Below are 115343 nucleotides of genomic sequence, written 5' to 3'. Positions count from 1 at the left end.
GTATTTTGTGATTGGTTTTGCCCTTATGTTTGGAAATTCAAAAGGAGGATTTATCGGTTCAAGCGGTTTCTTTTTAAATGGAGAAAGCGATCAAATGAGCTTTTTCGTCTTCCAAATTGTTTTCGCAGCAACGTGCGCTACGATTATTTCAGGAGCGGTAGCGGAACGTATGAAACTATCCAGCTATATGATGCTCACGATTGCTATGGTAGCTGTGATTTATCCAGTTGTAGGTCACTGGGTATGGGGAGGAGGGTGGTTGTCCAAACTAGGCTTCGTAGATTTTGCAGGATCGACAGTTGTTCATTTGACCGGGGCTCTTGGTGCGGCTGTAGCAGTTACTTTTCTAGGAGCACGTCTTGGAAAGTATGGAAGCGATGGAAAAGTCAATGCTATTCAAGGGCATAACATTCCGCTTGGCGCATTAGGTGTATTTATCCTCTGGTTTGGCTGGTTTGGATTTAATGGAGGAAGTACATTAGCAGCCGATCCTGCTCTTGTCCCGGGAATCATTGCAACAACATTAATGTCTGGGTCATGCGGAGTCCTGTCTTCTGCTTTATACACAAAGTTTCGCTACAAACGTATTGATGCTAGCTTAACATTAAACGGTGCCTTAGCTGGACTTGTAGGGATTACAGCTGGAACAGCAAACGTATCGATCCCGGGCGCGATCGTCATTGGGCTGATTGCAGGAATTATTCTAGTAGAAGCTGTGCATTTTATCGATAGCAAAATGAAGTTAGACGATCCAGTTGGCGCTATTACTGTTCATGGAATTTGCGGTATTTGGGGGACGTTAGCAGTGGGGCTGTTTGATACAGCTAACGGTTTATTTTATGGTGGCGGCGTACAGCTATTAGGTATTCAAGCTCTTGGAATTATAGCTATGATGGGCTGGACAATTGGAACGGTTGGGTTATTCTTATTTGTTCTCACGCGTTTTTCTTCCATTCGAGTATCAAGCGAAGAAGAAATTGCTGGTTTAGATTTTGCTGAACACGGTTCATCCGCATACGAATTTCGTGAAAGTTTTGTAGCGACAGGAGACGGCAATCTTCATCCTGAATTTGGTGTTGGATTGATTGATCGATTAAATAAAGTGGGTAAAGTATCGGATAAACCTCATATATCGAACGTAAATGAGACGATATAGCAGTATATAGATAGAAAAAAGTGATTAAAAGTAAAAACTTTTAATCACTTTTTTTGTTTTTATCAACTTATTTAACAATAATGTAAGCGTTAACGTTATAATGGAAACAAAAGTGAGTTTGAAACAGTTCGTCTATAGGAGGGGAATAGATGAAATGGAAAAGGACAAGTATGCTACTTATACTATTATTGCTTTTTGGAAGCAGCGCCTCAGCGCAAGATCATAAAGATATACGTGATGAGGTGATATACTCATTGATGATTAACCGTTTTTATAACGGAAGTGAACAGAATGATCGAAATGTTAACTATGAACGCTCAGATGCCTATTATGGAGGCGATTTACAGGGAGTAGCACAAAAGTTAGACTATATTCAAGAGATGGGATTTACCGCTGTTTTATTGACTCCTTTTATGGAAAATGATGAGACAGGCTATCATGGATATGCGGTGACCGACCATTATAAAATAGACGATCATTTTGGAACGTTAAAAGACTTACAAAATCTTGTGAAGAAAGCACATGAGCGCAATATAAAAATTATGGTCGAATTTCCTTTGACAATCAGTAACAATCATACCTGGATAGCAGATAAAGGAAAACAAACATGGATAAGTAATGAATCCGGTACGGATAACGAAGTAATTAAAGCATTGCCTCACCTTAACTTAAAAGAAAGCGCCGTGCAGAAATACCTTATTAAAAATGCTGCCTGGTGGAGCAAACAAACAGATATTGACGGATATTACGTTAAAGATATCGATCAAGCTCCTTCTGCATTTATTTCATCTTTTTCTCAGACGTTAAAAAGCATGGATCCTTCCTTTCTATTAATAGGAGAAATAAACGGGCATTCATTAAAAAAAAGTGAGCAGGCTGATTCATTAGGAATGGATTTGCTTGTAGATAGAACGCTAGCCGAAGCCACTGCTGCTACGTTTAGCGGTACTAATCGTCCGCAGAAAATGTTGTATGACAAGTGGGAAAAAGGAAGTAATTTGCCTTTAGCCAATTTTTTAGATGATGTTCATAGCACACGTTTTACAGCAAAAGCATTAAAGAGTGAAAACCATCCTGGAGCCCGAACAAAGCAAGGGCTTTCCTACCTTTATACTTCGCCGAGTGTACCGATCGTTTTTTATGGAACAGAAATTGCGCTGAATGGGGGAAAGGGAGCAGAAAATTATGGCATGATGAATTTTTTAGCTAATCCCGATATTATAGATCATTTAAAAAAACTGGCTGAACTTAGAGCAAAATCGCCTTCTCTTCGAAAAGGAAGCTTTACCCTTGTGTCTGAGCAAAAAGGTGTGGCCGTATACAAGAGAAGGTATAAGGACGAAACGACGTTTGTTGTGATTAATAATACAAAGGAAACGTCGGCCATTAATGTACCGCTTAAAAAAGTTGGAAAAGAAAATGAATTAAGAGGGTTAATAACGGAAGGAATTATACGACCAGTTGACGATGTATACAACATTTCATTGGAGCCTGAGACGACAAATGTATATAAAGTAGTGAAAAATTCAGGGGTTAATATTGGATATATCGCAGCGGTTGCCGCTGTTTATACGGGATTCGGCATCTTTTTGTACAAAGCATCGTCAAAAAGAAGAAAAGAAAAGAAAATTTCTCAATCTCATAAAAAGGACAGCGCGTCGTAGTTGTCAAACTATATTGGATAAGTAGTAATGAAGAAAACATAATTAAGAGGTGGAATTATGGGTGTAACAATAAAAGATGTGGCAAATTTAGCAAATGTAGCTCCTTCGACGGTATCTCGCGTCATTGCAGACAGCTCAAGAATTAGTGAAAAAACAAAACAGCGCGTGCGATCGGCTATGAAAGAACTTGGTTATCACCCAAATATTATTGCGCGAAGTCTAGCAAATCAAACGACAGAGGCAGTCGGCCTAGTGATGCCGAGCTCAGCAGACAAGGTGTTTCAAAATCCATTCTTCCCAGAAGTGCTAAGAGGAATCAGCACCGGAGCTCACGAAAACAAAAGAGCGATTTATATGTCCACTGGAGAAACGGAAGAAGAGATTTTTGCAGAAGTTGTTCAAATGGTACAGGGAAGACGAGTGGATGGATTAATTTTGCTGTACTCCAAAGTTGATGATCAAGTACTTTCTTATTTGCAAGAACAGAGCGTTCCGTTTGTAGTTATTGGAAAGCCGTTTAAGCATAGTGAAAGCATCACGTTTGTTGATAACGACAATTTTAAAGCTGGAAAAGAAGCGACGGAATATTTAATTGAATCTGGTCATGAGCGTATTGCTTTTATTGGTGGAAGTCTTGAATTAGTCGTTACCATTGACCGTTTAACAGGCTATGATAAAGCGATTCAAAAAGCAAACATTCCTTACCGGGATGAGTATGTGATTCATGAAGAATTTCTACAGAAGGGAGGAAAAGAAGCTGTTTGCGAACTTTTATCTCTAAAAGAACGTCCAACGGCTCTAGTAGTAGCAGATGACCTAATGGCATTAGGCGTTTTAAATACATTGGATGAAATGGGAATTTCGGTTCCTGAAGACATCTCTATTGTCAGTTTTAATAATGTCTTAATCGCTGAAATGGCTAGACCAGCTCTTACATCAATTGATATTAATATTTTTGAACTTGGTTATCAGGCTGTAAGCTGCTTGATTAAGCAGATTGAAACGCCATATGCTGTTGCAGAACAAGTGCGCGTTCCTCACAAAATGATTAAAAGACAGTCCTGCAAAACCATTCAAATGACGAAAAGATAACGTAATACACAAATAGAAAGAGGCTGAGACAAAAGTAGTGTAGTTGAAGGAAATCCGAACGAGTTTGATTCTTGATGGAGAATCAAACTCGTTCGGATTTTTTCGTTTTTAGATTGAATTGATTTAGGTATGTCTCAACATCCTCTTTACGCAAAAAAAATTGGCATTTTAAGCGCCAAAAAAATATACATATGCCAATTATTTTTTCTTTTATCAAAAAGAAAGAATGATATTAGTAGTGAAAGCCTTGATGATAAAGAGGCTGTAAAGTTTTATTAAAAGTTGGCACGCTATTTGCATAACTATAAAGTAAACAAAGATTTGCATACTAGGAGGCATATATCATGGTAGTTTCTTATTCTCATGAACCATTTACAAATTTTAAGGACGAAAACAATAAACAGGTATTTCAAGAAGCATTAACATATGTGAATACACAGCTTGGCAAGACGTATCCACTTGTAATCAACGGTGAAAAAGTGGAGACCGAAGAGAAAATTACGTCTGTTAACCCAGCAAACATAAAAGAAGTAATTGGATATGTATCTACAGTAAATAAAGATCTAGCAGAGCAAGCAATACAGTCAGCTCTAAAAGCTTTTGAAACGTGGAAAAAGTGGAAAGTAGAACACCGAGCAGATATTCTTTTCCGCGCAGCGGCCATCATTCGTCGAAGAAAGCATGAATTTTCTAGTTATCTTGTAAAAGAAGCAGGAAAGCCTTGGAACGAAGCAGATGCTGATACAGCAGAAGCAATTGATTTTTTAGAGTACTATGCACGTCAAGTCCTGACATTAAAAGACGGTTCCCCAGTACAGAGCCGAGACGGTGAGTATAATCAGTACAATTATATTCCGCTTGGCGTAGGTATTATTATTTCACCATTTAACTTCCCGTTAGCTATTATGGCTGGAACCGCAGTAGCAGCTATTGTAACCGGAAATACGATTTTATTAAAACCAGCTGATGCCACTCCTGTAGTAGCAGCGAAATTTGTAGAAGTAATGGAAGAAGCAGGATTACCAAAAGGCGTATTAAACTTTATTCCTGGTGCTACACCTGAAATTGGTGACTACTTAGTGGAACATCCAAAAACACGCTTTGTTTCATTTACCGGCTCGCGTGCAGTGGGTTGCCGCATTTACGAAAGAGCAGCAAAAGTACAGCCGGGGCAAAAATGGCTAAAACGTGTTATAGCTGAAATGGGCGGAAAAGACACGGTGGTTGTAGACAAAGATGCTGATCTTGATTTAGCAGCTTCTTCAATCGTATATTCTGCATTTGGTTTTGCAGGGCAAAAGTGCTCCGCAGGTTCTCGTGCTGTTGTGCATCAAGATGTATATGATGAAGTGCTTGAAAAAGCAGTTGCGCTAACAAAAACATTAACTGTTGGCAACCCGGAAGAAGTTTCGACTTATATGGGACCTGTTATTCACGAGGCTTCGTACAATAAAGTATTATCGTATATTGAAATTGGAAAAGAAGAAGGGCGTCTCGTTGCGGGAGGAGAAGCAGACAATTCAACTGGATACTTTATTCAGCCAACTATTTTTGCGGATGTAGATGAAAAAGCTCGTCTCATGCAAGAAGAAATTTTTGGTCCGGTAGTAGCATTCTCTAAAGCGCGAGATTTTGATCATATGATGGAGATTGCAAACAATACAGAATATGCATTAACAGGCGCTTTATTATCAAATAACCGCGAGCATATTGAACGCGCCCGTGAAGAGTTCCATGTTGGAAACCTGTATTTTAACAGAGGATGTACAGGAGCGATTGTAGGATACCAGCCTTTTGGCGGATTTAATATGTCAGGAACGGATTCAAAAGCAGGGGGACCGGATTATCTAGTTCTTCACATGCAAGCAAAAACAACATCTGAAACATTTTAATTGGAAAATAAGGAGGAATAAATATGACAACTGAAACACAAAAAACGGTGAAAATTATTGAGCAAACAGAAAAGTTTGGGGCACATAACTATCATCCGCTGCCGATTGTAATTGAAAAAGCAGAAGGCGTATGGGTACACGATCCAGAAAATAATAAATATATGGATATGCTAAGCGCGTATTCCGCTGTTAACCAAGGACATCGTCATCCGAAAATTATTGAAGCATTAAAACGTCAAGCTGATAAAGTAACGTTAACGTCACGAGCGTTTCATAATGATCAGCTTGGTCCATGGTATGAAAAGATTTGTAAATTAACAAATAAAAATATGGCTCTTCCAATGAATACGGGAGCAGAAGCGGTTGAAACAGCCATTAAAGCTGCACGCCGCTGGGCTTACGATGTGAAAGGTGTTGCTGAAAATCAAGCACAAATCATCGCATGTGTGGGCAACTTCCACGGTCGTACAATGACAGCTGTTTCATTATCATCTGAAGCAGAATATCAACGTGGTTTTGGACCGATGCTTCCAGGACTTCAAACGATTCCTTACGGTGATTTAGAAGCGTTAAAAGCTGCTATTACACCAAATACGGCCGCATTTTTAATTGAGCCAATTCAAGGCGAAGCAGGTATCGTTTTACCTCCAGAAGGCTTCTTAAAAGCTGCAGCTGACTTATGTAAAGAAAACAATGTGCTATTTATTGCTGACGAAATCCAAGTCGGCTTAGCGCGTACAGGCAAGATGTTTGCTTGTGATTGGGAAGACGTAGAACCAGATATGCTGATTTTAGGTAAAGCGCTTGGAGGAGGAGTTTTCCCTATTTCTTGCGTAGTCGCTAACGAAGACATTTTAAGTGTCTTTAACCCTGGCTCTCATGGTTCAACATTTGGAGGAAACCCGCTTGCTTGTGCCGTATCATTAGCTGCTTTGGAAGTAATTGAAGATGAAGAACTTCCAGCGCGTTCATTAGAATTAGGTTCTTATTTCAAGCAGAAGCTCCAAAGCTTAAGCAATCCAGTTATTAAAGAAGTGCGCGGCCGAGGCCTGTTCATCGGGGTAGAATTACACGAAGAGGCTCGTCCTTATTGTGAAAAATTAAAAGACCAAGGTTTGCTTTGTAAAGAAACGCATAGTACGGTTATTCGTTTTGCTCCGCCCCTAACGATTTCAAAAGAAGAGTTGGACTGGGCAATTGAACGAATTGAAAAAGTATTTGCTGAGTAATCGGTTTAAAATAAATAAAAATAGTACGATATGTATATATCGTACTATTTTTGTTCATATGCAGCTAAATAACGTTTTTATTTGATAGGCAGGAGGAATAGAAGTGTATACCCAACTCTCACAGCTAAGCATAGAAGAGCAAGTTGAATGTTTAACAAAAGCGTTAGTGAAAATCAAAAGTATCAATGGGACAAGCGGCGAAGTAAAGATTGCTGATTTCATTAAAAACACGCTTCAAAGTTTTCCTTATTTCAAAGAAAATCCCCTTCACGTTTGGGAACAGAAAATTAATGGCGATACGCTAGGTAGAAAAAATGTATTTGCTTTTATTCAAGGCAGCAAAAAAAATGCTCAAACAATGATTTATCACGCTCACTTAGATACGGTTGGCATTGAAGATTTTGGTCCATTAAAAGACATAGCGTTAGATCCAGAAGAACTTCAGCACTATTTCTCTATGCATAACATTAATGAAGATGTACAGCGAGATGCTCGTTCAGGTGAATGGATGTTTGGAAGAGGAGCCGTTGATATGCAAAGTGGAATTGCTGTACATTTAGCCAATGTGCTGCATTTTACTAAGCATCGAGATCAATTAGAAGGAAACGTCCTTTTTATGGTCAACCCAGATGAGGAAAGTCAGCATGCTGGAATTATTTCTGCTGTTTCTGAACTGAACCGTTTGAAAAAAGAGAAAAATCTTTCATATGTAGCAGCGATTAATACCGACTTTATTACACCTCTTTACGATGGAGATTCCACGCGCTATATTTATACAGGAGCCGCTGGGAAACTGCTTCCATGTTTTTATATTTACGGAAGGGAGGTACACGTAGGAGATACGCTTGCTGGTATAGATCCTAATTTGATTGCATCTGAGATTACGGGAAGCATCCATAACAATATTAATCTAGCTGAAAATATTGAAGGAGAGCTGGTACTGCCACCTTCCTGTCTGTATCAACGAGATAATAAAGAGGCTTATAATGTGCAAACCGCCGTAAGCAGTCATTTGTATTTTAACTATTTCATCTATGAACGAACGGCAAAAGAAGTGATGAGTCAATTAATTGGATTATCAATCGAAGCATGTGAAAAAGTAGAGAAAAAACTTTCTGATTATTACGAACTTTTTGCGCGAAGAACGAATTTACCAAAGCGAAACTTGTCTTGGAAAGTGGATGTTGTGAGTTTGGAAGATTATCTGGAAGAATTGGATCAAAAAGGGATAAATGCTCAGGCTTGTATTGAACGAGCTTTCGAACAGTATGCGCATTTAGAACTTAGAACAAGGTGCTTTAAAGTAATTGAAGAACTTCAAAAGTTAGATCCGCATCAAAGTCCGCGCGTAATTGTCTTTTTTGCACCGCCTTATTTGCCTCATAATCACTTGAAGAAAGACGAAAGCAGAGATCAGCAGCTTCTTTATCCTTTACAAGCGGCTGTGGAGAAGGTTGGAAAACAGACGGGAGAGACGTTTCAGTTTAAAAATTTTTTTCCCTACCTAGCGGATGGCAGCTTTTTATCTCTTCATGAGACAGATGAGGAAATCGATGCTTTTACACGTAACTTTCCGGGGTGGGGGATTGCAGGGGCGATTCCTTTCCGTGAAATTCGAGAGTTAAATATTCCGTCCATCAATATAGGAGTATATGGGAAAGACGGACATAAGTGGACAGAGCGAGTGTATAAGCCTTATTCGTTCGGCGTCCTTCCTAAGCTGATTCAAGAAACAACTGTTCAGATGCTAAAAAGTAAGCATGCTTGTACAAACCACATATAAGAAAATGAAGAATGGAGGTACCGATGAATAGACATACAGAACAAAACCAATTACAGAGAACAATGAAAAGCAGACATTTATTTATGATTGCGTTAGGAGGCGTGATTGGAACAGGCCTATTTTTAGGTTCGGGTTTTACTATTAGCCAGGCAGGGCCGGGAGGAGCCATTCTTGCTTATATAATAGGCGGCTTCCTCATGTACTTAGTTATGCTTTGTTTAGGAGAGCTAGCGGTAGCAATGCCGGTTTCAGGTTCCTTTCAAGAATACGCTACAAGGTTTTTAGGACCTTCTACAGGCTTTATGATTGGATGGCTGTACTGGTTCAGCTGGGCAAATACGACAGGGCTTGAATTTACGTCAGCAGGAATTTTAATGCAGAGGTGGTTTCCTGATGTACCTATATGGTCATGGTGCTTGATTTTTGGCGTCATTACGTTTTTAATTAACGCTCTTTCTGCTCGAAGCTATGCTGAAACTGAGTTTTGGTTTTCGAGTATTAAAGTTACGGCTATTATTCTATTTATTTTAATTGGAGGAGCTGCTGTTTTTGGTTTTATTGATTTTAAAGGAGGAGAACCCGCACCGTTTCTTTCACATTTTACCCAAGGCGCAGGTCTTTTTCCAAATGGAATACTGGCAGTTTTATTGACTTTAGTAACGGTTAACTTTTCGTTTCAAGGAACGGAGCTTGTCGGCATTGCAGCAGGAGAAAGTGAAAGTCCTGAGAAAACGTTGCCGAGATTTATTCGAAACGTCATTTGGAGAACGCTGTTTTTCTTTGTGTTAGCTATGTTTGTTTTAGTCTCTATTCTGCCATACAAAACAGCGGGAGTTATTGAAAGTCCGTTTGTTGCCGTATTAGATCAAATTGGAATTCCCTATGCAGCGGATATCATGAACTTTGTCATTTTAACAGCTGTGTTATCCGTGGCGAACTCTGGGGTCTACGCTGCTTCCCGTATGCTTTGGTCATTGTCAAACAGCAATATGGGGCCAAAACCTTTAAAGAAATTATCTTCAAAAGGTGTTCCAATTAACGCGTTAATTGTGACGATGATTATTTCGGGATGCTCGCTGATTACAAGCGTCGTGGCTGCTGAAACCGTATATCTTTGGTTTATTTCGATTTCAGGAATGGTGACCATTATTGTTTGGATGTCCATTTGTGCCTCTCAATTTATGTTCCGCCGTCGTTTTTTAGCGGAAGGAGGAGATGTAAAGGAATTGAAATTTAAAACGCCCCTTTATCCGTTCGTTCCTATTCTAGGTTTTTGTTTGTATGGACTTGTATTAATCAGCTTAATTTTTATTCCGGATCAACGAATTGGTCTTTACTGCGGGGTCCCTTTAATTATTGTACTCTACGTGTATTATCACGTAGGAATCAAGAAAAATATTAATCAAAAACAATCGGATTCACCGGTTTATAAAGCAAAATAAAAAAGAAGTGCACTGTGCACTTCTTTTTTATTTAGAGCGGATGTCTAATCGTTTCATACGATACTGCAAGCTTTGTCTAGTCAGCCCTAGTATCTTAGCACTTTTTGAGATGTTGTGGCTGTGTTGTTCAAGCGTTTGTTTAATACATTCTGCTTCGAACGCTAACAGCTGTTCCTTTAAAGGAAGAGGAGGGTGAAAAGCGCTTGGATAAGAGGGTGCTTCACCGCTTGTTTTATCTTCAAAATGTTCATGCTGCTTTAGCTGGAACTTTGTTCTGTATTGAAAAGGAAGGTGAGAATAGTGAATAACATCTTCATCCATCACCAAGTTCATTGCACCTTCAATAATGTGTTCTAATTCCCGTACGTTTCCTGGCCAGTCATAAGAGAGAAAAGAAGACATGACTTGGTGATCTACGGTTTTTACATTCATCTGAAACAAATCATTGTATTTTTTGATGAAAAACTTTGTTAATTCAATAATATCTTCTTTTCGTTCACGAAGAGGAGGAATAAAAAGCGTCACGACGCCAAGTCGATAATATAAGTCTTTACGTAATCGATTTTCTGCAATCGCATCGATTGGGTCTTCATTCATGTTCGCGATGACTCGAACGTTCACCGGTTTGTCTACTGTATCCCCAATTCTTCGTACGGTTTTTTCTTGCAGTACTCGAAGAAGCTTAGCCTGCAGATTTGGATTCAACGAGTTGATTTCATCTAGCAGTAATGTGCCTCCTTGCGCTTGTTCGAAAAGACCAGGATTATCCATTGCACCTGTAAAAGCTCCGCGTTTCGTACCGAACAAAAGGCTTTCAATTAAATTATCCGGTAGCGCAGCGCAGTTTTGTGAAATAAAAGGAGCGGAAGAGCGGCTGCTGCCATTATGTATGCTTTGGGCAAACAGTTCTTTCCCCGTGCCTGTTTCTCCAATAATTAAGACATAAGAAGGAGTTCTAGTGGCGCGCTTAGCGTCTTCAATAACATCGTGAACGGCTTGACTGCTTCCGATGATGCTATCAAACGTAAAGCGTGTGTTTCCTTTTTGCCTAATGTTTTGCCGGATTAGACGCTCTAGTTTCGTCACGTCTTGAGCAATTTCAACCGCTCCTTGAATGACACCGTTTTTTAAAATAGGGAAGGTATTATTAATCGTCGTGATTTCTTGTCCTTGATTGTTGAAATACGTTTGTTTGACGTTAACCGTTTCTTTTCCTTTTTGCAGCGCCTGTACAAGCGTGCTTTGCTGATTTTCTTTGAACATAAACACATCTAACAAGTTTTTATGTAAAACGTCTTGTTCATCCATCAGCTCCATCTTTGTCATCTTTTCATTGTAAATAATGGTTTTTCCTGTTTCATCGACCGCATGGATACCGGCATCGACTTTATTTAAAATGGTTTCATATATATGTTTAAGAGTGCTTAATGTATCGGTCATTCAAATACTCTCCTTTAGCGGTGTTCATATCTCTATTTAAACAAAAATAGCTGAATTCTGATAGTGTTTCCATAGAAAAATAAATGAATGACCGAAGAGAAATGTTATCCGTTTACAATGGATCCTCCATTAATGTGAAGGACTTGCCCGGACATATAAGAAGAATCAGAGCTTGCCAAATATACATAGGCCGCTCCGAGCTCAGAAGGCTGTCCTGCTCGTTTCATAGGTGTGTTAGACCCAAATGTTGCAACTTGCTGTTCGTCGAACGTAGACGGAATAAGAGGTGTCCAGATGGGTCCTGGAGCTACGCCGTTTACACGAATGCCTTTTGTTGCGAGCGAAGCTGACAAAGAACGTGTGAAAGCCACGATAGCACCCTTGGTTGAAGAGTAGTCAATCAGCTGGTCATGCCCATGATAGGCTGTCACAGACGTTGTATTAATAATAGCGCTTCCTTGTTTTAAATGAGGCAATGCAGCTTTGGTCAAATGGAAAATTGAAAAAATATTCGTTTGAAACGTACGGGTAAGCTGTTCAGTCGTGATATCCGTAATACTTTTTTGAGGGTGCTGTTCAGCTGCATTATTGACTAAGATGTCTATTTTTCCGAAAGTCTGAATGGCCTTTGAGATGACTTCTTGACAAAAATGTTCATCTCCTATGTCACCAGCAAGCAACAAACAAGAAGCTCCCATTCGTTCAACTTGTTTTTTAGTTTCATTTGCATCATCGTGTTCATTAAGATAGGTTACAACAACGTTTGCACCTTCTTTCGCATAATGGTAAGCGACAGAACGCCCAATTCCGCTGTCTCCTCCTGTGATAACGGCTACTTTGTTCTGTAATTTTCCGCTTGCCTTATAGTCTGGAGCGATAGAGGTAGGGATTGGATGCATATCTTTCTCAATACCTGGCTGAGTTTGCTGATGCTGAGGAGGGAAGTTTTGTTTTTGATTTTGATTCATTAGTATACACTCCTTAATTAATATGAGTATGTAAGCGTATACTAGTATTTGTTAAGAGAGTGTATCTATGCATAGGGATAAGCCTAAACGGATAAAAAAGGCTTTGAAAGAAAAAATGAATGCCAGGGGCATCCATTTTTAGCGGTAATTAATAAATTGTACGTCAATAGGTAAATCAGCGCTGCGAATAGCTGAAATAATTTGCTGCAGGTCATCACGATTTTTACCGCTTACGCGAAGCTGATCATCTTGAATTTGGCTTTTTACTTTTAAACCGGTATTTTTAATAATTGTATTTAGCTTTTTAGCGTTGTCTTTGTCGATACCTTGAATTAACTTAGCGCGCTGTCTAACCGTTCCTCCAGAAGCATTTTCAATTTTACCGTAGGAGATATTGCGTGTAGGTACGCCGCGTTTGATGAGCTTAGAAATCAGCACGTCTTTTAACTGTTCAAGCTTAAATTCATCATCAGAAATAAGAACAAGCTCTTCGTTTTCAAGCGAGATTTCGCTTTTACTGCCTTTAAAATCGTAGCGGGTTTTAATTTCTTTTGTTGCCATGGTAATGCCGTTTGTTACCTCTGATAAATCAACTTGTGACACAACGTCAAATGAACTATCTTTAGCCATAATAACCTCCATATGTAAAGAGTTTGTTCTTTTATTATAAATAAAACACAAACTGTATACAACTGATATTGAATAGAGAGCCGGTAATTGATACAATACAAGTTATGCTTTTTGTTGTAAGCTATAGAAGCAGCTTTTTAACAAAACGTATGCATTTAAGTTAATTTGAACTTTAGAATGCTGTTTGATGCAAAGTGAGAAGGTATGTGGTGAAGGAACAATCACTACTAATTTATATAAAGGATGGATAGAACGATGAATGTAGAAGCTGGGATGAAAGCGTATTTAACAGTAAACCGGGAAACGCCGATTGGTTATATGTTAGCAGAAGGCGAAGAAGAAATTTTGCTACATAAAAATGAAACAACAAGAGAGCTTGCTGAAGGGGAAGAAGTAGAAGTTTTTCTATACCTTGATCAGCATGATCGCTTAACGGCAACGATGCACTTACCCCTTGTTGAAGAAGGTGTCTATGAGTGGGTTGAAGTCGTAGATGTTAATCCGGGTTTAGGCGTGTTTGTAAATATCGGCATGAATAAAGATATGTTAATTGGTTCAACAGACTTACCTGCGCTAGAAGAGCTGTGGCCAGAAGTTGGAAACAAAGTTTACTGTACGATGAAGATTTCAAAGCGCGGTAAGATGTACGGGAAAATTGCTACAGACGATGTGATGAAAGCAATGGCTTTAGATGCTCCACCTGAACTTTTTAATCGTGAAGTGAGCGGATATATCTATCGCGTCCTGCGCGTAGGTTCATTTATTATGACAGATGAAGGATATGTTGGATTTATTCACGAAAGCGAAAGACGTAAAGAACCGAAGCTTGGTACGCATGTAACTGGCCGCGTCATTAATGTAAAAGAAGATGGAACGCTAAACGTATCGCTTCTTCCGCGCAAACAAGAAAGCATGGATGAAGATGCACAAGTACTATACGATTACATGGAAAGCCGCGGTGGCGTTATGCCATTTTGGGATAAAAGCTATCCAGAAGATATTCGTGAGCGCTTTAATATGAGTAAAGCTGCGTTCAAACGTGCGCTTGGTAAACTGATGAAAGAAGGAAAAGTTTATCAAGAAGAAGGATGGACATATTTTAAAAAAGAAGAAAACTAAAAGGAGAAGCCGCTGAAAATTCAGCGGCTTATTTTTATAAGTGATCAGTTTTTTTAGAAAATGAATGTTTTCCAAGCTCACGGTTGTGCTTAGCTTGCAGATTCTTTTCGTGAAGCTTTGCGTTATTATCTTTTGCTTTTTTATCGTTATCGCTCGTTTTTGGCATTGTGATACACCCCTTTTTGATCGTACCTTTAGAATGCCCTGACCTCTTTAAATTATTCGATGGTTTCGTTCAAAAAGAAGACTGCAATCGTCCCTGGGCCAGAATGAGAACCTATGGCTGCACCAATAATATTAATAATAAAATGTTTGGTGCCAAAACGTTCTTGGATCATCTCTTTCAGCTGAAGAGCTGTTTCTAAATCATCTCCATGGCTAATTCCAATGGTTTGAGAAGAGAGATTTTTTCCTCGCTCTTCCATCACGTCAAGCATGCGTTTAAATACTTTTTTACGGCCGCGGATTTTTTCGATTGGAATCAATTTTCCATCTTCCACATGAAGCAGCGGCTTAATATTAAGCAGACCTCCTACAAAAGCAGAAGCTTTGCTCACGCGGCCTCCTTGAGCAAGAAAATCCAAGTCATCAACCGTAAAAATATGCTCCATATGCAGAGCGTATTGCTTTATTTTTTCTGTCATTTCTACTAGCGAGAGGTTTTGGTGTAATAATTGTGCTGCATAATAAGTAACTACTCCCTGGCCAAGAGATGCACATTTCGTATCGATTATTTCTAATTGGAAATCGGGATACTTTTCTAGGAGTTCTTCTCGAATCATCATTGCTGTTTGATATGTACCGGACAATTCCGAAGAAAAAGCTAAATAAATACACGAATCACCTGATTTAGCTATGTTCTCAAAGACTTCATACATAGTAGTTGGAGCCGCTTGAGACGTTTTCGGCATCTTGCCTTTACGGATGGCTTCGTAGACAGAAGCTGGTTCAATCGTTTGTAGATCTAAAAATTCTTGATTATCCAAGCTTACGCGAAGCGGTAAAAAGCCAACGTTATTTTCTTGAAAAAAGGATAAAGGCAAATCGCTTGCACTATCGGTTAAAAGTTTAATTGACATAAATGTCACCTTCCTAATTGCATTTATAAAATATGAAATGAGTTTGATGTATAAACATTGAAAAGCGTTATATACGACATAGTATTAGTGTATAAGCACTTGGAGGAAAATACAATTTTTGAATAAGTTTTTTTAATTCTGCCAAATCGTACATACTATATGTACTAACTATTTTAAAGATGCTGACTTTATTCATTTTATAAATGGGTATAAGGAAGTAAGAAGTTTTAAAAAGCGGAGGTCGGTCATTTGAATATGTGGCTTGAAACAAAAAAAGCGATAGTCGTCTTAGTAGGAGCATTATTGAATGCGCTTGCGCTCAACTTGTTTTTGATACCTGCTAATGTATATTCGAGCGGCTTTACGGGAGTAGCACAGCTTGTTTCGAGTATCGTGACAGATTACACTCCTTTTACTATTTCCACTGGAGTGCTGCTGTTGTTGTTAAATATTCCTGTAACTATTTTAGGGTGGAAAAAAGTGGGGAAGTCATTTACTGTTTACAGTTTTATCAGCGTTGCTGCAACAACTTTGTTTCTTGGAATTATTCCTATTCAAGCACTTTCTAAGGACATCATCCTTAATGCAGTTTTTGGAGGCGTTATTTTAGCGGTAGGGGTAGGAATTACGTTAAAATTTGGAGCTTCAACTGGTGGGCTCGATATCATTGCCCTGATTTTGTCCCGAGTAAAAGACCGACCAATTGGCACTTATATGTTCATATTAAATGCAATTATTATTGTGCTAGCAGGTCTTTTATATGGTGCTGAGAAGTCACTTTATACGCTTGTGACGCTTTATACGACCACTCGCGTCATTGATGTTATTCATACGCGTCATGTCAAACTCACAGCAATGATCGTAACGAAAAAAGGAGTGGAGCTAAGAAAGGCGATTCATGCCAAACTCGTGCGAGGGATTACGGCGGTACCGGCTAAAGGAGGCTTCACAAACGAAGATAAAGAAATGCTAATGATTGTTTTAACTAGGTATGAATTATTTGACTTGGAACGAGTAATTAAAGAGGTGGATCCTAAGGCATTTACTAATATCGTTCAAACAACGGGAATCTTTGGTTTGTTTCGCAAAGATTAAAAAGAGTCCAGGTATTCATTACCTAGACTCTTTTTTATTAATGTGTGCCTTTTAAGTCATTAGAAAGTTCTTGAAGCTGAGCTTGTTCTTCAGGAGAAGCATTTTGCTGCGCATGAGACAGCATATCAGCTGCAATGTTTTCATCAGAAGCTGCAGACGTATGAGCCTGAGACGTTTGATGATTTTGACCAGCAGCTCCCAATGTATTCTGAAGCTGTTGAAGCTGAGCTTGTTCTTCAGGAGAAGCGCTTTGCTGTGCATGAGACAGCATATCAGCTGCCACGTTTTCACTAGACGTGTGAGCTTCACCGTGAGCGTGAGACTGACCGCCTTCTAAAGTGCTTTGAAGCTGTTCAAGCTGGCTCTTTTCTTCAGGAGAAGCATTTTGCTGTGCATGAGACAATATATCAGCTGCCACGCTTTCACTGGACGTGTGAGCTTCACCGTGAGCGTGAGACTGACCGCCTTCTAAAGTGCTTTGAAGCTGTTCAAGCTGTGCCTTCTCTTCGGAAGAAGCATTCTGAACGATATGAGACAGCGTATCGGACGTAATGTCTGCGCTTTTCTCTTTTGAATGTGATTCTCCATCTGTATCATACGCTTGATGCAATGAGTTTTGGAATTGCTTCAGCTGCTCTTGCTCCTCAGGAGAAGCGTTAGAAGCAATACTATTTAATACGCCTTCTGAAATATCAAGTTCACCGTTGCCATGCTTTTGACGATGAAGCTGATCTTCTGAATGGCCGGATACTGCGTTTCGAATCGCATCTTTTACTTGACCAAAAAGTGAATTTTTCATAAGTTACTGTCCTCCATGAGGAGTTTGGCGCTGGTGAGCTTGAAATGCTTCTGCCTCCGCCATAGTCATATGATAAGGAATTCGTTCATCATGTTTTTGAACTGCGTCTGCACCTTGTTTCACAAAACGTTTTGATCGATTGCCTCTGCCCATCATAAATTCCTCCTCGTAATATAAATAAAACCGACACCTTAAGAAGTGTCGGTTATAGTGTGTGCTAAATAAAAAAAATGATAGCGATAAAAATTTACCTTGCTTTTCAAAAAAAGCTAAGTTATAAATTTAACGTTTTTTCCAAATAATAAGCAATACCATCATTTTCATTCGATTTTGTTACTTCACGCGCTAGCTGCTTTAATTCGCTAATACCATTTTCCATGGCGATACCGTGTCCTGCAAATTTAATCATTTCAAAATCATTGTCTTCATCTCCAAACGCAATAATTCGTTCGCGAGGAATTTGATAATGATTAGCTACGCGCTCAAGACCTACAGCTTTATTAAGTCCTTTTTTTACAATTTCAACGACATGCCAAGGTGCTCCCCAGCGTCTATGTTCTAGTACTTCTGCATGAACATCTGAAAGGTGAGAGCGTATATCTTGTACATGTTCTTCATCTGCGTGAATTAAAATAGACGTTGGATCGTGCTGCAGCGTATGACGCAAATCACCCGTTTGTAATTTAGGATCCCCTAGGCTGAGTACATCCATTAATTTTCGATCTTCAAAATGAAGATACACATCATCTTGTACTTCTGCCATGATATTGTTGATGCGATAGTCTTGCATAGCTGTCACAATGTCATGAACAGTTCGGCGATTTAAAGGTTCGTGATGCGTGCCAAAATCAGGCTGAAGGGGATGATGGACAAGCGCTCCGTTAAAGTTTACGATAGGCGTGGATAAATCTAATTCGCTGTAATACATAGCACTGGAACGATAAGGTCTTCCAGTTGCAATCATTACAATATGTCCGTCTTGTTTGGCTTTTTCTAATACCCGTTTTGTTTTAGGTGAAATGGTTTTTTCATTCGTTAACAATGTTCCATCCAGATCTAAGGCGATTAAGTGTTGATCGTTTCTCATATAGGGCTCCTTTTAAATTGAAGTAGTTATACGATTATATTGAATTCTACTAATATTCATGCTTGTATTCCCATATTTTACACAACTTTTCCTTATGAGCAAAGCAGAACGATTGACATGCAAAAGTTGTCTTGTTACGGTGTAAGACATAGTTATTGATTGCTTACGATAAATTGTTTAAGGGTATATTTAATACGTGAAGATAATTACGGAAGTAAAAGAAAGGAGAATGAATATGGATAAACAGTTAGAAGATAAAATCATGGAATCACTAGAAGAAGTAATTGATCCAGAGCTTGGCGTTGATATCGTAAATTTAGGCTTAGTTTACGGGGTGGAAATGGAAGAAAACAACACGGTTATCGTGACGATGACGTTAACTTCTATTGGGTGCCCGCTAGCGGGTGTGATTGGCGAACAAGTGAAAAAACAATTAATTTCTCTTGAAGAAGTAGAAAATGTAGAAGTGAATATCACATTTAACCCGCCATGGGATAAAGATCGCATGACGCGCTACGCTAAAATTGCATTAGGTGTTCAATAAGAAAAAAAGCCATCAACGATGGCTTTTTTTCTTATTCAATTCTGCACAATTCCACAGGGCAGTCTTCACAGTCTATTTCTTTCTTTAAAAAAGAGAGCTTATGAATGATAATTTTTCCATCTGTCATTGAGATTACTTCATTTTTTCGCAACTCAGCGAGCATACGATTGACCACTTCTCGGGATGTCCCGCATAGATTAGCGATCTCTTGATTTGTCAACGTTACGTTTAATAAAATACCATTTGGCTTCATTATCCCAAAACTATTGGACATGCGAATCAGAGTAGAATAGAGAGCTCCTTTTTTTCCATTTAGAATTAAGTCTCTAAACTTTGTCTGCATTCGCTTAATTTGAAGTCCCATCCACTTCATGTACTCCATGGAAAGAGCAGGGTATTGTGCTAGTTCGTTTTCTAACACCCGTTTTTGAATGCTGATCGCTGTACAAGGTTCAATGGCTTTTGCTTGAAGCATATGGGGAGTAGATCCGCAAAACAGCATAACTTCCCCGATTAAGTCTCCTGAACTTGCCAGCTGAAGCGTCAGTTCGCGTCCTTCCGGCGTCACTTTACTTACTTGTACAGCTCCAGAAGTAATAAAAAATAAATGAGTTGAAGGTGAACCTTCTTGAAAGAGAAAGTCACCTTTTTTAAACGAAATTTTATGATCAAAGTCCATAAAAAATTGCTGCAGCTCATTTGAAAAAGAATCCGTTGTGATGTTCATCATGTTATCACCTTTTACTCAAAATTTTTGCGACTGTTACTTATTAATCTATTAAGTTAGAACAGTCTGTATATCCTGTACGTCCACTAGCCGTATGAAGAAATGTCATACGGATGATTTTTATCGATACTCTTATTATACACAAAAACAACCAGTGTTTTCCAAAACTATCTGTGAACAATTTCTAAACAAAAATAGAAAGATAGTTATAAAAATAAAAACTTATGAATAAATAAAAATGTTTAAAAATATAGAATAAAGTGTTGGTTTTTTTAAATATTCATTTGATTTTATTTTTATACGGTATTATAATGATAAATAATTCAAATAGATACGTGGAAAAAGGAGTTTTAAAATGAAAGAATACAAGGTAGGAATTGTTGGAGCAACAGGGTATGGAGGAGTAGAACTGATTCGTTTGTTAGCGAATCACCCGCATTTTCATGTTTATGCAGTTTATTCATCCTCTCAGGATGGGATGGAACTAGCAGAAGTTTATCCTCACCTTTCTAATACTGTATATACACTGCAAGATATAAACCCTAAGAACATGGCCAAAGAATTAGACTTAGTGTTTACAGCAACTCCGTCCGGTGTTTCTAGCAAACTTGTACCTCAATTAATAGAAGAAGGAATAAAAGTGGTAGATTTATCTGGAGATTTTAGATTAAAAACAGAAGCTCTTTATGAAAAGTGGTACAAAAAGCCTGCTGCAGCCGAAGCGTTTTTACAACAGTCCGTGTATGGGTTAGCGGAATGGTTTGCAGAAGAAGTTGAAAGCAGTACGTTCGTTGCGAACCCGGGTTGTTATCCAACAGCTACACTGCTTGGGCTAGCTCCTCTCGTTAGTAAACAAATGGTGAACTCAAACTCTATTATCATTGATGCAAAGTCCGGAATTTCAGGAGCAGGACGTGGTCTTTCGCAAATGGCTCATTATGCTGAAATCAATGAAAATATGAAAATATACAAAGTTAATCAGCATCAGCATATCCCAGAAATTGAATCTGTTTTAGAAAAGTGGGATGAGGAAATTGGCCATGTTACGTTCAGTACGCACTTAGTTCCAATGACGCGAGGGATTATGAGTACGATATACGCTGAACTTTCTGAAGAGAGCTCAGTACAAGAGCTTCATCAGCTATATGTAGATACATATCAAAACTCCCCATTCGTTCGCGTTCGAAAAGCTGGTGAATTTCCGTCTACTAAAGAAGTAAGTGCATCAAATTATTGCGATATTGGTATTGCATTTGACGAACGAACAAAGCGTGTCACGATTGTTTCTGTCATTGATAACTTAGTTAAAGGGGCAGCCGGTCAGGCCATTCAAAATGCCAATATCATGATGGGATTTGAACAGCAAACGGGTATTGGACTACTGCCTGTCTTCCCATAAAAGCACAGCATCACTAATCACGATAAAAGCAGGAGGGAACGTATAGTGATTACGGTTAAACAAACGAAAGAAAAGATAAAGAAAATAGAGAACGGTACAATTGTAACGCCGCTAGGTTTTTCAGCAGATGGCGTTCACGCTGGTTTACGTTATGCTAAAAAAGATTTAGGAGTTATTGTAAGTGATGTGCCAGCTAATTGCGCAGCTGTTTACACGCTTAATGCCTTCCAAGCAGCGCCTTTAGCTGTTACAAAAGAAAGTGTAGCAGTAGAGCAGAAGCTGCAAGCGATCGTTGTGAACAGCGCATGTGCAAATGCATGTACTGGAGAACAAGGATTAAAAGATGCATACCAAATGCGAAATACATGTGCAGAAAAGCTTAATATTCTACCTCATCATGTAGCGGTAGCTTCTACAGGGGTAATTGGAGAGCTTCTAGATATGGAAAAAATCGTGAAGGGCATTGGGTTATTAAGTCCTTCGTCGAACAAAGAAAAAGCAGAAGAATTTCAAACGGCTATTTTAACAACAGATACCGTAATGAAGTCAGCTTGCTATCAAACAGCCATTGACGGCAAAACGGTTACGATTGGCGGCACAGCGAAAGGATCAGGTATGATTCACCCGAATATGGCTACGATGCTTAGCTTTATCACAACGGATGCTAAGGTTGAAGCTTCAGTACTACAAGATGCGCTGGGTTCTATTACAAATAAAAGCTTTAATCAAATTACAGTAGATGGTGATACGTCTACGAATGATATGGTTGTTGTTTTAGCAAATGGAAAAGCTGATCACCAGTCGCTTACACCAGATCATCCTGAATGGACGTCATTTTATGAAGCACTGCGCTTGACGTGTGAAGATTTAGCCAAACAAATTGCACGCGACGGTGAAGGAGCAACAAAACTAATTGAAGTAAACGTATCTGGTGCTCATACAAACGAAGAGGCAAATGTGATTGCTAAACAAATTGTAGGCTCGAACTTAGTGAAAACGGCCATGTATGGAGCCGATGCCAATTGGGGACGAATTATTTGTTCAGTTGGCTACAGCGGCGTAGCGCTTAATCCAGAAGCAGTGAACGTTTCGTTAGGTGATATCCAAATGCTAAAAAACAGCCAGCCTGTTTCATTTAGTGAAGAAGAAGCAAAAGCTTATTTAGAAAATGATACGGTTGAAGTCTATGTTGACTTGCAGCAGGGAAATGGAATTGGCAAGGCGTGGGGCTGCGATTTGACTTACGATTATGTGAAAATCAACGCCAGTTATCGAACGTAAGGAGAGAGTGAAATGAGCAGTGAAAAAATCGTCGTTGTAAAATGCGGAGGCAGCATTATCAATCAGTTAACAAGCGCTTTTTTTGAAAGTATTCAGCAGTTAAAAGCGAGTGGATATCAGATCATTGTTGTGCACGGAGGCGGGCCTGATATTCAAGATACGCTTACCAAGCTTCACATTGAAACGGAATTTGTAGATGGGCTTCGAAAAACGTCCAAAGAAGCATTAGAAGTTGTGACGATGGTATTAGCAGGCAAAGTTAATAAGCATCTTGTAAAAGAACTACAAAAAGCGAACTTAAAAGCAGTAGGACTATCAGGAATTGATGGATCTTTGCTTAAAGCAGAGGCTATCGATGTTGAACGTCTAGGTTACGTTGGAGAAGTAAAAGGCGTAAACGATACATTATTAAAACAACTAACTGACAGTCAGTACATTCCGGTTATTTCTTCCATTGGAGCCGATGAAGAAGGTAATAGCTATAATATTAATGCTGACGTGGCAGCCGGAGCCGTTGCACAAGCAGTAAATGCTGAAAAGCTGATGTTTGTGACGGATGTAAAAGGTGTATTAAAGGATGGAGCATTGCTTCCTGAACTTACAAAGTCAGAGATTGATGCACTTATTGAAGAAAAAGTAATTTACGGCGGAATGATTCCAAAAGTGACATCAGCGGTAAATGCGTTATCTCCTTTACTTGAAGAAGTTCATATTATTAGCGGAACTGATGGATTTTTAGATAAGGAAGGAAAGCTGATTGGTACAGCAATTAAATATAGTGGAAAAGGTGGAGAAGATAGCGATGAGTTCATTGTTTCCAACATATCAACGGTTTGATATCCATGTGGAAGAGGCGCAAGGAACAAAATTAATAGATAACAAAGGAAATGAGTATTTAGATTTTATTTCAGGTATCGCTGTCTGTAACGTAGGCCATCGTCATCCTGATGTTCAAAAAGCGATCGAAGAGCAGTTAAATAAAGTGTGGCACGTGTCAAATTTATTTCATCAATCGATTCAAGAAGATGTAGCAGGTAAGCTTGTGGAACATTCAAACGGTGATGCAGTATTCTTCTGTAACAGCGGTGCAGAAGCCAACGAAGCGGCGATTAAATTAGCGCGCAAGTACACGCAAAAACATAAAATCATTACCTTTACAAAATCATTTCATGGACGTACATTTGCTACCATGACAGCTACAGGGCAGGCAAAAATTCATGATGGCTTCGGTCCTCTTGTTAATGAGTTTGTTTACGTGCCATACAATGATGAAGAAGCATTAAAACAGGAAATGGACGACAGCGTAGCAGCAATTATGGTTGAAGTCATTCAAGGAGAAGGCGGAGTTGTTCCAGGAACCGAAGCATTTTTATTAACTATTCAAGAGCTGTGTAAAAAGCACGAAGCACTGTTTATAGTCGATGAAGTGCAAACTGGAATCGGCAGAACAGGAAAACCATTTGCCTATCAGCATTTTAATGTGTCACCAGATATTATTACAGCAGCTAAAGGGTTAGGAAGCGGAATGCCGGTTGGTGCGATGATTGGAAAAGGCTATCTCAAAGAAGCGTTTGGACCTGGTACTCACGGAACAACCTTTGGAGGAAATCCAATTGCATTAGCTTCAGCTAAAGCAACTTTAAACATTATTTTTAACGAAGCATTTTTAGCAGAGGTTGCAGAAAAAAGCCTTTATTTTACCAACGCTTTGAAAAATAGCGTAGCAGATTATTCATTTGTAAAAGATGTTCGCGGAAAAGGTTTTATGATTGGAATTGAATGCGGAGAACATCAGTCGGCATTGCTTGCAGCAATGCGTGAAAAAGGATTGCTAGCACTGGGAGCAGGACCGCATGTAGTACGATTGCTGCCACCTTTAACTGTAACAAAAGAAGAGTTAGACCAAGCGATTCATATCATTGAAGAAGCATTTAGCCAAACAAAAATTACTTCATAATACAAATTTTTTTGAATATGTTTGTATAAAAATTCTGTTTTATAAATAATTATTCGAAGAGGGATGCACAATGAACGGATATTTACACTTAGCAAACGGCGATTCGTTCGCCGGACACATTGAACATACAGCAACGCACCAGGCAGAAGGAGAAATTGTTTTCTTTACTGGAATGACTGGTTATCAAGAAGTTGTGACTGATCCATCTTACAAAGATCAAATTATCGTCTTTACGTACCCTTTGATTGGGAACTATGGTATCAATGAGAAAGATTATGAAAGCAAAAAGCCTCACGTAGCAGGCGTTGTCGTATACGAATGTTCAGATGAAGGGTTCCATTACGAAGCGATGTACAGCTTCAAACAATATTTAAAGAAATGGAACATTCCGCTTATTACACATGTGGATACGAGAGCGGTCGTAAAACGAATTCGAAAAGAAGGTACGATGCAATCTGCCTTTTCGGCATCTGCTGAGCCGCCAGCATTTACTGCTGAATGCGATGGATATGTAGTAAAAGAAGTGTCAACAAAAGAGCCTGTTACTTACGGAAACGGTGAAAAACACGTTGTATTAATGGACTTTGGCTATAAAAAATCAATTTTACAAGAGCTGCTAAATCGAGAGTGCAAAGTAACGGTTGTTCCTTATTCTACAAGCTCTTCAAAAGTAAAAGAGCTGCAGCCGGATGGCATTGTCTTATCAAACGGACCTGGAGATCCAACTCAAGTAAGCAGTCAGCTGGATGAATTAAAAGAAATTATTTCAGCGTATCCAACTTTGGGAATTTGCTTTGGACATCAGTTAATTGGGCTTGCTTTTGGGGCAGAAACCAAAAAGCTGGCGTTCGGTCACCGAGGAGCTAATCAGCCTGTAATTGATTTAACGACTAACAAAGTGTGTATGACGTCTCAAAACCATAGCTATGTCGTAGATGAACAGACGATTACGTCTACGCCATTAAGCGTTCGATTTAAAAATGTGAATGACGGATCGGTTGAAGGTTTAATGCATAAAGACCTTCCTGTTATTTCGGTTCAATATCATCCAGAAGCACATCCTGGACCAAGTGACAGCACGTATATCTTTGATGAATTTATGACGAAAGTACAGCAAGTAGGGAGCGGAAAAGTATATGCCTAAAGACCAAACATTAAAAAAGATTTTAGTAATCGGATCAGGACCAATCGTAATTGGGCAAGCAGCAGAATTTGATTATTCAGGAACTCAGGCATGCTTGTCATTAAAAGAAGAAGGTTATGAAGTTATCTTAATCAATAATAATCCAGCTACGATTATGACGGACACTCACGTAGCAGATCGAATCTATTTTGAACCATTAACAGTAGACTGCGTAGAGAAAATTATTGCAAAAGAAAAGCCGGATGGTTTGTTAGCTACATTAGGCGGACAGACGGGTTTAAACTTAGCCCTTGAGCTTCATGAACAAAATATTTTGCCAAAATACGATGTGAAACTTTTAGGAACACCGATTGAATCAATCAAAAAAGGTGAAAGCCGTGAAGAGTTCCGTGCATTAATGAATGAACTAAATGAACCGGTGCCGGAAAGTGAAGTTGTCACAAAAGTAGAAGAAGCATTAGCTTTTGCCGAGAAAATTGGTTTTCCTGTTATTGTACGTCCTGCTTATACGTTAGGCGGAACGGGCGGAGGAATTGCTCATTCTATGGAAGAACTTGAAAAACTTTCAGCGTCAGGTTTACGTGAAAGTGCTATTACTCAATGCTTAATTGAAAAAAGCATCGCTGGATTTAAAGAGGTTGAGTACGAGGTTATGCGTGACGTGAACAATACGTGCATTACAATTTGTAACATGGAAAATATTGATCCCGTGGGTGTTCATACTGGAGATTCGGTAGTTGTTGCTCCTTCTCAAACGTTAACCGACGTGGAATATCAAATGCTTCGTTCGGCTTCAGTTAAAATTATTTCATCGCTTGGCATTATTGGAGGTTGCAACATTCAGTTTGCGCTTGATCCAAAAAGCAAGCAGTACTATTTAATTGAAGTAAATCCGCGTGTGAGCCGTTCGTCTGCTCTTGCATCAAAAGCAACGGGCTATCCGATTGCTAAAATTGCTGCAAAACTATCAGTAGGCTACACGCTTCATGAGTTATTAAATCCTGTAACAGGAGACACATATGCAAGCTTCGAACCAGCTCTTGACTATGTAGTAGTGAAATTTCCAAGATGGCCGTTTGACAAGTTTTTCTACGCGGAGAGAACGCTTGGCACGCAAATGAAAGCAACTGGAGAAGTAATGGCTATTGACCGTAACTTTACACGTAGCTTCCAAAAGGCACTGTCTTCTTTAGAAATTGATTTACAAGGATTGGAAGTAGAAGAACTGCAAGAACTTTCAACGGATGAATTAAAAAGCAAGCTTGGCGAACAAAGCGATGAGCGTATTTTTGTTATCCTTGAGCTTTTACGTCGCGGTACAACGCCTGAGTATATCCATGAAGTAACGCAAATTGATTATTTCTATTTAACACACTTTACGCAGCTGATTAAAATGGAAGCCTCTTTGAAGGAAGTACGTTTTGATTCCATTACAGCTGAACACTTCAAGCAAGTGAAGGAGCATGGTTTTACAGATGCGTATCTAGCAAGCGTATGGAACGTGCCAGAGCTTGACGTAAGAGCGAAACGTAAAGCACTACATATTACGCCAAGCTACAAAATGGTAGATACATGTGCAGCGGAGTTCGAATCCTCTACGGCTTATTTCTACTCTAGTTATTATGGCGAGAGTGAGATTGAACCATCAACGAATAAAAAAGTTGCGATTATCGGTTCTGGACCGATTCGTATCGGCCAAGGAGTAGAATTTGACTACAGCTCTGTACACGGTGTGTTAGCTCTTGAAAAAGAAGGATACGAAACAATTTTAATTAACAACAATCCAGAAACGGTAAGTACGGATTTTGAAGTAGCAGACCGCTTATATTTTGAACCTGTAACAGTAGAAGATGTGCTAAACGTTCTTGATGCTGAAAATGTGACGGATGTAATTGTTCAATACGGAGGTCAAACGGCTATTTCGCTTGTTAAAGGGCTAGAAGAAGCTGGCGTCAATTTACTAGGGATTACAAATGATGTTATTGATGCACTTGAAGATGGCGACCTGTTTTATAAGCTCTTAGACGACTGTGATATTCCGCATATCCCAGGTGAAATGGCGAAAGATGAGCAAGAACTTGTACAAAAAGCAAAAGCTATGGGATTCCCATTACTTATTCGTCCTTCTTACGTCATTGGCGGAAAAGGAATGCTGACAATTCAAAATGAAACGGAGCTGCAGGCTTGTTTACCAGCTATTAAAGCGTCTCATTTCCCAATGCTTATTGATGCTTACTTCCCTGGAAAAGAAGCAGAAATTGATGTTGTAGCAGACGGAAAAGATGTGTTGATTCCGACAATCGTTGAACATATTGAAAAAGCCGGCGTTCATTCAGGAGACAGCTATGCGCTTTTACCAGCAAAAACAGTAGAAGCAGCACATAAAGAAAAAATGGTGAGCTACGCTCAAAAAATTGTAAACAAACTTCAATATAAAGGGATTATGAATATCCAATATGTTATTTACAACGATGAAGTCTACATGCTGGAAGTTAATCCGCGTGCCAGCCGTACAGTGCCTGTAGTAAGCAAAGTGTGCAACACGCCGCTTGTTTCGCTATCAACTCAAATATTGCTTGGGAAATCATTGTCGGAAATTAGCGAGAAGCTAGGTTTATTGCCGGATCCGGCTTATACAACTATTAAGTTTCCAGTGTTTTCGACAAGTAAATTATCAGGAGTTGATCCGCTTGTTGGACCAGAAATGAAGTCAACTGGTGAAGGAATTGCGATTTCTTCAACGATTGAAGAAGCAGCAAAAAAAGTATTCCATCAGTATGTGTTAAGTAAAAAAGGTGCTGCAGAAGTGTATATTAACGGAGAAGCACAGGGCCTTGAAGAACTTGCGCAAAGCGCGGGATTAACTCTTGTTAAAGATAAAGAAGTTAGTGAATGGGTAAAAACGAAAGAAGCTTTATTATATGTAAGTTTACAGCCTGAAGATAAAGAAAGCCGTATGTCAGCATTAAAACACGGTTTAATGGTTATGACGGAGGCAGAAACGGCTTCGCTATTTTTCCAATCGTTCCAAGTCGATGAATATCACGTTTCATCACTACAAGAATGGTTTCAAAAAACTAAAAAGGAAGTGACAGTATCATGAGTACAGTATCGGTAAATACGAATTTAAAGGGAAAAGATTTGCTTACGCTTAAAGATTTATCATCAGACGATATTATGTCACTTTTAGAAAGCGCCATTGAGCTGAAAGAAAAGCATAAAAATGGTGAAATCGTCACATCGTTAAAAGGAAAAACGCTGGGGCTCATTTTTGAAAAATCTTCAACAAGAACAAGAGTCTCATTTGAAGCGGGAATGATGCAGCTTGGAGGAAACGCCCTCTTTTTAAGCAGCCAGGATTTACAAATTGGACGCGGAGAAACGATTGCTGATACAGCACGCGTACTATCTGAATTCATCGATGCTATCATGATTCGTACGTTTGAACATAGCAAGATCGAAGAGCTTGCAGATTACGCATCCATTCCCGTTATTAATGGTTTGACAGATGATTATCATCCTTGTCAGGCTCTAGCTGATTTATTAACGATTTACGAGCACAAGAAATCATTTGATGGGCTAAAAGTAGCTTATGTTGGAGACGGAAATAATGTAGCGCATTCCTTAATGATTGCATGTGCAAAAATGGGAATAGATATTTCAATTGGATGCCCTGACGGATATGAGCCAAAAGACTTTGTAACAGCTTATGTTAATGAAGTAGCTGCTAAAACGGGTGCGAAGGTTACGATTACAAAAGATCCTGTAGAGGCTGTAAAAAATGCCGATGCTATTTATGCAGACGTGTGGACAAGTATGGGACAGGAAGAAGAAGCACAGCAGCGCTTGAAAATATTTGCTCCTTATCAAGTCAATGAAGAGCTAGCTGCCCATGCGAAGTCAGACTATTTATTTCTCCACTGCTTGCCTGCGCATCGTGAAGAAGAAGTGACAGCAAGCATTATTGACGGACCAAATTCGGTTGTTTTCCAGCAGGCTGGAAATCGTATGCATGTACAAAAGGCCTTGCTTCAAGCAATTTTAGGCTAAGAAAAAAACCTTTCTGAGAATATCAGAAAGGTTTTTTTGTTTAAAGGGAATTAATTGTGGGAACACCAGTTGTATACTAAACAGAACGAAAGGTGATTTATGATGAAAGTATTAGTTGTTGGAGCAAACGGAACAACGGGAAAACAAGTGGTAGAAAAAGTCGCAAACAGCAAGCAGCATGAAGCTTATGCGATGATTCGCGACGAAAAACAAGCAGACGCTTTAAAAAAGCTGGGCGCTAACGTTGTACTTGGTGACTTGGAGCAAGATGTTTCAGATGCTTTAAGAGGTATGGATGCTGTCATATTTGCAGCAGGTTCTGGAGGACATACGGGAGACGAAAAAACAATCGCTGTGGATCAAAACGGTGCTAAAAATATCATTGATGAAGCAAAAAATCAAGGTGTGAAGCGCTTTGTTATGTTAAGTTCAATGGGAACAGATGCACCTGAACAAGGACCAGAAGGCTTACAACTTTACCTGCGTGCTAAAGCGATAGCGGATGAATACTTAAAGCAGTCTAATCTGCAATATACAATTGTACGACCAGGAACTTTATCGAATGATTCAGCTACTGGAAAAATTGATATCAATAATGATATTGAAGATAAATCTCAGACGATTCCTCGAGCAGATGTAGCAACCGTGCTTGTAGAATGCCTAAACGAAGAAGCTACGATAGGAAAAACGTTTGAAATGTTAGCCGGAGAAACTGAAATTGAACAAGCTATTAAATTTACTCATTGATACAAAAGGGCAGATCTAAAGGTCTGCTCTTTTCTGTTCTGTTCCTAATATGAAAACATCTCCATTATGAAACGGAAATCTTAAGGGAATAGTATAGGAGAACATTTCATTTCAGGAATGAGGAGGCAGGACAATGGGACAAAATCGTCATTTCACACCGGGTCAAAAAGCTCCTAATAACGGAGTGTATATTGAAATTGGTGAAACAGGAAGCAACGTAAATAATCCTCAAAAGGTTAAATTAAAAGCAGGAGAGCGTTTTCCAGAGACGGCAAACGATGATCGCCACTGGACATACATGCGCAAGCCTTAAATAGTAAAAAAATAAAGAAGCCATTCTAAATTGAATGGCTTTACTTGTTTTCCCATTGCTGGGTATAATGAAATAAAGGTCAATAAAGGTCAAATGTATCGAAGGAGGATGTTCAATGGACATAAATAAAATGACCCAAAAATTGCAAGAAGGCGTGATGGAAGCGCAGTCCGAAGCTATTAAACGAAATCAGCAGGAAGTGGATATTGCTCATTTGCTTTATACGCTTATTCATCAGCAAGATGGTATTGCTCCTCGCATATTAGATCATTTACATATAGATCATCAATCTTTTCAGCAGCAGGTAAATCAACTGCTTGCGAAAAAACCTGCTGTTACAGGAAGTGGAGCTGAAGCAGGGAAAGTTTATATTACAAATAAACTCCAGCAGCTGTTTGTCAAAGCTCAAGAAGAAGCATCTCGTCTGCAAGATGATTATGTTTCAGTTGAGCACATCTTTTTAGCCTTAGCACAGGAACCGTCTTCTAGTGAATATGGCAAGTTATTTTCAAGTCACGGTATAACAAAAAAAGCTTTGCAAGATGTGCTTACTAGCCTTCGAGGAAATCAGCGAATTACAAGTCAAAATCCGGAAGTTACATATGAAGCGTTAGCTAAATATGGAAGAGACTTAGTGGCAGAAGTACGAGCAGGGAACATTGATCCAGTCATTGGACGAGACGGAGAAATTCGCCGCGTTATCCGCATTTTATCGCGAAAAACAAAAAACAATCCAGTTTTGATTGGAGAACCTGGCGTTGGTAAAACAGCGATTGTTGAAGGTCTAGCACAGCGAATTGTTCGTAGAGATGTGCCTGAAGGATTAAAAGATAAAACCATCTTCTCATTAGATATGGGAGCTTTAGTAGCAGGAGCGAAGTTCAGAGGCGAATTTGAAGAGCGTTTAAAAGCTGTTCTTCAAGAAGTTAAGAAAAGCAACGGTCAAATTCTTTTATTTATTGACGAACTTCATACAATCGTTGGAGCAGGTCGTACGGACGGAGCGATGGATGCAGGGAATATTTTAAAACCAATGCTTGCTAGAGGAGAACTTCACTGTATAGGAGCTACAACTCTTGATGAGTATCGTCAGTATATTGAAAAAGATCCAGCTCTTGAAAGACGCTTTCAACAGGTGCTGGTTGAAGAACCTTCAGTAGAAGATACAATCTCTATCTTACGTGGTTTAAAAGAACGATTTGAAATTCATCACGGTGTAAATATTCATGACCGGGCGATTGTTTCAGCAGCGGTTATGTCGGATCGTTATATCTCAGATCGCTTTTTACCTGATAAAGCAATTGATTTAATTGATGAAGCATGCGCAACTATTCGAACAGAAATTGATTCGATGCCATCAGAATTAGATGAAGTAACGCGACGTGTCATGCAGCTTGAAATTGAAGAAGCGGCATTAAGTAAAGAAACAGATCAAGCAAGCATCACAAGGTTAGAGGCAATTCGAAAAGAAGTCTCTGATTTAAAAGAACGTGCAGATACAATGAAGCTGCAGTGGGAAAAAGAAAAGCAGTCGATTCAAACGGTGCAAGATGTCCGGGAGCAGCTTGAAAAAGCGAAGCGAGACCTAGAAGAAGCTGAAGGGAAATATGATTTAAATAAAGCAGCCGAACTTCGCCACGGACGCATTCCAGCTCTTGAAAAAGAACTAAAACAGCTGGAAGAAACAGCTGCTGAAAAAGCACAAGAAAACCGTTTGTTAAGAGAAGAAGTAACGGAAGAAGAAATTGCTGAAATTGTAGGAAGATGGACGGGAATTCCGGTGTCGAAACTAGTTGAAGGAGAAAGAGAAAAGCTGTTGAAGCTTGAGTCAATTTTACAGCAGCGTGTGATTGGACAGGACGAAGCCGTATCCTTAGTTACAGATGCTGTGATTCGCGCAAGGGCAGGCATTAAAGACCCGAACCGCCCAATTGGATCATTTATTTTCCTAGGACCTACCGGAGTAGGAAAAACGGAGCTAGCCAAAACGTTGGCACATTCGTTATTTGACAGTGAAGAACAAATGGTTCGTATTGATATGTCTGAATACATGGAAAAGCATGCGGTCTCTAGGCTTATAGGAGCGCCTCCTGGCTATGTAGGGTATGAAGAAGGCGGACAGCTAACGGAAGCGGTGAGACGCAAGCCTTATTCAGTCGTTTTGTTAGATGAAATTGAAAAAGCTCATCCTGAAGTATTTAACGTGCTCCTTCAAATACTAGATGATGGAAGAGCAACAGATTCAAAAGGAAAAGTCATTGATTTTAAAAATACGGTCATTATTATGACGTCAAATATTGGTTCTCAATTTCTATTAGATGGTTTAACAAGTGAAGGCGAGATTACTGAAAAAGCCAGAGAGCAAGTGATGGCTCAATTAAGACAGCATTTTCGCCCAGAATTTTTAAATCGAGTAGACGACACGATTTTATTCAAACCGCTAACTGTTCATGAAGTAAAGGGAATTATTGATAAGCTATTGCTTCAGCTTGAAAAGCGTTTATCCGATCGTCATATTTCGTTAATGTTAACAGAAGAAGCAAAAAATCGTATTGCGGCCTCCGGGTTTGATCCGGTATACGGAGCGCGCCCTTTAAAAAGGTTTATTCAAAAATATATTGAAACAAAAATTGCCAGAGAATTAATTGCAGGGCAAATTGAAGATTATAGTCAAGTGACAGTTGATGTAAAAGATGATGAGTTTGTTGTCAGCGTATAAGTTTTCTCAAAAGGCCATTCATGATAATTTGAATGGTCTTTTTTTGCTATTAAGAGCAGCATCCCTTTTAAAATAAATAAAAAAAACACGTGAGAGCTAAGCGTAAAAACTTATTCAGTTTTAGGTTGTAGAATATATCTAATTCATTTATGATAATACAAAATGGGCAAAGGAGCATGAATGAGCACATGAAGGACCGTATAGAGCTTATATATGACGAAGCATACGATTTTATAGATCAGGCATTAACTAAAATAAGAGCGCTGGATAAAAATGATCTTCAAGCTGAAAATGAAGAAGTGCAGGAAAAGGCAGAACGGACAGAGTTTGCACTTCAAGCTGCACGAGATATTTTAGAAAATATGATTATCCCGGGTAAAAAATTGACTTTTATTTACGAAAAAGGTTCTGTGGTAGTAGAAATTCCCGATAAAAAATAAAAACGACTTCCTTTTATGGAAGTCGTTTTTATTTTGGTAATGCAAAGTGTTCATCAATGGATGCATCACTTTTTCGATACTGCCCGGGTGTCATATTGGTTGTTTTACGAAATACTTTTGTTAAATAATTGGCATTTGCATAGCCGACGTTTTCAGCAATTTCTTCGATTGAATACTTGGTTTGATGCAATAGCTCGGCCGCTTTTTGAATGCGAAGCTTCGTTAAATATTGAATCGGCGTAATCCCTGTTGTTTGTTTGAATAACCGGCTAAAATGATAGCGAGATAAATGAGCTGCATCTGCCATTTCATCCGGACCGATTTCTTCATGATAATGATTGCGGGCAAATAAAATAGAGCTAATGATACTTTCAGGCCAATCCTCTGTAAAACTGTCCATGCTTTTAATATATTGATACAGCTCCATTACAAAGCGGTAAGATAAGCTTGAGGCATGAAATGGATCTGCTATATGTTTTTCACTTGCCCTCTTATATATCTGAGCAAGCAGCTGAACAGGTGCTGATTCAGGGTGAAATCGAATTACAGGGGAGTGGGTTGACTGAATATAATCCCAGCATTTTTGTACTTCATCTCCGTATAATGTAAGAAAAATAAACTCCCAGTTTTCACTTTCCTTTGGTAAGTAATAGCGATAATTTCCAGGTATATTGACGATGAATGCTTTTCCAGCATCCACTTTATATTCTTGTCCATCTATTTCAATCATCCCGTACCCAGAAACCGTGTATTGAAAAATATATTTTCCTACATCTTTTCGCTGATTTCCGCTCCAGTTATAAAGGGGCGAGAAAACTTCATCCCATCCAACCGACCAGAGCTGCGCAACTTCGTTTGTGCGGGATTCTAAAAACCTGTATGCGTACGTTGAATATTCTTGAGCTTGGAAATGTGAGAGCAAATTTTCACCTTCTTTTTGAAATAAAGTAGTACTTAATTCTTACTTTAACGTAATCGCTTTCATTTTTCTATAATTTTTTGAAAATATCATGATTATTTTTAGTGAATGTCTCTAAATCTATTATTTTCTTATAATTTGCAAGTCAAGGCTCCCATGAAGATAACACCTTTTTGGCGCAAGAGCAGTTCATCATCAATTTAAAAGAATCATTTTTAAAGTGATAAGCAAAAAAGTACCGATTATCGATAGGAATTTTACCATTGAGGCAAGGAAAATTGGACTTTACAATGTACATATGAATCCGTTTCCAAAAAACTACTTAAAATAGGTGATAATAAATGCTGGAAAAATTAATCGAAGAGTTCAAACAAATATTTCATTCGTCAGAAGCTATTCGCTGCTTTTTTGCACCAGGGCGTGTCAATTTAATTGGAGAACATACTGATTATAATGGAGGGCATGTTTTTCCTTGTTCATTGAGTATAGGAACGTATGCGGTAGTACAAAAACGTCATGATCGAAAAATACGTATGTACTCTAAAAACTTCTCTGAAGCAGGCGTTATTGAATCCTCTTTAGAGCAATTAACGTACAAAACCGAGGATGATTGGGCTAATTATCCAAAAGGAGTAATGGACACCTTTAAAAAGCACGGATATGATCTTCCTTTTGGTTTTGATATCTTGTTTTTCGGCAACATTCCTAACGGAGCAGGGCTTTCATCGTCGGCATCAATTGAGTTAGTCACATGCGTACTTTTAAATAAAATTCTTGAATTGAATATTGATATGATGGACCTTGTAAAAATGGCGCAGCAAGCTGAAAATGAATTTATCGGCGTAAGCTGCGGGATTATGGATCAGTTTGCAATTGGAATGGGAAAAGAAAATCAAGCCGTATTGTTAAACTGCCAGACTCTTGAATACCAGTATAGCCCGCTGCAGTTAACAGATGCTGTGCTCGTTATTTCTAACACAAATAAGCGAAGAGGGCTGGCAGATTCAAAATATAATGAGCGCCGTATGGAGTGTGAAAGAGCACTATCAGATTTGCAAACTTCACTTTCCATTGATTCGCTTGGTGATTTAACGAAAGAACAATTTGAAAAGCACAAATCTTTAATACAAAAAGAAGTAGATTGTAAGCGCGCTAAACATGCGGTATATGAAAATGAACGCACAAAAGAAGCGGTTGCTAAATTGCAAAACGGCGATTTAAAAGGATTTGGTCAATTGATGAATGAGTCGCACTGTTCGCTGCGAGATGACTATGAAGTAAGTGGAAAAGAATTAGATGCTCTTGTAGAAGCAGCCTGGTTGCAAGAAGGTGTGATTGGATCACGCATGACGGGTGCAGGCTTTGGCGGCTGTACAATCAGTATCGTAAAAAAAGCACAGGTTGATAGATTTATTGAAGAAGTAAAAGACGCTTATTATAAGCAAACGAGTTTAGAAGCTGAATTTTATGTGGTTACGGTTGGAGAAGGAGCGCGTGAACTCACATTAGAAGCAGTATAAGAGAAAACAGATAGAGAAAGGAACGAGTGTATGTCAGTCAACATTCATGAAGAAATCACCCGACTTATTCAATATGGTTTACAAAAGAATCTAGTAACAAAATGGGATATAGATGTGGTGAGAAATAAACTGCTGGAAGTGTTAGAACTCGACGAATGTATTACGGTAGAAGTTAAAGAAGAACGTTTGGAACATCCAGCTGCTATTTTAGATAACATGCTTGATTGGGCTGCCGAAAACAATCGAATCGCCGATAATTCTATCACATATAGAGATTTATTCGATACCAAAATAATGGGATGCTTTGCAAGCATGCCTTCAGAGGTTAATCGAACCTTTTACGATCACTATCAGCAAAACCCTCAAAAAGCCACAAGCTATTATTATAAGCTGTCAAAAGACATTCACTATATTCGCAGAGATCGAATTGCTAAAAACGAAAGATGGGTAACAAACACTGACTTTGGAGAACTTGAAATTACTATCAACTTATCTAAGCCGGAAAAAGATCCAAAAGCAATTGCAGCAAGCAAATCACTGAAAGAAAGCAACTACCCGCTATGCCTGCTCTGTAAAGAAAATGCTGGCTATGCAGGCCGCATTAACCACCCAGCTCGCCAAAATCACCGGATTATCCCTGTGGAATTGCAGGAAGAGCTGTGGTACATGCAGTTTTCACCTTACGTTTATTATAATGAACATGCCATTGTTTTTGCGAGTGAGCATACACCTATGCATATTTCAAAGCAAACGTTTAAGCGGCTGCTTGCCTTCGTTGAACAATTCCCACATTATTTTTTAGGGTCAAATGCAGATTTACCCATCGTAGGAGGATCTATTTTAACGCATGATCACTTTCAAGGAGGCTATCATGAGTTTCCTATGGCTAAAGCAAGAATAAATAAATTGTTCTCTCTTGAAGCGCATCCAAACGTGAAAGCTGGAATTGTTCATTGGCCAATGTCGGTCGTTCGTCTTCAAAGTTCGCACCTTGCACCATTAGTGGAAGCAGCGGATTTCATTTTGAAGAAATGGAAATCATATAGTGATCAAAGTGCTGGTATTTTAGCTTTTACAGATCAAACTCCTCACAATACGGTCACGCCTATTGCTAGGAAAAGAGGGGATTTGTACGAATTAGATTTAGTACTGCGAAACAATCGAACAAACAGCAAGCATCCAGATGGCATTTATCATCCGCATGCAGAAGTTCATCATATCAAAAAAGAGAACATAGGTTTAATTGAAGTAATGGGGCTTGCGGTTTTACCCGGTCGTTTGAAAGACGAAATGAGTCTAGTGGCCAAAGGGTTAGTTCAGAATAACCTGAGTGAAGTAGCCAGCAGGCATGATCAAGTGAAAAAACACGTGAAGTGGGCTGAACACATCAAGAAAAAATATCCGCATATTGAAGTGGAAAATGTCCAAAGCATTCTTCAACAAGAGCTCGGTTTGATCTTTGCGACTATTTTAGAGCATGCAGGTGTGTTTAAACAAACTGCTGAAGGGCAGCTCGCATTCAGTCGTTTTATGAATTCGTTAAATGAAGCGTAAATCATTAATAAAAACAGGCAGCTCGTAATGAGCTGCCTGTCTTTATACAGTTAGGGCATGCTGTTTTAAAAGGGTATACAGAGCCTGTGTTCCTTTATTATCCTGGCCTTGTTTTTCGAGCTGTTCATAAAGCGATTTTGCTAATTTTAGCCCGGGTGTATACAGCTCCATTTCTTCAGCTGATTCAATGGCAATCTTCATATCTTTAATGAAGTGTTTAATATAAAAGCCTGGTTCGAAGTCTCCTTTAATCATGCGAGGAGCTAAATTGCTTAACGACCAGCTTCCCGCTGCGCCTGTTTCAATACTTTTTAGAACGGTATTCGGATCTAATCCGGCTTTTTCAGCATAAAGTATCGCTTCGCAGACACCCATCATATTAGAGGCAATAGCAATTTGATTGCACATTTTTGTATGTTGACCAGCACCGGCGCTTCCTTGAAGAACGATATTTGTCCCCATTTTTTCAAGAATAGGCGTAACGGCAGAGAATGCTTCAGAATCGCCTCCTACCATAATCGCTAAGGTTGCTTTCTGAGCCCCAATATCTCCTCCTGAAACAGGAGCGTCAAGCGCATGAATGTGCTTCTCTTTTGCTGCTTGATAAATCTCACGAGCAAGTATAGGGCTTGATGTCGTCATATCAATTGTATAGCAGCCTTTCTTTGCATTATGTATAATGCCGTCTTTTCCCAAATAAATCTCTTTTACATCGTGAGGATAGCCTACCATGGTGATAATAACATCAGATTGTTCGGCCACTTCTTGAACGGTTTCTTTCCATTTGGCCCCTTTTTCAAGTAGTGCTTGAGCACGAGTTTTTGTTCGTGTATAAACAAGGACTTCATATCCTGCGTCAATTAAATGCCCGGCCATGCTTTGACCCATAACGCCTGTTCCGATAAAACCAATTTTTTCTTTAGTCACAGCAGTATTCACTCCTAAAGTTAATAGTTTGATTATTCTAAAATTATATAGTTAAAGTTTGGGATAATCAATGATTCCGACTATATATAGATAGAGAAAAGCACTCTCAGTCCTATGTCTTGAATACGAGGTAAGGAAAGAAAGTACTGAGAAGAACCTATGCCAAAAAATAAAAAAAGCGCTGGCTTTACAGCCAACACTTTTTAGTGTTGATTATTTGCTGGTTTATTCGGTACACCCAGTTCTCCAATCAAAATTACAACTAGCGTGAAAACTACTCCAAGGATGGAAGCGGTTGCGAAACTGTAAGTACCGCCCGTCATTGCAGAGATTACGTACACTGCCATATTCATTAGTAAAAAGCCCCAAACAAAAGCCATTACGACACGCATTCTATTCACCTCGTTTACAGTACAGTTTGATTTCATTTTAGCATATAGCAGTCAAATAAGAAATTGAATTTTTTATGAATAAATAAGGGGCGTGCTCCCATGCAGAAACAAAAGAGCAATAAGTCAGAAATAGGCATTATTCTAGTGCGCTTTTTTATGGTTCTATCATACACTGTATGGAACAACTAGTAAGTTACGGAGGAAGAGCTATGATACATCGACGCTTTTTTAGCTTAGATACGCAATGGAATGTCGTACATGTCCCTGAACGACCGAATGGTTTCGGTGTGTTAGTACTGGGTGATAAAGATCATTTTGTTGAAAGTTCAACTAGCTTATGGATTCAGCACGGCGGAAGGTCACAGCTGTTGCAATGTTTACAAGATGAAGGATACACAGTATTTTATTCCAATTTATATGGCCGGCATTGGGGGTCTCCTGAAGCATATCACCTTGCAAAACAACTTTATCATTTAGTAATGAAACAAGAAATTTTAAATAAACGAATTCATATTTTAGCTGAAGGAATGGGGGCTCTGTTAGCGCTGCAGCTAATGGAAAATGACGGGAATACGTTCATTCGATCAGCTGGTTTACTAAATCCGTGTATTGATCTTCATACGCATGCAGAACATGAAAAAAACAATAAATTCTTTTATAAACAATTCACGAAGGACTTGACTCAAGCTTATAAAGTGGAGCGGAAGCAAGTATCAAAGCTAATTAAGGAGTACCCTTCCGTTACGGAATTAAAATCAACGCTGCCCGTGAAGATATGGACCGCGCCTAATGCCTCTACTCATTATCCAATTGCACACAGTAAAAAATATGAACTACATCGTGAAGAACTTCACTCTCCGATTATGCTTTCACTTTATTTGCCTGAAAAAAACTATTTATTTGAACGGTCCCTTCTCCAATTTTATAAACAGCATGAAAAAGTGTTATAAGCAAAGCTTCTATGATTATACATATCATAGGGGCTTTTTGTATAAGAGATAAAAGGAAAAAGAGAGTTCATGATGTTTTTAGGGATGAACTACTTTGAAATAAGGAATGAGTACTCTCTATAACTATAGGGCTTTAAGCTTTTGTTTAATAAATGATGAATGAAGAATTGGAGGAAGCGATATGGGAAATGTAGTAGTAATAGGGGCAAACCGCTTTATTGGTTTTCATTTATGTATGACTTTTTTAGACGAAGGTACAGAAGTAAAAGGATATACACATTCTGCTCATAAAGAAGAAGATGATTTGCAGGAAGAGATGAAATTTTTCTTAGGGCGAAACGCTAATTATGTATCGACTGAAGTAGGCGATTCATTAGATATGATTACCTCAGAAACGGATATTGTCTACTTCACGTATTTCGATGGAGGAGATTTTTATCATCCTGATTTTTTAAGACAAGAAATGCAAAAAGCGCAGCAAGTACTCATTCAAGCACTTAATAAATGCCGTCAATTCAACATTCGATTTGTGTTTGTTTCTACCATGCGCGTATTTGGAGACCAGCAGCGAAAGATTGAAGAAACAACGATTCCAGAACCGGACAGTAGTGAAGGAAGGCTATACGTTCATTTTGAGCGAATGATAGAAAAATATAAAGATGATGGATGGCCCATTATGATTGTCAGAACGCCCACTCTTTACGGACCTTGGCAGCCTTTGTCAATGTGCTATTCTAAAAATATTGCCGGGTACGAGGAAGATTTTACCATTATGGAAGGCACGGATTTTATTATTTATATTGAAGACGCCGTCAGTGCACTCAGACGCTGTAAAACTGGTGCATATTCATATGAAGTGGTTCATTTAGTTGAAGAAAAATTACAGCCTTGGAGCGCTGGAGCAAACATTACTCATATGGAGGTGAAGGAAGAAGCGGCTCAAGAAAAATATGAAATCAGCAGGAAAGCGAAAGAACTGCTACATTTTTCTTCCAAAGTAACGGCTAAAGAAGGCATTTACCTGCAAAAAAAACATATGAGAACATTCTTTTTACCTCTTCATTAAAGGAGAAAGTTGTACTTATAGAATAGATTCGCTAATATAAGGAGGAATAAATGTTTTTAATAAAGGAGATTTCACTATGGAAGAGCAAAATATGCAATTCATGCAAATTGCAATGAAGTACTTGCCAGAAGCAAAGCAGATTTTAGATGAAACAGGCGTTGAGTTATCAATGGAACACGTACAGCCGGTATTGACATTACTGACAAAAGTAATGAACGACGCCTATGAGCTTGGCAAGCAAGATGCATTAGCTGAAAATGAAAACAACTAAAGAAAACAGCTCGGTAGAATCCGAGCTGTTATTTTTGTTTGTAAAATAAATCGACTAAAGGGGCAAACTGTTTAAGAAGAGGAGCTAGTTCTTCAACGGCGAGTACAATTTCATCGATTTGTTTGAATAATCTTTCCCACTCCTCTCGCTCTCTTTCTTCTCTTGATTTTCTGCGCCCAGCTCCAAACATAAAATCAGAAAAAGCTTCATTTCTTTGTCTTCTTGCCATGATACTCATTCCTTTCACTATTTTAATGGTGGGTAAGTTCTTACCTAATGTCCCATACTAGAGTAAGAGGGACCCGTATGATTACTATATGTAGCATGATAGATACCTGAGTAGGACGAACACCCATATAGACAAAAAATAAAAAATGAAGTAAAATTAGTACCAACTCATAATAATTGATTATATAATCGGTAAATGAAATGACAGATATAGGTTTTATAGGAATATAAGCCTTTTATTTAAAGGAGAGGTTGATATGAACGCTGGTGTTCTAGGAATTGGACGTTATGTACCAGAGAAAGTTGTAACAAATTTAGATCTTGAAAAAGTAATGGATACATCAGATGAGTGGATTCGTACGCGCACAGGTATTCAAGAGCGCCGAATTGCAGCCGATAACGAGGACACATCTGATTTAGCTTATAAAGCAGCAGTTGAAGCTTTACATAAAGCTAACGTCGAGGCAGAAGATATTGACATGATCATTGTTGCTACGGTAACGCCAGATCAACCGTTTCCTACAGTATCATGTATGCTGCAAGAAAAATTGGGAGCAAAAAAAGCAGCTTCTTACGATGTGAGTGCAGCATGTGCAGGATTTATGTACGGCATGATTACAGCTAAGCAATTTATTGAAACTAATGCTTACAAGCATATATTAGTAGTCGGTGTAGAAAAGCTTTCTAAGATTACAGATTGGGACGACCGTAACACGGCTGTTTTATTCGGAGACGGAGCAGGTGCAGTTGTAATGGGACCTGTGTCAGAAGGACGAGGTATTTTATCCTTTGAACTAGGATCCGACGGTACAGGAGGCAAGCACTTGTATCAAAACGAGCTTGATCATATTGTCATGAACGGACGTGAAGTATTTAAGTTTGCTGTTCGACAAATGGGGGAATCTGCTGTTAATGTAATTGAAAAAGCAGGTTTAACAAAAGAGGATGTTGATTTTCTTGTACCTCATCAAGCGAATATTCGTATTATGGAAGCTGCAAGACAGCGATTAGACTTGCCTGAAGAAAAAATGTCTAAAACAATCCAATACTACGGCAATACATCAGCAGCATCGATTCCAATTTCAATTGTTCATGAGCTTGAAGCAGGGAAAATTCAAGACGATGATTTAATTGTAATGGTTGGCTTCGGAGGCGGCTTAACATGGGGAGCTATTGCCATTAGATGGGGAAAATAACACTACATTTTTAAAGCAACTGAAGGAGATGAATGTACGATGAATAAAAAACGTGTAGTTGTAACAGGACTTGGTGGGCTTACACCAATTGGAAATGACGTAGAAACAGCTTGGAAAAACGCAGTAGCAGGCGTGTCTGGCGTTGGTCCTTTAACAAGACTAGATGCAGATGAATTTCCTGCTAAAGTAGCGGCTGAAGTAAAAGATTTTAACGTGGAAGATTTTATTGACCGCAAAGAGGCTCGTAAGATGGATCGATTTACTCAATATGCGATGGTAGCTGCATTGGCGGCTGTTAAAGATGCGAATTTGACTATTACGGAAGAGATTGCTCCAAACGTCGGGGTTTGGATTGGATCTGGAATTGGCGGTATGGAAACGTTTGAAAATCAATATTCAACGTTATTAGAAAAAGGTGCCCGCCGTGTAAGTCCATTCTTTATTCCGATGATGATTCCTGATATGGCAACAGGACAAGTTTCTATTGCTTTAGGGGCGAAAGGCGTGAACTCTTGTACGGTAACGGCGTGTGCAACAGGTACAAACTCTATTGGTGATGCATTTAAAGTCATTCAACGCGGAGATGCAGACGTGATGGTGACGGGCGGTACGGAAGCACCAATCACGCGTTTATCTATTGCTGGTTTCTGTGCGAATAAAGCACTTTCTACAAATCCAGATCCTGCAACAGCATCTCGTCCGTTTGATAAAGACCGCGACGGCTTCGTTATGGGAGAAGGTGCGGGTGTTATTGTGCTTGAAGAGCTTGAACATGCATTAGCACGCGGCGCACGTATTTATGCTGAAATTGTGGGCTATGGTTCAACAGGAGATGCTCATCATATCACAGCGCCAGCTCCAGGAGGAGAAGGCGGCGTTCGTGCAATGCGTCATGCGATTGAAGATGCAGGTCTACAGCCAAGTGATATTGATTACATCAATGCTCACGGTACAAGTACAGGGTACAACGATAAATTTGAAACGATGGCTATTAAAGAAGTATTTGGTGACCACGCTCAAAAAGTAGCAATTAGTTCAACAAAGTCAATGACTGGCCACTTGCTAGGAGCTGCTGGTGGAGTAGAAGCTATTTTTAGTGTGAAAGCAATTCAAGACGGTATTCTTCCTCCAACAATTAACTATCAAACACCCGATGAAGAGTGCGATTTAGACTACATTCCAAACAAAGCGCGTAAGCAAGAAGTAAAAGCGGTGCTAAGCAACTCACTTGGATTTGGCGGTCACAATGCAACAATCATCTTTAAAAAATACGAAGCATAATGAAAAATTCTAGGCTGACGCCTAGAATTTTTTTTATTTTTAATAACCAAAAGAGTAGCTGTGAACATATCATGAAGCAAAAGGATGAAGAAAGAGAGGGGAAAACATGCCGATTGTTTCAACTTCTACTTGGACGGAGCCGAAAGAAATAAGCCGTTATCTTGCGCGCTATTTTAAGAAATTAAAAGAAAAAGAATATATGGAATTACTTTTTAACTATGGAATGTGTCCGCCTTCTTTAATGTTTATAAAAGAATTAGAAGAAATGAAGAAAAGGCAGGTTTGGAAGAAAGTAAAAGCACATTATGAAAAGCTTAAAAAAGCATGGAATGGGCCGGATGTAGCGGTGCTAGTGCTTCCAAGCAATCCTCGAAATCGAAAAATGCAGCGTGAATTTAACGGAAGAGCAGGTGTCGCTTTTACCGATAAATTATTTGTGTTTATGACAAGTCATACATCCGATGAAGAAATGTTAGCGGTGCTTACCCATGAATATCATCACGTTTGCAGGCTAAAAGCCATTAACAAATCTGATGAAACGATTACTTTGTTAGACGCTATGATGATGGAAGGGTTAGCTGAAAGAGCAGTGGAGGAATATTGTGGTAAAAAATATTTAGCCCCTTGGACAAATTATTATACCATTGAAGAAGCTAAAAAAATGTGGGAAAAGCATGTTAAACCTTATTACAATCTGCGCGCTGACGAAAAAAAATATGATCAACTGTTATTCGGCCAAAATTGGTATCCAGAAATGATGGGCTACAATATCGGTTATCATCTTGTTACTTCATGTATGAAGCCTCACACTTTAACTACTACCCAGCTGCTTCCTCTTAGTACCAATACTATCTTAAAAAAATCTGCGTTCCAACTGTAAAAAAATAAGTTCTATATACCTAAAACAAAAAATAGTAAAATTTATCCTGTTTTCAACAAAAAATTAGGAGGTTTATGCGTTAAAGTGCTGAAGAGATATTCAAAAATCATTATTTTAAAAATAAAAAATATAATTAATTTTCAAAATATATTGATTTTGTAATGAAATTGTAATAATATCTTATTCAAATATAACAATTTTTAGAAAAATGAGGTGTGCACTATAAATGGATAAAAAGCCCGTCGAATCAACACCTTTACTAGAAGTGAAAAATTTACAAACTGCTTTTTCCATTAATGATTCCTGGCATAATGCTGTGGACGACGTGTCGTTTCAAGTCGGACGAAAGCGAATTGTAGGAGTTGTAGGAGAATCTGGCTGTGGAAAAAGCGTATTGTCTTTATCCGTTATTGGGCTATTACCTAAAGTAAATAGTCAAATTAGAAGCGGAAGCGTTGTATTTAACGGAAAGAATCTTACGCACTTATCAGAAGATGAGATGAATGATGTTCGGGGAAAAGACATCTCAATGATTTTCCAAGAACCGATGACATCTCTCAATCCTGTTTTAACCATTGGGTATCAGCTGCAGGAAGTATTGTTTAACCATATGAATATATCGAAAGCGGAAGCGCGTGAAAAAAGCATTGCGCTTTTGAAAAGCGTTGGTATTTCGAAATCCGAAAAGCTCATCGATGAATATCCGCATCAGCTATCGGGAGGAATGAGACAGCGCGTCATGATTGCCATGGCGGTAGCTTGTCAGCCTAAACTTTTAATTGCGGATGAGCCGACAACCGCCCTGGATGTTACGGTTCAAGCTCAAATTTTAGAATTGTTAAAAGAAATTCAAGAAAGCAATGATATGTCTATTATTATGATTACTCATGATTTAGGAGTCGTTGCTGAGATGTGTGATGAAGTGATTGTCATGTATGGCGGGAAAATTGTTGAGCATACAGATGTTGATACGTTATTTTATGCCCCAAAACATCCGTACACGAAAGCGCTTCTTCACTCAATTCCACGCATGGAAGATGATGTAGAAGTATTAAATACGATCAAAGGAATTGTGCCTTCTCTTGTAAACATGCCGAGGACAGGCTGTCGTTTCGTTAACCGATGTCCTCATGCAATGGAAGACTGCAGTTCCGTTACGCCTGTTCTTCGCGAGGATTCACAGGGGCATGACGTCGCATGTCTGCTGTATGAAAACAGCTATCCGTCAAAAGGAGTGAAGACAAGCTAATGACTAAAGCAGTGAAAGATGTATTGCTAGAAGTTCAGCATTTAAAAACCTATTATCCTATTCACGGGGGATTTTTTCGAAAGAAAATTGGTGATGTAAAAGCAGTTGACGGTATTTCCTTTGCGATTCGAAAAGGAGAAACGCTCGGTCTGGTAGGAGAATCTGGCTGTGGAAAATCCACGGCAGGAAGGACGATTCTAAGACTGTTGGAACCAACTAGCGGAAAAATTATTTTCGATGGTAAAGATATCACAGAAGCAAGAGGAACTTCTCTCCGTAAAATTAGACAAGATTTCCAAATGGTTTTTCAAGATCCCTATGCTTCCCTCAATCCAATGCAAATGGTTGGAGATGTTATTTCTGAACCAATTCGGAATTTTACAGGAAAATCAACCAATCAATTAAAATCAGAAGTTATGAATCTACTTACAAAAGTAGGGTTACCGGAAGATGCATACTATAAATATCCTCACGAATTTTCCGGTGGGCAGCGTCAGCGTATTGGAATTGCACGTGCACTTGCACTTCGTCCAAAACTTATTATTGCTGATGAACCGGTGTCGGCACTTGACGTTTCTGTCCAATCACAAGTTTTAAACCTTCTTAAAGAACTTCAACAAGAATTCGACCTAACCTTTTTATTTATTGCCCATGATTTGAGTGTTGTTAAACATATGAGTGACCGTATCGGTGTTATGTACCTAGGCGGTTTAGTAGAAATTGCTGATAAGAAAAGCCTATACGCAGAGCCATTGCACCCTTATACGCAAGCGCTTGTATCGGCTATACCTGAACCAGATCCACGAAAGAAAAAACAGCGCATTATTTTACAGGGAGATGTGCCAAGTCCAATTGATCCGCCAAAAGGCTGTGCGTTTCATCCTCGCTGTATACATGCCATGGCAGAGTGCAGCCAAACGAAACCTGCCTTAAAGGAGGTGAGACCTGGCCATCAAGTAGCTTGCCATTTATATAACTCGTAAAAGCTACATACGAACAGATTATTAGTTAAATAGGGGGAACGTCATGATGAAAAAGAAATCGTTTTTATCACTTGTTTCCATTTTGCTTGTGCTATCGCTTTTTCTAGCGGCATGCAGCGGTGGAAGCAGTTCTTCATCTTCTAGTAATAAAGAAGGCGGAGAAGCAAAAACTGAAGGTGCAAAAACAGACAAGCCAAAAGATGGCGGAACGATTACGTATGGGATTGACGGAGCGCCGGAAGGGCTTTTTGAGTACGCATTGTATGGTAGTGCGTATGATAGCCAAATCTTAGAATTTATCAATGAAGGTCTTTTTACTTATGATAAGAAATTAAAAATTAAATCTGACTTAGCTACTTGGGACGTGAGTGGTGATAAACTAACTTACACGTTTAAATTAAAAAAGGGGATTAAGTGGCATAACGGAGATCCATTAACTGCAGATGATTTTAAATATACGTATGAAACGATTGCTGATAAAGACTATACAGGTCCACGCTATGTAAACGTTGAGCATATTAAAGGCGCTCAAGAATATCATGACGGCAAAGCGGATTCTATTTCCGGAGTTGAAGTGGTAGATCCGCAAACATTTAAAGTAACGTTTAAAGAAGTTCGTGTAAATAACTTAGACAATCTATGGCCGTATCCAATGCCGAAAAAGTACTATGAAGGAATTGCTGTAAAAGATCTTGCAGAGTCCAAACAAGTTCGTAAAGAGCCTATTGGTGTTGGACCATTTAAAGTGAAAAAAGTGGTAGCAAGTGAATATGTTCAGATGGAACGCAATGATGACTATTGGAAAGGTAAGCCTCATCTTGATGGCGTTGTTGTAAAAGTACTGGATCCATCTGTTTCCGCCGGAGCATTGAAAAAAGGCGATGTCGACATTATGGATGTTCGCCCAGCTGATTTAGGGCAAGTTGAAAAAGCAGAAAACTTAGACTTTTTGGAAGGGAAATCAACTAGTTATTCGTATATTGGTCTACGATTTGGACATCGTGATAAAAACGCTGGTAAAAACGTAGATGATTATGATAAGTTCAAAGATCTAAAACTTCGTCAAGCATTGCTTTACGCAATAGATAGAAAAGCAATGGTAAAAGCATTTATGAACGACAAAGCGGTTGTTTCTAACACAGTTATTCCCTCTGTATTCTGGATTGCTGCTGACCAAAAAGATTTAACAAAGTACAAGTATAGTCCAGAAAAAGCTAAGAAATTGTTAGCTGAAGCTGGTTATAAAGATAAGAATAATGACGGTTTTGTAGAAGATCCAAACGGAAAACCATTTACGATCTCATTTGGTCACTATGCTGGTCCAGCCAACTTCGAGGGTCGTGCGAAGGCTATTATGCAAGCATGGAATGATATTGGTATTAAAACAAAATTAGCAACGGGTTCACTTGTTGAATTTAACTTGTACAATGAAATGAAAGATAACGACGATAAGGCGTTAGAAGCGTTCTTCGGTTCTTGGGACACTGGTTCAGATCCAGATCCTACAGGATTATGGAGCTCTAATGCTGAATGGAACTATGGCCGTTGGGTAAATAAGGAATCTGATGAAATGCTTAAAGACGGTTTGAGTGAAAAATCATTTGATGATAAACACCGTAAAGATGTATATGTAAAATGGCAAAAATTCTTTAACGAGCAGCTGCCAGCACTTCCTTTATGGGAAAATATCAATATTTATGCTGTGAATAAGCGTGTGAAAAACGTAACTCTAGATCCATCAACGGTAGTTGTAGATCCGGAGAAATGGTCTGTAACGGAATAAGTATTTTACATGTAAAGGAGAGTCAACGATGCTGCAATACTCACTAAGACGTATTTTAGGGATGATTCCAATGTTGATTCTGATCTCCTTTGTTGTGTTTTCCCTGGCAAAAATGATGCCAGGGGACCCTTTTGGGGGAGAAATCAACCCCAGTAATACAGATCCAAAATACATTGAGGAAATGCGTGATAAGCTAGGATATAACGATCCTATCTACGTTCAATATTGGAACTGGGTAAAGGGAGTGGCACAAGGAGATTTAGGAAAGTCAACAACTCATAAGTTACCGACATTAGATATTATTTTAGAGCGTATGCCTAATACGATCTTTTTAGCTTTGACTTCGCTTTTGATTACGTATGTGTTTGCATTTATTTTAGGTATGTATGCAGGAAGAAAACCGTATACCTTAGCAGATAACTTTATTGCAGGATATAATTACTTTGCATTAGCGGTTCCATCGTTTATCGCAGGGATCGTAGGCATTTATTTATTTTCCTTTCAGTTAGGCTGGTTTCCGTTTAGCGGTTCTGTTGAAGTAGGATTAAAAGAGGGATCATGGGAATTTATTCAAAGTAGAATTCATCACGTTATATTACCTGCACTGATTCTTGGCTTGATGTCGACCGCGCAGTATACCCAATTTTTGCGTAATGATATTATTGAAAACAGTCGCAAAGATTTTGTGCGCACAGCCAGAGCAAAAGGAACAAAAGAATCTAAAATTTATAATGTTCATATCTTACGCAACTCAATGATTCCGCTTATTACGTTTTTAGGGTTTGATCTTGTAACAATCATTAGCGGTTCTATCATTACAGAGACAATCTTTACGTATCCAGGAATCGGAAAGTTGTTTGTTGACTCTGTAGCAACTCGTGACTACTCAGTTATGATGTCGCTTACAATGCTGTTTTCAATTTTAACATTGGTTGGGAATCTGGTTGCTGATTTGTTATACGGCGTAGCAGATCCGCGTATTCGTTTGGATTAGGAGGAGAAAGTATGGAAATTGTAACGAAAAAAGATGTACAGCCAGAAGTGAATATGAAAGCTCCTAAAAACCTTTCTCCATGGGCGATTGCGCGAAAGAAGTTTGTAAAAAATAAACTAGCCATGATAAGTTTAGCTTTCATGATTGTGATTACGCTTCTTGCCATTTTTGCACCGCTGCTTACAAAAGCAGATATTACACGTATCGACTATATGGCGATGAATGCAGCGCCTTCCAGTGAGCATTGGTTTGGAACGGATACAAATGGTCGAGACGTATTTGCACGTACATTGTATGGAGGAAGAACTTCGTTACTGATTGGAGTTGCTTGTACAACACTCGTTATTTTAATCGGAACTCTTATTGGTTCGATTGCGGGTTATTACGGAGGCAAAGTGGACCAATTCTTAATGCGTTTTACAGACTTTGTCTTAAACTTTCCGCTCATTGTTTTTGTTGTAGTGTTAAATACAATTCTAATTGGAAAAATCTCAGGCGTTTGGACGCTCATCCTAGTTGTTAGCTTCCTAAGCTGGGGAAGTACGGCCCGGCTGGTGCGAAGCAAAGTCTTGGCTGAAAAAGAAAATGAATATGTGCTTTCAGCTGTTTCCATTGGGTGCAGCCCGTTTAAAATCATCTTCAAACATTTGCTGCCAAATGTGTTTTCAACGATTGTGGTTCAAGCCAGTTTGCAGATGGCCATCCTTATCGTGTTTGAGTCAGCGATTAGCTTTATCGGTTTTGGCGTGCCGGCTGATACGCCGAGCTGGGGGAATATGCTGACAGAAGCAAGGGAATCAGATGTGCTGCAGAATAAGCCTTGGATGTGGGTTCCGCCAGGTTTAGCTATTACATTTACGATCCTGGCTATCAACTTCATTGGTGAAGGATTAAAAGATGCTTTAAATCCAAAATCTCTTCGTTAAAAATCTATCACAAAAGTGTGATAGATTTTTTTAGGTTTGTCAGACCTCCTGACAAACCTATTACTATAGAAGAAACTCGGATTTTTTCTGCTTATAGGGGTGGATATAGTTCATGAAGCCTGTAGCAATCATTAGCACTGGCGTTATGTCTGAGCTTCGAAATAAGTGCATTTGCATAATAACCAAAAACGAAGGTATTTTACAATTAATTTTTAGAAAAATAACATCATTTGGAATAAAAATTCCTTTCTCTGCCTATACTGATGGATAACAAACAGATAGTAAGTGAGGGGTAAATTATGCTATATCTTCATGATGTATGGGTTAATTGGTTTGAAGGCGAAGAAAACGGTTATAATGTGTGTCATTTCCATGAGTGGAGAAAAGACGATTGTGTAGAACTGCTCGATCAAGCACCGTTATTAAAAGTAAATCCGCTTTTATTTCATTACATTGAAAATGATCTTTCCGAGCTACCTCAACAACTACTACAAGATGTCTATCAGAAAGCATACATTCGGAAAAATCATGAGCGCACGCAGGTTGAATATTGTTTTATTGTTACAGATGGAACGAATATTTTAGCAATTGATACGATGGGCTATCATATCCCAATTCGAAAAAGCCGCTTAATTCCAAGACAAGAACAGTTAGTTTATGAGATGATTGCGGATCAAGAAGAGCTAGAATATAAGTTCAGTGAAGACGAGCTAACTAAAAAAGAGCATCATATTCTTTCGCCGTCTCCTGAAACGATGAGAGGGCTAACACGTAAAGAACGTCAGCTAAAACAGCTGTTATTTATGGCACTTGATCAGCTACATACAACAAAAAATACAGCTCAAATCCGCTACTGGTACACAGAGTGGAATCCAACGAAATACGAAGACATTCAAGAGATGCCGTTTCAAGACGTATGGAATCAGCTATACGATGAAACGAAGTCAGGGTGGTCACCGAAACATAAATTATTATGCGAGCGCTTAGTAAAAGGACAACCTTTCTTTGAAAAACTTTGGGAAATTGAACAAGAGCCAAAAGTGAATTAAAAAAACGACTGCATAGCAGTCGTTTTTTTTTAACGTTTACGGCCAATTCCCATTGCGTTTCGCATTTTGCGAAGCATTTTATTAGCCGTTGCATTTGCTTTATCGGCACCTTGATCTAAAATATCATCTAACTCGCTAGAATCAACTAATTCATAATATCTTTCTTGAATTGGAGCAAGTGCTTCAGCTACTACTTTAGCTGTGTCAGCTTTAAAGTCACCATAACCTTTGCCTTCGTACATTGCTTCAATGTCTTCGATTGATTTATTTGCTAGGATTGAATAAATGCTTAATAAGTTTGAAATACCTGGCTTATTTTCTTTATCGTAGCGAACAATACCTTCTGAATCCGTTACGGCACTTTTGATTTTCTTTTCAATCGTTTTAGCGTCATCCAAGAGCGTAATAAAAGCTTTTTGGTTTGGATCGGACTTGCTCATTTTTTTCGTAGGATCTTGAAGAGACATGACGCGTGCGCCCACTTTTGGAATACGTACTTCAGGAATAGTGAAGATATCATTGTATTTTTTGTTAAAGCGCTCAGCTAAGTCACGCGTTAATTCTAAATGCTGCTTTTGATCTTCACCAACTGGCACCAAATCGGTGTTGTATAAAAGAATATCAGCTGCCATTAGTGGAGGATAAGTTAATAATCCTGCTGATACTGCTTCTTTTCCAGCGGACTTATCTTTAAACTGAGTCATACGCTCAAGTTCACCGATATACGCTACGCACTGTAACATCCATCCTGCTTCCGTGTGGGCGGGCACTTCTGATTGAATAAATAAAGTTGATTTTGCTGGATCAATTCCTACTGCTACATACAGAGCAGCAAGGCTGCGAATGTTTTTACGAAGTGCTAAACGGTCTTGAGGCGCTGTAATTGCATGCTGATCTACAATACAAAAATGACAGTTATAGTCATGTTGAAGTTCAACAAATTGCTTCATCGCTCCAATGTAGTTGCCTAAAGTGATTGTACCGCTTGGTTGAATACCTGAAAAAATTGTTTTCATCAAATCTTCCTTTCATCTGCACATATATGATGCTAGTTTACGTATACAACATAAAAAGGCCCATCCGCTCCTAGCATAAGCTAGGGGCGAATGGACCGCGTTGCCACCCTAATTAGCACACATTATTGTGAACTATCTTTATTCATGTAACGTTGAGATCAACGTTCAAGCTTTGCACTTGAAAGCTCCAAAGTCCATTCTGCAGGTTTCAATGTTTGTTCTCACCAGCCACAAACTCTCTAAAAATGAAAATTCTGCATACTACTCTTTTTCACAGCTTTAATTATATAGTTATTCATTATTATAACGCGAAAAAGCAGGAATTTAAACATCTTATCGCTAAAAAGGTTTATAAGACAATTTACTGGAATTTTTCTTCGGCAAAAAAAGACAAGAACCTTTTAATTAAAGCATTTCTTAATGAAAATTTGGTGGAGGATTTGGTAAAAATCTTTTATTTAGTATTTCTAATGCCTTTGTAATACTATTGTAATACCTATACTACAAAAAAGATTTTAGACGTCTGACAAGTAGGCACAATCCTTATAAGATAAGGTTTTTTCCCTCATGACAAAAAAATACCATTAAATAATAGTATTGCAATAAATTTTTAAAATATTTATAATAGGCGTAACAAACATATTTTTTACAAAGGTATTACAATTTCTTAATTTTTCAGAAAAAACAAAATAGCCAATGTTTTGTTTCAATTAGCGAATTTTGTAATGAATGAGTCTTCTACATATTAAGCGCATACATTGGATTTACAGCATGTAAACAATTGATGACAGTTTCATAGGGTAGAAGAATAATTTTGCAGTGAGGTCTTTAGCACTCTACTACGTGAAAAAATAACTGATTATTTTGTATTGAAAGAGGATTAAGAAATTAGTGCATATCAAAAAAATATGGTTGCCACACAAACAAAATTTAATAGGGGGTAACACGCAATGAAGAAAAGGTTGTCAATTCTTTTCAGTTTGCTGCTTGTAATGAGCTTGTTTTTAGCTGCATGTGGATTTAACAAAGAATCTGGTGGCAGTGAAAATGCTAGCAGTGATGGCGGCGACAAGAAAAAAGAGCAAGAGCTTCGCGTAAACATTAAAACTGAGCCTTTCTCACTGAACCCAGGCTTAGCTAATGATTCAACGTCATCAAACGTATTATTACAAACATTTGAAGGTTTAACTCGTATTGGTAAAGATGGAAAACCTGAAAATGCCATGGCGAAAGATGTAAAGGTCAGCGATGATCAAACTAAATATACGTTTACGATTCGCGACGATGCAAAATGGTCAAATGGTGACCCTGTAACAGCAAAAGATTTCGAATATGCATGGAAATGGGCGTTAGATCCTAAAAACGAATCTCAATATGCATATCAATTATACTATGTTAAAAATGCACAGGCTGCTAATGAAGGAAAAGGTTCATTAGATGATGTTGCCGTTAAAGCAACAGATGATAAAACGCTTGAGGTAACATTAGAAAACCCAACGCCATATTTCTTAGAATTAACAGCTTTCTATACGTACTTCCCAGTGAATACGAAAATTGCTGAATCAAATGAAAAATGGTACACAAATGCAGGCGAAAACTATACGTCAAACGGTCCTTTCAAGCTTAAAACTTGGAAACATAACGACAAAATTGAGTTAGTTCCTAATGAAAACTATTGGGATAAAGATGCTGTAAAACTTAAAAAAGTTGAAATGTACATGATCAATGATAACAACACTGAACTTTCAATGTTCAAAAACGGTGAATTAGACTGGGCGGGTATGCCTACCGGTCAATTACCAGCTGATGCACTTCCTGAATTAAAGAAAGACGGTTCATTAAACATTCAAGAGATTGCAGGTACTTACTGGTACAAGTTTAATACAGAACAAAAACCTTTAGACAATGTGAACATTCGTAAAGCATTAGCTTATGCAATTGATCGTAAAGGTATTACAGAACAAATTACAAAAGACGGTTCAGTTCCAGCGATGGCGGCTGTACCACCAACAATGTTTGAAGATAACAAAAAAGGCTACTTCAAAGACAATGATGTGAAAAAAGCAAAAGAATATTTAGAAAAAGGCTTGAAAGAAATGGGCCTTAAAGATGCTTCAGAACTACCAGCAATTAAGGTGTCATACAACACGGATGAAAAACATGCAAAAATTGCACAAGCTGTTCAAGATATGTGGAAGAAAAACCTTGGTATTAAAGTACAGTTAGACAACTCTGAGTGGGCTGTTTACATTGAAAAGTTACACCAAGGAGATTATCAAGTTGGGCGTATGGGCTGGTTAGGAGACTTTAACGATCCAATCAACTTCCTAGAGTTATTCCGTGACAAAAAAGGCGGAAATAATGATACAAACTGGGAAAATCCAGAATATAAAAAGTTATTAATTGACTCTCAAAAAGAAACAGATCCTAAAAAACGTCAGGCAATGTTGAAAAAAGCAGAAGGTATCTTCATGGATGAAATGCCAGTGGCACCAATCTACTTCTACACAAATGCTTGGGTACAAGACAAGCAGCTGAAAGATGTTGTGATGTCTGGTCTTGGAGACATTCAGATTAAGTGGGCTCATTTTGAGTAAGTAACATCAATTATGACAAAGGGTATATGGGGCCTGGTGCTCCATATACTTTTCTTTCTTGTGCGCGAATTTTGTAAAAATATGGAGGTGTGTCAGGGTGTTCAAATATATAGGAAAACGACTTATTTATATGTTTCTATCATTATGGCTGATCGTAACAGCGACCTTTTTCTTAATGCGTGCTGTTCCAGGAGGTCCATTCACATCAGAAAAGCAGCTTCCCCCTGAAATTCAAAAAAATCTAAATCAGTATTACGGTTTAGATCAGCCTTGGTACCATCAGTACTTTGATTACTTAACATCAATTTTAAAGTGGGATTTTGGTCCATCTTTCAAATATAAAGGCCAAACGGTAAATGATTTGATTAACGGCGGATTCCCTGTTTCATTCATGCTAGGGATGGAAGCTATTTTAATAGCAATTGCTATTGGCGTAGTACTAGGTGTTATTGCTGCTTTAAAACATAATAAATGGCAAGATTACACGGCGATGGTTATTGCAGTTCTAGGAATCTCAGTTCCAAGTTTTATCATGGCAGCGGTATTACAATACGTTCTGGCTATGAAACTACAAATTTTTCCGGTTGCACGCTGGGAATCTTGGGCACACACGGTGTTACCAGCTCTCGCGCTTGCTTCAACCCCTATGGCGTTTATCGCACGATTAACTCGGTCGAGTATGCTTGAAGTATTAAGCAATGATTATATTCGTACAGCGAAAGCAAAAGGTTTAAGCAGAGGCGTTATTACAGTTAAGCACGCCATGCGAAATGCGATGCTTCCAGTCGTATCCTATATGGGACCTTTAGTAGCAGGGATTTTAACGGGTAGCTTTGTTATTGAAAAAATATTTGGTATCCCTGGATTAGGTTCACACTTTGTACTCAGTATCTCAAACCGAGATTATACAACGATTATGGGCGTAACGGTGTTCTACAGTATTTTACTACTTGTATGTATCCTGCTTGTAGATATTGCATACGGCTTTATTGATCCTCGAATTAAACTTACAGGTGCTAAGAAAGGAGAGTAACTATGCAGCAACTTCCGAAAATTCCTAAAGAAATGTTTGAAACAGCAGGGATTGACCATGCTCAAGCAGAAAAGATTGAAAAACCGAGTCTTTCGTTCTGGCAAGATGTTTTTATTCGTTTTCGCAAAAATAAGCTTGCTATGTTTGGTGTAGTACTAATGGTTCTCCTTGTTTTTATGGCGATATTTGGTCCATTGATGGTGAAATACGATTATGCAACCAATGATTTATTGAATGCCAATCAGGCACCATCTTCTGAGCACTGGTTCGGCACAGATGAATTAGGGCGCGATGTGTTTGCTCGTACGTGGGAAGGCGCTCGTATTTCATTATTTATCGGGTTAGCAGCAGCTTTAATTGATTTATTCATCGGCGTAGTTTGGGGAAGCATCTCTGGATACCGCGGCGGCCGTACGGATGAAACAATGATGCGTGTTGCGGATATCTTATATGGTGTTCCTTACCTTTTACTGGTTATTATTTTAATGGTTATGCTTGGCCAAGGGTTAGGCACGATGATCTTGGCGATGACCATTACCGGCTGGATTAACATGGCCCGTATTGTACGTGGACAAGTATTGCAGTTGAAAAACCAAGAGTACGTAATGGCTTCACAAACATTAGGAGCAACAACAAAGCGTATTTTATTTAAACATCTTATTCCGAATGCAACAGGTCCGATTTTAGTAACAATGACACTAACGATTCCTTCAGCAATCTTTACAGAAGCATTTTTAAGCTACTTGGGACTAGGCGTTCCGGCACCGCTTGCAAGCTGGGGAACAATGGCTTCAGAAGGCTTACCTGCTTTGGAATACTATCCTTGGCGCTTATTTTTCCCAGGTTTGTTTATCTGTTTAACAATCTTAGCGTTCAACGTAATTGGTGATGGATTACGAGATGCGTTAGATCCAAAACTACGTAAGTAAGGAAGTGAACTCATATGTCACGTTTATTAGAAGTAAAAAATTTAGCTGTATCATTTAAAACATATGGCGGAGAAGTTCAAGCTGTTCGCGGCGTTAACTTCCACTTAAATAAAGGTGAAACGCTAGCAATTGTTGGTGAGTCAGGATCTGGTAAAAGTGTAACTTCACAAACAATCATGCGCCTTATCCCGATGCCTCCTGGCCGAATTAAAAGCGGTGAAATGCTGTTTGACGGCATTGATTTAGCAAAGAAAACGGATAAAGAAATGGAAGCTATTCGCGGTAAGGATATCGGTATGATTTTCCAAGATCCGATGACTTCTTTAAATCCAACAATGAAAGTTGGAGCTCAAATTGGTGAAGTCGTAATCAAGCATTCCAAAGTATCTAAAGCGGAAGCGAAAAAACGTGCAGTCGAGTTATTAACGCTTGTAGGCATTCCTTTTCCAGAACAGCGTGTGAATCAATATCCGCATGAATTCAGCGGAGGGATGAGACAGCGTGTTGTCATTGCGATGGCTCTTGCTTCTAATCCGAAATTACTGATTGCTGATGAACCAACAACGGCGCTTGATGTAACAATTCAAGCTCAAATTTTAGAGTTGATGAAAGACATTCAGAAAAAAACGGATACATCTATTATCTTTATCACCCATGATCTTGGTGTAGTAGCAAATGTAGCAGATCGAGTAGCCGTTATGTACGCTGGTCAAATTGTTGAAACGGGCACAGTGGATGAAGTGTTTTACGACCCAAAACATCCGTATACGTGGGGACTCCTAGCTTCTATGCCAAGCTTAGATAACGAGGCGGAAGAAGAGCTGGCTGCTATTCCTGGAACGCCGCCAGATTTAACGAATCCTCCAAAGGGAGATGCATTTGCAGCGCGAAATCCGTACGCAATGAAAATTGATTTTGAGCAAGAACCTCCAATGTTCAAAATATCGGATACGCACTATGCAAAAACATGGCTCTTACATCCGGATGCACCAAAAGTAGAGCCGCCTGCTTCAGTTCAGCGCCGCATGCGTAAAGTTGATAATGTATACAGTACACCTGTACTCGTAGCGAAGGATGGTGAATAACATGACAGATAAATTATTAGAGATTAAAGGCTTAAAGCAACATTTTTTCACAAGTAAAGGAACAATTAAAGCGGTTGATGGTCTGACGTTTGACATCTTCCGCGGAGAGACGTTAGGTCTTGTAGGTGAATCTGGTTGCGGAAAGTCAACGACAGGCAGAACGATTATTCGTTTATATGACGCTACTAGCGGTGAGGTGCTATTTAATGGCGAAAATGTACATGGTCGCAAATCTCGCTCGGAGCTTAAAAAATTCAATCGTAAAATGCAAATGATTTTCCAAGATCCATATGCGTCACTTAACCCTCGTATGACCGTAGCAGATATCATAGCAGAAGGCATTGACATCCACGGTTTAGCTAAGACGAGAAAAGAGCGTATGGCAAAGGTTCACGAGCTTCTTGAAACAGTGGGGCTCAACAAAGAACATGCAAATCGCTATCCACATGAGTTTAGTGGCGGCCAGCGTCAGCGTATCGGTATCGCAAGAGCACTGGCAGTAGAACCTGATTTTATCATCGCAGATGAACCAATCTCAGCTTTGGATGTATCTATACAAGCTCAAGTTGTTAACTTAATGAAGAAGTTACAGCGTGAACGTGGACTAACCTATTTATTTATCGCCCATGATTTGTCAATGGTAAAATACATTAGTGACCGCATCGGCGTTATGTACAGAGGTAAGATTGTAGAGCTTGCACCAAGTGATGAACTTTATCGAAACCCTGTTCATCCATATACAAAAGCGTTGCTTTCAGCTATTCCGCTTCCCGATCCTGACAGTGAAAAAACGCGTCAGCGCAAAATTTATGATCCAAGTATCCATGATTATAACGGTGAAGAACCGGAGCTTAGAGAAGTATCTCCAGGTCACTACGTGTCTTGTTCTCAAGCAGAGTTTGCCGCATATACAACCTAACAAAAACGATCTCACAACGAGGTCGTTTTTTATTTAGTTATCAAAGAACGCTAAACTTTAAATTGGAAAAAACATGTAAGAACAAGTGACATTAGCGCTTTACAGGTATTATACAATACAGGATTAGAAAATACTATTAAAAATTTTCAGAATTTTATATTTAAGACAAAATATCTATGTTAAAACCTTATAACTAAAGGAATATAAGTGATTAATAATGTTGTTTGTTGAATAATAATTCAAAAATATAAAAGAAGGTAGACGTATGCCTACCTTCTTTTTATAAATCTGCTAAGATATCGCCGTCTTTACGATTTTTGTCAATTTTTAATACTTGATCTGCCGGCTGATAAGACGCACCATATATTTCTTTGTCTTTGTAAGTATGAATTAACTCGTACGTTTTTTTCATTTTATTTAAAATGCTTTCCTCTGTTTCAGAGGTAGGAGACCAGTATAGAATTTCCATCTGATTAACTTCATTTGTAGCTAATGAGCGGCGGTTATAGCCGATTGTTTGAGCATGCTTAAAGTCTGCACGTTTATAAAAATGCAGTCTTTTTGCTGAGTCTGAATCTTTATAGTCTATAGGCTCTACTTCTAGGATAATTGGTTTGTTATGTTGTTTTAACTCATCAATTAATTTACCGCCAAGCCCTTGACCTCTAGCGTCTTTTGAAACAAAGAGGTAATCAATAAAGATAAATTGGTCTGTTTCCACGTACATTAATACGTGATGAGGTCCTTCATTTTTATGATAAATATCGCTGCGTTCTTGTAAAAGCGTTTCGATATGCTTCTTTGATTTCATTTCTTCAATGGGAAAATATTGACTTAGTTTTTCATACCAATTCATAGCACCCTCCTACTGATCTTTTCATGATGATGTTCATAATAGTGTTTAAACAGTTATCTTATCTTTACCCTTTTTAGGGAAAAATAAGCATCTATAATTGAAAATAAGGAAAAATAATAGATTTATTATTCTTAATAGTTAGAAAATTATAGCGGAATAAGAACATATAATGTAAAAAATGGTTTTTATTATATTTTTATTGTAAGTTTATTTGTGAAAATCACAAAAAACTATCGCATTTTTTGTGATTTTTGATAAAATGAACAAAGTGAAGTTTTTTTAATATTGTATTTTATAGATGTGATAGCGGTAAAAATGCAGGTGTGGAACTTGCAATATCAGATTTTTAGTACATACAATGCCTAGAATTATTTGTTTGAAAAATAAGTTAATTAGCCGCTATTAAATGAAATGGACATGTTAGGAGAGAGAATTATGCAAGGGAACACGCAAGAAAAAGAATTAAGCCGTGGACTTGAGGAAAGACATATTAGCTTAATGTCTTTAGGCGCAGCTATCGGAGTTGGACTGTTTTTAGGTTCTGCATCCGCTATTCGGTTAGCAGGTCCTGGTATTCTTATCATGTATGGAATCAGTGGTCTTATTATGTTTTTTATTATGAGAGCGTTAGGTGAAATGGCAGTACAAAATCCAGTAGCCGGTTCTTTTAGTAAGTATGCTAACGATTATTTGGGACCACTCGCTGGTTATTTAACAGGCTGGAACTACTGGTTTATGTGGATTATTACATGTATGGCTGAAATTACAGCCGTTGGAGTATATATGGATTTTTGGTTCCCGGGTGTGCCCCAGTGGATATGGGCACTTGCAGCGCTCGTTATCATGACAGGCGTTAACTTTTTAGCTGTAAAAGCATATGGTGAACTAGAGTTTTGGTTTTCTCTTATTAAAGTAGTAACGATTATCCTTATGATTGTGCTTGGTCTAGGCATGATTATCTTTGGAATTGGAAATGGCGGCATTGCAACAGGAATCAGTAATTTATGGAATCACGGTGGCTTTTTCCCGAATGGTATGAAAGGTGTTCTTCTATCACTTCAAATGGTTATGTTTGCTTACCTCGGTATTGAAATGATTGGGGTAACAGCAGGAGAGGTGAAAAATCCGGAAAAGACGTTAACAAAAGCAATTGATAATGTACTGTGGAGAATTTTGATTTTTTACATCGGAGCTTTGTTTGTTATTATGTCTATTTATCCTTGGCCAGAGATCGGAACACAAGGAAGCCCATTTGTTTTAACATTTGATAAAGCTGGAATTCCCGCTGCAGCAGGGATTATAAACTTTGTAGTGTTAACAGCGGCTTTATCTTCTTGTAACAGTGGGATTTTTAGTACAGGCCGTATGTTATTTAATTTAGCTCAGCACGGGGAAGCACCAAAACGCTATGCCAATTTAACAAAAGGCGGCGTGCCTGGTGCAGCAGTTATTGCTTCAGCTGTTGTACTGCTACTCGGAGTTGGCTTAAACTATGTTGTTCCTGATAAGGTGTTCACGTGGGTGACAAGTATCGCTACTATTGGAGCGATTTGGACATGGGGAATTATTTTACTTTCTCAAATTCGCTTCCGCAGAGGATTAAGTGATCAGCAGGTAAGTGATTTAAAATATAAGCTTCCGTTCTTCCCGTATACGTCGTATCTCGCTCTTGCTTTCTTAGCGGGGGTAGTAGTGGTGATGGGTTTCTCCTCTGATACAAGAATAGCCCTTATTGTAGGTCCGATATGGTTTATTTTGTTGGTTATTATTTACTATTCAAAAGGTTTTCATAAAAGATAAAAAATAAGGCTGAGACAAACCTATTTTTGTTGAAGGGAAATCCGAACGCGTTGAATTCTTGATTAAGAATCTAACGCGTTCGGATTTTTTTGTTTGTAGGGTGAACGTAGGTTTACTGTATGTAGGGGCTTCTAGCTGTTGATTGGAGGACAAGGCGAAGACTTCTGCGGGAAAAGCGAGACAGGCTCACCGCCCGCCCGCGGAAGGCGAAGTCTTGCATGGAAATGAACAGCGGTGTCACAAGCGCAATCCACACGAGCTCATATATCCCGTCTGTTCATCTATAGATGAATGGAGTTATGTCTCAGCCGCATTTTTTTCCAAAAGAAAATGAAGGATTTATTATTTCACTTTTTGCTTTAGTGTGCTAATATATTATATTGTTAAACAAATGAAGAAATAAATAATTTCTATGTTTTAATAGATTAGCATCGAGCTTTCTATGTCAAAAGTTTAAGCTTTTAGAAAGCAAAAGGAGACACAGCAAATGAAAGACAAAAAATGGGGACTTTGGTTTTTAACAGCCTTTGTAGTTGGTAATATGGTAGGCGGCGGAGTATTTATGCTTCCTTCTAATTTAGCAAACGTATCAAGTCCAATTGGTTCAACACTTGCTTGGATTGCAACAGGTCTTGGCGTGTTCATGATTGCTCTTGTGTTCGGGAACTTAGTTATGAGAAAGCCTGAATTAAAAGGAGGGCCTCAAAGTTATGCAGCGAACCTTTTTTCATCGCCTAAAGCAGGTAAAGTAGCTGGGTATAGTATGGCTTGGGGTTATTGGGCAGCAAACTGGGCTGCAACAGCATCTGTCATCATATCGTTTGCGGGATATTTAACAACGTTCTTTCCAGTAATGGAGAGTAAGGATATTTTATTTTCAGTCGGAGATTTTCAATTAGAAGCTGGGAAATTTATTACGTTTTTAGTATGTTCTGTTGTATTATGGGGAATTCAAGCTATTTTGCAGCGAGATATCAATAGCGCCGGTAATATTAACTTTATCACAACGGCAGCTAAAATTATTGGATTCGGTTTATTTATTGTTGTGGCGCTATCGCTATTTAGCGCATCCAACCTCGTCAGTACAGAATTTGTTAATTCAAAGGGTATAAATGTAGGATTAGGAAGTCAGGTCAATGGAGCAGCCATTGCTACGCTGTGGGCATTTATCGGAATTGAATCAGCTGTACTGTTATCTAATCGTGCAAAATCACAAAAAGTAGTAAAGAAAGCAACGCTGCTTGGATTATTAATCTCAATGGTTATCTATGTGGGGATTACACTTCTAGCTATGGGGATTCTTTCGACAGCTCAGCTTCAGCAGTCTCAAAAGCCTTTGGTAGATACGTTAGAAATGGTTATTGAACATAAAGGTGCTTACGTAATGGCCATTTTAGCACTTATATCTTTATTAGGTTCTACTGTTGGATGGATTGTTGTTAGTGCAGAAGTTCCTTATCAAGCAGCAAAATCAGGGTTGTTTCCACAGTGGTTTGCTAAAACTAATCAGAACAATAGTCCAGCCCGCTCACTAACATTAACAAATGGCTTAACACAGTTGTTTTTGTTTGCGACTATTTCAGGCACAGTTTCGCAAGCCTATAATTTCGCTATCGTTGTAGCTACTCTCGCCTATTTAGTTCCTTATTTCGTGACGACAGTTTATCAATTAAAGCTTATTGTGACGGGTGAGACGTACGACACGATTAAAGGATCGCGAGTAAAAGACGGAATTATTGCTTCGTTAGCACTTATTTATTCGCTATGGGTGATTAAGACAGGGACAGCTGATTTAAAAACATTTTTCCTAGGTATTGGCTTATTTTTAATCGGGCTTTTACTGTATCCTATCTTAATGAGACGAGGAAAAAGCACATCAGCTATTAAATAAATAAGAGATTATCTTAAAAGCTTTGCAGAAACGTCATTTCTTCTGCAAGGCTTTTTTAGTGACTGAAAAGTTCGAGGAATTTGTGAAAGAAAAAAATAATAAAAAAAATGAAACTAATCTACAGGTTTATTCGTAATAGTAGTGTGGTAAATAAATAATGAAGAAAATCGGTAATGAAAATAATGACAGTGAAGGAACGAACTAATGTACTAGTTCACTTTAAAAAGTATATCATTCCGATGAAGTTTATAGTATAATGCAAATAGATATTATTTTTTAAAAGTAATTATAAAGTAGTATCGATTTTCATTATCAGTCATTAAATATTTACACTCGTTGAAGTTTGTATAAAACAACATGATTTACAGTTCATGTTTTGAATGTTATGACCGATTATGATAGAAGGAGTGAAGGAGTAAATGGTTACATTATATACATCACCAAGTTGTACATCTTGTCGTAAAGCGAAAGCTTGGTTAGAGGAAAATGATATTGGATATACAGAGCGTAATATCTTTTCAGAGCCGTTATCAATCGATGAGATTAAAGAAATTTTACGTATGACAGAAGATGGAACAGATGAAATCATTTCAACACGTTCGAAAACTTTCCAAAAACTAGACGTTCAGGTAGACGCTATGCCTTTACAAGATTTGTATGAATTAATTCAGCAAAATCCTGGCTTATTGCGCCGTCCGATTATCATTGATGAAAAACGTCTACAAGTTGGTTATAATGAAGACGAAATCCGTCGTTTCTTACCACGTAAAGTGCGTACTTTCCAACTTCGCGAAGCTCAAAGACTTGTGAATGGTTAATTTTTATATTTGTCTGTTTAAGATTTAAATACGAAACCAACCAAGTAACGTTTGCTTGAAGTTGGTATATAAAAAATAAGCAGCAGGGAGCCAAATGGCCTCTGCTGCTTATTTTTTGTCGAAATAGCAGGGAAAATGAAGTATATATGTAATTAATAAAGAAAGAGAGTAATTAAACATATAAAAGTGGTGGTGAACGGATTGGAGCTTTTACAGCTAAAATATTTCCAAGTAGTTGCTAGACTAGAACATATCAGCAAAGCGGCTGAAGAGCTATACGTATCTCAGCCTGCGCTCAGCAAAACGATTTCACAGTTGGAAAAAGAGCTAGGCATTCGTTTGTTTGATCGAAACGGTAAATACATTAAATTAAATCGGTACGGTAAAGCGTTCTGTTCCAAAGTAGAACGTGCTTTAAAAACATTAGAAGACGCAAAGCATGAGCTAAAGGATATGTCGAACGATCCATGTGAAGAAATTCGTCTTGTTGTGTTAGCTAGTTCACATTTACTTCCAGAGCTATTAAGCAGGTTTCGTGAGCAATATCCTCAGGTGCGTTTTCGGCTAATGCAGCATTTGACTAATAGCTATTCACAGCCTGATTTTGATTTATGTATTTCAGCTTTTCCATTAACAACCCGTCAGATCGAACATACTCCTTTACTTCGTGAATCGATTTTGCTTGCAGTCCCTCTTGATCATCATTTAGCCAAGCAATCACGTGTAAAGTTAAATGAACTTAAAAATGAGAAATTCATTGTGCTAAAGAAAGGGAAAGAGCTAAGAAAAATAACGGATGCGATTTGTAAGGAACAGAATTTTGTACCTCAAATTACGTTTGAAAGCGATGATCCAGCAACAGTGAGAGGTTTGATTAGAGCGAAGCAAGGAATAGGTTTTATTCCTGAAGTGACGTGGGGAGGTTCTACAGGAAAAGATGTAAAACTGCTAAAAATTGAAGAAGAAACATTTGAACGTACAATCTTTTTAGCTTGGAACAATGGAGGCTACGTGACGGATTTACAACAAATCTTCAGGCAGTTTGTGATTGATTATTTTAAACATTTACCCTCCGATATGCCTCGTGAATACATATAAGAATCATGACTAAATGTCATGATTTTTATTTCTTTTTCGAATAAATCTAAAATGAACAGTAGAGAAAACTGCATTATGTCATTTTTGATATAAGTATATAACTAAAAATGCATAGGTTATTCAACTTTTTTCCTTTACACTATTTTTAAACCATAAAGTAAACGCTTTCAATGATAGGTTGGGGAGGAAGTAATATGATAATCTTCGGTGTAGCGCTGCTGTCTATTTGCATGTTGATAGGAGTAATTGTAGGGGACGCATTAGGAGGGCTAATGGGAGTAGAAGCCAACGTTGGGGGAGTAGGGGTATCCATGCTTCTTCTTGTACTAGCGGTGGATTATTTAAAGAAGAAAAATAAGCTCCAAGTAAAATCCGAAGAAGGCATTGCTTTTTGGGGAGGAATTTATATTCCTATCGTGGTAGCGATGTCTGCACAGCAAAATGTTGTAGCTGCTCTTGATGGAGGAGGCATGGCGATTCTTGCAGGGGTGGTAGTAGTCGTAGTAGGCTTTTTATCCATACCATTTATCAGCAGAATAGGAGAGAAAGCGAAGGTGAAGGAACAAGAAATAGAGCTTTCTATTTTACCTAAGGAGCAGATAAAATGATGAATATGATTAAAGAAGGGTTAGAAAATAACGGACTGATTACGGCATTTGCTATTATTGGGATTGTCATGTATATTGCCTATTTTTTATCAGATAAATTAACAAAAGGAAGAGTTCACGGATTTGCTATTGCTATTATGTTTGGATTAATTCTTGCTTATATAGGTGGAGTGAATACAGGAGGAGAAAAAGGGATTTCTGATATACAGTTATTTTCAGGAATTGGCTTAATGGGCGGGGGGATGCTGCGAGACTTTGCCATTATTGCTACTGCGTTCGGTGCCAATTTTAGCGAAGTCAAAAAAACGGGAATCAGCGGGATTACGGCCTTGTTTTTTGGGGTTTTCTATTCCTTTGTACTAGGTGTAATTATTGCTCTTTGTTTTGGATATAGAGATCCCGTTGCTTTGACTACAATCGGAGGAGGAGCCGTGACCTATATTGTGGGGCCGGTTTCTGGAACTGCGATTGGAGCCTCTTCTGATATTATCGCGTTAAGTATAGCTGTAGGATTAATTAAATCCATTTCAGTTATGATTTTGACACCGGTATTTGCTAAGAAAATCAAATTAAACAACCCTCGTACAGCAATGATCTATGGAGGAGTTATGGGGACGACGAGCGGTGTGGCAGCTGGTTTAGCTGCGACAGATGTAAAACTTGTACCTTACGGAGCCATGACAGCTACATTTTATACAGGTCTTGGTTGCTTGCTCGTACCATCTATTCTTTTTTTACTCACAGAGATTATTTTTTAAGTGTACAAAGTGTTTTATGAATAAAAGACTGCTGTGCTCATTAAACTAAAGAAAAGGCCATACTAAATAAAAATGTTTAGTATGGCCTTTTCTTTATCATTTAGTTGAACGAAAGCTATTAACAGCCATGCCGCTTATCAGCACAACAGCAATTGTTATAAACGGAATAAATGTTCCTAGAGATGTATGGTCTGCAAAGAATGAATGTAAGTTCTTTTCATGTCCAATCATATTTCCAGCAGTATAAGCTAAAATAGCTGCTCCGCCGTAAACAAGCAGGGGAAACCGTTCCATCAAATACAAAATGAGCTTGCTTCCCCAAACAATAATAGGGACGGATACGAGTAGTCCCGTGACAACCAAGATAATATTTCCATGAGCTGCGCCTGCCACAGCTATTACATTATCTAGTCCCATTACAATATCAGCAAATACAATCGTTCTCACAGCGGCGCCTAACGTCACACCTGCACGAATTGAAGATGCATCGTCACCTTCTGATACAAGCAGCTTAAAGGCAATGATCACTAATAAAAAACCGCCGATGAGCTGCAAGTAAGGAATAGTTAGTAAATAAACAGCTAAAATAGTAAGTACAATGCGAACGATCACAGCTAAGCCAGTCCCTAAAAAAATAGCTTTATTTCGTTGATGTTCAGGTAAATTGCGGCTTGCTAAGGCAATAACAATAGCGTTGTCTCCACCTAATACAATATCGATACCGATAATAAGAAGAATGGAGGTTATTAATTCTAAATCCAATAGTCTTCCCTCCCAATATGTAAGGATAAGTAGCTCATATTGCTTTATCTGTGTTCATTTTTAACAAAAAGCGTTCATAGGGTAAAGAGATTATGTATATAACAAAGTAAGGTGTAAGGTGGCTATGAGTTGTCAGAGTATTTTTTATTTCCTTTCTTTCGCATTTTGTCATAAAATAGATATACAAGGTTCACTCAAATAGTGTATGCTTGTATATCCCAAGTTAGAATGCTTTACAAAGTGAGAAAGTACATGTAATATTGCTTTAACACGGGGGTAAAATAGTCCCTTCATCGTTTAGGGGTAATGTTCGAAATGGCCGGATTACCTTCACTGATTTTTCCGAAGGGAGAGATGATAATGGAAATCGAACGCATTAATGAAAACACAGTAAAATTCTTTGTCACTTACGTAGATATTGAAGAACGTGGATTTGATCGCAATGAAATTTGGTTTAGCCGTGAGCGCAGTGAAGAGCTATTCTGGGAGATGATGGACGAAATTCATCAAGAAGAAGAGTTTGTAGCGGAAGGTCCTCTTTGGATTCAAGTACATGCGCTTGAGAAGGGGCTAGAGGTTATCGTAACAAGAGCACAAGTTTCAAAAGACGGTCAAAAGTTCGAAGTACCTGTTGGTGAAAATGATAAAATCGATATCCCTGTAGATGGAAAAATTGAAGCGTTGCTTGATCATCAAGCGAATCAAAATAAAAAAGCTGATTTTGAAGAAGAAATTATAGAAGACGAAGGGCTACAGTTCGTCGCACGCTTTCAAGACTTAGAACATTTAATTTCCTTAAGTCACCATTTAGAGTTAGATGATATCATCAACAGCATGTACGTGTTTGAAGGGAAATATTATTTATACGTTGAGTTTACAGATGATGAAGACTTTGTAGCTGAAATTGATAACATTTTAAGTATCATTTTAGAATATGCAAATGAATCAAATGTAACAGTTCATCGTTTAATGGAATATGGAAAAGAATTAATCAGTGAAAATGCACTTGAACAAGTAAAACAGTATTTTCCTTTACGATAATAGCAGCCGATTTCATGTATATGAAATCGGTCTTTGTTTTGTCCTCTTTTTTGGAAAAGCTCTCCGCTCATATCGAACAGTATAGGTAGAAAAAGCAGGCGGCTGGTTCCTACACGGGAAAGTGTAGTGTTAAAATACCAAGTTTGAGGATAATAACAGTATAGAGACCTGTTATGAATGATGAAAGATTGGTTTTAGGATAGGTGAAAACAAGTTGAAAAATAGATTACAGCTTTTAATTTTTGTTGTTGGTATTATTGCCTTGCTTTATTTTACAAAAGGGTATTGGGACGGTAAATTTATTGGCGTGCTAAGTATCTTAATTACGATTAGTGTTGTTTTCATCGGTCTTGTTATTTCATTAGAAAACCGTCATCCAACTCAAACGCTAACGTGGCTCGTAGTATTAGGCGGTTTTCCAGTAATAGGGTTCTTTTTTTATTTGTTATTTGGACGCAATACGCGAAAACGGCGTTTATTTGCTAAAAAAGCAAAGCTGGATGAACAGGTGCTTTTAAAGATGGAAAGAGATTCTGGTATATTAGAAAATCACTTTGAACAGTTGGGCACCAGTAGGAAGCAAATGCTGAAGCTAGCCGTGAGGCTTGGCAAGAGTCCCATTTCTTTTTCTTCAGATACGCGCGCATTGACGAATGGAAAAGAGACATTTCACGAAATTATGGAATCTTTAAAGCATGCAAGGCATCATATCCATTTAGAGTATTACATCGTACGACATGATCACTTAGGAGAACAAATTAAAGATATTTTAATTCAGAAAGTACAAGAAGGAGTTTATGTACGTTTCTTGTATGATGCCGTGGGCAGTTTTCAGCTTTCACCGCATTATATTCACGAGTTAAGAAACGCGGGCGTAGAAATGATTCCGTTCTTGCCGGTGAGACTTCCATTTCTCAATAATAAAATCAACTTCCGTAATCATCGTAAAATTGTAGTCATTGATGGAACAATTGGATTTGTAGGAGGTTTGAACATTGGTGATGAATATCTCGGAAAAAGTCGGCATTTTGGCTTTTGGAGAGATACTCATTTGATGGTGAAGGGTGAGGCAGTCCGTTCATTACAGCTTATTTTCTTACAAGACTGGTATTATATGACAGGACAGACAATGCTTACTCAAACATATCTATCGCCGGATTTAATTGACATTGATATGGAAAAGTGCGGCGGTGTTCAAATGATTGCCGGCGGACCAGACCGTGAGTGGGAAATTATTAAACACTTATTTTTTTCGATGATTACGTCTGCGAAAGAGTCCATTTGGATTGCTTCTCCTTACTTCATACCTGATGAAGATATTTTTACTTCTCTCAAAGTAGCTGCTTTAAGCGGTATAGATGTAAGGCTTCTTGTACCTCAGAAGCCCGATAAAAAAATTGTTTTTCATGCATCACGCTCTTATTTTCCTGAGCTGCTAGAAGCAGGTGTGAAAATTTACGAGTATAAAAAAGGATTTATGCACAGCAAGATTGTGATTGTTGATAGAGAAATTGCCTCTATTGGAACAGCTAACATGGATATGAGAAGCTTTCATCTGAATTTTGAAGTAAATGCTTTTTTATATCGCACAGCTAGTACCCAAAAGCTCGTATATGAATATATGCAAGATTTAGAAGAAACGAGTGAGCTTCACTTTAAAGACTTTGAAAAGCGGCCATTTATACAGCGGCTGTTTGAATCAACAGCTCGTTTGCTTTCACCGCTATTATAATCGCTGTAAACCACATTGCGTATGCTGCAATGTGGTTTTTTTTTGAAAGAAAAGGGTTTAGTAGAAAGATGTCGAATACAAGGGTATAGCTCGCTACTATAGGAAGGAGAAATGTACGATTGTTAGTTGCCCGAACAGAAGAAGGCCTCATTTCACTAGCTCAGCGCTTTTCGCTTGAACAGCTTAAGCTGTGGAAAAAAGAAAAGCAGTTCTACTGTCCCTCTTGTCAATCCCCTGTACAGTTAAAGGTAGGTACAAAAAAAATCCCTCATTTTGCTCACCTGAAAAAAACGTGCGTCGCTCAGCATGAAGGTGAAACAGATTATCATCTTGACGGAAAGCGAAAGCTGTTTCACTGGTTTAGTTCTCATCTTGAAGTCGAGTTAGAAAGTTACCTTCCTGCCATTATGCAGCGTCCAGATATTCTTATAGGTACCCCTTCACAAAAATATGCAATCGAATTTCAATGTGCGTCCTTATCTTCCTCAGTGCTAACCAAACGTTCTATTCACTATGAGAAAGGAAATTATATGCCTCTTTGGATTATGGGGGCAAAAAGAATGAAACGCTTATCCACTTATATGTATCAACTTTCTTTTCAAGAGTGGCAGTTTCTCACTCTTTCCGATTATACGCCCACACTTCTTTATTTTTCACCTTCTACTAATCAGCTGTTGAAACTTGAACATCTTATGCCTTTTTCATCTCAAATTTGTTATGCACAGCTTGTCGTGCTCTCTCCTCACGAGCATACCTTTCATGATCTTTTTTCTACACATACACAGCCTCAATTTTTCTCTTCATGGGTAAAGAAAAAGAAGGCATGGAGAACGCATTATATCCTCTATCCTAATCAGAAGCTTCAGCCTTTTTTACACGCTCTTTATGAAAACAATATTCCTCCTTCTCATATTCCAGCAGAAGCGGGCATGCCGCTGCCTTCTTTATACATGATTGAAACGTCTGCTACTATATGGCAAACGTGGCTGCTTCTTGATTTAATGCAGCAGAAGCAGGTAGGGGATTTAGTTACAGAAAAAGAGTTATGCAGGCTATGGCTCTACAGAATTCATCAGAGGCATATTGTGTTTCGGTCTTTGCCGATGGCCCCTGTTGTTGTGGAACAGCCCTTGTTTGAGTATATAGAGGTATTATGCCGGTTAGGGATACTAACGTCTATAACTTCTGGGTTATACAAAATCAGAAGGCCTTATACGATTCCAAAGCAAACATCCGATGCTTTTTTAGAAGATGGACAGATGATGAAAAAGTGGTTAAATCAAGCAAAAGAAGTGACATAACCACTGAAAATCAGTACGCTTAAGAAAGAATCCTTTTTTCAAAAGCGTACTGACTTTTGATTAATTCTTTTAAAACAACATACAATAACGAAAGAAATAAAAAGGATTCGCCTTAGAAAAAGCGAACAGTTATAGACAGGTAGAAAAAGATGGAGGGATGACCATGAGTGAACAATCAAAAGTAAAAAAGTTACCAAGTAGAAGCGAGATAAAAGTAGAAGATACGTGGAAACTAGAAGATATTTTTGCTTCAGATGACGCATGGGAAAAAGAATTTGAAGAAGTAAAAGCTCTTATTCCAAAAATGGAAAAATTCAAAGGGAAACTTGGAGAGTCCGCTCAAACTTTATACGACGCTCTTCAAGAGCAAGACGAGCTCACAATGCGCGTTAGTAAACTTTATACATATGCTCATATGCGCTACGATCAAGATACCACTAATTCTTTTTATCAAGGGTTAAATGATCGCATCAAAACACTTTATACTCAAATTGCAAGTGCACTATCTTATGTAACACCAGAAATTTTGTCTATTGAAGAATCAAAAATTAAACAATACATGGCGGAACATAAAGAGCTAACGTTATATGCTCATGCATTAGATGAAATTACTCGCGAGCGTCCGCACATTTTATCAGAAAGCGAAGAAGCGCTTCTGGCTCAGGCTTCTGAAGTATTAGGATCTTCAAGCAACACGTTTGGAATGTTAAACAACGCGGATTTAGAATTTCCTTCTATTAAAGACGAAAATGGAGAAGAAGTAGAAATTACGCACGGACGATATATTCGTTTTTTAGAAAGCAGCGATCGCCGCGTACGAGAAGAAGCGTTTAAAGCGGTGTACGAAACGTACGGTAAATTTAAAAATACGTTTGCAAGTACATTAAGCGGCACGGTGAAGAAAGATAATTTTAGCGCCCGCGTTCGTCACTATAATTCAGCTCGTCACTCAGCTCTTAGCACAAATAATATCCCAGAAGAAGTATACGATAACTTAGTTAAAACAGTGAACGATAATTTGCATTTATTGCATCGATATATTGATTTACGTAAGAAAGTATTGGGAATTGAAGAGCTTCATATGTATGATCTCTATACGCCTTTAGTAAAAGACGTAAAAATGGAAGTAACGTATGAAGAAGCAAAAGATTATATTTTAAAAGGTCTGAAACCACTAGGTGAAGACTACCTTAATGTGTTAAAAGAAGGATTTGAAAATCGTTGGGTAGATGTTCATGAGAACAAAGGCAAGCGAAGCGGTGCTTATTCTTCAGGAACGTACGGCACCAATCCTTATATCTTAATGAACTGGCAGGATAATGTAAATAACTTGTTTACACTAGCCCATGAATTTGGCCATTCTGTACACAGTTATTACACAAGAAAAACGCAGCCATATCCTTACGGAGATTATTCAATCTTTGTGGCAGAAGTAGCTTCCACATGTAATGAAGCGCTTCTAAACGATTATTTACTAAAAACGATTGATGATGAAAAGCAGCGTTTGTACTTGCTTAACCATTATTTAGAAGGATTCCGCGGTACGGTATTCCGTCAAACGATGTTTGCTGAATTTGAGCACGATGTGCACGTGCGTGCTCAAAACGGAGAGCCGCTTACACCTGAATTATTAACAAAATTATATTATGACTTAAATAAAAAATATTTTGGAGACAACTTAGTAATTGACGAAGAGATTGGGTTAGAATGGGCTCGTATTCCGCATTTCTACTACAATTACTACGTTTATCAATATGCTACAGGATTCAGTGCAGCAGCGGCATTAAGCAAGCAAATCCTTGAAGAAGGAGATGCAGCTGTTGAGCGCTATGTAGGTTTCTTAAAGTCAGGAAGCTCTGATTATCCAATTGAAGTGTTGAAAAAAGCAGGAGTGGACATGACAACATCTCAGCCTATCGAAGAAGCGCTAGCCGTATTTGAAGAGAAGTTAACGGAAATGGAACGTTTATTAAATCAATAAAATTAAAATGAAGCAGGAGCTGTATCCTGCTTCATTTTTTAAATCCCCGAAATTTGTTGTGATTGTTAAGCAATGTAAAAATAATAAGAATAGCTAAAAATAAGAGAGGGCCTGCGATAATGAGAGGAACAAGCTGCATAAGAGATAAAATATAGAATAAAAAAGAAAACAAAAGAATCACAACCCCTAGAGTAATTCCAGCAATTTTCATAGTTAACACCTCTATTAAAAGCATAATTGGTTGTACTATATGAGTGAATCTGGCTGTTTATGAAGTTTTTTTATAAAAAAGTGAATAAAATTGAAAAAAGGGGTTGCCAAAAGTCGACATAATTTGCTATAGTATTAATCGTGAAGTTTATCACAAAACAAACATATACCCCTTTGTTTGACCGTGAAAAATTTCTCCCATCCCCTTGTTGTCTTAAGACAAACGAAAAGACTTGGCGAAAGCCAAGTCTTTTTTGTGTAGTTGATGCTTAGGATAAGCATCAACATTTAATAATTAACAGCTCTTTTCAGTACTTCTCCAAAAGGTTCCATATTTGACAGGAACTCTTTCAACAACTTGCTGAAGCTGAAGTTTTTTCAATTCTTTTTCAGCCTCTTCTAATGATAAACCATACACAACTGCAACTTCTTTTGAAGCAACAAATTGAAAATAGCTTAAAAATGAACGAAGAGGCGGAAGACAAGCTGGATCTGGGTCAATTTCTAACATCTCTTTAATGATGTGTACATATGTTTCGTACGAATAGTATCCTGATATCTTAATGCCTTCTTCTTCAACTTTTTCGTTAAAGAACACAAGAGTTGGAATCTCATCGACATCCATTTCCGATGTGATTTTTAAATCACATTGAAAAGCCTTCGCAGCGTAATCTGAATGCAAATCTTTTACAAATTCATTAACATCTAGCCCCACATGTTTTGCACATTGTATTAAGACAGATTCTTCTGTAACATTTTGTTTTTCTAAAAATACTACTTCTTGAAGTCTTCTCAAAAAGCGAATGCCCTGTTTCTTTCCTTGCAGCCCGGCCGCTTTAATTGCAATTGATGCAGCGTAAGGAGTATCGATGGGGTTTTCAAGCCACAGGTTGCCGTCACATGACATGCCGGAGCGGCTTCCAGTTTTCTCCCACGATTTTGCAATATGTTCAAATCTCTGCTGTGCTCCAATATTTAATTGCTGCAAGTTTCCGCCAAGCACATGCTTGAGGGATAACAGCTGACCATATTCTATTTGTAACTTCTTTAGAATAGGCTCGAGTGCCCAGCACTCTGGACAAAGAGGGTCAACAAATACATAGATTTCAAGCGGTTTTTTATTTGAACCTTGACAAAGCTGATGCAAGGATGGGTATTGGCTGTTTAGATTACTCAATGTGAAAATCCTTTCTCATCTGTCTGTTCCGGTGAATTAATCATGTGTTGGGCAGTTAAAATAAGACGATGATAAAGTTCATCTCTCTCAGGGCCTTCTAAATTAATTTCGTCCATTGCTTCATGCATACACGTCAGCCAGGCTTTGGCTCTTGACGGTGTAATTTCAAAAGGAAGATGCCTAGCTCTCAGCATAGGGTGACCATGCTCTTCAGTGTATAGCGAAGGCCCTCCTAAATATTGTGTCAGAAATTGCTTTTGCTTTCGTGCTGTTTCTGTTAAATCATCAGGAAAAATTGGCGCGAGCTCAGGATGTTGTCCAACGCGTGTATAAAAAGCATCAACAAGTTTTGAAATCGTATGTTCACCGCCTAATAATTCGTAAGGGGAGTGGATTTTTTCTCTCATGTTGATAACTCCTTTGTTATAAGAAATATACGTCTTAACTCTTTGGTGTTTTTTACTTTCCTTAATTTTAGCAGTGTCATTTCGTTAACTCAAACTATCCGCTTACTTCTTCTACTGGAAAAGAGATAAAGTGGAATTTTACATAAGAAAAGTCTATGATGCTGTGGCGAATCACTTAGTATCAGAAACAAAGGAATCCTTTCACAAACGTTTCCTTCTATTTATATAGTGTAACCTCGACAAACTACAGTCATTCCATGGTCGAGTCGCGAATGATTGGACTCTTTTACACGAGATAAGAAGACATAATTTTATTTACATATTTTTGCGTTTCTTGAAAAGGAGGTACTCCGCCGTATTTATCGACATTACCTGGTCCAGCATTGTAGGCTGCCAACGCTAATTTCACGTTCCCGTCGTATTTATCTAACATTTGTCGAAGATATTTGGCTCCTCCAAATACATTTTGCTTGGAGTCATACGGATCTTCTACACCAAGAGCTTTAGCGGTTGCTGGCATTAGCTGCATAAGCCCGGCCGCTCCGACAGAACTTTTGGCAGAGGGATTAAAATTTGACTCTTGTTTAATAACAGAACGAATAAGTTTAGGATCCAGCTGGTAGCGTGCAGCTGCTTCATTAATTATCGTTTGTACATCATGAGAACTGGCCTTTGCCATTTCGTTTTTTTGTGCAGGTAAGGCAGCAGTTGAAGCGGCTGCCTTATCTGAAGAAGAAACAGATGGCTGGGATTGCGTTTGAACCGCTGTAGCTGGAAACATCTGCGCTGCCTGCAAGTAAAGGTTGGTACTCATTTGAGGCTCTTGATTGACGTAGTCTTGAAAAAGCTGAGCAAATACAGAGAGTAAAGTTGTACCAAGCATCACGTTAGCTGTTGGCAGCTGGTTGTTAACTGAAAATGGCTGAGTTCCAGGAAATTGAACGGAAGACATGTAATGGTTAATATTCATGCTCATGAATTTACTCTCCATCCATCAACGTATACTTTCGCTTGTAAAACCGTCGAATTTTGTTTTCCGTTGGTTTCTTTTTAATATCAAGCTCCGTAAGCAATTGCTCAAAATATTTTGCCCCTTCATTGGCATCGGTTACTTCGTATTCGAGTTCATAGTCCTCAGCACCTAGATAAAAGCTATGATCGAGTACAAGTAACCCGTTCTTATATGGAATTTCTGCTCGACTTGTACGCAAAGTGCCAAAATAAGTTAGCGCATGGCTATCGACTTGTAAATCAGTAATAAGCTGTTGAATTGTTGACGGAATCTTGGCGCTGCCATCTAGCAATTCTTTAGCTTGTTCATTTGTTAATGCTTCATGTGTTTCTAAAAGGCCCTCTTGATGAGGCTGTTTTAGCGTGAGAACGGATTTATTTTTTTTGCTTCGAATTCGCAGGGCAGCTCCGCAGTCTTTCAATGAGAAAGCAGGTGTATCAAAATAGTGGTTTTCTTGAGAAATAAACTGATCTTCAGTTAATTGAAAGTGTGAGCGGAGACGATCAAACTCTTCTTTCGTTACTATATTTTTAAATTCAATTTCAATTTCTTGTTTCAATGAAATCATCCTTTTAATTTAGGTCTTTTGGTAAGGCACTTTCCATCTTAATTTATCACACTTTTTGAGACAGTAAAACTACATTTCCTAACAGGAATATCCATATGGGGAACTTGGAAAATGAAGAAATACGGATTGTTTAGGTTTTACCTTTATTAAACGTTCCTGGAATGTGTTAAAATAGTAACGAATTGTATAGTTGGAAGGAGTTTATTTATGCACAATCGAATTGACATCACTACCTGTGTGATGAAATCAAATGAATTACATTTAAAAGCAGACCCTATTGAGACGGAAATTGAACAATTGGAAGATACAAAACAAATGCTTGTTGACTCAGATAACATGTCATTTGTATATGTTGTAGATATTAATGATCAATTTATGTATGTTGGCCTTAGTGATAATATTTGGGCGAATTTAAAGCACGTCTTACATAAAGATATGAAAGTATTTTTAGAAATTAATAAGGAAGTAATTGAGCTATCAGCCGTTAAAGAAGAGCTGTCTTATCTCATCAGTAACATCGAAGGAAACGTGAATTATGGAGACGAGATGGTAGCAAGAGTAGAGGAAGTTTTTTTAGATAAAGAAAATAAGTAACAGAGAGAAAAAAGGGGGGTGTTATTAATGATCAGGCATTGGGATTTATTTTTAGCACCGTATAAACAAGCCGTTGAAGAACTTAAGGTGAAATTAAAAGGAATTCGTTCACAGTATGATATGAAGTCTACGCATTCACCTATTGAATTCGTGACGGGACGAGTAAAGCCTATCGCCAGTATTTTGGATAAAGCGACTCGAAAAGGAATTTCTCTCGATCGCTTAGAGGAAGAGATGCAGGACATTGCAGGACTCCGTATGATGTGTCAATTTACGGACGATATTAAAGCGGTCGTAGAGCTCCTTCGTCAGCGCACAGACTTTGAATTGATTGAAGAAAGAGATTATATTCTTCATAAAAAAGAAAGCGGCTATCGTTCATATCATGTGGTCGTATGTTATCCTGTTCAGACAATTAAAGGTGAAAAGAAAATTTTAGTGGAAATTCAAATTCGTACACTGGCTATGAATTTTTGGGCTACAATTGAGCATTCTTTAAATTATAAGTACAGCGGGAAATTTCCTGAGAATATCAAAAAGCGACTTCAGCGTGCTTCTGAAGCGGCTACTCAGCTCGATGAAGAAATGTCTCAAATACGAGGTGATATCCAAGAAGCCCAGGCTATTTTCTCACGAAAAAAAGAATCGGCGGAAGAATCTTAGGTATGACTCAGCAACAGCTTTGTACACTGGATGGATAGGGGGAGAGAATTAGGTGGAGAAAATAAAATTTGCTATTACATCAAAAGGCAACCAAATATCAAATACGCTTATGCAAAAAATGAAAACGTATTTATTAGATTTTCATTTAGAATATGATGAAAACCAGCCTGATATTGTAGTGTCAGTAGGGGGGGATGGAACGCTTCTCTACGCGTTTCACCGCTATCGAAACCGACTTGACAAGACGGCTTTTATTGGGGTTCATACCGGTCATTTAGGCTTTTACGCAGATTGGACACCTGATGAGATTGAGAAGCTGGTGATTGCTATTGCAAAGACACCCTACCAGACTGTAGAGTATCCACTGCTCGAAGTGATTATCCGCTATACGAACGGTGGACGCGAAGCTCGATATTTAGCTCTGAATGAATGTACGGTGAAAAGTGTAGAAGGCTCTTTAGTAATGGATGTGGAAATTAAAGGGCAGCGATTTGAGACATTCCGAGGAGACGGCCTTTGCGTATCAACTCCCTCGGGAAGTACAGCTTATAACAAATCCCTTGGAGGCGCGATTTTACATCCTTCGCTTCAAGCTATTCAAATTGCTGAAATGGCTTCTATTAACAATCGAGTGTTCCGTACGATAGGTTCTCCATTGGTTCTTCCTGGACATCATACAGCGCTGTTAAAGCCTGTTAACGACGCAGACTTTCAAATTACCATTGATCATTTAACTCTTTTACATAAAGATGTAAAGTCGATTCAATTTCGGGTAGCAAGCGAAAAAATTCGATTTGCTCGCTTTCGCGCGTTTCCTTTCTGGCAGCGTGTCAGAGACTCTTTTGTATGTGATGATTAAAGGCAGGGAAGAGAATGAAACAAGTTTTTACGTTGAGTTGGACCGTAGATCATTCTTTCGAGGGTGTAGCGGTTCGTGAATTTTTAAAAGAACATGATATTTCCAAAGCTTCGCTGACGGACATTAAGTTCAGAGGAGGAGCGATTGAAGTAAATGGAAAGCATGCAACGGTTCGATATATTCTGCAAAAAGGTGACGAAATCAAGGTGGCGTTTCCACCAGAAAAAGCAAGTGAAAGTCTTCTTCCTAAAGCTATACCTTTGGATATTGTATACGAAGATGAGTATATATTAGTTTTGAATAAGCAGCCAAACATGCCAAGTATACCTTCTCGAGAACATCTAACGTGGTCACTAAGTAATGCTGTGCTCTATTATTATGAGAAAAATAACATTAACTCGACTGTTCATCTTGTGAACAGGTTAGACCGAGACACATCTGGGCTGCTTATTGTGGCTAAGCATAGGCACGTTCATTACTTATTCTCTAAAGCACAAAAAGAACATGAAATTAAACGCGTGTACCGAGCTTTTGTTCATGGTAAGCTTGTTGGCAAGGAAACGATAGAGGCACCGATTGGCCGAAAAGAGTCAAGTATCATCGAACGGGAAGTAAGAGAAGATGGGCAGTTTGCTATTACACACTATACGGCGCTTCGTCCGTATTCTTCTTTTACAGAAGTTGCTCTTTCGCTTGAGACGGGGAGAACTCACCAAATTCGTGTTCATATGGCTTATAAAGGATATCCACTGCTTGGAGATACCCTATATGGCGGAACGAATCATCTTATTTCTCGTCAAGCTCTCCACAGCTATGAGCTCACTTTTTTTCATCCTTTTTTACAAAAAACGTTGTCTTTTACAGCACCTTTGCCGCCAGATATGCAGAAACTTCAAATCGTAAGATAAAAGTCGCTTTTTAAATGAAAAGCGACTTTCTTTTTACACGAAGTGATTAAATTTTTCCTCTACATAAGGCATAGATGAAGGCACCGATATAATATTCCCTTCAGGATACTGAAACGCCGTTAAAGCCCCTCCAAAAACTGCGCCCGTATCAACATTAATGGTATTATGAATTTTTCTGGCTTTTACTACGGGCGTATGCCCATACACGATAAAAGGTTTTCCGTTATAATGTTGGGCCCAATCCCGTCGGACAGGCATACCGTTTAGATGTTTTTCACCCGTAATGTCTCCGTATAGCACAAAGGTTTTAACTTTTTTATCCGTTCTGCCGATGTATTCAGCTTTAAGGCCGGCGTGAGCAATAATTACTTGATTTTGATCAAGCTGCACATATAGAGGTGATTGCTCATAAAGCTCAATAAACTTTTTTTTAATGAATTTCTGTTCTCTTGAAGGCAAGGCTTCGTACTCAGCAACGGTCGTTTCTAACCCATGAGTAATTTCCACTTTGTTACCGCAAAAGAAGCGATATAGCTTATTACAGTGATTGCCTGGACAGTAGTAAGCTTGCTGATGCTTGATTACAAGTGACCATACGAGCTCAATCACTTTTAGTGAATGAGGTCCTCGGTCTGTTAAATCACCTACAAATCCAAGGCGCCGTCCGTCAGAGTGGACAGGAATCCCGTCTTGCCACTCATACCCAAGTTTTTCTGTTAACGCTTTTAATTCATCATAGCATCCATGGATATCGCCTATTATATCTACTTTCATCTTTTATCCACATCCTTAAAAGGTTTTTCCTTTGACGATATAAAATTACCCTTATATGGAGCAAACTATGTGTAGAACTTATATATTATTGGGAAAAGAGTAAAGAGCTATGAGTTGAAAAAAAACAAAATTCATCATAAAGTTAAATGAGTTTTGTGCGACAGGGAGGTTGAAGACATGACAGATTCAATTGAAAAAGAAGAAAAAGCATGGTTCGCCGAACATTTATTATCACTTCTAGAAAAAAATGAAATCGATGCATTTCGTGAAGAATTTTTACATATGCATACGTATGACCAAGCTCAATTTTTTGAAGAATTAGATGAGCCTTCTAGGTTTGCGCTGTACGAGATGTTATCTCCGGAAGAAATGGCGGATATCTTTGAAAATGTAGAGATACGAGAAGAAGATTATCAAGAAATTCTCTCAGAAATGCATCCCAATTTTGCAGCAGACATGCTGTCGGAAATGTCGGCGGATGATGCCGTTGACGTATTAAATGAATTGGATAAAGAACAAGTGGCGAGCTATTTAACGATTATGGATGAAGAAGCAGCCGATGAAATTAAAGAGCTGCTTCATTACGAGGAATATACCGCTGGAAGTATTATGACGACTGAGTTTGTGGCCATTCGTGAAAATCAAACCGTACATTCAGCTATGCACATTCTACGCAGGGAAGCTCCAGAAGCGGAAACGATTTATTATGTATTTGTTATTGATGAACAAAAGCATCTAGCAGGTGTTATTTCTCTTCGTGATTTAATTATAGCAGATGAAGATACGATGATAAGCGAAGTTATGAATGAACGAGTTGTATCCGTGTCAGTAGCAGAAGACCAAGAAGAAGTTGCGCGCATTATGCGCGATTACAACTTTCTTGCGCTTCCAGTTGTTGATTTTCAGCAGCATCTTCTAGGGATTATTACGGTTGATGATGTGATGGATGTTCTTGATGAAGAGGCATCGGATGACTATTCTAAATTAGCCGGTATTAGTGATGTAGATGATACGATTGACCACAATCCCTTAGTAGCGGCCAAAAAGAGGCTGCCTTGGCTGATCATTTTGCTGTTTTTAGGAATGATGACAGCGAGTTTAATTGGACGTTTTGAAGATACGTTGAATCAAGTAGCTATTTTAGCTGTATTTATACCTTTAATTGGCGGTATGGCTGGTAATACAGGAACACAGGCACTAGCCGTTGCGGTTCGCGGACTGGCGACGGGAGAAATCGAAGAAGAAAGCAAATTTAAGCTGTTAATCCGAGAAGCAGCTACCGGAATGATTACGGGCGCATCATGTGGACTTTTAGTTGTATTAATTGTTTATATTTGGCAGGGAGATCTGATTTTAGGCGCTTTGGTAGGCGTCTCTGTATTTTCAACATTGATTGTGGCTACACTAGCAGGAGCGTTTATCCCGCTTCTCATGCACAGATTCAAAATTGACCCTGCAGTCGCATCAGGACCATTTATTACAACGATCAATGATCTTATCAGTATTTTAATTTACTTCGGTCTAGCCACAACATTTATGAGTTATTTAAAATAATGAAGGGACTTTGGAATTCGACATGAGTAATCATGTCGGATTTTCATTATCAGTTCATATAGTTGACAGAGAACCTTCAAGCTTTTATGATTAACCTTTAATTTTGAATACTAACGTCTTCGTTTTATAAATAGCGAAGGTAAAAGGAGGGGAATCTAATGGAACAGCACGCGTCCTTTACATCACTTGTTATCGTCATTAGTTTGGCCTTTTTAACGCCTATACTGTTGCATCGGTTTAAACTCAACATTATACCTGTAGTCGTAGCTGAAATTATTATGGGATTAATTATAGGGAAAAGTGGTTTTGACCTTGTGGAGCAGGATATGTGGCTTGAAACACTTTCCACTTTAGGCTTTATCTTTTTGATGTTTTTAAGTGGTTTGGAAATTGATTTTTCTGCTTTTGCTGGAGGAAATTCAAAAGACAAAAAGGCATCAGGAGCGAAGGTGCCGAATGCTTTTTCCATTTCTATACTAGTGTTTGCAGCTATCTTTGCGGTTTCACTATTTTTGTCCTATGTTTTTGTATGGACCGGTTTTATTGATAATGCCTTTTTGATGACGCTTATTATTTCTACCATTTCACTAGGAGTAGTAGTGCCGACTTTAAAAGATGCACAGATTATGAAAAAGCCAATTGGACAAACCATTTTATTGATTGCGGTTATTGCGGACTTAGTCACGATGATTTTACTAGCCGTATTTGCTTCCGTCTATGATAAATCAGGAAATAGCAATACATGGTTGATTTTAATTTTATTTGGAGTAGGAGTGATTTTATACTTCATAGGGAAGCAGTTTAAAAACCGATCGTTTCTTGAGACAATGTCTAAAGGTACAATTCAAATTGACACGCGCGCCGTATTTGCACTCATTATCATTCTAGTGGGCCTTTCGGAGTCAATTGGTGTTGAAAACATTTTAGGCGCTTTTTTAGCGGGATCACTCGTTTCTCTTCTTGCGCCTAATAAAAACTTAGTTCATAAATTAGATTCGTTTGGCTACGGTTTTTTAATTCCTATCTTTTTTGTGATGGTAGGAGTGAAGCTTGACGTTTGGTCATTGTTCAGTGATAAAAAAGTGCTGATTTTAATGCCTTTATTATTCATTGCATTATTAATATCCAAGCTAGTTCCAGCGTTAATCTTAAGAAAATGGTATGATATGAAAACCGTTTTGGCATCGGGTTTTCTTTTAACATCGACTTTATCACTCGTTATTGCGGCAGCAACGGTTGGTGAAAATATTGGTGTGATTGATTCACAAATGTCCGGTGCGCTGATTTTGGTGGCGATTATTACATGTATTATTACACCTATTATCTTTAGAAAGCTGTTTCCAAAGCCAGAAATCAGTGATAGAAAGCTGAAGGTCAATATGCTTGGTGCAAATCAATTTACACTCCCGGTTATTCGAGAAATGGATCTTGATTTATATGATGTGACGATTTATCATCCTACTCAGGACAAAATTGAAAACCGTACGTCGGATTCCATTTTTAATATCGTCGACATCGATGGATATAGTAAGGAAACGTTAAGAAGTATGGGGATTTTAGATGCGGATGTATTAGTTGTAACAACAGGGGAAGAAGAAAGAAATAGCGACATTGCTCTATTTGCAAAAGAGTATGGTACAGAACGGGTTATTGCCCGCGTAGAAAGTCCTGTCTTAGATGAAAAGATGAAAGAAAATAACATTGAAGTTTTTTCTGTGCTGTTATCTACAACGGCATTGCTAAAAGCTTTAATCGAATCGCCAAATATTTTAAATATCTTAACGAATCAAGAAACAGCACTTTATCAAATTAATATGCGTAACCCTAAATACGAGGGGGTAGAGCTTCGTAAGTTCCCGTTTACAGGAGATGTGATTTTTGTTCGAATCTTCAGAGGGAAAGATTCTATTGTACCTCATGGCGATACAGAGCTTGAATTTGATGATCGTTTGATTGTAACGGGGTCTCGTTCGTATGTGAATGAATTGCGTATGCTTCTTGAGTATAAAATTAGATAAAGGTATTTAGTTAGCTGGATTTAGTTTTCTACCTGATTGAATGAGAGGAAGAGACTGAGACAAAAGTATTTTAGCTCAAGTGAAAAACGAACCACTGATCAACATGTTTGATTAGTGGTTCGTTTTTTTTTGTTGTTTTGAAAATAAGTTTCATCTGTTTAGCTCTTTCTAGCAGTTGATTGGAGGGCAAGACGAAGACTCCTGCGGGAAAAGTGGAAGGGGTGAGACCCCGCAGGAGCGCAAGCGACGAGGAGGCTCATTGGCCGCCCGCGGAAAGCGAAGTCTTGCACGGAAATCAACGGCGGTGTAACAAGCGTTCAGCTCATGTATCCTATTTATGCGTCTTTAGATTGAATTAATTTAGTTATATCTCAACTTCTTTTGTGGTATTTTCCTAAATTATATAAAAAAGTATAGTGCTGCTTTTATTTCTAAAAAGGCTGCCGCAAAAAAATAAACAAGTTTTTCCGTGTGCAAGCATACATTTTTAAAAGAACGATAACAAGCAATTGGAGGTATGCTTCATGACTAACTCAAAATCTAAGTCAGAAGAAAATGAGCCGCTAATGTACATTGTCCAGCCAAACGCTACGCAAAACCAGCGTTCTATGCAATATTATTTTAGTTCAAAACAGCAAGACAATAAAGGAATAGAGAAAGAGCATGTGTTAAAAGAAGAGCCCAGCTTTTCTTCTATTCAAGAAGTCAAAGAGCCTGACGTAGAAAAAGTGGAAGAGATTAAGAATGAAAAAAAGGAAGAGCGTTCAATTGTTCCCGTGGATATACCGCAATCAGAGAATAAAAAGCCAAATAAAATGTTTCAGTCTATGACGATTAAAGAAAAAGTTGAATTTCTATGCAGCTTCCCGCCTCATATGTCTCAGCCAATTTGTGAAATTACGTGCCAAAATCAAAAATATATAGGAACAATTTTAGAATTAAAAGAAGGAAGTTTATACGTAAGCGTTCCTCCTAATAAAGAGAAAACAGTATTGACATTTCATGATATTCAAACCATATCTATCGTTAAAATTTAAGTAATTTTAAAAGCTAACAGTGAAGAAGCACGTTAGCTTTTATTTTCATAAGTTTGTGAATGCACGGAGGAATGAAGATGACATGGATTTATCTAACATTATTTGTCTTTGCGACGTTTCGACTTACTCGTCTAATTGTTTTTGATAAAATTACAGCGTTTATTCGTAAACCGTTTCATAAAATCGTAGAAGATCAAGATGAACAAGGAAATACAGTAACTTACCTAGAGATAAAAGGGAAGGGGCTGCAAAGGTGGATTGGAGAACTGCTCAGCTGCTATTGGTGTACAGGCATATGGTGTGCGGTAGGGATTTATTTTAGTTATGTAGCGGTCCCGCACATTGCTATTCCTATTATTACGATCTTAGCTATTGCAGGGTGTGCAGGAATTATAGAATCTTTTATGAAATAAATGGACGAGTTAAAAGACATATTGATCGTCAATATGTCTTTTAATGATTAAGGGAAATTTAGCACAACTTTATTTAAAAAAGGAATACCTTCCTGCCACTCTTCACTATAGAAAAAGCCTTCTAGAATAAATGAAGTTGTATCAGTGGAGAGAGGAATGACTACTTGAAAAGAGTCAAATAGTAATTTGCCTTTGGGCTTTAATACTGTTTGCTTAATGGGTTTAATCCAATATTCACCGTCATTTTGAATTTTTTCGTTCCATTTTGGATGAGCGTAGCGCCATTCTAAAGAAGAAGAGGGGATACTAGAAGCTTCAATATCTTTTTCATCAATGATCTTCCCGCTTAACATAGCAGAAGCAGTAGGCTTCATCTTTAAGCAAAGCACCGGAGAGCGTAAAGTACTGCTCGTTTGATTTTGAATAATTACGTTGCCGAACATCATCAGCTCGCTTTCATCTTGTTCTGGCAGCAGTATGGAATGTTGGAAGAAACAGAGGATATCGCTTTTTTCGAACCTTTCTATGGGTTTTTCTACAATCTTTTCAATTACTTTCTCCACGATTTTTTCTTCAATAACGGGCTGTTTCCTTGAAGCTTTTTCTCGAAACGCTTCGGCAATAATTTTTTGTTCGGAAAGCTCGTTTCTCAGTAGATCCAGTTCTTTTTCTAATTCTTCAATTTCTACTTCTTTTTCAGATGTAGAAAGCGTCTCAGCGTGTTTCTTTTTCCAAAACGATGTATTTTCTTTTTCTCGCTCTAAAGCTCGTTCATAGCTTTTTAGTTGGTTTTGCACGTTTCGAATTTCTGATTTATAGTGTATGAGCTTTTGTTTTAATTGAGTTAGATCATCTTTAGGGGAAGGGGAGTTACGACTCATCTAGTAGTCTCCTTTCCTGCTGAGCTATAAATTAATCTGGTCGTTAGAGCTGCCCATAGCAGTTTTATTTATATGTATGCAGAAAGCGCGTAAAGGATGAAAAAAGAGGAGAAATATTCTCCTCTGGCTTTTTATCTTGTTAATCAAATTCGTGATGGTCGAAGCCTGACTCTACATCGTCTCCATCAAAATCATCGTGATGTGGTCTTCCAGGGAAAATAGCATCACATTGAGGTGGATATTCAATAGGTGAGCAGCTGCTTGTAGAAATGATTTCAGGGCGAGGGTAGCAGAAGCTTCCTTCTACTTCAACTTTAACATCTTTTTCAATTTGAACACTTAGGCATAACATAAGATCAAAGCTTAATTGCTGTAAGTGACAATCTGATAATCTGAGAGAACCGTCAGTTCCTTCAAAAGATTCAAGGTGGACAACAGGTTCTGTTCCTTCCGGGGCGCATAAATAGAATGTTTGATGTATTTTCCAAGGAATAACGCTAGATTCAACCTCATCGTGTTTGTGATGTCCATTCAATTCAATTAACTTAACTCGGTAAAAGCCGCTAATTGATAATTTTACTTCATGAAGAACAACAACTTCTCCATCTGGTAACACAATTTTTTTAGGTCTGCGACCACCGTGCGGCACAAGCTCAATCACGTTATCAAGTGCGTCTTCATCTGAAGGATCTACAGGGTGACCTTCACTATCTGTTAAAACAATTTCCACTTCTACGTCATGGCCTAAATCTTTAAGTGCTTCTTCTTCAAATAATGAAGTGTCGTTCGTAAAGATTTGTGGTAAAACAACTTGACGTCTAACCCAGTCGTACACTTTAGGTACGCGGATACATAATGATTCAAAAAGTTCTGCCATTTTTAAACCTCCTAATTGTAATTGTCCTTCCTTTACGCTTTTTGTTACTAGGTATCGGACTACTATAGTGTATGAATGACCTGCTTTTATGTTCCTTAGTAAAAGCGGAATTTATCGGAATAAATCCTAGTTGGAGCGAGCATAAAAAATGAAGGAAATAATAAACTCAATTACAGCATATTCATGTTAATAAAAAGTGTTATTCATCTTTAACTGATTTTTTAGAAGCTGTGGGTTATTTATAATGGAGGAGTGAAGGGCATGAGCGAGGAAAAAACAAAACAATATATTGCTTCATTGAAGTCGGAGTTGGCTTTTTATAAAGAAGAATATCAAAAATTCAAGCACCAAGAATTTGAATATGAAGATATGAAGGAAGAGTTATTGGAATTACAGCAAAAGCATGAAGAAGAAAAAAAGAAGCTAGAGGAAAAAATAGATTGGCTTAAAGCATGCGTCAATGAACAAAAATCAAAAACCGAACAGTCTATTGTACAGTACAATCATCAAGCTCAAGGGACAATTCAAGAACTGCAAAATCGGCTGCGTGAAGTGACAGAGCAAAAGGGAGGAGAAAGACCGAGAGTGAGGAAACAAAAAAACAGCACGGATTTATTTTTGTCCCTGCAGCGCAAAATGGACAAATAAGATAGAACGTCTTTCTTTAGTCCTGAATATAATGTTATAGATAGGATGCTGTGAAAAGGAGGGAAACATGATGTATTATCATTATAATTATAATCCTAATCAATACCCTCAGCCCCTGCCTTATCATCCACAACCAATGACAAAACAATCGGTGAAGAAAGGGCATGCCATTCCTAAGCCAGTCCAGTACCCTTCTCCAAAACAAGGTGGTTGCGGCTGCGGTTCAAAGTTACCAAAGCGATAAGCAATAGAAGCATTGTCACTCGGACAATGCTTTTTTACATGGAGTGGAGAGAGGTGTAGAGATGCCAGATTTTTTCGATGAATTTGAACGGTTTTTTGAACAGCATATGATGGGAGAACATCGAAAGAGAATGAAAGAAGTAGAAAAAGCAGAAAATCAGATGGAACAGCAAGAAAGGAAACTGCAGCAGAATGTAAAAAGACTTGATGAGAAAGATGCTGAAGATCCGTTTGGACAATGAAATTTAATGTACACAGTTGAAAAGCCCATACAAAATCATTTGAGTGAACATACAGTATAGAGAGTAAAACAGAGGGGGTGTAATATTATGGGCTGCGGATTTGGCTACGGTGGTTGTGGTTACGGTGGTGGCTACGGCGGTGGTTTTGCGTTAATCGTTGTATTATTCATTCTATTAATTATTGTTGGTTGTGTTTGTTTTTACAATTAATCCCTTCTATGAATAAGGCACCGAAAAGTGCGGGTGAAGTTTCACTCGCACTTTATTTTTTTATTAAATGTAAAGGGCACCATCTAGGCACATGGTGCATACGATGAAGTATAAATAAAGGAGGTCATGCAAAGTGGATAATAATATGTTTAAAAATATAGAAAAGAAAACAGGCGTTAATATGAAGGATATTTTTGAACTTGCGAATTCTGTACAAAATGCTAATTTTAAAGATGAGCAAACGGTGCGTAATATTGTGAAGCGAGTAGCACAAATTGCGAATAAGCCAATTTCAAAACAAAAAGAAGAACAAATTGTTAAGGCGATTGCAAACAATAATCAATCCATTGATTTTGCGACCATCGCTAAAATGCTAAATGAGAAAAAATAATTTAATATTTTTATATAAAGCCCTGAGGTGTCAGGGCTTTTTTCCATTTAGGCAATTTCATTTGTTTGAAATGCGTTAGAATCAAGATCAAACAGTTCGGGATGCTGTGCTAAGTAATTAATTTCTTTAATACGATGAGCGATAGGAGGGTGAGTTGAAGTAGCTTGATTCAACCACATAAAAAAACCTTTTTCCTGTGAGTGCGTATGAACAAATTCTTCCTGATTTACTTTTTTATTTAGACAATGACCAACCGCAAGTATAGTGAGTGCTTGAGTGGCAGCTTTTGCATCACCAATCGCAACGGAAGCTATGCGATCACATGTATATTCACAGGCCCTAGAGTAAGCTTTTCCTAAAAAAGGAACCCAAAGAGCAGGTAGAATAAGTGAGTGGTAGAGTGTGTGCTTACGTTTGATATGAACTAATTCGTGGGCAATGATAAAAGAAAGTTCTTTTTCTTGATTATCTTCAATCATTTCAACAATGTCGGAGTATAAAACAACAAAGTGACGTCCAAAAAAACGTGTAGCAAACGCGTTTAATAAGCCGCCTGATTGAACAATATAAATATCGGGCAGCTCTAAATCCAGCTCTGAAGATAAATGTTTTGCCTGATGATAAGTGTGCGGGAACTGCTTCTCTGTCAATCTAACTCCATTATTGCGAATTTGAGCAATAGAGAAACCGTGTAGCATAAATGTAATGAAAAAACCGATTGCAATGTAGAGAATGCCGACGAGTGAAATAATTAAAAACAAATAGGTTAATAAGCTGATAACCATACACAAAATGAAAAAAATCTTTTCATTTTCATGAATAAGCTTTGCGTTCAATAATGGAACCTCCTAAAATATAGTAATGCAGTACATAACGTAGTGTAACGCATCTACTTATGAATATCTACCTCTTAGTGGAATATTTGGTTAATAATAGAGGTTGAAACGTAACGAAATCAATCCAATCTAAAGAGGAGAAAATTGGATACATGAGCTCCTACGGGGTCTCATCCCTTCCGCTTTTCCCCAAAGAGCCCTCCAATCAACAGCTAGAAGCAACTAAATATATTAACTCTACATGTACATGACAATAAAAAGTACGAACGGTTAATCAATAATTTTGATTAACCGTTCGTACTTCAATTTGACTAAAATACTTTTGTCCCAGCCTTTTTTGCTTTATACTTTTTTTATAAAAGACTTCAGAAATCTTGAAGGATAAGCGGTTTTACCTCTTCTAGTTTGCGGAACAGATAAGTAAAGTGAATTCTGTGCACGCGTCATGGCTACATATAAAAGGCGGCGTTCTTCTTGAAGCGGCACATCATCTCCGCCTCGATAAGCTTCGAGTGCATAATCATGAGGCAATCCTCCGTCTACGCTGCTCAGTACGTATACATGCTTATATTCAAGACCCTTTGCTCGGTGAATGGTGGTTAGCTGAATACTTTCATTAAATTGCTTGCTTAAAGCTTTCATCTCTGTGTTCATGGCAATCATATGATCCACATGCTCTAACAGTTCAGGTACGGTTTTGAATTTACGTGCTACAACTTTTAAATCCCGCACGTCATCCGAACCTTTTTCCATCATATTTCCTTCATTTCCGCGTTTTTTGACAAAATCATCGAATCCCATATCCTTAGAAATCGTCTCAAGTGCCAAAGAAGGAGACATTGATTTTAGCGACTTGAATAAAGGAATTACTTTCTTGAGCTTTTTTTGCTGAAACGGTTTTAAATCTTGAAGATATTCAAGCGCATCAATAAATGTACCATCATGAAGAATACTTGCTGCTTTTAAGTCATTGACTGCTGTTTTCTTTAAAAAGAGTGCGTTCACTAAATCTTGTAGCGAACTTGCGTCATTTGGATTCACGCTCAAGCGTAGAAATGAAAGTAAACTTCGAACCATTCTTCTTTTATAAAACGAATCCGCATCTTGTTCGATTGAAAATGGCAGGTTTGACTGCGATAAACGTTCAAAGATGGCGCGTGAAGAAGCGTGAGTTCGGTACAAGACCGCGAAGTCAGTTGGAGAAGCTCCTTGCTTAATCTTTTCTTTCATATCCGTTACAATCATTGTTGCTTCTTCTTCTTCGTCGTATGGAAAGAAGAAGGTAGGTCTTAACTCATTATCAAACTGGGCAGCCATTTCTTTTTGTCGGCGCGCTGTATTTCGTGCAATCACTTTATTAGCGGAAGAAACGATGGCGTGAGCTGAACGATAATTTTGGTTTAACGTAATAACAGTTGTATGAGCAAAATCTTTTTCAAAGTTTAAGATGAACGAAGGGTCGCTTCCGCGGAAAGCGTAAATTGATTGATCATCATCTCCTACGACACACAAGTTTTTAGAGTCTTCACTTAGCATTTTCATAATTTTATATTGAACTTTATTGATATCTTGAAATTCGTCAATTAAAAAATAGCGAAATCTTTTTTGATAACGAGTTAGCAAATCGGGATTTTGTTTTAGCATTTCATAACATCCATACAGCATGTCATCAAAATCGAATAGCTGTTTTTGCTTTTTGACTTCTTCATAGCGACGATATAAAAAGTGCACATCTTGTTCCCATTTGTCTTTTGGGCGAACATCTTTCACGCCAACAAGCGTGTTTTTCCAATAGCCGATTTGCTGAAGTGCCTGATCAAACGGGAAATCTTTTTCATCCACGTGGAGCTCTCTTGCTGCTTCTTTCACGATCTGTTCTTTTTGCCAATCCCATTTCAGCAGGCGATCCATTTGCCACGCTTGAGGATTGTGATGAACAATCATACGTAAGAAAATGCTGTGAAAAGTTCCAACTAGCATTTGACGAAGATGTAAGCCGGACATCTTTGGATATGTAGCCAATCGTTCTTTCATTTCTTTAGCTGATTTAGCCGTGAAAGTCACCAGCATAATGGATTTTGGATCAATTTGTTTTTCTTGTATCATATATGCGGTGCGAGCTGTTAATACACGCGTTTTTCCGCTTCCTGCACCGGCTAGAATAAGAAGAGGTCCTTCTGAATGTGTAACAGCTTTCCATTGGTTCGAATCTAATTCAATACCGCTCTCTTTAAATTCATTTAAATAAGTAGAGTCAGAGTGTTTAGGAACAGGTGGTTTTGAGCGAAAAGCAGGAACACTTGAAAAAGGCGCGGAAGACCTCCATGTCGCTTTCTCTTTTACAGTTGAATTTTTCTCACCAATAGCTCGTCCTTTAGGAATACGAAATCCATTGGTTTCTCTGTATTCAGCCGGAGTTTCTTTTATTTGTTGTACAGCTGTTGTTTCTGATAGTGTGTCTGAACACTCTTCTCTTTCATGAGGAACTTGAGCATGATAAAAGTAAGGAGAATGTTCAATCCCCAGATATAATTTAACTGGTTCTCCGCAGTGAGCACATGTTATTTCTCCTCGGAGACTAGCTTCATATAAATATTGAAATCGGTCTCTAGCCGTTATAGCAAGATTAAGTATCTGTTTTTGATAAAGTGCACGTTGCAAAAAACATGGCCTCCTTTGTAAAACATGAACAATCAATAGTAAATAAGAGGGAGTTAAAGCAAGAAGCCGCTCTTGTTCTACATCGATATAGATGTGTATATACGCACAGTTTTTATTCTATAATCAAAGTCTATCATATCAAAATCATCTTTTTTTAAAAAGAGTACGGATATTTTTGGAGGGATACGATATAAAAAAGGGTATATATTGAGTAAGAGATCACATATGTTCAAAAAAAGGAGGTATAGATACAAAGTGCTATCTGTTTTGAACAAGTCTAGAAGAGGGCGTAAGTGAGCTGTTTCAATGTCGATACTTCTTGCGAAAAATACTGAGGTCTGGGAGTAGAAGGTATCTTGAAAAAGAGGAGGGTTCATATGGGATATATACTGCCCGTCACGCCTTATCAGTCTATTCAATATGCAAATCGCCTTCAAAAAAATAATGCTTCTTTTTCAAATCGTATTTGGCCTGTCCAGAAAAAAAGCTTTGACGAAGAGTTTGAATCGCGTTCTCACTCATTGGAATTGACGCCAAGTTCAGTACAAAAGCGAAAAAAGCTTCAAGCAGCAGAGCGTGTATACAGCAAGCTAACAAATAAGGGCCTAGTGATTAATACACGGGTATAATAGAAAAAATCGTGAACGCAGCAGAATGAATGCGCTCACGATTTTTAACAAAGTAATGAACAAGTAAAAAACACCTTAGTAAGATTCAATAAAAAGTGTACGGCCCTGCTGCCATTCAGCATAAAGCACCTGTTTATAATCGGTAAATCCCTGTTTTTTTAATTGTTTCTTTAGCCAGTCTTCATCAAAGCCTGACTGAATTAAGTTTTTCAAAAGCAAACGTCCATCACTGACGAAGGCGATAGATAAAACAGGTTCAGAAGGAGGCAGCTGCATATTGCTTCTTGTTGGCTTAGCATAATCAGATTTTGGCAATACGCTTAGCGAGCCATCTGTTTCTAAAATCGCATATTCAACTTCACGAATGGAAAATATGTCTTTTGAACGCAGCATATGAAGAAGCTGATCGATATCTAATCGATTTTTGCTAAGTTCTTTGTACGAAATTTTCCCTTTTCGAATAATAATAGATGGCCGTCCTTCTAAAAACAAGCGCAGGCGAATATTTTTTTGAGTAATAACTTCGGTGACATAAATAAGCGCTCCCCAAAAGATAACAGCAAATAAAATTTTGCCTATGCCTACTTCTGAGTCATATAACGCATTTCCTACTAACTCTCCTAATACAAGAGCAGAGATAAAATCAAAAGTGGTAAGCTGAGTGATCGTCGCTCTGCCTAAAAATTTAGTTAAGATAAACAAGCAGATAAATCCGATAAAGAGTTCTAGTGCAATTCCGATAAGTTCATCCATATTTTCACCTAATTCACATGATTAGGTATTAGTATAAGCAAAGCAAAGGTTCTTATCCTTTAAAAAAGCAAAAACACCAGGTTCAATTCCTAGTGTTTTTTACTTAGTTTCTTTACCATCTCTACATGTGGAATTCCAGCATCCATAAATTCACCTGAAACCGTTACGTAGCCTAGCTTTTTATAAAATCCTTCCGCATGCGTTTGAGCATGCAGCTTAATCTTTTCAATCTCATGCTCTGCTGCGATCTCTTCTAGCTTATCCATCAAAAGCTTTCCTACACCGTCTTTTCGATAAGAAGAAAGAACGCAGATTCGTTCGGCTTTTCCATAGTCCTCTACCATACGGAAGCGTCCTGCCCCAATTGGTGCATTTCCTTTGTATACAACTAAATGCAGGGCTTCGGAATCGTATTCATCGATTTCTTGCTCTACATCAACCTGCTGTTCTTCTACAAATACTTTTTGACGTACGAAGTAAGCATCAGAAGGATCTTGTTTGTTCGTTAGTACTTTGATGTTCACGTATCTTATCCCTTTCCAAGACGAAATGTTTCAAACACAGTCCATGTTTCATTTTCAAGCTGGTACATTAAATGAAAGCGATCAACTGTTTCTTCATGAGCGACATCTACAAGCTTCAACTGGCTATACACATCTAAGTGCTCATCATCTGAAAGTCGTTGACCAATTGTAATATGTGGAATAAATGAATACTCAGTTGGTTGTTCGAGATTGCCTTCATGAAGTTTATTGTAAAGTGACGTCAGTTCTGGCTTTTGTTCCACTTTTAAGTAAATAACGTTATTGGCTGGTGAAAATGAGCTTACTTTCGTTACATTTAATGTAAATGGATTTGTTTCTTCGGCAATTTTACGCAAATTAGCCGCAATTTCGTCAATTTGGTCTTCTGTAGCTTCAAAGACTTCTTTTAATGTAAGATGAGGCGGAATTAATGAATAGTGAGAATCATAGCGCTTTCGATAAGAATTCGCTACATCTTGCAATTTTTTAGATGGAAAAAGTACAACGCCAAATTTCATAAAAAATCCCTCCAAAGTAAGATCATAAAATATGTATAAAGCGAGCTTATTATAACAAATTTTCAAAAAATATGATATCTTTCTACTTCAACATATATTGAAGCGACCGCTTTACGTCTTTTTGCCAGTATTTCCACGTATGATTTCCATTAAATTCTTCGTAGAAAACAGAATATCCACGCTGCTTCATTTGTTCGTGCAACAGGCGGTTAGGCTCAATAAAGTTCAATATACCGTCTTGTGTTGTTTTGACATCCGTTTCTTCCGTTCCAATAACATGATACAAATCCAGAAGTGAAGGAGAAGCAAATGAGTTGACCGTTTGTAATACAGCATCGTTCACGAAAGGAGAATGCATAATTACTTTCCCGAACGTGTGAGGATACGCAATGGCCGTCAGCAGTGAAACTGTAGCAGCAAGCGAATCACCAATTAGAACACGCGATTTTCCCATTTGATATGTAGGATATGTTTTATCCAAAAATGGCACAAGTTCATGTGCTAAAAAGCGAATGTAAGCATCTACCTGCTTTCCTTCTGGATGATACTTATCGCGTCTGTCTTCCACGCTTTTATATGGAATTCCAACAAAAATAGTACGATCGATTTCTGACTCGTTCATTAAATCATCGATTAAACGAGGTGTACGTCCGTACATAACATAATCTTTTCCGTCTTGGGCGATAAGTAGAGAATACTTATAGAGCGTAGAATAGTTTGACGGCAAATAGACTAGTAACGTGACATCTTCTTGCAGAGCGTCACTATAAAAAGAAATTTCTTCTAACTTCCGCTTACTTTCTGACATGAATAATCGACTCCTATGCATTTGAATGAAAGCGTTACCTTTATTGTAACACATTTTCTAAAAATCGTTCTTTATTTTATTGTAACGAATTTTTTAGCGAATGACGAGAAAGAGGCATGCGTTGCTAAAAAAAGAGGTTGGGACGTAACGAAATGAATTTCATCCAAACATGAACAATCTGGATATATAATCTGGGCAGCTTGCTCGGCCGCAGTTGATTTCCGTGCAAGACTCCGCTTTCCGCGGGCGGCCGGTGAGCCTCCTCGTCGCTTGTGCTCCTGCGGGGTCTCACCTGTTCCGCTGTTTCCGCAGGAGTCTTCGACTTGCCCTCCAATCAACTGCTAGAAGGAATGAAACAGATAAAACCTGCGTCCACTTTAACAAAAAAAAACGAATCATCAATCAAACAGTTTGATTGATGATTCGTTTTTTTGTTAATCTAATTTTTTCATCTTTTTAAACATATCTTTTTCTGCTTGAGTGGCTTTTTCTAGCGGTTTTTTCGTATATTCCTCTTCTTTTTCATCAATCGAAACCAATTCTGTGTCATTTTTTACATAACTTCGGATATTGCGAGCACCGAAATAGCCGTTTACATCTTTCAAAATAGGCTTGTTTTCTTTTTGATCATAAAGAGTATATGAATTCTCTTCTTTAACGATAGCATAGTGATTTCCTGCGAGCAGAGCCACTGCTTCTTTTTCGCTTTTTCCAAAAGTAGACATGAGAAACAGAACGATTAAGATGATAAAGAAAAGGGCTGTTGCGCCAATGAAAAATAATAATAAGCCTCTGCTAAATTTACTTTGTTTTTCTTCCACAGTAGACAAACCTCCTGATTCGATAATTTTATTATAGCAAGTAAATGTAATGAGCGCCTAAAGAGATATGTGACGAGTTTATGAACTCAGGCGGATGAACAAAAAAGGTTTTTAGCGGCTCTCATCGAATTTAGTATAAAGAGAGACAACAACTTGAAAAGGAGAGAGAGACATGACAGCGAAAAAAATCCCAACGAGCAAAGAAGTAGCAAAGGCAACATTTAATTTGCTGGAAGAGCGTGGCGTAACAGTTTTGGATATTGCTGAAATTGTGTATGATTTACAGCTTCCTTATCATCCAGCTCTAACCATTCAGGAATGCGCTGAAAGCGTAGAGAGAGTACTGCAAAAGCGAGAAATTCAGCATGCCCTTCTAGTTGGAATCGAACTTGATAAGTTAGCTGAGCAAAATAAATTATCAGAACCTCTTCAAAGTATTGTAGAACAAGACGAAGGGTTGTTTGGCGTTGACGAAACGATTGCTTTAGGTGCCGTTTTAACCTATGGCAGTATCGCTGTTACGACCTTTGGCTATTTAGATAAAGTAAAAGTAGGTATTATTGAAAAGCTGGACTGTAAAAAAGAAAAAGGAGTTAATACCTTTTTAGATGATTTGGTAGCGAGCGTAGCTTCTAGTGCGGCAAGTCGTTTGGCTCACCGTCAGCGTGATGAACAAGAACAGCTGCAAGAAGGCAATCCGGCTACGTAATAAACTTCTTTTAGTATGTATATAAGCTGCGTAAATTAACGCGTTAAAATGATTTAGTCTTTTATTTGAATAACGGAGGCTAGGCACGTAGGAGATACGTGCCTAGCCTCCGTTAATGGAACGATTTATGGCTGTAGTGAAGTAGTCATAAGATAGCTTAAGTTTTCCAGTCCAAGACTTTCATAAAAAGCACGTGCTTTTTCGTTAAATGCCCATACGGTAAGCTGGAGGTCATTTGCTCCTTTTTGTACAGCCCACTGTTTCGTAGCAGAAAAAAGACCTTTTCCTACCCCATAATTTTGAAAGCCTTTTTTTACACCAAAATATTGGATGTATGCTGTGTAGGAAAGCGGAGCTAACGTGGTGGGAGGGTTATATTTTAATTCAACAACAGACGCTCCAATAATTTGATTTCGATATTGAGCTACAAGAATATCAATGGTTGCATAATAAAGGGTAGCTTGATATTGTTCAGGAGATAAAACAGCCATTTGGTTATCAAACATAGAAGGAAGCGCATTTGCGTGGAGTTCTAGTGATTCTCCTAATATTTTATTTACTTCTGTATAATCATCTAGTTTTGCAGTGCGATAGATAATATCCATACACACTTCACCTACTTTTTAAAAGTTGTGCTTTATCATATGTAGCAACTTAGAAAATGTTAAATGAGAATGAAAACCTGAAAATTTTAAGTGAAGAACCGCACTAAACAGAGCATATATTTTATGCTCTGTTTGATGTTGTAGTTGAAGAATATATAAGGGCGAAACATTAAATTCTAGTTTCAGCAATAGCATCGCGTACTTTTTCAAGCGAATGTTTAGAGGTGTCTTTATTCGCAATCATTACATTAACATACAAAGCATCAATGAGGCTTAGCTGTCCAATTCTCGAGGCGAGAGCTTCAGATCGATATTCGGTTTCTTCTGAACTTGTATAAAGAGAAACGTCAACGTTTTGACTTAATGGAGATTTAGGAAAACCCGTGATCCCGATCGTTTTGGCACCGTTCGCTTTTGCTGTATTTAAAATGTTCATCGTGTCTTTATTTGTTCCCGAATGAGAAATCACTACCGCTACATCTTGTTTCGTCAATTGAGAAGCGGACATAAGCTGGAAATGGGAATCGATAAATGCAAACGTTTTAATTCCTGTTCGCACAAATTTATGAAAAGCATCCATAGCCACGACTGAAGAGCCTCCCGTGCCATAAAATTGAACTTTATCGGCCTTCATTAAAAGTTTGACGGCTTTTTCAATAGCATTGCCCTCTAGTATTTGTAATGTATTCTCAAGCGTTCGCACGTTGGAGCGAAAGATTTTTTCAGCGATCGTTTTTTCATTATCCGTTTCAGCAATTTCCTCGTGAATCTGCTGAATAGGCGTCATAATTTCAGCAGCCAGCGCTATTTTCATCGCCTGATAGCCCTTGAAGCCAATTCGTTTACAAAAGCGAAAGACTGTTGCATCAGCTACATTTAAATCGTCTGCTACTTCGTTAATGGTACTGTGAATAATTTGTTCCGGCTGTTCTAAAATATAATTTGCAATTTTTTTCTCTTTTTCACTGAATCTAGCATAGTGAGAACGAATTTTTCCTAAACAATTTTGCGTCATAACTGATGTTCCTTTCCACGAATTTAGTAGTAAAAAGAGTATAGCACAAAAATATGTGTGAAAAAAATTTTCTTGTAAACGATTGCAAAATGAAAAATAATTCGTATAATGGAGGTAATGTGAAATTTTTTTTCAAAGGGAGTTTATAAAATGAAAATTGGATTAATCGGTTTAGGAAAAATGGGATATAATTTATCATTAAATTTAATGGACAATCATCATGAAGTTGTAGCTTATGATGTGAATAAAGAAGCGGTAGAAAAACTTTCAAATGAAGGAGCAGCTGGTGCCTTTACTATTGAAGAGCTAGTCAACGAACTTCCCCCTTCACCTAAAGTTGTATGGGTTATGGTTCCGGCTGGAGAAGTAACGGAAAATGTGATTACAGAACTAAAAGACCTTCTGTCAGAAGGAGATATTGTAATAGATGGAGGAAACTCTAATTATAAAGAATCTGTTCGACGTGCTCAGGATCTTCAGGAAAAAGGTATTTACTTCTTTGATGTAGGGACAAGCGGCGGAATGGAAGGTGCAAGAAACGGAGCGTGTACAATGATTGGCGGAGATGCAGAAGCATTCCGTACAATTGAACCAATTTTTAGTGGTATTTGCGTAGAAAATGGATTTATGTACGCAGGCAAAAGCGGAAGCGGTCACTTTTTAAAAATGGTTCATAATGGTGTAGAATATGGAATGATGCAATCCATTGCTGAAGGATTTGAAGTTCTGGAAAAAAGTCAGTTTGATTTCGACTATGAAGCCGTAGCGCGCGTTTGGAATAACGGATCTGTCGTTCGCTCTTGGTTAATGGAACTAACGGAAAATGCGTTTTCAAAAGATCCTAAACTAGATAGTATTAAAGGAGTCATGCAGTCTTCTGGTGAAGGGAAATGGACCGTAGAGACTGCCCTTGATCTTCAAACGGCAACTCCTGTTATTGCTTTATCGCTAATGATGCGCTATCGTTCATTAGAGGAAGATACATTTACAGGAAAAGTTGTAGCAGCACTTCGAAATGAATTCGGCGGTCACGGTGTTGTAAATAAGTAAAGTAGTAAAGTAGGGGGACAGCAGCATGAGCAAAAAATATGCAATAGGTGTAGATATCGGAACAACGAGTACAAAGTCTGTATTATTTTCAGTAGACGGTACAGTCATTGCTAACCATGGGATTGAGTATCCACTATACTCGCCTACGCCCGCGATGGCTGAGCAAGATCCTGAAGAAATTTTTCAAGCAGTTGTACGTACCATTCAAACGGTTGTAAAAACAAGCGATGTAAAACCTGAGGATATTTTATGCGTTTCATTCAGCTCAGCTATGCACAGTGTTATTGCCGTTGATCAGCAGGGAAAGCCGCTGACAAAATGTATTACGTGGGCCGATAATAGAAGTGCAGAATGGACGGAAAAAATTAAAAATGAATACAACGGCCATGAGATTTATTTACGTACAGGCACGCCTATTCACCCGATGTCGCCACTTTCCAAGCTAACATGGCTTTCTAATGAACAGCCTGAATTAGTGAAGGGAACACATAAGTTTATTTCAATTAAAGAATATGTATTCTTTAAGTTGTTTAACGAATATGTGATCGACTATTCGATTGCATCAGCAACAGGTTTATTTAATCTGAAAAATCTTGCGTGGGATGAAGAAGCATTAAAAGTAGCAGGTGTGACGACAGATCAGCTATCCACTCCTGTTTCAACTATGCATCAAGTGAAAGGGCTAAACACAGAGCTTGCAGTTGAGATGCACTTACTGCCGGATACGCCCTTTATTGTAGGTGCAAGCGATGGCGTATTATCAAACTTAGGTGTAAATGCGATTGAACCAGGCGTTGTTGCAGTAACAATTGGGACAAGCGGAGCTATTCGAGCAGTCACTGACAAGCCAGTAGTCGATCCTAAAGGTCGTATTTTCTGTTATGCGTTGACAGAAGACCACTGGGTAATTGGCGGCCCTGTAAATAACGGAGGCATGATTTTTAGATGGGCTCGTGATCAATTTGGAGCGTCGGAAGTCGAAACAGCTAAACGTCTTGGAAAAGATCCATATGAAGTATTAACGGATATTGCGGCTTTAGTGAAACCTGGAGCAGACGGCTTATTGTTTCATCCATACCTGTCAGGAGAGCGTGCGCCGCTTTGGGATGCAAATGCTAAAGGTTCGTTCTTTGGCCTAGGTTTGCATCATAAAAAAGAACATATGATTCGCGCCGTATTAGAAGGCGTTATTTTTAACTTGTATACGGTATTATTGGCACTTGAAGAGTTAATTGGAGAACCTACGAAAATTCAGGCAACAGGCGGATTTGCACGTTCCGCACTTTGGCGCCAAATGATGGCAGATATTTTTAACCAAGAAGTATCCGTGCCGGAAAGCTTTGAAAGTTCATGTCTAGGAGCAGTTATTCTTGGCTTATATAGCCTTGGCGAAGTCGACTCATTAAACGTTGTTTCCGATATGGTTGGAGCGACTAATCATCATTATCCAATCAAAGAAAACAGTGAAGTATATAAAGAGTTAACGACTATCTATATTCGTTTGGCTCGTTTATTTAAAGAAGAATACGAAAGCATTACGGCTTTTCAAAAAAAATACGTACATTAAGTTCAAAAATCATCGCTTGAAGCTTTCAGGCGATGATTTTTTGTGTGTTAGGTTATCTAACAACCAAAAGAGTTAACACTACACAATATATAAAAGTTCCCTCAAATAATGTTACAATTTGTCCAGTGTATCCCTGTTTCGCATTAAATATAATAAGGAATAACGTTAGTATTTATCACATACTAGAAGGAATCGTCACAAACGCCTTTATATTTCAGAAAATTCAAATAAAATTTGTTTTTTGAAATGAACTTATTTTATGAAAAGGGGTTTTATGGATGAAAACACAAATCGAGCAAGATGGAATTGTGACGCTCACAGATGAGACGCACAATCAGCTGAGCGGCAGCGATCTTTGGAATGAAGATTTACGTCCTACTACGATGAAAGAACATTCTTGGAAAGGAGTTAACTTTGCCACGCTTTGGATTGGGATGTGTCTGTGTATTCCAGCTTACACAATGGCGAGCGGAATGATGACGCTTGGAATGAACTGGTGGCAGGCAATTGGTACAATCTTTTTAGGAAATGTAATTGTTCTTATTCCTATTTTGCTTAATTCTCACGCTGGAACCAAGTTTGGCATTCCTTATCCGGTATTTGCCCGCCTGTGGTTTGGAGATAAAGGAGCACATATCCCAGCACTGGCTAGGGCTATTGTGGCTGCTGGATGGTTTGGAATTAATACATGGATTGGAACGGAAGCAATTGATACACTGCTAAGCGCTTCATTTTCATCTTGGAATGGTTTAGCTGGTCATACAGCCATTGTATTTGCTCTCTTTTGGCTTTTAAATGTAGGAGTGGCGTATAAAGGACCGCAAGCAATTAAAGTGTTAGGAGCGATTGCTGCTCCGGTTATTGGTATTTCAGCTATTATTCTTTTTATATGGGCTTATACAAACTCAGGAGGGTGGGGACCCATTTTATCTACGCCTTCTAAATTTACATCCACCGGAGAATTTCTAGCTGTATTTTTCCCTGCTTTAACCGGAGTCATTGCATTTTGGGCGACGCTCGCTTTGAACATTCCGGATTTTTGTCGATATGCTAGAAGCCAGAAATCCCAAATGGTTGCGCAAACCTTCTCCTTGCCGTTGACGATGAGTGTTTTTTCATTTATTGGAATTGCTGTTACCTCGGCAACCATCGTTATATTCGGAGAAGCTATTTGGGATCCAGTGGCGTTAGTAGCTAAATTCCCTCCGTTTATCATTTTCTTAGGAACAATCGTTATCGTGCTTTCTTCTTTAACGATTAATGTGGGAGCAAATATTGTGGCGCCGGCCCGTGCAATTGAGAATCTGAATCCAAAGAAAATCACGTTTGCGATGGGAGCGCTAGTAACCGGTATCTTTGCTATTTTGCTTCAGCCATGGTACATCATGTCTAATTTCGGGAATTATATCTTTGGATGGCTTGGAACATACGGAGCGCTGCTTGGTCCTATAGACGGCATCGCCATTGCTGACTACTGGCTTGTAAGAAGGAGACAGATGGCATTAAAGGATTTATACGAGGTAAACGGTCGCTATAGTTATTCAACTGGTTTTAATAAAAACGGTATTTATGCATTAGTAATTGGCGTGGCCATACCTGTTTTAGGCTTACTGATTCCTGGACTGCGCTTTTTATGGGATAATGCCTGGACATTTGGTCTATTCATTTCTATCATCGCCTATACGTATCTCATGAGAGGAGATAAAAGTGTATTAGCGCCGGGAGAATATGAAGAAATAACGTTAAAAACAAGCGAAAAACCAATTATCGACAGTCAAACCGCTGATCCCACCATCACTAAATAAATAAGATAAATCCAATCATTAACATGATTGGATTTTTTTATGAGTTGAAACTCTATGGAAGAAAATTGATAAAATTTTTTTGAGTTTTTTTATTGATTTAAGAATTTTTTTTTCATATAATTTAAGTAATAAAAAGATGAAATCGTTTTCTGATTTAATTAATGTAAACGATTTCGATAATTAAAACGTATTTTTTAAAAAATTAACAGGTTTAGAGCTTTTTTGCTACATAAAGAAAGCGTTTACTTAAGGGGAAGGTGGAAAGCAAGATGGATGCATACTTATTAGCTATTACGGTTGTCGCAATTGTTATTGTTATTGTAGGTGTTTCAGTTTTTAAATGGCATGCGTTTATCAGTTTAACGGTTGCGAGTTTGTTTTTAGCAATTGCTTCTGGGTTATCAATGGATAAAATTGTTGCCGCTTACGAAACGGGAGTGGGCGGTGTTTTAGGACACTTAGTAGGAATTTTAGCACTGGGAACAATTTTAGGTAAGCTGATGGCTGATTCAGGCGCTGGCATGCAGGTAGCGGATTATTTTGTAAGAATATTCGGTGTGAAAAGATTGCCGTGGGCAATGCTAGTAGCAGGTTTCATTATTGGTATTCCTGTTTTCTTCGAAGTAGGAATTTTAATCTTACTGCCTTTAGTTATTTCGATTCATAAAACAACAAAACAAAATATATTATTGATTGCTCTGCCAGTTATTGCAGGATTATCAATTGTTCACGGTCTCGTTCCTCCTCATCCGGGAGCGATGGCAGCTATTAGTATTTACGGAGCAAATACGGGGAAAGTGCTTTTATACGCGTTAATCATTTCAATTCCAGCAGCAGTTATCGCTGGACCAGTTTTTGCAAAATGGGTTAACAAACGAGTAATTCCAGAAGGAGAGCCGGATTTAATTCGTATCACGACAACATCTAAAGATCTTCCTGGTACAGGCGTTTCATTCTTTGTTATTTTACTTCCTGTTTTATTAATGGTTTTAGCAGCAATAGTGCCTATTATTAACGGATTGCCAAGCGGCGTAGTGAAGTTTGTAGAATTAATAGGAAGTCCATTAATTGCACTTTTAATTTCTTGTTTTGCAGCGTTTTACCTGCTTGGAAAACGTCAAGGTATGACAAAAGATGTGATTAAAAAACTAACGGAAGAATGCTTGCTTCCTGTAGGATCTATTGTCTTGATTATTGGTGCAGGCGGTGGCTTCAAACAAGTATTAATCGATAGTGGAGTAGGTACAACGATTGGTCAAATGTCTGAACATCTATCTCTATCACCACTTGTACTTGCATTTTTAATTGCTGGATTAATCCGTATCGCTACAGGTTCAGCAACAGTTGCATTAACAACAGCGGCGGGTATTGTTTCACCGATCATTGAGCACATGTCTGGTGTTAATTTAGAACTTCTGGTTATTGTTACGGGCGCGGGTTCACTAATGTTCTCTCACGTTAATGATGCTGGATTCTGGATGGTGAAGGAGTATTTAGGATTAACAGTAAAAGAAACGTTCAAAACATGGACTGTTCTGGAAACGCTTCTATCCTTTATTGCTTTTGCAGGAGCACTTATTCTAAATGCAATAATCTAAAAATAAGACTCTTTTACTCTATGTAAAAGAGTCTTATTTTTTTATGAAAGAAAAGAATTTACTAGAAAAATAATCAAAATATTTTATTTATTCGTTAAATTATGGCAAAATAGAAATAGAAGAACAATAGCTTCTAAGAAGGGAATGACAGAGAGTGAGTAATCAACTAGTATTTTTCACAAACTTTTCAGAAGGAAAATTAGATTCAGACGTTTCTTGGTATTGTCCACCAGCTCAATTTCAAATTGATACGGAAACGAATCGATTAGTGATTAAAACAGACGCTAAAACAGATTTTTGGCAGCGTACTCATTATGGCTTTGAAGCGGACAATGGACACTTTCTTTATCGTGAAGTAGAAGGCGACTTTGAAATCATGACAAAGGTGCATACATATCCAGTTAATCGCTACGATCAAGCAGGTCTCATGATTCGTGTATCAAAAGATACGTGGATCAAAACGTCAGTTGAATACAATCCCGATGGCCCTAACCAATTAGGAGCAGTCGTAACCAACCAGGGCTTCTCAGATTGGTCCAGTCAAAATTTTACTCAAAACAAATCAGCGCTTTATTTTAAAATTCAGCGCAAAAATGATGATTACACCGTTTGTTATTCAAGTGATGGAGATTCCTGGACTCAGCTCCGAATCGCTCACTTATTGCACTCATCCAAAGAACCTGTTCAAGTTGGGATTTACGCTTGTAGTCCTCAAGGAGAAGGATATGAGGCCCAATTTGATTTTATAAAAGTAGAAAAGCTTTAAACGAAAACCACGATTTAGTCACAGTTAAATCGTGGTTTTTATTTAGAGAGCACATTATCTAAAGGCTGTGTGGCAGCAGTGGGTGTCGATTGATTGTGTAAAGCAATTTTTTGTTTGAAATAGCTGATGACAAACCCTGTAATCGCAATGGACATAAAAGAGAAAATTCCTTTTGAAAATCCAATTGAATACATGCTCGACAGCACGACGAGGAAATCAAATGAAAAATTCACTTTTCCAGGATCCCAACCGAATTTTCGCTGCGCGAATAACGCTAGAATATTAGCACCCCCAAGAGAAGCTCCGTTCATAAATAAAATGGATAAGCCAAGACCGGCAATTAGTCCGCCCGTAACAGCACCCATCAGGCTGGGAAGTGTAAAAGCAGGAAGCAAGTGATCGAGTGAAGTGAGAAGTGATAGCAAAGACACTGATCCTATAGTTGTGACGGTAAATTTCCATCCCATTTGAAAGAAGGAAAAGAGATAAAAAGGAATATTAATGAGAAAAAAAATCACCGCAAACGACAAAGGAAGGGCATATGATAAGCTAAGAGACAGACCAGCTGTTCCCCCCGTCACTACGTGAGAGTGCCGCAAGATAAGAACACCAATACTTGCAATCGTACATCCAAGAATAATCCATAAAACTTTTTTCATAAATAAACCCCTTTGTTTGTTTTTTCGGAATTTTCATTTTCAATTATCTACTTTAATGATAGGATATTAAATAAAGAAAACACATGTATAAATGAAGGAAATAATACTTGTTCTGTTATCAACTTGAATAAAGATTTTATTTATTATATTCATTTTGAAAGGAAAGGTTTGTATGGATCAAATCGATGTACAATTATTGTCTATTTTGCAAAGAGACGGGCGTATGACGATTAGTGATTTATCAAAAAAGCTGGCTCTTAGCCGTCCAAGCGTATCAGAAAGGCTGCAGCGCCTTCAGGAACGAGGAGTGATACAGCGTTTCAGCGCTACGGTGTCTCCGAAAGCTTTAGGGAGAGATACACAGCTGTTTATTCAAGTAAGCGAATTAAAAAGAAAACCAGAGGAATTTGAAGACTTTATTGAGCAAAATGAAGATGTGCTTGAATGTCATCGCGTAACGGGACCGGTTTCTTATTTTATCAAAGCAGCCGTGTCTGGAATGGATGGACTTAGAATGCTCGTGGATGAACTGATTCCTTATGGAAATGTGAATACCTCAATTATTTTAAAGTCGCCTGTAGAAAACAGGATGATTACTCCTATACAAAAACCGACCCCATAAGAGGCCGGTTTTTTGTGTAAGGACATATTAATAAAACCCTTTAATAATATAAAAATGATTTTGCAAAATATCAGGAACTTCTTCTTCTGAAACGTTTCTTTTCGTCTTTTTTCCGCTGTCTGTTACAGTTAGTGTTTCACCAGAGAGGGTAATTCGCCCTGTAGGTGTTGCGATCGTAACAAGGCGTTTGTGTACAAACGGAGAATCAGCTGACGTTTGATTGAACTCACACATGGGAGTAAAGTCTGTCAGTTTCTTAGGAAGCGTAGACACACGGTACAGCGTTTTCCATACATCATCTTCCCATCGCTGCAAATCATACATATGCTCAGCAACGTTTGTCATACGATAAGAGCCGCTTACATCTCTTACTACTTCGCCATTTAAAGGCATTGGCTTGCGAACAGAATCTCCAAATCCAACGTCTACGATATAAGACTGATTTTTAACTGTCACAAGGTTTGTAGCGTGACTTCCTTCAATGGTCCACGTGCCATCGGGTTTTTTGACGGTAGCTGAAACGTACGAGACTTCATAACCGCTTTCTTTTAACAGCCAGCCAAATAAACCGTTTAATTCGTAGCAAAATCCTCCGCGCAAATTTACAATTACTTTTTGAAAGATCCGTTCTAAATCAATGATAATAGGAGTTTGAGACAAAACGTCTAAGTTCTCAAACGGAACATGAAGCATATGCTTGTTCTGTAAAGCAGCTAAGTTTTCATACGTTGGACTATCCGGTTTCTTAGCTAAAAACCGACTAAAATAATAATTAATATTCATCAAATACACCTCTTAGTGAATCATTTCTCTTTGTCTTTAAGCTTAGCAGAATATTCATGTAACAGCGTTTTTTTAATGGTTTCTTTGGAAGCAAATTCTTTCAATCTCAGCTTTTTGTTCTTTACTGACTTCTCTTAAAGGATTAGTGGCTAGAAAACATAGTGGACAGACAAAATCAAAATAAAATTCAGCGTGTGCTTTCATCCCGTCATGCTCCTTTATGGCATGTTTTTAGTTTATCAAAAGTAAAGACGGTTCTTCCAACTTGGGGACTGTGGAAAAATAGTTGACAAAATTGGATAACTCTTTCTATAATATAGTCAATACATATTACGAGCGATTAGTTCAGTGGGAGAATACATCCTTGACAGGGATGGGGTCGGGGGTTCGAATCCCTCATCGCTCATACCAAAGCCGTTTTCTTATTAATAAGAGAGCGGCTTTTTCACTTTCTTCATTGGTTTAGGAAGAATGCCACATTGTAAATCGTAATCATTACGTTTATAATAATTAAAACTAAATAAGTAAAACTATGATTTGTTTTAAAGTTGAAGGGTGGAGTGACCATGAATGAAAAGATGATGGAGGTTTTTGCAAGAGATATAATTGCTTCTCTTCCTTTTAACAAGCGAATGCTATATCAATTCATTGAGGGAGTCGAAGATCGTTTAGCGCAAAAAGCTGAGACGAAAAAACAGTTTTTAACACTCCTTAAACAGCAGTCTCCTCACCACCAAGCAGCTGAACGTTTTGGGATGAGCATTTACGAAACGGTTGCTTTAATGCACGAGATTGAAGACGAAATTAGTGAAAAGCTAGAAAAGAAATTAGATAAATACAAGTGGATAGATTGTACGGATTATGCTACATATTCAAAACAAACTATTAACAGTGCGCGCTATTATCTTATTATTTCTTAGTTAGTTTACTGATTTTGTATATTGTAGGTGTATGAACTGAAAATAAGTTGGACTTTAAAAATGAGTGTATATTCAAAAGCGGCTGATGTGATTTGAAATTTTGAGCGCGTATAGAAGAATTAAAGTATAATGAAACATAGTGCATCAGGTCATGATAAAGATAATCACTAATTTAAAATAAATGAGGGTACAAAATGAATCAAAGAAGTTTTAGTCAATACGGTCTTAGTGACAAGGTAGCTAAGGCACTTTCTAGCCTGCAATACAATCATCCTACGGAAGTACAAAGCAAGGTGCTTCCCATCGCGCTAGAAGAAAGAGATGTTGTCGTGAAGTCTCAAACAGGAAGTGGAAAAACGGCTTCCTTTGGCATTCCACTGTGTGAATTAGTTAATTGGGAAGAAAATAAGCCCCAGGCCTTAGTGTTAACGCCTACACGAGAGCTGGCTGCACAGGTAAAAGAAGATATTACCAATATCGGCCGTTTTAAGAGAATTAAAGCAGCAGCTGTCTATGGAAAATCACCATTTGCCAAGCAAAAAGTAGAATTAAAGCAAAAAACACATATTGTCGTGGGAACGCCTGGACGAGTGCTTGATCATATAGAAAAAGAAACGCTTGCATTAGAGAAAATTCGTTATTTGGTTATTGATGAAGCAGACGAAATGCTAAATATGGGTTTTATTGATCAAGTGGAAGCAATTATTCAACATCTTCCTAGTGAGCGTGTAACGATGCTTTTCTCGGCTACGCTTCCTGAAGATATTGAAGAGCTGTCTCGCAAATATATGAAGAAGCCGGTTGATGTTGAAATCAAAGCGAACGGATTAACAACAAGCACGATTGACCATTCTGTTATAACAGTACAAAATGAACGTAAATTTGAACTGCTGAAAGACGTAACTACAGTAGAAAATCCAGACAGCTGCATCATTTTTTGCCGCACGCAAGAGCAGGTAAATACGCTGTTAGATGATTTAGATGATCTTGGATATCCTTGTGATAAAATTCATGGGGCAATGGTGCAAGAAGACCGTTTTGAGGTTATGAATGATTTCAAAAAAGGGAAATTCCGCTATTTAGTAGCAACAGATGTAGCTGCGAGAGGAATTGATATTGATAATATCACGCACGTTATTAACTATGACCTTCCGTTGGAAAAAGAAAGCTACGTTCACCGTACGGGAAGAACGGGACGTGCCGGTAAAAAAGGGAAGGCTATCACATTTGTAACGCCTTATGAAGAGAGAATGCTATCGGAAATTGAAGAATATATTGGTTTTTCGATTCCAGTATCTACTCCTCCTTCTAAAGAAGAAGTACAGCAGGCAGCATTCGCTTTTAATGAAAAAATTAATGAGCGTCCAGAAGTTAAAAAAGATAAAAGCGAGTCATTAAATAAAGACATTATGAAGCTGTATTTTAACGGAGGAAAGAAAAAGAAAATTCGAGCGGTCGATTTTGTAGGAACAATCGCAAAATTAGACGGAGTAACCGCAGACGATATTGGAATTATTACGATTCAAGAAAATGTCTCGTATGTAGAGATTCTGAATGGAAAAGGTCCCAAAGTGTTGCAAGCAATGAAAAACAAAACAATTAAAGGAAAGAAATTAAAAGTTCATAAAGCGATTAAATAATAAAGGAAAGTCCATCTTTTTAAAGATGGGCTTTATTTATACAGCCAATAAAGGAGTTGAGAGTATGAAGTACATAAAAGAAGCGTGTGTAGAAGGGTATGAGCAGGCAAAAAAAGCGGAAAAGCTAGGAGCAGACCGCATTGAATTATGTGACAATCTCAGTCAAGGAGGCACTACGCCAAGTTACGGCACCATTCAACATGCAAGTGAACATCTTGATACAGATATCAACGTGATTATTCGCCCAAGAAGCGGTGATTTTTTATATTCCGAAGCAGAATTTCAAATTATGAAAAAAGACGTTAAAGCATGTAAAGACCTTGGAGTAAACGGAGTAGTATTCGGCATATTAACAGAAAAAAATGAAATCGATCACGGACGCACTAAAGAATTAATAGCAGAAGCTCGTCCTTTAAGCGTTACGTTTCATATGGCATTTGATGAGATTAAAGATAAATACAAAGCCATTGATATACTTAGTGAAATGGGAGCAGACCGCATTTTGACCAAAGGTGGGAAAGGGTCTGCTTTGCAAAACTTGCAGGTGATCCGAGAACTGATCACATACGCCAATGACCGTCTTATTATTTTGCCCGGCGGAGGAATTCATGAAGGCAACGCAGATCGGGTTATAAAAGACACACAGGCGACTGAATTACACGGAACAAAAATTGTAGGAGATTTATCGGATTAAATAAAAAGAGGCTGGGACAAAAGTATGTTAGTCAAAGTGAAAAACGAACCACTAATCAACATGTTTGATTGGTGGTTCGTTTTTTTGTGATGGTAAATATAGTTTTATGTGTTTCGTTCCTTCTAGCAGGTGATTGGAGGGCAAGGCGAAGACTCCTGCGGGAACAGCGCCCGCCCGCGGAAAGCGAAGCCTTGCACGGAAATCAACTGCGGTGTCATAAGCAGTCCAGCTCATCTATCTCACTTGTTCATCTTTAGGTTGGATCCATTTCGTTATGTCTCAACCTCTTTTATTTTGATGTGTTTTCTTTTGCTGCTAAGCTGCTCGTCATTTTGGTACGCTGAAAGAAAAACGAACCTACGACGAGTAAAGCAATTAAAAGAGTTAAAAAGAACTGCGAACGCAATGAATCAATAAATGCCATGGCAATAAAGATACTAGTGATGGCAAGGATTGTAGCGTAAGTTAAGTAAGGAAACAACCACATTTTAATTTTTAATGCTTCAGGGTTTTCTTTTTCATATTTTTTTCTCATTTTAATTTGTGAAAATGCAATAACGAGGTACACAAGAAGGGCTACGCCGCCTGATGCATTCACTAAGAACAAAAAGATTTTATCTGGCGAAATATAGTTAAAGATGACGCTGATGTACGAAATAACTGTACATGCTAATATCGCGCTAACCGGTACGCCTTTTTTATTTAATTTTGAAAAGCTTTTTGGCGCATTACCATTTTGAGACATGGAAAACAGCATACGAGAGCTTGTATACAAACCAGAATTCAGACAAGAAAGGACAGCTGTTAAAATAATAAAGTTCATAATTTGAGCGGCGGCCGGTATGTTTACTAATTCAAGAATAGAGACAAATGGGCTTTTCATTAGGCTTGATGAATTCCACGGAAGAACGGTTACTAAAATAAAAATAGATCCTAAATAGAAAAATAAAATACGATAAATAACGGTATTGGTCGCAACGGTAATGGCTTTTTCAGGTTGAGAAGATTCACCTGCCGCGGTTGCAACAATTTCTGTTCCCATAAAGGAGAACATGACAAGGGCGATTCCTAAAAATACAGAGCTAATTCCATTCGGTAAAAAGCCGCCTTTATGCAAAAGATTGGAAGTGCCGGGAGAATCAATTCCTGGAATGAATCCACAAATAATAGCAATACCTAAAAGTAAAAAAAGAACGATACTGACAACTTTAATGAGAGAAAACCAATATTCAAATTCTCCGAAAGATTTAACAGAGTACAGATTGGTCATCGTTAATAAAAAAGTAAGAGTCAGACTAACTCCCCAAGACGGTAAAGACGGGAACCAGTATTGAATAATATTTGCACCTGCAATGGCTTCAACAGCAATAACGATAACCCAGAAAAACCAGTAGAGCCAGCCAATTGTGTAGCCGGCCCAAGGGCCTAATGCCTCTTTTGCATAAGTGGAAAACGAACCGCTGGAAGGATTTGCAGTAGACATTTCTCCAAGCATTCGCATGACTAAAATAACGAGTAAACCAGCAAATGCGTACGAAAAAATAGAGCCGGGTCCAGCGGTGTTAATGAGTGATCCGCTTCCAATAAACAATCCAGCGCCAATAATTCCTCCAAGAGAAATCATGGTGATATGCCGGATCTTTAACTCTTTTTTTAACTGTGGCTGTGGATGGCTGTTCATTTGTAACCTCCTATATAACCTGAATTTTTAGTTAATACGGAGAATTATAGTATGTTATAAGGTGCAAGGACAGGATGTTGTTAGAAGTTCTTTCATATAAAAAAACGGATATGAATGGTTGCATTCATATCCGGCTTACTCTGACACAGACATTCATTATGCGTAGAAAGTACCTGATTAGCGCCTTTTTTCTTTATTATAATAAGCAATGCAGATGAATTTTTTATGAATGGTAGCTGAAAATAAGCTGAATGATTGTTTTAGATACGTTAATCAAAAGAGATATACATCCGATTAAAGGATAATATGGAATGATATTCAAACTCTCCGTAAAGCACTAAATGCGGGTTTTCCTTTCTGAAAACGGGTATATATAGTAGTAAGAAGTTCATTCTTTTGCTAAGTATAAAAGAAAGATGTGCGATAGAAACAGGAGGTTATAAATAATGAAACATGTTGAAGTAGTAGAAAACGGAGCGAATATTAACGAAGCAGTTAATCAATTTGCAGATAAAGGTTTTGAGAAAAATGAAGTATACGTGTTTACCTATGACAAGGAAAATTCTAAAAATTTAACAGAAGTAACGGACACAAATATTATTCGACTGTCTGAAGAAGGTCCTTTACATTCAGCAGCGAGTTTATTTTTAACAAGAGAAGATGAGCTTCGAACAAAAATGGCTGCGCTAGGTTTATCAAAAGACGAAACAAAAAAATATGAAGAAGAGTTAAAGAAAGGCAGTGCGATTGTAGTGGCTGCTACGGGAGAAAGAAAAGACGTTTAATTAGGGCAAAAGTAGTTTAGTTAAAGTAAGATTCGAACGCGGTTGATTCTCTATCAAGAATCAGCCGCGTTCGGATTTTTTTGTGGGGACGGTGTAACAAGTGATCTATACGAGCTCCTTTATTCCATTTGTTCGTCTTTAAATTCACTCGATTTCGTTATGTCTCACACTCTTTTTTGTTTTTTCCAATATATGATTGATAAAACTAATGGTATTAGTTAAAATAAAAACTAATACCATTAGTTTTTATTTTGATAATAGGGGATGAGGAAATGAGAATAGTTCGTGAGAAAATGTTGTATCAATTGACGTTTTTGCCTCGGTTTTTTCCAGTGAATTGTTATTTAGTCGAAGAGAAAGACAGTCTTACGTTAATTGATGCGGCTCTTCCTTACAGCGCGTCAGGTATTTTGAAAGCTGCAGATCAAATTGGAAAACCGATTACTCGAATCGTTTTTACTCATACTCATGAAGATCACATCGGAGCGATTGATAATGTGAAGAAAAGTTTGCCGAATGCTTCTGTTTATATGTCGCAAAGAGATTATCGATTATTTTCAGGAGACTTCACACTCAATTCTGAAGAACCTCAAAACCCAATCCGTGGAGGAATACCAAAACTAGGAAAGATTTCAACTAAAATTGATCATTTCATCGAAGAAGAGTCTTATATAGGCTCACTTGCCCCTATTTTTACACCTGGACATACACCTGGGTCTATGTCTTTTTTAGACCAGAGAACGAACGCATTAATTGCGGGAGATTCTTTCCAAGTGCGGGGAGGAGTTGCCGTATCAGGTCAGTTAAAACCGCTGTTTCCGTTTCCTGCCTTTGGAACGTGGAGCAAAGAGCTAGCGCTTAAAAGTGCAGAAAAGCTATATGAATTAAACCCGTCACTTCTTGCTGTTGGACACGGAAGAATGCTTTCTCAACCGCTAAAAATGATGGAAAAAGCAATACAACAAGCAAAAGTAAAAATAGAAAAGAGGAGATGAAGGGATGTCGCCACGACAAGGACT

General features: G+C 38.2%; 115 protein-coding genes, 1 tRNA gene and 1 other annotated feature (2 of these 117 cut by a window edge). Of the genes, 80 read left to right on the top strand and 36 right to left on the bottom strand.

Annotation, left to right across the window (positions count from 1 at the left end):
- From ACXAE4_RS24505 to ACXAE4_RS24475, 7 genes are all read left to right on the top strand, one after another.
- A protein-coding gene (locus ACXAE4_RS24505; RefSeq protein ID WP_475237131.1) for an ammonium transporter crosses the window boundary here: on the top strand, positions 1-1156 show its 3' portion. The gene continues 245 nt to the left of window position 1, outside the view; only the last 1156 of its 1401 coding nucleotides appear in the window; the start codon falls outside the window, past its left edge; the stop codon is at positions 1154-1156.
- Positions 1157-1305: 149 nt separating this feature from the next.
- The gene (locus tag ACXAE4_RS24500) at positions 1306-2820 is read left to right on the top strand and encodes an alpha-amylase family glycosyl hydrolase (RefSeq protein ID WP_098113550.1); all 1515 of its coding nucleotides are present in this window, start codon (positions 1306-1308) and stop codon (positions 2818-2820) included.
- 57 nt (positions 2821-2877) lie between these two features.
- Positions 2878-3912: a LacI family DNA-binding transcriptional regulator gene (locus ACXAE4_RS24495; RefSeq protein WP_028412401.1), complete on the top strand. Its 1035-nt coding sequence runs from the start codon at positions 2878-2880 to the stop codon at positions 3910-3912.
- A gap of 344 nt (positions 3913-4256) precedes the next feature.
- Positions 4257-5804, top strand: a complete 1548-nt coding sequence (pruA, locus tag ACXAE4_RS24490; protein ID WP_098113549.1) for an L-glutamate gamma-semialdehyde dehydrogenase — start codon at positions 4257-4259, stop codon at positions 5802-5804.
- Positions 5805-5827: 23 nt separating this feature from the next.
- Positions 5828-7033 carry an ornithine--oxo-acid transaminase gene (locus ACXAE4_RS24485; RefSeq protein ID WP_098113548.1) on the top strand — a complete coding sequence of 402 codons (1206 nt, stop codon included), beginning with the start codon at positions 5828-5830 and terminating at the stop codon, positions 7031-7033.
- Positions 7034-7136: 103 nt separating this feature from the next.
- A complete protein-coding gene (locus ACXAE4_RS24480; RefSeq protein ID WP_098625746.1) occupies positions 7137-8816 on the top strand; it encodes a M20/M25/M40 family metallo-hydrolase in 1680 nt (559 codons plus the stop codon).
- A 23-nt stretch (positions 8817-8839) separates the two neighbouring features.
- Positions 8840-10258 carry an amino acid permease gene (locus tag ACXAE4_RS24475; protein ID WP_475237128.1) on the top strand — a complete coding sequence of 473 codons (1419 nt, stop codon included), beginning with the start codon at positions 8840-8842 and terminating at the stop codon, positions 10256-10258.
- A gap of 27 nt (positions 10259-10285) precedes the next feature.
- Here ACXAE4_RS24475 and ACXAE4_RS24470 read toward each other — a convergent pair whose 3' ends face one another.
- From ACXAE4_RS24470 to ACXAE4_RS24460, 3 genes are all read right to left on the bottom strand, one after another.
- Positions 10286-11698, bottom strand: a complete 1413-nt coding sequence (locus tag ACXAE4_RS24470) for a sigma-54 interaction domain-containing protein (protein ID WP_098113545.1) — start codon at positions 11696-11698, stop codon at positions 10286-10288.
- A gap of 104 nt (positions 11699-11802) precedes the next feature.
- Positions 11803-12666 (bottom strand): SDR family oxidoreductase, encoded by an 864-nt coding sequence (locus ACXAE4_RS24465; protein ID WP_014461619.1) that lies wholly within the window; start codon positions 12664-12666, stop codon positions 11803-11805.
- 138 nt (positions 12667-12804) lie between these two features.
- A complete protein-coding gene (locus ACXAE4_RS24460) occupies positions 12805-13296 on the bottom strand; it encodes a YajQ family cyclic di-GMP-binding protein (RefSeq protein ID WP_014461618.1) in 492 nt (163 codons plus the stop codon).
- A 255-nt stretch (positions 13297-13551) separates the two neighbouring features.
- Here ACXAE4_RS24460 and ACXAE4_RS24455 point away from each other — a divergent pair, with 255 nt between their 5' ends.
- Complete coding sequence (locus tag ACXAE4_RS24455; protein WP_028412394.1) at positions 13552-14415, top strand: CvfB family protein; 864 nt, start codon at positions 13552-13554, stop codon at positions 14413-14415.
- A gap of 34 nt (positions 14416-14449) precedes the next feature.
- Here ACXAE4_RS24455 and ACXAE4_RS24450 read toward each other — a convergent pair whose 3' ends face one another.
- Together ACXAE4_RS24450 and ACXAE4_RS24445 are read right to left on the bottom strand one after the other, a co-directional pair.
- The gene (locus tag ACXAE4_RS24450; protein ID WP_013055378.1) at positions 14450-14581 is read right to left on the bottom strand and encodes a DUF3941 domain-containing protein; all 132 of its coding nucleotides are present in this window, start codon (positions 14579-14581) and stop codon (positions 14450-14452) included.
- A 52-nt stretch (positions 14582-14633) separates the two neighbouring features.
- Positions 14634-15494 carry a DegV family protein gene (locus ACXAE4_RS24445; RefSeq protein ID WP_028412393.1) on the bottom strand — a complete coding sequence of 287 codons (861 nt, stop codon included), beginning with the start codon at positions 15492-15494 and terminating at the stop codon, positions 14634-14636.
- 255 nt (positions 15495-15749) lie between these two features.
- Between ACXAE4_RS24445 and ACXAE4_RS24440 the strand changes: the two genes are divergently transcribed.
- Positions 15750-16589 carry a YitT family protein gene (locus ACXAE4_RS24440; RefSeq protein ID WP_025749916.1) on the top strand — a complete coding sequence of 280 codons (840 nt, stop codon included), beginning with the start codon at positions 15750-15752 and terminating at the stop codon, positions 16587-16589.
- A gap of 37 nt (positions 16590-16626) precedes the next feature.
- Here the strand turns inward: ACXAE4_RS24440 and ACXAE4_RS24435 are convergent, their stop codons facing one another.
- The 3 genes from ACXAE4_RS24435 to ACXAE4_RS24425 form a co-directional block, all read right to left on the bottom strand.
- A complete protein-coding gene (locus tag ACXAE4_RS24435) occupies positions 16627-17388 on the bottom strand; it encodes a DUF3813 family protein (protein ID WP_028412392.1) in 762 nt (253 codons plus the stop codon).
- Positions 17389-17391: 3 nt separating this feature from the next.
- The gene (locus tag ACXAE4_RS24430; RefSeq protein ID WP_162200718.1) at positions 17392-17541 is read right to left on the bottom strand and encodes a hypothetical protein; all 150 of its coding nucleotides are present in this window, start codon (positions 17539-17541) and stop codon (positions 17392-17394) included.
- Between the two features lie 121 nt (positions 17542-17662).
- On the bottom strand, positions 17663-18475 hold the full coding sequence (locus tag ACXAE4_RS24425) for a Cof-type HAD-IIB family hydrolase (protein ID WP_028412391.1): 813 nt from the start codon (positions 18473-18475) through the stop codon (positions 17663-17665).
- 235 nt (positions 18476-18710) lie between these two features.
- Here ACXAE4_RS24425 and ACXAE4_RS24420 point away from each other — a divergent pair, with 235 nt between their 5' ends.
- Positions 18711-19019 carry a metal-sulfur cluster assembly factor gene (locus ACXAE4_RS24420; protein ID WP_013055384.1) on the top strand — a complete coding sequence of 103 codons (309 nt, stop codon included), beginning with the start codon at positions 18711-18713 and terminating at the stop codon, positions 19017-19019.
- 31 nt (positions 19020-19050) lie between these two features.
- Here ACXAE4_RS24420 and ACXAE4_RS24415 read toward each other — a convergent pair whose 3' ends face one another.
- Positions 19051-19749, bottom strand: a complete 699-nt coding sequence (locus tag ACXAE4_RS24415; RefSeq protein ID WP_028412390.1) for a Crp/Fnr family transcriptional regulator — start codon at positions 19747-19749, stop codon at positions 19051-19053.
- Between the two features lie 352 nt (positions 19750-20101).
- Here ACXAE4_RS24415 and argC point away from each other — a divergent pair, with 352 nt between their 5' ends.
- The 11 genes from argC (at position 20102) to ACXAE4_RS24360 (ending at position 33796) form a co-directional block, all read left to right on the top strand.
- A complete protein-coding gene (gene argC, locus ACXAE4_RS24410) occupies positions 20102-21145 on the top strand; it encodes an N-acetyl-gamma-glutamyl-phosphate reductase (protein WP_098113544.1) in 1044 nt (347 codons plus the stop codon).
- Between the two features lie 45 nt (positions 21146-21190).
- The gene (argJ, locus tag ACXAE4_RS24405; protein WP_033578034.1) at positions 21191-22426 is read left to right on the top strand and encodes a bifunctional ornithine acetyltransferase/N-acetylglutamate synthase; all 1236 of its coding nucleotides are present in this window, start codon (positions 21191-21193) and stop codon (positions 22424-22426) included.
- A gap of 12 nt (positions 22427-22438) precedes the next feature.
- Positions 22439-23263, top strand: coding sequence for an acetylglutamate kinase (argB, locus tag ACXAE4_RS24400; protein ID WP_033578035.1), 825 nt, complete (start codon positions 22439-22441; stop codon positions 23261-23263).
- Positions 23229-24383 carry an acetylornithine transaminase gene (locus ACXAE4_RS24395; RefSeq protein ID WP_028412386.1) on the top strand — a complete coding sequence of 385 codons (1155 nt, stop codon included), beginning with the start codon at positions 23229-23231 and terminating at the stop codon, positions 24381-24383. Before argB ends, ACXAE4_RS24395 begins: the two co-directional genes overlap by 35 nt.
- 70 nt (positions 24384-24453) lie before the next feature.
- The gene (locus ACXAE4_RS24390) at positions 24454-25527 is read left to right on the top strand and encodes a carbamoyl phosphate synthase small subunit (protein WP_028412385.1); all 1074 of its coding nucleotides are present in this window, start codon (positions 24454-24456) and stop codon (positions 25525-25527) included.
- Complete coding sequence (locus ACXAE4_RS24385) at positions 25520-28630, top strand: carbamoyl phosphate synthase large subunit (RefSeq protein WP_475237120.1); 3111 nt, start codon at positions 25520-25522, stop codon at positions 28628-28630. The genes ACXAE4_RS24390 and ACXAE4_RS24385 overlap by 8 nt, the downstream gene beginning before the upstream one ends.
- Positions 28627-29577: an ornithine carbamoyltransferase gene (gene argF, locus ACXAE4_RS24380; RefSeq protein WP_028412383.1), complete on the top strand. Its 951-nt coding sequence runs from the start codon at positions 28627-28629 to the stop codon at positions 29575-29577. The genes ACXAE4_RS24385 and argF overlap by 4 nt, the downstream gene beginning before the upstream one ends.
- Before the next feature lie 102 nt (positions 29578-29679).
- Positions 29680-30324, top strand: a complete 645-nt coding sequence (locus ACXAE4_RS24375) for an SDR family oxidoreductase (protein WP_028412382.1) — start codon at positions 29680-29682, stop codon at positions 30322-30324.
- Between the two features lie 133 nt (positions 30325-30457).
- Positions 30458-30637 (top strand): YjzC family protein, encoded by a 180-nt coding sequence (locus ACXAE4_RS24370; RefSeq protein WP_013055394.1) that lies wholly within the window; start codon positions 30458-30460, stop codon positions 30635-30637.
- A 115-nt stretch (positions 30638-30752) separates the two neighbouring features.
- Entirely contained in the window at positions 30753-33356 is a 2604-nt protein-coding gene (clpB, locus tag ACXAE4_RS24365) for an ATP-dependent chaperone ClpB (RefSeq protein ID WP_289578715.1), read from the top strand.
- Positions 33357-33544: 188 nt separating this feature from the next.
- Positions 33545-33796 (top strand): hypothetical protein, encoded by a 252-nt coding sequence (locus ACXAE4_RS24360; protein ID WP_014461601.1) that lies wholly within the window; start codon positions 33545-33547, stop codon positions 33794-33796.
- Between the two features lie 28 nt (positions 33797-33824).
- Here the strand turns inward: ACXAE4_RS24360 and ACXAE4_RS24355 are convergent, their stop codons facing one another.
- Positions 33825-34718 (bottom strand): helix-turn-helix domain-containing protein, encoded by an 894-nt coding sequence (locus ACXAE4_RS24355; protein ID WP_013081740.1) that lies wholly within the window; start codon positions 34716-34718, stop codon positions 33825-33827.
- 338 nt (positions 34719-35056) lie between these two features.
- On the opposite strand from ACXAE4_RS24355, the gene ACXAE4_RS24350 reads away from it, so the two are divergent.
- Complete coding sequence (locus ACXAE4_RS24350; RefSeq protein ID WP_098113541.1) at positions 35057-36235, top strand: galactokinase; 1179 nt, start codon at positions 35057-35059, stop codon at positions 36233-36235.
- Positions 36236-36265: 30 nt separating this feature from the next.
- Positions 36266-37789 carry a UDP-glucose--hexose-1-phosphate uridylyltransferase gene (gene galT, locus ACXAE4_RS24345; RefSeq protein ID WP_033578040.1) on the top strand — a complete coding sequence of 508 codons (1524 nt, stop codon included), beginning with the start codon at positions 36266-36268 and terminating at the stop codon, positions 37787-37789.
- Positions 37790-37831: 42 nt separating this feature from the next.
- Here galT and ACXAE4_RS24340 read toward each other — a convergent pair whose 3' ends face one another.
- Together ACXAE4_RS24340 and ACXAE4_RS24335 are read right to left on the bottom strand one after the other, a co-directional pair.
- The gene (locus tag ACXAE4_RS24340; protein ID WP_033578041.1) at positions 37832-38716 is read right to left on the bottom strand and encodes an NAD(P)-dependent oxidoreductase; all 885 of its coding nucleotides are present in this window, start codon (positions 38714-38716) and stop codon (positions 37832-37834) included.
- 203 nt (positions 38717-38919) lie between these two features.
- Positions 38920-39108 carry a YjzD family protein gene (locus tag ACXAE4_RS24335; protein ID WP_028412377.1) on the bottom strand — a complete coding sequence of 63 codons (189 nt, stop codon included), beginning with the start codon at positions 39106-39108 and terminating at the stop codon, positions 38920-38922.
- A gap of 209 nt (positions 39109-39317) precedes the next feature.
- On the opposite strand from ACXAE4_RS24335, the gene ACXAE4_RS24330 reads away from it, so the two are divergent.
- From ACXAE4_RS24330 to ACXAE4_RS24320, 3 genes are all read left to right on the top strand, one after another.
- Complete coding sequence (locus tag ACXAE4_RS24330) at positions 39318-40058, top strand: hypothetical protein (protein WP_013055401.1); 741 nt, start codon at positions 39318-39320, stop codon at positions 40056-40058.
- A 181-nt stretch (positions 40059-40239) separates the two neighbouring features.
- Positions 40240-41124: an NAD-dependent epimerase/dehydratase family protein gene (locus tag ACXAE4_RS24325; protein ID WP_028412376.1), complete on the top strand. Its 885-nt coding sequence runs from the start codon at positions 40240-40242 to the stop codon at positions 41122-41124.
- 76 nt (positions 41125-41200) lie between these two features.
- Positions 41201-41395 (top strand): ComZ family protein, encoded by a 195-nt coding sequence (locus ACXAE4_RS24320; RefSeq protein ID WP_013081746.1) that lies wholly within the window; start codon positions 41201-41203, stop codon positions 41393-41395.
- A gap of 28 nt (positions 41396-41423) precedes the next feature.
- Here ACXAE4_RS24320 and ACXAE4_RS24315 read toward each other — a convergent pair whose 3' ends face one another.
- Complete coding sequence (locus ACXAE4_RS24315; RefSeq protein ID WP_028412375.1) at positions 41424-41624, bottom strand: hypothetical protein; 201 nt, start codon at positions 41622-41624, stop codon at positions 41424-41426.
- A 256-nt stretch (positions 41625-41880) separates the two neighbouring features.
- On the opposite strand from ACXAE4_RS24315, the gene ACXAE4_RS24310 reads away from it, so the two are divergent.
- The 10 genes from ACXAE4_RS24310 to ACXAE4_RS24265 all read left to right on the top strand — a co-directional run bounded on the left by ACXAE4_RS24310 (position 41881) and on the right by ACXAE4_RS24265 (position 51964).
- On the top strand, positions 41881-42819 hold the full coding sequence (locus tag ACXAE4_RS24310; protein WP_013081747.1) for a beta-ketoacyl-ACP synthase III: 939 nt from the start codon (positions 41881-41883) through the stop codon (positions 42817-42819).
- 39 nt (positions 42820-42858) lie between these two features.
- Entirely contained in the window at positions 42859-44100 is a 1242-nt protein-coding gene (gene fabF, locus ACXAE4_RS24305) for a beta-ketoacyl-ACP synthase II (RefSeq protein WP_028412374.1), read from the top strand.
- Positions 44101-44206: 106 nt separating this feature from the next.
- Positions 44207-44980 (top strand): DUF2268 domain-containing putative Zn-dependent protease, encoded by a 774-nt coding sequence (locus ACXAE4_RS24300; RefSeq protein ID WP_016763040.1) that lies wholly within the window; start codon positions 44207-44209, stop codon positions 44978-44980.
- 226 nt (positions 44981-45206) lie between these two features.
- Complete coding sequence (locus ACXAE4_RS24295; RefSeq protein ID WP_475237111.1) at positions 45207-46229, top strand: ABC transporter ATP-binding protein; 1023 nt, start codon at positions 45207-45209, stop codon at positions 46227-46229.
- Positions 46229-47212 carry an ABC transporter ATP-binding protein gene (locus tag ACXAE4_RS24290; protein ID WP_028412371.1) on the top strand — a complete coding sequence of 328 codons (984 nt, stop codon included), beginning with the start codon at positions 46229-46231 and terminating at the stop codon, positions 47210-47212. Before ACXAE4_RS24295 ends, ACXAE4_RS24290 begins: the two co-directional genes overlap by 1 nt.
- A gap of 43 nt (positions 47213-47255) precedes the next feature.
- The gene (gene opp4A, locus ACXAE4_RS24285; protein WP_034267675.1) at positions 47256-48995 is read left to right on the top strand and encodes an oligopeptide ABC transporter substrate-binding protein; all 1740 of its coding nucleotides are present in this window, start codon (positions 47256-47258) and stop codon (positions 48993-48995) included.
- Between the two features lie 28 nt (positions 48996-49023).
- Complete coding sequence (gene opp4B, locus ACXAE4_RS24280) at positions 49024-49989, top strand: oligopeptide ABC transporter permease (protein ID WP_013055410.1); 966 nt, start codon at positions 49024-49026, stop codon at positions 49987-49989.
- An 11-nt stretch (positions 49990-50000) separates the two neighbouring features.
- Positions 50001-50915: an oligopeptide ABC transporter permease gene (gene opp4C / locus ACXAE4_RS24275; RefSeq protein ID WP_013081753.1), complete on the top strand. Its 915-nt coding sequence runs from the start codon at positions 50001-50003 to the stop codon at positions 50913-50915.
- 112 nt (positions 50916-51027) lie between these two features.
- The gene (locus tag ACXAE4_RS24270) at positions 51028-51186 is read left to right on the top strand and encodes a hypothetical protein (protein WP_155017005.1); all 159 of its coding nucleotides are present in this window, start codon (positions 51028-51030) and stop codon (positions 51184-51186) included.
- A 28-nt stretch (positions 51187-51214) separates the two neighbouring features.
- Positions 51215-51964, top strand: coding sequence for a YjbA family protein (locus tag ACXAE4_RS24265; protein WP_028412368.1), 750 nt, complete (start codon positions 51215-51217; stop codon positions 51962-51964).
- A gap of 29 nt (positions 51965-51993) precedes the next feature.
- Here the strand turns inward: ACXAE4_RS24265 and trpS are convergent, their stop codons facing one another.
- Entirely contained in the window at positions 51994-52983 is a 990-nt protein-coding gene (gene trpS / locus ACXAE4_RS24260) for a tryptophan--tRNA ligase (RefSeq protein WP_028412367.1), read from the bottom strand.
- Between the two features lie 76 nt (positions 52984-53059).
- Positions 53060-53264 (bottom strand) — a binding site (T-box leader).
- A gap of 666 nt (positions 53265-53930) precedes the next feature.
- On the opposite strand from trpS, the gene ACXAE4_RS24255 reads away from it, so the two are divergent.
- The 5 genes from ACXAE4_RS24255 (at position 53931) to ACXAE4_RS24235 (ending at position 59543) form a co-directional block, all read left to right on the top strand.
- A complete protein-coding gene (locus ACXAE4_RS24255) occupies positions 53931-55577 on the top strand; it encodes a peptide ABC transporter substrate-binding protein (RefSeq protein WP_014461587.1) in 1647 nt (548 codons plus the stop codon).
- Positions 55578-55674: 97 nt separating this feature from the next.
- Positions 55675-56610, top strand: a complete 936-nt coding sequence (locus tag ACXAE4_RS24250) for an ABC transporter permease (RefSeq protein ID WP_028412365.1) — start codon at positions 55675-55677, stop codon at positions 56608-56610.
- A 2-nt stretch (positions 56611-56612) separates the two neighbouring features.
- Positions 56613-57539, top strand: a complete 927-nt coding sequence (locus ACXAE4_RS24245; RefSeq protein WP_014461585.1) for an ABC transporter permease — start codon at positions 56613-56615, stop codon at positions 57537-57539.
- A 14-nt stretch (positions 57540-57553) separates the two neighbouring features.
- On the top strand, positions 57554-58624 hold the full coding sequence (locus tag ACXAE4_RS24240) for an ABC transporter ATP-binding protein (RefSeq protein WP_028407470.1): 1071 nt from the start codon (positions 57554-57556) through the stop codon (positions 58622-58624).
- 1 nt (position 58625) lies between these two features.
- Positions 58626-59543, top strand: coding sequence for an ABC transporter ATP-binding protein (locus tag ACXAE4_RS24235; protein WP_028412364.1), 918 nt, complete (start codon positions 58626-58628; stop codon positions 59541-59543).
- A gap of 280 nt (positions 59544-59823) precedes the next feature.
- On the opposite strand, the gene ACXAE4_RS24230 is transcribed toward ACXAE4_RS24235, so the two are convergent.
- Positions 59824-60399, bottom strand: coding sequence for a GNAT family N-acetyltransferase (locus ACXAE4_RS24230; RefSeq protein WP_028412363.1), 576 nt, complete (start codon positions 60397-60399; stop codon positions 59824-59826).
- A 435-nt stretch (positions 60400-60834) separates the two neighbouring features.
- Here ACXAE4_RS24230 and ACXAE4_RS24225 point away from each other — a divergent pair, with 435 nt between their 5' ends.
- The 6 genes from ACXAE4_RS24225 to madM all read left to right on the top strand — a co-directional run bounded on the left by ACXAE4_RS24225 (position 60835) and on the right by madM (position 67372).
- The gene (locus tag ACXAE4_RS24225; RefSeq protein WP_028412362.1) at positions 60835-62199 is read left to right on the top strand and encodes an amino acid permease; all 1365 of its coding nucleotides are present in this window, start codon (positions 60835-60837) and stop codon (positions 62197-62199) included.
- A 487-nt stretch (positions 62200-62686) separates the two neighbouring features.
- A complete protein-coding gene (locus tag ACXAE4_RS24220; protein WP_475237103.1) occupies positions 62687-64090 on the top strand; it encodes an amino acid permease in 1404 nt (467 codons plus the stop codon).
- Positions 64091-64509: 419 nt separating this feature from the next.
- Positions 64510-64908, top strand: coding sequence for a transcriptional regulator SpxA (gene spxA, locus ACXAE4_RS24215; RefSeq protein ID WP_013055422.1), 399 nt, complete (start codon positions 64510-64512; stop codon positions 64906-64908).
- A 201-nt stretch (positions 64909-65109) separates the two neighbouring features.
- Positions 65110-66006, top strand: coding sequence for a LysR family transcriptional regulator (locus ACXAE4_RS24210; protein WP_475237100.1), 897 nt, complete (start codon positions 65110-65112; stop codon positions 66004-66006).
- A gap of 194 nt (positions 66007-66200) precedes the next feature.
- The gene (madL, locus tag ACXAE4_RS24205) at positions 66201-66614 is read left to right on the top strand and encodes a malonate transporter subunit MadL (RefSeq protein ID WP_028412359.1); all 414 of its coding nucleotides are present in this window, start codon (positions 66201-66203) and stop codon (positions 66612-66614) included.
- On the top strand, positions 66611-67372 hold the full coding sequence (madM, locus tag ACXAE4_RS24200; RefSeq protein ID WP_475237098.1) for a malonate transporter subunit MadM: 762 nt from the start codon (positions 66611-66613) through the stop codon (positions 67370-67372). Before madL ends, madM begins: the two co-directional genes overlap by 4 nt.
- Positions 67373-67468: 96 nt before the next feature.
- Here madM and ACXAE4_RS24195 read toward each other — a convergent pair whose 3' ends face one another.
- Positions 67469-68134: a TerC family protein gene (locus tag ACXAE4_RS24195; protein WP_028412357.1), complete on the bottom strand. Its 666-nt coding sequence runs from the start codon at positions 68132-68134 to the stop codon at positions 67469-67471.
- A 360-nt stretch (positions 68135-68494) separates the two neighbouring features.
- On the opposite strand from ACXAE4_RS24195, the gene mecA reads away from it, so the two are divergent.
- The 4 genes from mecA (at position 68495) to pepF (ending at position 74189) form a co-directional block, all read left to right on the top strand.
- Positions 68495-69175 carry an adaptor protein MecA gene (mecA, locus tag ACXAE4_RS24190; protein WP_013055427.1) on the top strand — a complete coding sequence of 227 codons (681 nt, stop codon included), beginning with the start codon at positions 68495-68497 and terminating at the stop codon, positions 69173-69175.
- 214 nt (positions 69176-69389) lie between these two features.
- Positions 69390-70907 (top strand): cardiolipin synthase, encoded by a 1518-nt coding sequence (gene cls / locus ACXAE4_RS24185; protein WP_025749882.1) that lies wholly within the window; start codon positions 69390-69392, stop codon positions 70905-70907.
- Positions 70908-71026: 119 nt separating this feature from the next.
- Positions 71027-72208, top strand: coding sequence for a competence protein CoiA (locus ACXAE4_RS24180; RefSeq protein ID WP_475237095.1), 1182 nt, complete (start codon positions 71027-71029; stop codon positions 72206-72208).
- 163 nt (positions 72209-72371) lie between these two features.
- The gene (pepF, locus tag ACXAE4_RS24175) at positions 72372-74189 is read left to right on the top strand and encodes an oligoendopeptidase F (RefSeq protein ID WP_028412355.1); all 1818 of its coding nucleotides are present in this window, start codon (positions 72372-72374) and stop codon (positions 74187-74189) included.
- Positions 74190-74694: 505 nt separating this feature from the next.
- Here pepF and ACXAE4_RS24170 read toward each other — a convergent pair.
- The 4 genes from ACXAE4_RS24170 to ACXAE4_RS24155 all read right to left on the bottom strand — a co-directional run bounded on the left by ACXAE4_RS24170 (position 74695) and on the right by ACXAE4_RS24155 (position 77554).
- Positions 74695-75546, bottom strand: coding sequence for a ClpXP adapter SpxH family protein (locus ACXAE4_RS24170; RefSeq protein ID WP_028412354.1), 852 nt, complete (start codon positions 75544-75546; stop codon positions 74695-74697).
- 26 nt (positions 75547-75572) lie between these two features.
- Positions 75573-75983, bottom strand: coding sequence for a globin domain-containing protein (locus ACXAE4_RS24165; RefSeq protein WP_013055433.1), 411 nt, complete (start codon positions 75981-75983; stop codon positions 75573-75575).
- A gap of 286 nt (positions 75984-76269) precedes the next feature.
- On the bottom strand, positions 76270-76959 hold the full coding sequence (locus ACXAE4_RS24160; protein ID WP_028412353.1) for a lytic transglycosylase domain-containing protein: 690 nt from the start codon (positions 76957-76959) through the stop codon (positions 76270-76272).
- Between the two features lie 4 nt (positions 76960-76963).
- On the bottom strand, positions 76964-77554 hold the full coding sequence (locus ACXAE4_RS24155; RefSeq protein ID WP_028412352.1) for a CYTH domain-containing protein: 591 nt from the start codon (positions 77552-77554) through the stop codon (positions 76964-76966).
- A 216-nt stretch (positions 77555-77770) separates the two neighbouring features.
- On the opposite strand from ACXAE4_RS24155, the gene ACXAE4_RS24150 reads away from it, so the two are divergent.
- From ACXAE4_RS24150 to ACXAE4_RS24135, 4 genes are all read left to right on the top strand, one after another.
- Positions 77771-78157, top strand: coding sequence for a UPF0738 family protein (locus ACXAE4_RS24150; RefSeq protein ID WP_014461567.1), 387 nt, complete (start codon positions 77771-77773; stop codon positions 78155-78157).
- A 27-nt stretch (positions 78158-78184) separates the two neighbouring features.
- The gene (gene yjbM / locus ACXAE4_RS24145; RefSeq protein WP_475237082.1) at positions 78185-78820 is read left to right on the top strand and encodes a GTP diphosphokinase; all 636 of its coding nucleotides are present in this window, start codon (positions 78185-78187) and stop codon (positions 78818-78820) included.
- 61 nt (positions 78821-78881) lie between these two features.
- Complete coding sequence (locus ACXAE4_RS24140) at positions 78882-79679, top strand: NAD kinase (protein ID WP_025749877.1); 798 nt, start codon at positions 78882-78884, stop codon at positions 79677-79679.
- A 14-nt stretch (positions 79680-79693) separates the two neighbouring features.
- Positions 79694-80587: an RluA family pseudouridine synthase gene (locus ACXAE4_RS24135; RefSeq protein ID WP_028412351.1), complete on the top strand. Its 894-nt coding sequence runs from the start codon at positions 79694-79696 to the stop codon at positions 80585-80587.
- A 33-nt stretch (positions 80588-80620) separates the two neighbouring features.
- On the opposite strand, the gene prpE is transcribed toward ACXAE4_RS24135, so the two are convergent.
- Positions 80621-81361 (bottom strand): bis(5'-nucleosyl)-tetraphosphatase PrpE, encoded by a 741-nt coding sequence (gene prpE, locus ACXAE4_RS24130; protein WP_155017006.1) that lies wholly within the window; start codon positions 81359-81361, stop codon positions 80621-80623.
- 177 nt (positions 81362-81538) lie between these two features.
- Between prpE and mgtE the strand changes: the two genes are divergently transcribed.
- From mgtE to ACXAE4_RS24105, 5 genes are all read left to right on the top strand, one after another.
- Positions 81539-82915 carry a magnesium transporter gene (gene mgtE / locus ACXAE4_RS24125; RefSeq protein WP_014461563.1) on the top strand — a complete coding sequence of 459 codons (1377 nt, stop codon included), beginning with the start codon at positions 81539-81541 and terminating at the stop codon, positions 82913-82915.
- Positions 82916-83073: 158 nt separating this feature from the next.
- Complete coding sequence (locus ACXAE4_RS24120; protein WP_028412348.1) at positions 83074-84933, top strand: monovalent cation:proton antiporter family protein; 1860 nt, start codon at positions 83074-83076, stop codon at positions 84931-84933.
- 175 nt (positions 84934-85108) lie between these two features.
- Positions 85109-85243, top strand: coding sequence for a hypothetical protein (locus ACXAE4_RS24115; protein WP_255256918.1), 135 nt, complete (start codon positions 85109-85111; stop codon positions 85241-85243).
- Between the two features lie 214 nt (positions 85244-85457).
- Complete coding sequence (locus ACXAE4_RS24110; protein WP_033578056.1) at positions 85458-85970, top strand: CotO family spore coat protein; 513 nt, start codon at positions 85458-85460, stop codon at positions 85968-85970.
- 77 nt (positions 85971-86047) lie between these two features.
- Complete coding sequence (locus ACXAE4_RS24105; RefSeq protein WP_034327373.1) at positions 86048-86383, top strand: DUF1360 domain-containing protein; 336 nt, start codon at positions 86048-86050, stop codon at positions 86381-86383.
- 47 nt (positions 86384-86430) lie between these two features.
- Here the strand turns inward: ACXAE4_RS24105 and ACXAE4_RS24100 are convergent, their stop codons facing one another.
- Complete coding sequence (locus ACXAE4_RS24100) at positions 86431-87264, bottom strand: hypothetical protein (RefSeq protein WP_028412345.1); 834 nt, start codon at positions 87262-87264, stop codon at positions 86431-86433.
- 139 nt (positions 87265-87403) lie between these two features.
- Positions 87404-88141, bottom strand: coding sequence for a BMQ_0737 family morphogenetic spore coat protein (locus ACXAE4_RS24095; RefSeq protein WP_028412344.1), 738 nt, complete (start codon positions 88139-88141; stop codon positions 87404-87406).
- A gap of 261 nt (positions 88142-88402) precedes the next feature.
- On the opposite strand from ACXAE4_RS24095, the gene ACXAE4_RS24090 reads away from it, so the two are divergent.
- From ACXAE4_RS24090 to spoVIF, 5 genes are all read left to right on the top strand, one after another.
- Positions 88403-88789, top strand: a complete 387-nt coding sequence (locus tag ACXAE4_RS24090; RefSeq protein ID WP_028412343.1) for a hypothetical protein — start codon at positions 88403-88405, stop codon at positions 88787-88789.
- A 67-nt stretch (positions 88790-88856) separates the two neighbouring features.
- On the top strand, positions 88857-89033 hold the full coding sequence (locus ACXAE4_RS24085; RefSeq protein ID WP_167387307.1) for a hypothetical protein: 177 nt from the start codon (positions 88857-88859) through the stop codon (positions 89031-89033).
- 61 nt (positions 89034-89094) lie between these two features.
- Positions 89095-89274 carry a hypothetical protein gene (locus ACXAE4_RS24080; RefSeq protein WP_289578716.1) on the top strand — a complete coding sequence of 60 codons (180 nt, stop codon included), beginning with the start codon at positions 89095-89097 and terminating at the stop codon, positions 89272-89274.
- A gap of 87 nt (positions 89275-89361) precedes the next feature.
- On the top strand, positions 89362-89484 hold the full coding sequence (locus ACXAE4_RS24075) for a YjcZ family sporulation protein (protein ID WP_013055448.1): 123 nt from the start codon (positions 89362-89364) through the stop codon (positions 89482-89484).
- A gap of 133 nt (positions 89485-89617) precedes the next feature.
- Positions 89618-89875: a sporulation-specific transcription regulator SpoVIF gene (gene spoVIF, locus ACXAE4_RS24070; protein WP_013055449.1), complete on the top strand. Its 258-nt coding sequence runs from the start codon at positions 89618-89620 to the stop codon at positions 89873-89875.
- 47 nt (positions 89876-89922) lie between these two features.
- Here the strand turns inward: spoVIF and ACXAE4_RS24065 are convergent, their stop codons facing one another.
- Complete coding sequence (locus ACXAE4_RS24065) at positions 89923-90711, bottom strand: M48 family metallopeptidase (RefSeq protein WP_028412342.1); 789 nt, start codon at positions 90709-90711, stop codon at positions 89923-89925.
- Between the two features lie 342 nt (positions 90712-91053).
- Entirely contained in the window at positions 91054-93372 is a 2319-nt protein-coding gene (locus tag ACXAE4_RS24060; protein WP_098113530.1) for an ATP-dependent helicase, read from the bottom strand.
- Positions 93373-93749: 377 nt separating this feature from the next.
- Between ACXAE4_RS24060 and ACXAE4_RS24055 the strand changes: the two genes are divergently transcribed.
- Positions 93750-94001 (top strand): hypothetical protein, encoded by a 252-nt coding sequence (locus ACXAE4_RS24055; RefSeq protein WP_033578061.1) that lies wholly within the window; start codon positions 93750-93752, stop codon positions 93999-94001.
- Positions 94002-94076: 75 nt separating this feature from the next.
- Here ACXAE4_RS24055 and ACXAE4_RS24050 read toward each other — a convergent pair whose 3' ends face one another.
- The 6 genes from ACXAE4_RS24050 to ACXAE4_RS24025 form a co-directional block, all read right to left on the bottom strand.
- On the bottom strand, positions 94077-94754 hold the full coding sequence (locus ACXAE4_RS24050; protein ID WP_475237072.1) for a DUF421 domain-containing protein: 678 nt from the start codon (positions 94752-94754) through the stop codon (positions 94077-94079).
- A gap of 89 nt (positions 94755-94843) precedes the next feature.
- The gene (locus ACXAE4_RS24045) at positions 94844-95278 is read right to left on the bottom strand and encodes a GNAT family N-acetyltransferase (protein WP_028412338.1); all 435 of its coding nucleotides are present in this window, start codon (positions 95276-95278) and stop codon (positions 94844-94846) included.
- Positions 95279-95283: 5 nt separating this feature from the next.
- Positions 95284-95796, bottom strand: a complete 513-nt coding sequence (locus ACXAE4_RS24040; protein ID WP_013055455.1) for a YjcG family protein — start codon at positions 95794-95796, stop codon at positions 95284-95286.
- Positions 95797-95878: 82 nt separating this feature from the next.
- Positions 95879-96604, bottom strand: a complete 726-nt coding sequence (locus ACXAE4_RS24035) for an alpha/beta hydrolase (protein ID WP_028412337.1) — start codon at positions 96602-96604, stop codon at positions 95879-95881.
- A 71-nt stretch (positions 96605-96675) separates the two neighbouring features.
- Positions 96676-96942, bottom strand: coding sequence for a hypothetical protein (locus ACXAE4_RS24030; protein WP_099000632.1), 267 nt, complete (start codon positions 96940-96942; stop codon positions 96676-96678).
- Between the two features lie 96 nt (positions 96943-97038).
- Positions 97039-97425 carry a hypothetical protein gene (locus ACXAE4_RS24025; protein ID WP_028412336.1) on the bottom strand — a complete coding sequence of 129 codons (387 nt, stop codon included), beginning with the start codon at positions 97423-97425 and terminating at the stop codon, positions 97039-97041.
- A 172-nt stretch (positions 97426-97597) separates the two neighbouring features.
- Here ACXAE4_RS24025 and ACXAE4_RS24020 point away from each other — a divergent pair, with 172 nt between their 5' ends.
- Positions 97598-98134, top strand: coding sequence for a phosphatidylglycerophosphatase A family protein (locus tag ACXAE4_RS24020; protein WP_028412335.1), 537 nt, complete (start codon positions 97598-97600; stop codon positions 98132-98134).
- Between the two features lie 125 nt (positions 98135-98259).
- On the opposite strand, the gene ACXAE4_RS24015 is transcribed toward ACXAE4_RS24020, so the two are convergent.
- A complete protein-coding gene (locus ACXAE4_RS24015) occupies positions 98260-98739 on the bottom strand; it encodes a GNAT family N-acetyltransferase (RefSeq protein WP_028412334.1) in 480 nt (159 codons plus the stop codon).
- Between the two features lie 169 nt (positions 98740-98908).
- On the bottom strand, positions 98909-99754 hold the full coding sequence (locus ACXAE4_RS24010; RefSeq protein ID WP_014461544.1) for a MurR/RpiR family transcriptional regulator: 846 nt from the start codon (positions 99752-99754) through the stop codon (positions 98909-98911).
- Between the two features lie 150 nt (positions 99755-99904).
- On the opposite strand from ACXAE4_RS24010, the gene gnd reads away from it, so the two are divergent.
- The 5 genes from gnd (at position 99905) to ACXAE4_RS23985 (ending at position 106540) form a co-directional block, all read left to right on the top strand.
- The gene (gene gnd / locus ACXAE4_RS24005) at positions 99905-100804 is read left to right on the top strand and encodes a phosphogluconate dehydrogenase (NAD(+)-dependent, decarboxylating) (RefSeq protein WP_099000221.1); all 900 of its coding nucleotides are present in this window, start codon (positions 99905-99907) and stop codon (positions 100802-100804) included.
- A gap of 25 nt (positions 100805-100829) precedes the next feature.
- Entirely contained in the window at positions 100830-102371 is a 1542-nt protein-coding gene (gntK, locus tag ACXAE4_RS24000; RefSeq protein ID WP_028412332.1) for a gluconokinase, read from the top strand.
- Positions 102372-102649: 278 nt separating this feature from the next.
- Positions 102650-104176 carry an NCS1 family nucleobase:cation symporter-1 gene (locus ACXAE4_RS23995; RefSeq protein ID WP_033578068.1) on the top strand — a complete coding sequence of 509 codons (1527 nt, stop codon included), beginning with the start codon at positions 102650-102652 and terminating at the stop codon, positions 104174-104176.
- A gap of 269 nt (positions 104177-104445) precedes the next feature.
- A complete protein-coding gene (locus ACXAE4_RS23990; RefSeq protein ID WP_034269380.1) occupies positions 104446-105774 on the top strand; it encodes a GntT/GntP/DsdX family permease in 1329 nt (442 codons plus the stop codon).
- Between the two features lie 154 nt (positions 105775-105928).
- Entirely contained in the window at positions 105929-106540 is a 612-nt protein-coding gene (locus ACXAE4_RS23985; protein ID WP_063248132.1) for a DUF1349 domain-containing protein, read from the top strand.
- Between the two features lie 38 nt (positions 106541-106578).
- Here the strand turns inward: ACXAE4_RS23985 and ACXAE4_RS23980 are convergent, their stop codons facing one another.
- On the bottom strand, positions 106579-107199 hold the full coding sequence (locus tag ACXAE4_RS23980; RefSeq protein ID WP_028412328.1) for a YitT family protein: 621 nt from the start codon (positions 107197-107199) through the stop codon (positions 106579-106581).
- Positions 107200-107371: 172 nt separating this feature from the next.
- Here ACXAE4_RS23980 and ACXAE4_RS23975 point away from each other — a divergent pair, with 172 nt between their 5' ends.
- Entirely contained in the window at positions 107372-107821 is a 450-nt protein-coding gene (locus ACXAE4_RS23975) for an Lrp/AsnC family transcriptional regulator (RefSeq protein ID WP_028412327.1), read from the top strand.
- 27 nt (positions 107822-107848) lie between these two features.
- Here ACXAE4_RS23975 and ACXAE4_RS23970 read toward each other — a convergent pair whose 3' ends face one another.
- Positions 107849-108604, bottom strand: coding sequence for an arylamine N-acetyltransferase family protein (locus ACXAE4_RS23970; RefSeq protein ID WP_028412326.1), 756 nt, complete (start codon positions 108602-108604; stop codon positions 107849-107851).
- A 334-nt stretch (positions 108605-108938) separates the two neighbouring features.
- Between ACXAE4_RS23970 and ACXAE4_RS23965 the strand changes: the two genes are divergently transcribed.
- From ACXAE4_RS23965 to ACXAE4_RS23950, 4 genes are all read left to right on the top strand, one after another.
- Positions 108939-109010, top strand: a tRNA-Val gene (locus ACXAE4_RS23965).
- A 160-nt stretch (positions 109011-109170) separates the two neighbouring features.
- On the top strand, positions 109171-109524 hold the full coding sequence (locus tag ACXAE4_RS23960) for a hypothetical protein (RefSeq protein WP_034269391.1): 354 nt from the start codon (positions 109171-109173) through the stop codon (positions 109522-109524).
- Between the two features lie 194 nt (positions 109525-109718).
- Positions 109719-111164 carry a DEAD/DEAH box helicase gene (locus ACXAE4_RS23955; RefSeq protein WP_034269394.1) on the top strand — a complete coding sequence of 482 codons (1446 nt, stop codon included), beginning with the start codon at positions 109719-109721 and terminating at the stop codon, positions 111162-111164.
- 64 nt (positions 111165-111228) lie between these two features.
- Positions 111229-111858: a copper homeostasis protein CutC gene (locus tag ACXAE4_RS23950; protein WP_033578077.1), complete on the top strand. Its 630-nt coding sequence runs from the start codon at positions 111229-111231 to the stop codon at positions 111856-111858.
- Between the two features lie 289 nt (positions 111859-112147).
- On the opposite strand, the gene ACXAE4_RS23945 is transcribed toward ACXAE4_RS23950, so the two are convergent.
- Positions 112148-113539, bottom strand: a complete 1392-nt coding sequence (locus ACXAE4_RS23945; protein WP_289578717.1) for an amino acid permease — start codon at positions 113537-113539, stop codon at positions 112148-112150.
- A 446-nt stretch (positions 113540-113985) separates the two neighbouring features.
- Between ACXAE4_RS23945 and ACXAE4_RS23940 the strand changes: the two genes are divergently transcribed.
- From ACXAE4_RS23940 to ACXAE4_RS23930, 3 genes are all read left to right on the top strand, one after another.
- Positions 113986-114324, top strand: a complete 339-nt coding sequence (locus ACXAE4_RS23940; RefSeq protein ID WP_048020044.1) for a YflT domain-containing protein — start codon at positions 113986-113988, stop codon at positions 114322-114324.
- A 272-nt stretch (positions 114325-114596) separates the two neighbouring features.
- Positions 114597-115319: an MBL fold metallo-hydrolase gene (locus tag ACXAE4_RS23935; protein WP_028412321.1), complete on the top strand. Its 723-nt coding sequence runs from the start codon at positions 114597-114599 to the stop codon at positions 115317-115319.
- Positions 115320-115323: 4 nt separating this feature from the next.
- Positions 115324-115343, top strand: the start of a protein-coding gene (locus ACXAE4_RS23930) for a TetR/AcrR family transcriptional regulator (RefSeq protein ID WP_047751634.1). 559 nt of this gene lie beyond the right edge of the window; 20 of the gene's 579 nt are visible here — the first part of the coding sequence; its start codon is at positions 115324-115326; the stop codon falls past the right edge of the window.

It is taken from the genome of Priestia sp. ABM2_011 (genome assembly GCF_056158845.1).
Note: the sequence above shows the minus strand (reverse complement) of the source record. Positions and strands in the feature narration are given on the sequence as shown.

Excerpts from the sequence above, each read along its gene's own strand:
- ACXAE4_RS24500 (WP_098113550.1), top strand. The coding sequence starts at position 1,306 with ATGAAATGGAAAAGGACAAGTATGCTACTTATACTATTATTGCTTTTT.
- ACXAE4_RS24495 (WP_028412401.1), top strand. The coding sequence starts at position 2,878 with ATGGGTGTAACAATAAAAGATGTGGCAAATTTAGCAAATGTAGCTCCT.
- pruA (WP_098113549.1), top strand. The coding sequence starts at position 4,257 with ATGGTAGTTTCTTATTCTCATGAACCATTTACAAATTTTAAGGACGAA.
- ACXAE4_RS24485 (WP_098113548.1), top strand. The coding sequence starts at position 5,828 with ATGACAACTGAAACACAAAAAACGGTGAAAATTATTGAGCAAACAGAA.
- ACXAE4_RS24475 (WP_475237128.1), top strand. The coding sequence starts at position 8,840 with ATGAATAGACATACAGAACAAAACCAATTACAGAGAACAATGAAAAGC.
- ACXAE4_RS24470 (WP_098113545.1), bottom strand. The coding sequence starts at position 11,698 with ATGACCGATACATTAAGCACTCTTAAACATATATATGAAACCATTTTA.
- ACXAE4_RS24465 (WP_014461619.1), bottom strand. The coding sequence starts at position 12,666 with ATGAATCAAAATCAAAAACAAAACTTCCCTCCTCAGCATCAGCAAACT.
- ACXAE4_RS24460 (WP_014461618.1), bottom strand. The coding sequence starts at position 13,296 with ATGGCTAAAGATAGTTCATTTGACGTTGTGTCACAAGTTGATTTATCA.
- ACXAE4_RS24455 (WP_028412394.1), top strand. The coding sequence starts at position 13,552 with ATGAATGTAGAAGCTGGGATGAAAGCGTATTTAACAGTAAACCGGGAA.
- ACXAE4_RS24450 (WP_013055378.1), bottom strand. The coding sequence starts at position 14,581 with ATGCCAAAAACGAGCGATAACGATAAAAAAGCAAAAGATAATAACGCA.
- ACXAE4_RS24445 (WP_028412393.1), bottom strand. The coding sequence starts at position 15,494 with ATGTCAATTAAACTTTTAACCGATAGTGCAAGCGATTTGCCTTTATCC.
- ACXAE4_RS24440 (WP_025749916.1), top strand. The coding sequence starts at position 15,750 with ATGTGGCTTGAAACAAAAAAAGCGATAGTCGTCTTAGTAGGAGCATTA.
- ACXAE4_RS24435 (WP_028412392.1), bottom strand. The coding sequence starts at position 17,388 with ATGAAAAATTCACTTTTTGGTCAAGTAAAAGATGCGATTCGAAACGCA.
- ACXAE4_RS24430 (WP_162200718.1), bottom strand. The coding sequence starts at position 17,541 with ATGGGCAGAGGCAATCGATCAAAACGTTTTGTGAAACAAGGTGCAGAC.
- ACXAE4_RS24425 (WP_028412391.1), bottom strand. The coding sequence starts at position 18,475 with ATGAGAAACGATCAACACTTAATCGCCTTAGATCTGGATGGAACATTG.
- ACXAE4_RS24420 (WP_013055384.1), top strand. The coding sequence starts at position 18,711 with ATGGATAAACAGTTAGAAGATAAAATCATGGAATCACTAGAAGAAGTA.
- ACXAE4_RS24415 (WP_028412390.1), bottom strand. The coding sequence starts at position 19,749 with ATGATGAACATCACAACGGATTCTTTTTCAAATGAGCTGCAGCAATTT.
- argC (WP_098113544.1), top strand. The coding sequence starts at position 20,102 with ATGAAAGAATACAAGGTAGGAATTGTTGGAGCAACAGGGTATGGAGGA.
- argB (WP_033578035.1), top strand. The coding sequence starts at position 22,439 with ATGAGCAGTGAAAAAATCGTCGTTGTAAAATGCGGAGGCAGCATTATC.
- ACXAE4_RS24395 (WP_028412386.1), top strand. The coding sequence starts at position 23,229 with ATGAGTTCATTGTTTCCAACATATCAACGGTTTGATATCCATGTGGAA.
- ACXAE4_RS24390 (WP_028412385.1), top strand. The coding sequence starts at position 24,454 with ATGAACGGATATTTACACTTAGCAAACGGCGATTCGTTCGCCGGACAC.
- ACXAE4_RS24385 (WP_475237120.1), top strand. The coding sequence starts at position 25,520 with ATGCCTAAAGACCAAACATTAAAAAAGATTTTAGTAATCGGATCAGGA.
- argF (WP_028412383.1), top strand. The coding sequence starts at position 28,627 with ATGAGTACAGTATCGGTAAATACGAATTTAAAGGGAAAAGATTTGCTT.
- ACXAE4_RS24375 (WP_028412382.1), top strand. The coding sequence starts at position 29,680 with ATGAAAGTATTAGTTGTTGGAGCAAACGGAACAACGGGAAAACAAGTG.
- ACXAE4_RS24370 (WP_013055394.1), top strand. The coding sequence starts at position 30,458 with ATGGGACAAAATCGTCATTTCACACCGGGTCAAAAAGCTCCTAATAAC.
- clpB (WP_289578715.1), top strand. The coding sequence starts at position 30,753 with ATGGACATAAATAAAATGACCCAAAAATTGCAAGAAGGCGTGATGGAA.
- ACXAE4_RS24360 (WP_014461601.1), top strand. The coding sequence starts at position 33,545 with ATGAAGGACCGTATAGAGCTTATATATGACGAAGCATACGATTTTATA.
- ACXAE4_RS24350 (WP_098113541.1), top strand. The coding sequence starts at position 35,057 with ATGCTGGAAAAATTAATCGAAGAGTTCAAACAAATATTTCATTCGTCA.
- galT (WP_033578040.1), top strand. The coding sequence starts at position 36,266 with ATGTCAGTCAACATTCATGAAGAAATCACCCGACTTATTCAATATGGT.
- ACXAE4_RS24335 (WP_028412377.1), bottom strand. The coding sequence starts at position 39,108 with ATGCGTGTCGTAATGGCTTTTGTTTGGGGCTTTTTACTAATGAATATG.
- ACXAE4_RS24330 (WP_013055401.1), top strand. The coding sequence starts at position 39,318 with ATGATACATCGACGCTTTTTTAGCTTAGATACGCAATGGAATGTCGTA.
- ACXAE4_RS24325 (WP_028412376.1), top strand. The coding sequence starts at position 40,240 with ATGGGAAATGTAGTAGTAATAGGGGCAAACCGCTTTATTGGTTTTCAT.
- ACXAE4_RS24320 (WP_013081746.1), top strand. The coding sequence starts at position 41,201 with ATGGAAGAGCAAAATATGCAATTCATGCAAATTGCAATGAAGTACTTG.
- ACXAE4_RS24315 (WP_028412375.1), bottom strand. The coding sequence starts at position 41,624 with ATGGCAAGAAGACAAAGAAATGAAGCTTTTTCTGATTTTATGTTTGGA.
- ACXAE4_RS24310 (WP_013081747.1), top strand. The coding sequence starts at position 41,881 with ATGAACGCTGGTGTTCTAGGAATTGGACGTTATGTACCAGAGAAAGTT.
- fabF (WP_028412374.1), top strand. The coding sequence starts at position 42,859 with ATGAATAAAAAACGTGTAGTTGTAACAGGACTTGGTGGGCTTACACCA.
- ACXAE4_RS24300 (WP_016763040.1), top strand. The coding sequence starts at position 44,207 with ATGCCGATTGTTTCAACTTCTACTTGGACGGAGCCGAAAGAAATAAGC.
- ACXAE4_RS24295 (WP_475237111.1), top strand. The coding sequence starts at position 45,207 with ATGGATAAAAAGCCCGTCGAATCAACACCTTTACTAGAAGTGAAAAAT.
- ACXAE4_RS24290 (WP_028412371.1), top strand. The coding sequence starts at position 46,229 with ATGACTAAAGCAGTGAAAGATGTATTGCTAGAAGTTCAGCATTTAAAA.
- opp4A (WP_034267675.1), top strand. The coding sequence starts at position 47,256 with ATGATGAAAAAGAAATCGTTTTTATCACTTGTTTCCATTTTGCTTGTG.
- opp4B (WP_013055410.1), top strand. The coding sequence starts at position 49,024 with ATGCTGCAATACTCACTAAGACGTATTTTAGGGATGATTCCAATGTTG.
- opp4C (WP_013081753.1), top strand. The coding sequence starts at position 50,001 with ATGGAAATTGTAACGAAAAAAGATGTACAGCCAGAAGTGAATATGAAA.
- ACXAE4_RS24270 (WP_155017005.1), top strand. The coding sequence starts at position 51,028 with ATGAAGCCTGTAGCAATCATTAGCACTGGCGTTATGTCTGAGCTTCGA.
- ACXAE4_RS24265 (WP_028412368.1), top strand. The coding sequence starts at position 51,215 with ATGCTATATCTTCATGATGTATGGGTTAATTGGTTTGAAGGCGAAGAA.
- ACXAE4_RS24255 (WP_014461587.1), top strand. The coding sequence starts at position 53,931 with ATGAAGAAAAGGTTGTCAATTCTTTTCAGTTTGCTGCTTGTAATGAGC.
- ACXAE4_RS24245 (WP_014461585.1), top strand. The coding sequence starts at position 56,613 with ATGCAGCAACTTCCGAAAATTCCTAAAGAAATGTTTGAAACAGCAGGG.
- ACXAE4_RS24240 (WP_028407470.1), top strand. The coding sequence starts at position 57,554 with ATGTCACGTTTATTAGAAGTAAAAAATTTAGCTGTATCATTTAAAACA.
- ACXAE4_RS24235 (WP_028412364.1), top strand. The coding sequence starts at position 58,626 with ATGACAGATAAATTATTAGAGATTAAAGGCTTAAAGCAACATTTTTTC.
- ACXAE4_RS24230 (WP_028412363.1), bottom strand. The coding sequence starts at position 60,399 with ATGAATTGGTATGAAAAACTAAGTCAATATTTTCCCATTGAAGAAATG.
- ACXAE4_RS24225 (WP_028412362.1), top strand. The coding sequence starts at position 60,835 with ATGCAAGGGAACACGCAAGAAAAAGAATTAAGCCGTGGACTTGAGGAA.
- ACXAE4_RS24220 (WP_475237103.1), top strand. The coding sequence starts at position 62,687 with ATGAAAGACAAAAAATGGGGACTTTGGTTTTTAACAGCCTTTGTAGTT.
- spxA (WP_013055422.1), top strand. The coding sequence starts at position 64,510 with ATGGTTACATTATATACATCACCAAGTTGTACATCTTGTCGTAAAGCG.
- madL (WP_028412359.1), top strand. The coding sequence starts at position 66,201 with ATGATAATCTTCGGTGTAGCGCTGCTGTCTATTTGCATGTTGATAGGA.
- madM (WP_475237098.1), top strand. The coding sequence starts at position 66,611 with ATGATGAATATGATTAAAGAAGGGTTAGAAAATAACGGACTGATTACG.
- mecA (WP_013055427.1), top strand. The coding sequence starts at position 68,495 with ATGGAAATCGAACGCATTAATGAAAACACAGTAAAATTCTTTGTCACT.
- pepF (WP_028412355.1), top strand. The coding sequence starts at position 72,372 with ATGAGTGAACAATCAAAAGTAAAAAAGTTACCAAGTAGAAGCGAGATA.
- ACXAE4_RS24165 (WP_013055433.1), bottom strand. The coding sequence starts at position 75,983 with ATGAGAGAAAAAATCCACTCCCCTTACGAATTATTAGGCGGTGAACAT.
- ACXAE4_RS24160 (WP_028412353.1), bottom strand. The coding sequence starts at position 76,959 with ATGAGCATGAATATTAACCATTACATGTCTTCCGTTCAATTTCCTGGA.
- ACXAE4_RS24150 (WP_014461567.1), top strand. The coding sequence starts at position 77,771 with ATGCACAATCGAATTGACATCACTACCTGTGTGATGAAATCAAATGAA.
- yjbM (WP_475237082.1), top strand. The coding sequence starts at position 78,185 with ATGATCAGGCATTGGGATTTATTTTTAGCACCGTATAAACAAGCCGTT.
- ACXAE4_RS24135 (WP_028412351.1), top strand. The coding sequence starts at position 79,694 with ATGAAACAAGTTTTTACGTTGAGTTGGACCGTAGATCATTCTTTCGAG.
- prpE (WP_155017006.1), bottom strand. The coding sequence starts at position 81,361 with ATGAAAGTAGATATAATAGGCGATATCCATGGATGCTATGATGAATTA.
- mgtE (WP_014461563.1), top strand. The coding sequence starts at position 81,539 with ATGACAGATTCAATTGAAAAAGAAGAAAAAGCATGGTTCGCCGAACAT.
- ACXAE4_RS24120 (WP_028412348.1), top strand. The coding sequence starts at position 83,074 with ATGGAACAGCACGCGTCCTTTACATCACTTGTTATCGTCATTAGTTTG.
- ACXAE4_RS24110 (WP_033578056.1), top strand. The coding sequence starts at position 85,458 with ATGACTAACTCAAAATCTAAGTCAGAAGAAAATGAGCCGCTAATGTAC.
- ACXAE4_RS24105 (WP_034327373.1), top strand. The coding sequence starts at position 86,048 with ATGACATGGATTTATCTAACATTATTTGTCTTTGCGACGTTTCGACTT.
- ACXAE4_RS24100 (WP_028412345.1), bottom strand. The coding sequence starts at position 87,264 with ATGAGTCGTAACTCCCCTTCCCCTAAAGATGATCTAACTCAATTAAAA.
- ACXAE4_RS24095 (WP_028412344.1), bottom strand. The coding sequence starts at position 88,141 with ATGGCAGAACTTTTTGAATCATTATGTATCCGCGTACCTAAAGTGTAC.
- ACXAE4_RS24090 (WP_028412343.1), top strand. The coding sequence starts at position 88,403 with ATGAGCGAGGAAAAAACAAAACAATATATTGCTTCATTGAAGTCGGAG.
- ACXAE4_RS24085 (WP_167387307.1), top strand. The coding sequence starts at position 88,857 with ATGATGTATTATCATTATAATTATAATCCTAATCAATACCCTCAGCCC.
- ACXAE4_RS24080 (WP_289578716.1), top strand. The coding sequence starts at position 89,095 with ATGCCAGATTTTTTCGATGAATTTGAACGGTTTTTTGAACAGCATATG.
- ACXAE4_RS24075 (WP_013055448.1), top strand. The coding sequence starts at position 89,362 with ATGGGCTGCGGATTTGGCTACGGTGGTTGTGGTTACGGTGGTGGCTAC.
- ACXAE4_RS24055 (WP_033578061.1), top strand. The coding sequence starts at position 93,750 with ATGGGATATATACTGCCCGTCACGCCTTATCAGTCTATTCAATATGCA.
- ACXAE4_RS24050 (WP_475237072.1), bottom strand. The coding sequence starts at position 94,754 with ATGGATGAACTTATCGGAATTGCACTAGAACTCTTTATCGGATTTATC.
- ACXAE4_RS24040 (WP_013055455.1), bottom strand. The coding sequence starts at position 95,796 with ATGAAATTTGGCGTTGTACTTTTTCCATCTAAAAAATTGCAAGATGTA.
- ACXAE4_RS24035 (WP_028412337.1), bottom strand. The coding sequence starts at position 96,604 with ATGTCAGAAAGTAAGCGGAAGTTAGAAGAAATTTCTTTTTATAGTGAC.
- ACXAE4_RS24020 (WP_028412335.1), top strand. The coding sequence starts at position 97,598 with ATGACAGCGAAAAAAATCCCAACGAGCAAAGAAGTAGCAAAGGCAACA.
- ACXAE4_RS24015 (WP_028412334.1), bottom strand. The coding sequence starts at position 98,739 with ATGGATATTATCTATCGCACTGCAAAACTAGATGATTATACAGAAGTA.
- ACXAE4_RS24010 (WP_014461544.1), bottom strand. The coding sequence starts at position 99,754 with ATGACGCAAAATTGTTTAGGAAAAATTCGTTCTCACTATGCTAGATTC.
- gnd (WP_099000221.1), top strand. The coding sequence starts at position 99,905 with ATGAAAATTGGATTAATCGGTTTAGGAAAAATGGGATATAATTTATCA.
- gntK (WP_028412332.1), top strand. The coding sequence starts at position 100,830 with ATGAGCAAAAAATATGCAATAGGTGTAGATATCGGAACAACGAGTACA.
- ACXAE4_RS23995 (WP_033578068.1), top strand. The coding sequence starts at position 102,650 with ATGAAAACACAAATCGAGCAAGATGGAATTGTGACGCTCACAGATGAG.
- ACXAE4_RS23990 (WP_034269380.1), top strand. The coding sequence starts at position 104,446 with ATGGATGCATACTTATTAGCTATTACGGTTGTCGCAATTGTTATTGTT.
- ACXAE4_RS23980 (WP_028412328.1), bottom strand. The coding sequence starts at position 107,199 with ATGAAAAAAGTTTTATGGATTATTCTTGGATGTACGATTGCAAGTATT.
- ACXAE4_RS23975 (WP_028412327.1), top strand. The coding sequence starts at position 107,372 with ATGGATCAAATCGATGTACAATTATTGTCTATTTTGCAAAGAGACGGG.
- ACXAE4_RS23970 (WP_028412326.1), bottom strand. The coding sequence starts at position 108,604 with ATGAATATTAATTATTATTTTAGTCGGTTTTTAGCTAAGAAACCGGAT.
- ACXAE4_RS23960 (WP_034269391.1), top strand. The coding sequence starts at position 109,171 with ATGAATGAAAAGATGATGGAGGTTTTTGCAAGAGATATAATTGCTTCT.
- ACXAE4_RS23955 (WP_034269394.1), top strand. The coding sequence starts at position 109,719 with ATGAATCAAAGAAGTTTTAGTCAATACGGTCTTAGTGACAAGGTAGCT.
- ACXAE4_RS23950 (WP_033578077.1), top strand. The coding sequence starts at position 111,229 with ATGAAGTACATAAAAGAAGCGTGTGTAGAAGGGTATGAGCAGGCAAAA.
- ACXAE4_RS23945 (WP_289578717.1), bottom strand. The coding sequence starts at position 113,539 with ATGAACAGCCATCCACAGCCACAGTTAAAAAAAGAGTTAAAGATCCGG.
- ACXAE4_RS23940 (WP_048020044.1), top strand. The coding sequence starts at position 113,986 with ATGAAACATGTTGAAGTAGTAGAAAACGGAGCGAATATTAACGAAGCA.
- ACXAE4_RS23935 (WP_028412321.1), top strand. The coding sequence starts at position 114,597 with ATGAGAATAGTTCGTGAGAAAATGTTGTATCAATTGACGTTTTTGCCT.